108 protein-coding genes and 1 tRNA gene (2 of these 109 cut by a window edge) are annotated in these 115,343 nt (G+C 38.5%); 54 read left to right on the top strand and 55 right to left on the bottom strand.

Features of this window, described 5'->3' with window-relative positions:
- A protein-coding gene (bshB1, locus tag E4661_RS03105; RefSeq protein ID WP_136465354.1) for a bacillithiol biosynthesis deacetylase BshB1 crosses the window boundary here: on the top strand, window positions 1-568 show its 3' portion. It extends 155 nt beyond the left edge of the window; 568 of the gene's 723 nt are visible here — the last part of the coding sequence; its start codon lies beyond the left edge, outside the window; it ends in the stop codon at window positions 566-568.
- Here the strand turns inward: bshB1 and E4661_RS03100 are convergent, their stop codons facing one another.
- Window positions 569-2,656 (bottom strand): tetratricopeptide repeat-containing sensor histidine kinase, encoded by a 2,088-nt coding sequence (locus tag E4661_RS03100; RefSeq protein ID WP_136465353.1) that lies wholly within the window; start codon window positions 2,654-2,656, stop codon window positions 569-571.
- Window positions 2,657-2,966: 310 nt separating this feature from the next.
- On the opposite strand from E4661_RS03100, the gene E4661_RS03095 reads away from it, so the two are divergent.
- A tRNA-His gene (locus E4661_RS03095) sits at window positions 2,967-3,042 on the top strand.
- A 54-nt stretch (window positions 3,043-3,096) separates the two neighbouring features.
- Here E4661_RS03095 and E4661_RS03090 read toward each other — a convergent pair.
- Window positions 3,097-4,656, bottom strand: a complete 1,560-nt coding sequence (locus E4661_RS03090; RefSeq protein ID WP_136465352.1) for a M28 family peptidase — start codon at window positions 4,654-4,656, stop codon at window positions 3,097-3,099.
- Between the two features lie 72 nt (window positions 4,657-4,728).
- Window positions 4,729-5,571 (bottom strand): AraC family transcriptional regulator, encoded by an 843-nt coding sequence (locus tag E4661_RS03085; RefSeq protein ID WP_136465351.1) that lies wholly within the window; start codon window positions 5,569-5,571, stop codon window positions 4,729-4,731.
- A 185-nt stretch (window positions 5,572-5,756) separates the two neighbouring features.
- Here E4661_RS03085 and E4661_RS03080 point away from each other — a divergent pair, with 185 nt between their 5' ends.
- The 3 genes from E4661_RS03080 to E4661_RS03070 all read left to right on the top strand — a co-directional run bounded on the left by E4661_RS03080 (window position 5,757) and on the right by E4661_RS03070 (window position 9,020).
- Window positions 5,757-6,767 carry a 4-hydroxyproline epimerase gene (locus tag E4661_RS03080; RefSeq protein WP_136465350.1) on the top strand — a complete coding sequence of 337 codons (1,011 nt, stop codon included), beginning with the start codon at window positions 5,757-5,759 and terminating at the stop codon, window positions 6,765-6,767.
- 1 nt (window position 6,768) lies between these two features.
- Window positions 6,769-8,025 carry an NAD(P)/FAD-dependent oxidoreductase gene (locus tag E4661_RS03075; protein ID WP_136465349.1) on the top strand — a complete coding sequence of 419 codons (1,257 nt, stop codon included), beginning with the start codon at window positions 6,769-6,771 and terminating at the stop codon, window positions 8,023-8,025.
- A gap of 71 nt (window positions 8,026-8,096) precedes the next feature.
- Window positions 8,097-9,020: a hypothetical protein gene (locus tag E4661_RS03070; protein ID WP_136465348.1), complete on the top strand. Its 924-nt coding sequence runs from the start codon at window positions 8,097-8,099 to the stop codon at window positions 9,018-9,020.
- A 3-nt stretch (window positions 9,021-9,023) separates the two neighbouring features.
- Here the strand turns inward: E4661_RS03070 and E4661_RS03065 are convergent, their stop codons facing one another.
- Both E4661_RS03065 and E4661_RS03060 read right to left on the bottom strand, forming a co-directional pair.
- Window positions 9,024-9,419, bottom strand: coding sequence for a VOC family protein (locus E4661_RS03065; protein WP_136465347.1), 396 nt, complete (start codon window positions 9,417-9,419; stop codon window positions 9,024-9,026).
- A 5-nt stretch (window positions 9,420-9,424) separates the two neighbouring features.
- Window positions 9,425-10,060 (bottom strand): alpha/beta hydrolase, encoded by a 636-nt coding sequence (locus E4661_RS03060; RefSeq protein WP_136465346.1) that lies wholly within the window; start codon window positions 10,058-10,060, stop codon window positions 9,425-9,427.
- 69 nt (window positions 10,061-10,129) lie between these two features.
- Here E4661_RS03060 and E4661_RS03055 point away from each other — a divergent pair, with 69 nt between their 5' ends.
- The 14 genes from E4661_RS03055 to E4661_RS02990 all read left to right on the top strand — a co-directional run bounded on the left by E4661_RS03055 (window position 10,130) and on the right by E4661_RS02990 (window position 26,428).
- Window positions 10,130-10,552, top strand: coding sequence for a PaaI family thioesterase (locus E4661_RS03055; protein WP_136465345.1), 423 nt, complete (start codon window positions 10,130-10,132; stop codon window positions 10,550-10,552).
- Window positions 10,533-11,594, top strand: coding sequence for a chorismate-binding protein (locus tag E4661_RS03050; RefSeq protein ID WP_240751399.1), 1,062 nt, complete (start codon window positions 10,533-10,535; stop codon window positions 11,592-11,594). Before E4661_RS03055 ends, E4661_RS03050 begins: the two co-directional genes overlap by 20 nt.
- Window positions 11,595-11,670: 76 nt before the next feature.
- Window positions 11,671-13,407, top strand: a complete 1,737-nt coding sequence (menD, locus tag E4661_RS03045) for a 2-succinyl-5-enolpyruvyl-6-hydroxy-3-cyclohexene-1-carboxylic-acid synthase (protein WP_136465344.1) — start codon at window positions 11,671-11,673, stop codon at window positions 13,405-13,407.
- Between the two features lie 40 nt (window positions 13,408-13,447).
- Complete coding sequence (locus tag E4661_RS03040; RefSeq protein ID WP_136465343.1) at window positions 13,448-13,789, top strand: DUF2853 family protein; 342 nt, start codon at window positions 13,448-13,450, stop codon at window positions 13,787-13,789.
- A gap of 80 nt (window positions 13,790-13,869) precedes the next feature.
- A complete protein-coding gene (locus E4661_RS03035; protein WP_136465342.1) occupies window positions 13,870-14,709 on the top strand; it encodes a CvfB family protein in 840 nt (279 codons plus the stop codon).
- A gap of 150 nt (window positions 14,710-14,859) precedes the next feature.
- Window positions 14,860-15,459 (top strand): SPOR domain-containing protein, encoded by a 600-nt coding sequence (locus E4661_RS03030; RefSeq protein WP_136465341.1) that lies wholly within the window; start codon window positions 14,860-14,862, stop codon window positions 15,457-15,459.
- Window positions 15,460-15,461: 2 nt separating this feature from the next.
- Window positions 15,462-16,370, top strand: a complete 909-nt coding sequence (menA, locus tag E4661_RS03025; protein ID WP_136465340.1) for a 1,4-dihydroxy-2-naphthoate octaprenyltransferase — start codon at window positions 15,462-15,464, stop codon at window positions 16,368-16,370.
- 32 nt (window positions 16,371-16,402) lie between these two features.
- Window positions 16,403-17,158 (top strand): LytR/AlgR family response regulator transcription factor, encoded by a 756-nt coding sequence (locus tag E4661_RS03020; RefSeq protein ID WP_136465339.1) that lies wholly within the window; start codon window positions 16,403-16,405, stop codon window positions 17,156-17,158.
- A 542-nt stretch (window positions 17,159-17,700) separates the two neighbouring features.
- Window positions 17,701-19,662 carry a sensor histidine kinase gene (locus E4661_RS03015; protein WP_136465338.1) on the top strand — a complete coding sequence of 654 codons (1,962 nt, stop codon included), beginning with the start codon at window positions 17,701-17,703 and terminating at the stop codon, window positions 19,660-19,662.
- Between the two features lie 92 nt (window positions 19,663-19,754).
- Complete coding sequence (locus E4661_RS03010) at window positions 19,755-20,807, top strand: o-succinylbenzoate synthase (protein ID WP_136465337.1); 1,053 nt, start codon at window positions 19,755-19,757, stop codon at window positions 20,805-20,807.
- Window positions 20,798-21,763: a CPBP family intramembrane glutamic endopeptidase gene (locus tag E4661_RS03005; RefSeq protein ID WP_136465336.1), complete on the top strand. Its 966-nt coding sequence runs from the start codon at window positions 20,798-20,800 to the stop codon at window positions 21,761-21,763. The genes E4661_RS03010 and E4661_RS03005 overlap by 10 nt, the downstream gene beginning before the upstream one ends.
- Window positions 21,738-22,814 (top strand): AMP-binding protein, encoded by a 1,077-nt coding sequence (locus tag E4661_RS03000; protein WP_136465335.1) that lies wholly within the window; start codon window positions 21,738-21,740, stop codon window positions 22,812-22,814. The genes E4661_RS03005 and E4661_RS03000 overlap by 26 nt, the downstream gene beginning before the upstream one ends.
- A gap of 31 nt (window positions 22,815-22,845) precedes the next feature.
- Window positions 22,846-24,189 (top strand): M24 family metallopeptidase, encoded by a 1,344-nt coding sequence (locus tag E4661_RS02995; protein ID WP_136465334.1) that lies wholly within the window; start codon window positions 22,846-22,848, stop codon window positions 24,187-24,189.
- Window positions 24,190-24,217: 28 nt separating this feature from the next.
- Window positions 24,218-26,428 (top strand): TonB-dependent receptor plug domain-containing protein, encoded by a 2,211-nt coding sequence (locus tag E4661_RS02990; protein WP_136465333.1) that lies wholly within the window; start codon window positions 24,218-24,220, stop codon window positions 26,426-26,428.
- Here the strand turns inward: E4661_RS02990 and E4661_RS02985 are convergent, their stop codons facing one another.
- Window positions 26,429-28,057, bottom strand: a complete 1,629-nt coding sequence (locus E4661_RS02985) for an acyl-CoA carboxylase subunit beta (RefSeq protein WP_136465332.1) — start codon at window positions 28,055-28,057, stop codon at window positions 26,429-26,431. It abuts the gene before it with no gap.
- 66 nt (window positions 28,058-28,123) lie between these two features.
- Here E4661_RS02985 and E4661_RS02980 point away from each other — a divergent pair, with 66 nt between their 5' ends.
- From E4661_RS02980 to ettA, 3 genes are all read left to right on the top strand, one after another.
- Entirely contained in the window at window positions 28,124-29,107 is a 984-nt protein-coding gene (locus E4661_RS02980; protein WP_136465331.1) for a Gfo/Idh/MocA family protein, read from the top strand.
- A 76-nt stretch (window positions 29,108-29,183) separates the two neighbouring features.
- Window positions 29,184-29,360, top strand: a complete 177-nt coding sequence (locus E4661_RS19010; RefSeq protein WP_168796318.1) for a CAL67264 family membrane protein — start codon at window positions 29,184-29,186, stop codon at window positions 29,358-29,360.
- A gap of 30 nt (window positions 29,361-29,390) precedes the next feature.
- Window positions 29,391-31,082 (top strand): energy-dependent translational throttle protein EttA, encoded by a 1,692-nt coding sequence (gene ettA / locus E4661_RS02975; RefSeq protein ID WP_136465330.1) that lies wholly within the window; start codon window positions 29,391-29,393, stop codon window positions 31,080-31,082.
- A gap of 122 nt (window positions 31,083-31,204) precedes the next feature.
- Here the strand turns inward: ettA and E4661_RS02970 are convergent, their stop codons facing one another.
- The 6 genes from E4661_RS02970 to E4661_RS02945 form a co-directional block, all read right to left on the bottom strand.
- Entirely contained in the window at window positions 31,205-32,800 is a 1,596-nt protein-coding gene (locus E4661_RS02970; RefSeq protein ID WP_136465329.1) for a SusD/RagB family nutrient-binding outer membrane lipoprotein, read from the bottom strand.
- A gap of 22 nt (window positions 32,801-32,822) precedes the next feature.
- Window positions 32,823-36,557: a SusC/RagA family TonB-linked outer membrane protein gene (locus E4661_RS02965; protein WP_136465328.1), complete on the bottom strand. Its 3,735-nt coding sequence runs from the start codon at window positions 36,555-36,557 to the stop codon at window positions 32,823-32,825.
- Window positions 36,558-36,676: 119 nt separating this feature from the next.
- Window positions 36,677-37,807 (bottom strand): FecR family protein, encoded by a 1,131-nt coding sequence (locus E4661_RS02960; RefSeq protein ID WP_136465327.1) that lies wholly within the window; start codon window positions 37,805-37,807, stop codon window positions 36,677-36,679.
- A gap of 99 nt (window positions 37,808-37,906) precedes the next feature.
- Window positions 37,907-38,458 (bottom strand): RNA polymerase sigma-70 factor, encoded by a 552-nt coding sequence (locus E4661_RS02955; RefSeq protein WP_136465326.1) that lies wholly within the window; start codon window positions 38,456-38,458, stop codon window positions 37,907-37,909.
- Window positions 38,459-38,683: 225 nt separating this feature from the next.
- On the bottom strand, window positions 38,684-39,370 hold the full coding sequence (locus E4661_RS02950) for a hypothetical protein (protein WP_136465325.1): 687 nt from the start codon (window positions 39,368-39,370) through the stop codon (window positions 38,684-38,686).
- Window positions 39,371-39,431: 61 nt separating this feature from the next.
- A complete protein-coding gene (locus E4661_RS02945; protein ID WP_136465324.1) occupies window positions 39,432-40,187 on the bottom strand; it encodes an MBL fold metallo-hydrolase in 756 nt (251 codons plus the stop codon).
- A 166-nt stretch (window positions 40,188-40,353) separates the two neighbouring features.
- On the opposite strand from E4661_RS02945, the gene E4661_RS02940 reads away from it, so the two are divergent.
- Window positions 40,354-41,241, top strand: coding sequence for a hypothetical protein (locus E4661_RS02940; RefSeq protein ID WP_136465323.1), 888 nt, complete (start codon window positions 40,354-40,356; stop codon window positions 41,239-41,241).
- Window positions 41,242-41,311: 70 nt separating this feature from the next.
- Here E4661_RS02940 and fumC read toward each other — a convergent pair whose 3' ends face one another.
- From fumC to prfB, 4 genes are all read right to left on the bottom strand, one after another.
- A complete protein-coding gene (gene fumC, locus E4661_RS02935) occupies window positions 41,312-42,709 on the bottom strand; it encodes a class II fumarate hydratase (protein WP_136465322.1) in 1,398 nt (465 codons plus the stop codon).
- 438 nt (window positions 42,710-43,147) lie between these two features.
- Complete coding sequence (locus E4661_RS02930; protein WP_136465321.1) at window positions 43,148-43,645, bottom strand: hypothetical protein; 498 nt, start codon at window positions 43,643-43,645, stop codon at window positions 43,148-43,150.
- A 91-nt stretch (window positions 43,646-43,736) separates the two neighbouring features.
- Window positions 43,737-44,078: an arsenate reductase (glutaredoxin) gene (arsC, locus tag E4661_RS02925; protein ID WP_136465320.1), complete on the bottom strand. Its 342-nt coding sequence runs from the start codon at window positions 44,076-44,078 to the stop codon at window positions 43,737-43,739.
- A gap of 106 nt (window positions 44,079-44,184) precedes the next feature.
- Window positions 44,185-45,280, bottom strand: a protein-coding gene (gene prfB / locus E4661_RS02920; RefSeq protein WP_136465319.1) for a peptide chain release factor 2 whose coding sequence is annotated in 2 segments (ribosomal slippage) — window positions 44,185-45,216 and window positions 45,218-45,280 — 1,095 coding nt in all. Because the reading frame shifts where the segments join, the coding sequence is not laid out codon by codon here.
- Window positions 45,281-45,362: 82 nt separating this feature from the next.
- On the opposite strand from prfB, the gene E4661_RS02915 reads away from it, so the two are divergent.
- The 4 genes from E4661_RS02915 (at window position 45,363) to E4661_RS02900 (ending at window position 49,484) form a co-directional block, all read left to right on the top strand.
- Window positions 45,363-47,765 (top strand): zinc-dependent metalloprotease, encoded by a 2,403-nt coding sequence (locus E4661_RS02915; RefSeq protein ID WP_136465318.1) that lies wholly within the window; start codon window positions 45,363-45,365, stop codon window positions 47,763-47,765.
- Window positions 47,766-47,868: 103 nt separating this feature from the next.
- Window positions 47,869-48,897: a threonine aldolase family protein gene (locus E4661_RS02910; RefSeq protein ID WP_136465317.1), complete on the top strand. Its 1,029-nt coding sequence runs from the start codon at window positions 47,869-47,871 to the stop codon at window positions 48,895-48,897.
- A gap of 73 nt (window positions 48,898-48,970) precedes the next feature.
- Window positions 48,971-49,225: a type II toxin-antitoxin system Phd/YefM family antitoxin gene (locus E4661_RS02905; RefSeq protein ID WP_136465316.1), complete on the top strand. Its 255-nt coding sequence runs from the start codon at window positions 48,971-48,973 to the stop codon at window positions 49,223-49,225.
- A gap of 1 nt (window position 49,226) precedes the next feature.
- The gene (locus E4661_RS02900; protein ID WP_136465315.1) at window positions 49,227-49,484 is read left to right on the top strand and encodes a Txe/YoeB family addiction module toxin; all 258 of its coding nucleotides are present in this window, start codon (window positions 49,227-49,229) and stop codon (window positions 49,482-49,484) included.
- Between the two features lie 141 nt (window positions 49,485-49,625).
- On the opposite strand, the gene E4661_RS02895 is transcribed toward E4661_RS02900, so the two are convergent.
- Window positions 49,626-49,952, bottom strand: coding sequence for a YbaB/EbfC family nucleoid-associated protein (locus E4661_RS02895; protein WP_136465314.1), 327 nt, complete (start codon window positions 49,950-49,952; stop codon window positions 49,626-49,628).
- A 60-nt stretch (window positions 49,953-50,012) separates the two neighbouring features.
- On the opposite strand from E4661_RS02895, the gene E4661_RS02890 reads away from it, so the two are divergent.
- From E4661_RS02890 to E4661_RS02880, 3 genes are all read left to right on the top strand, one after another.
- Window positions 50,013-52,151: a S9 family peptidase gene (locus E4661_RS02890; RefSeq protein WP_136465313.1), complete on the top strand. Its 2,139-nt coding sequence runs from the start codon at window positions 50,013-50,015 to the stop codon at window positions 52,149-52,151.
- Between the two features lie 73 nt (window positions 52,152-52,224).
- A complete protein-coding gene (locus E4661_RS02885) occupies window positions 52,225-53,265 on the top strand; it encodes a cysteate synthase (RefSeq protein ID WP_136465312.1) in 1,041 nt (346 codons plus the stop codon).
- 127 nt (window positions 53,266-53,392) lie between these two features.
- A complete protein-coding gene (locus E4661_RS02880; protein ID WP_136465311.1) occupies window positions 53,393-54,652 on the top strand; it encodes a cysteate-C-fatty acyltransferase in 1,260 nt (419 codons plus the stop codon).
- Window positions 54,653-54,670: 18 nt separating this feature from the next.
- On the opposite strand, the gene E4661_RS02875 is transcribed toward E4661_RS02880, so the two are convergent.
- Window positions 54,671-55,792, bottom strand: a complete 1,122-nt coding sequence (locus tag E4661_RS02875) for a GTP cyclohydrolase (protein WP_136465310.1) — start codon at window positions 55,790-55,792, stop codon at window positions 54,671-54,673.
- Window positions 55,793-55,858: 66 nt separating this feature from the next.
- Window positions 55,859-56,842, bottom strand: a complete 984-nt coding sequence (locus tag E4661_RS02870; RefSeq protein ID WP_136465309.1) for a transporter — start codon at window positions 56,840-56,842, stop codon at window positions 55,859-55,861.
- Window positions 56,843-56,927: 85 nt separating this feature from the next.
- Here E4661_RS02870 and E4661_RS02865 point away from each other — a divergent pair, with 85 nt between their 5' ends.
- Genes E4661_RS02865 through E4661_RS02850 form a run of 4 tightly spaced genes read left to right on the top strand, consistent with a single transcriptional unit; the run spans window position 56,928 to window position 62,373 of the window.
- Complete coding sequence (locus E4661_RS02865) at window positions 56,928-57,185, top strand: DUF4834 family protein (RefSeq protein ID WP_136465308.1); 258 nt, start codon at window positions 56,928-56,930, stop codon at window positions 57,183-57,185.
- A 24-nt stretch (window positions 57,186-57,209) separates the two neighbouring features.
- A complete protein-coding gene (locus tag E4661_RS02860) occupies window positions 57,210-59,645 on the top strand; it encodes a YfhO family protein (RefSeq protein WP_136465307.1) in 2,436 nt (811 codons plus the stop codon).
- Window positions 59,645-60,928 carry a glycosyltransferase family 4 protein gene (locus tag E4661_RS02855; RefSeq protein WP_136465306.1) on the top strand — a complete coding sequence of 428 codons (1,284 nt, stop codon included), beginning with the start codon at window positions 59,645-59,647 and terminating at the stop codon, window positions 60,926-60,928. The genes E4661_RS02860 and E4661_RS02855 overlap by 1 nt, the downstream gene beginning before the upstream one ends.
- The gene (locus tag E4661_RS02850; protein ID WP_136465305.1) at window positions 60,913-62,373 is read left to right on the top strand and encodes a lipopolysaccharide biosynthesis protein; all 1,461 of its coding nucleotides are present in this window, start codon (window positions 60,913-60,915) and stop codon (window positions 62,371-62,373) included. Before E4661_RS02855 ends, E4661_RS02850 begins: the two co-directional genes overlap by 16 nt.
- Window positions 62,374-62,472: 99 nt before the next feature.
- Here the strand turns inward: E4661_RS02850 and E4661_RS02845 are convergent, their stop codons facing one another.
- Entirely contained in the window at window positions 62,473-63,747 is a 1,275-nt protein-coding gene (locus E4661_RS02845) for a hypothetical protein (protein WP_136465304.1), read from the bottom strand.
- A gap of 180 nt (window positions 63,748-63,927) precedes the next feature.
- Entirely contained in the window at window positions 63,928-66,705 is a 2,778-nt protein-coding gene (uvrA, locus tag E4661_RS02840; RefSeq protein WP_136465303.1) for an excinuclease ABC subunit UvrA, read from the bottom strand.
- Window positions 66,706-66,955: 250 nt separating this feature from the next.
- Here uvrA and E4661_RS02835 point away from each other — a divergent pair, with 250 nt between their 5' ends.
- On the top strand, window positions 66,956-67,537 hold the full coding sequence (locus E4661_RS02835; protein ID WP_136465302.1) for an RNA polymerase sigma factor: 582 nt from the start codon (window positions 66,956-66,958) through the stop codon (window positions 67,535-67,537).
- A 246-nt stretch (window positions 67,538-67,783) separates the two neighbouring features.
- Here E4661_RS02835 and E4661_RS02830 read toward each other — a convergent pair whose 3' ends face one another.
- Entirely contained in the window at window positions 67,784-68,446 is a 663-nt protein-coding gene (locus E4661_RS02830; protein ID WP_136465301.1) for an endonuclease III domain-containing protein, read from the bottom strand.
- A 37-nt stretch (window positions 68,447-68,483) separates the two neighbouring features.
- Here E4661_RS02830 and bcp point away from each other — a divergent pair, with 37 nt between their 5' ends.
- Together bcp and E4661_RS02820 are read left to right on the top strand one after the other, a co-directional pair.
- Window positions 68,484-68,936 carry a thioredoxin-dependent thiol peroxidase gene (gene bcp / locus E4661_RS02825; RefSeq protein WP_136465300.1) on the top strand — a complete coding sequence of 151 codons (453 nt, stop codon included), beginning with the start codon at window positions 68,484-68,486 and terminating at the stop codon, window positions 68,934-68,936.
- Window positions 68,937-69,089: 153 nt separating this feature from the next.
- Complete coding sequence (locus E4661_RS02820) at window positions 69,090-69,737, top strand: carbohydrate-binding family 9-like protein (protein WP_168796317.1); 648 nt, start codon at window positions 69,090-69,092, stop codon at window positions 69,735-69,737.
- A 29-nt stretch (window positions 69,738-69,766) separates the two neighbouring features.
- Here the strand turns inward: E4661_RS02820 and E4661_RS02815 are convergent, their stop codons facing one another.
- Window positions 69,767-71,236 (bottom strand): nucleotidyl transferase family protein, encoded by a 1,470-nt coding sequence (locus E4661_RS02815; protein WP_136465298.1) that lies wholly within the window; start codon window positions 71,234-71,236, stop codon window positions 69,767-69,769.
- A gap of 88 nt (window positions 71,237-71,324) precedes the next feature.
- Here E4661_RS02815 and E4661_RS02810 point away from each other — a divergent pair, with 88 nt between their 5' ends.
- Complete coding sequence (locus E4661_RS02810) at window positions 71,325-72,089, top strand: MBL fold metallo-hydrolase (protein ID WP_136465498.1); 765 nt, start codon at window positions 71,325-71,327, stop codon at window positions 72,087-72,089.
- 4 nt (window positions 72,090-72,093) lie between these two features.
- Window positions 72,094-72,588: a hydrolase gene (locus tag E4661_RS02805; RefSeq protein WP_136465297.1), complete on the top strand. Its 495-nt coding sequence runs from the start codon at window positions 72,094-72,096 to the stop codon at window positions 72,586-72,588.
- Here E4661_RS02805 and E4661_RS02800 read toward each other — a convergent pair.
- The 12 genes from E4661_RS02800 to mgrA form a co-directional block, all read right to left on the bottom strand.
- Window positions 72,585-73,244, bottom strand: coding sequence for an alpha/beta hydrolase (locus tag E4661_RS02800; RefSeq protein ID WP_136465296.1), 660 nt, complete (start codon window positions 73,242-73,244; stop codon window positions 72,585-72,587). The genes E4661_RS02805 and E4661_RS02800 overlap by 4 nt on opposite strands.
- A gap of 9 nt (window positions 73,245-73,253) precedes the next feature.
- On the bottom strand, window positions 73,254-73,577 hold the full coding sequence (locus tag E4661_RS02795) for a hypothetical protein (protein WP_136465295.1): 324 nt from the start codon (window positions 73,575-73,577) through the stop codon (window positions 73,254-73,256).
- A 4-nt stretch (window positions 73,578-73,581) separates the two neighbouring features.
- Window positions 73,582-74,835: a dihydroorotase gene (locus E4661_RS02790; protein ID WP_136465294.1), complete on the bottom strand. Its 1,254-nt coding sequence runs from the start codon at window positions 74,833-74,835 to the stop codon at window positions 73,582-73,584.
- Window positions 74,832-76,757 carry a BatA domain-containing protein gene (locus E4661_RS02785; protein WP_136465293.1) on the bottom strand — a complete coding sequence of 642 codons (1,926 nt, stop codon included), beginning with the start codon at window positions 76,755-76,757 and terminating at the stop codon, window positions 74,832-74,834. Before E4661_RS02785 ends, E4661_RS02790 begins: the two co-directional genes overlap by 4 nt.
- Window positions 76,758-76,906: 149 nt before the next feature.
- On the bottom strand, window positions 76,907-77,914 hold the full coding sequence (locus tag E4661_RS02780; protein WP_136465292.1) for a glycosyltransferase family 2 protein: 1,008 nt from the start codon (window positions 77,912-77,914) through the stop codon (window positions 76,907-76,909).
- Between the two features lie 46 nt (window positions 77,915-77,960).
- Complete coding sequence (locus E4661_RS02775) at window positions 77,961-78,650, bottom strand: SGNH/GDSL hydrolase family protein (RefSeq protein ID WP_136465291.1); 690 nt, start codon at window positions 78,648-78,650, stop codon at window positions 77,961-77,963.
- Window positions 78,651-78,686: 36 nt separating this feature from the next.
- Complete coding sequence (locus tag E4661_RS02770) at window positions 78,687-78,956, bottom strand: hypothetical protein (RefSeq protein ID WP_136465290.1); 270 nt, start codon at window positions 78,954-78,956, stop codon at window positions 78,687-78,689.
- 62 nt (window positions 78,957-79,018) lie between these two features.
- The gene (locus tag E4661_RS02765; RefSeq protein WP_136465289.1) at window positions 79,019-79,597 is read right to left on the bottom strand and encodes a hypothetical protein; all 579 of its coding nucleotides are present in this window, start codon (window positions 79,595-79,597) and stop codon (window positions 79,019-79,021) included.
- The gene (locus E4661_RS02760) at window positions 79,594-80,763 is read right to left on the bottom strand and encodes a heparan-alpha-glucosaminide N-acetyltransferase domain-containing protein (protein ID WP_136465288.1); all 1,170 of its coding nucleotides are present in this window, start codon (window positions 80,761-80,763) and stop codon (window positions 79,594-79,596) included. Before E4661_RS02760 ends, E4661_RS02765 begins: the two co-directional genes overlap by 4 nt.
- Window positions 80,764-80,768: 5 nt before the next feature.
- A complete protein-coding gene (locus tag E4661_RS02755; protein WP_136465287.1) occupies window positions 80,769-81,374 on the bottom strand; it encodes a carboxymuconolactone decarboxylase family protein in 606 nt (201 codons plus the stop codon).
- Between the two features lie 24 nt (window positions 81,375-81,398).
- Window positions 81,399-82,886 carry a S10 family peptidase gene (locus tag E4661_RS02750; protein WP_136465286.1) on the bottom strand — a complete coding sequence of 496 codons (1,488 nt, stop codon included), beginning with the start codon at window positions 82,884-82,886 and terminating at the stop codon, window positions 81,399-81,401.
- A 43-nt stretch (window positions 82,887-82,929) separates the two neighbouring features.
- Window positions 82,930-83,946 carry an L-glyceraldehyde 3-phosphate reductase gene (gene mgrA, locus E4661_RS02745; RefSeq protein ID WP_136465285.1) on the bottom strand — a complete coding sequence of 339 codons (1,017 nt, stop codon included), beginning with the start codon at window positions 83,944-83,946 and terminating at the stop codon, window positions 82,930-82,932.
- Window positions 83,947-84,101: 155 nt separating this feature from the next.
- Here mgrA and E4661_RS02740 point away from each other — a divergent pair, with 155 nt between their 5' ends.
- Entirely contained in the window at window positions 84,102-85,238 is a 1,137-nt protein-coding gene (locus E4661_RS02740; RefSeq protein WP_136465284.1) for a Gfo/Idh/MocA family protein, read from the top strand.
- A gap of 48 nt (window positions 85,239-85,286) precedes the next feature.
- On the opposite strand, the gene E4661_RS02735 is transcribed toward E4661_RS02740, so the two are convergent.
- The 4 genes from E4661_RS02735 to E4661_RS02720 form a co-directional block, all read right to left on the bottom strand.
- Window positions 85,287-85,682, bottom strand: coding sequence for an EthD family reductase (locus tag E4661_RS02735; protein ID WP_136465283.1), 396 nt, complete (start codon window positions 85,680-85,682; stop codon window positions 85,287-85,289).
- A gap of 63 nt (window positions 85,683-85,745) precedes the next feature.
- Window positions 85,746-87,023 carry a MutS-related protein gene (locus tag E4661_RS02730; RefSeq protein ID WP_136465282.1) on the bottom strand — a complete coding sequence of 426 codons (1,278 nt, stop codon included), beginning with the start codon at window positions 87,021-87,023 and terminating at the stop codon, window positions 85,746-85,748.
- 159 nt (window positions 87,024-87,182) lie between these two features.
- Window positions 87,183-87,947: a TIGR02757 family protein gene (locus tag E4661_RS02725; protein WP_136465281.1), complete on the bottom strand. Its 765-nt coding sequence runs from the start codon at window positions 87,945-87,947 to the stop codon at window positions 87,183-87,185.
- A gap of 9 nt (window positions 87,948-87,956) precedes the next feature.
- Window positions 87,957-88,619, bottom strand: coding sequence for an ABC transporter ATP-binding protein (locus E4661_RS02720; protein WP_136465280.1), 663 nt, complete (start codon window positions 88,617-88,619; stop codon window positions 87,957-87,959).
- Window positions 88,620-88,776: 157 nt separating this feature from the next.
- On the opposite strand from E4661_RS02720, the gene msrA reads away from it, so the two are divergent.
- From msrA to E4661_RS02705, 3 genes are read left to right on the top strand one after another with little or no spacing between them, the layout of a single operon-like run.
- Entirely contained in the window at window positions 88,777-89,337 is a 561-nt protein-coding gene (gene msrA, locus E4661_RS02715) for a peptide-methionine (S)-S-oxide reductase MsrA (protein WP_136465279.1), read from the top strand.
- Between the two features lie 2 nt (window positions 89,338-89,339).
- Window positions 89,340-89,939 (top strand): GTP cyclohydrolase I FolE, encoded by a 600-nt coding sequence (folE, locus tag E4661_RS02710; protein WP_136465278.1) that lies wholly within the window; start codon window positions 89,340-89,342, stop codon window positions 89,937-89,939.
- A 40-nt stretch (window positions 89,940-89,979) separates the two neighbouring features.
- Window positions 89,980-90,264, top strand: coding sequence for a hypothetical protein (locus E4661_RS02705; RefSeq protein WP_136465277.1), 285 nt, complete (start codon window positions 89,980-89,982; stop codon window positions 90,262-90,264).
- On the opposite strand, the gene E4661_RS02700 is transcribed toward E4661_RS02705, so the two are convergent.
- The 10 genes from E4661_RS02700 to E4661_RS02655 form a co-directional block, all read right to left on the bottom strand.
- Window positions 90,234-90,599 carry a hypothetical protein gene (locus E4661_RS02700; RefSeq protein WP_136465276.1) on the bottom strand — a complete coding sequence of 122 codons (366 nt, stop codon included), beginning with the start codon at window positions 90,597-90,599 and terminating at the stop codon, window positions 90,234-90,236. The genes E4661_RS02705 and E4661_RS02700 overlap by 31 nt on opposite strands.
- A 44-nt stretch (window positions 90,600-90,643) precedes the next feature.
- The gene (locus E4661_RS02695; protein ID WP_136465275.1) at window positions 90,644-91,234 is read right to left on the bottom strand and encodes a type 1 periplasmic binding fold superfamily protein; all 591 of its coding nucleotides are present in this window, start codon (window positions 91,232-91,234) and stop codon (window positions 90,644-90,646) included.
- 11 nt (window positions 91,235-91,245) lie between these two features.
- The gene (locus E4661_RS02690) at window positions 91,246-93,642 is read right to left on the bottom strand and encodes a TonB-dependent receptor (RefSeq protein WP_136465274.1); all 2,397 of its coding nucleotides are present in this window, start codon (window positions 93,640-93,642) and stop codon (window positions 91,246-91,248) included.
- 72 nt (window positions 93,643-93,714) lie between these two features.
- The gene (locus E4661_RS02685) at window positions 93,715-94,014 is read right to left on the bottom strand and encodes a hypothetical protein (RefSeq protein ID WP_136465273.1); all 300 of its coding nucleotides are present in this window, start codon (window positions 94,012-94,014) and stop codon (window positions 93,715-93,717) included.
- Window positions 94,015-94,069: 55 nt separating this feature from the next.
- Window positions 94,070-94,585 carry a DUF6787 family protein gene (locus E4661_RS02680; RefSeq protein ID WP_136465272.1) on the bottom strand — a complete coding sequence of 172 codons (516 nt, stop codon included), beginning with the start codon at window positions 94,583-94,585 and terminating at the stop codon, window positions 94,070-94,072.
- 31 nt (window positions 94,586-94,616) lie between these two features.
- Window positions 94,617-95,075 (bottom strand): DUF6146 family protein, encoded by a 459-nt coding sequence (locus E4661_RS02675; protein ID WP_136465271.1) that lies wholly within the window; start codon window positions 95,073-95,075, stop codon window positions 94,617-94,619.
- Between the two features lie 69 nt (window positions 95,076-95,144).
- Window positions 95,145-95,786: a DUF937 domain-containing protein gene (locus E4661_RS02670; RefSeq protein ID WP_136465270.1), complete on the bottom strand. Its 642-nt coding sequence runs from the start codon at window positions 95,784-95,786 to the stop codon at window positions 95,145-95,147.
- A 53-nt stretch (window positions 95,787-95,839) separates the two neighbouring features.
- A complete protein-coding gene (locus tag E4661_RS02665) occupies window positions 95,840-96,790 on the bottom strand; it encodes a D-2-hydroxyacid dehydrogenase (protein WP_136465269.1) in 951 nt (316 codons plus the stop codon).
- Between the two features lie 2 nt (window positions 96,791-96,792).
- Window positions 96,793-97,857 carry a 3-phosphoserine/phosphohydroxythreonine transaminase gene (serC, locus tag E4661_RS02660; protein ID WP_136465268.1) on the bottom strand — a complete coding sequence of 355 codons (1,065 nt, stop codon included), beginning with the start codon at window positions 97,855-97,857 and terminating at the stop codon, window positions 96,793-96,795.
- Between the two features lie 115 nt (window positions 97,858-97,972).
- A complete protein-coding gene (locus tag E4661_RS02655; RefSeq protein WP_136465497.1) occupies window positions 97,973-99,016 on the bottom strand; it encodes an acyl-CoA reductase in 1,044 nt (347 codons plus the stop codon).
- 93 nt (window positions 99,017-99,109) lie between these two features.
- On the opposite strand from E4661_RS02655, the gene E4661_RS02650 reads away from it, so the two are divergent.
- The gene (locus tag E4661_RS02650) at window positions 99,110-99,463 is read left to right on the top strand and encodes a 4Fe-4S dicluster domain-containing protein (RefSeq protein ID WP_136465267.1); all 354 of its coding nucleotides are present in this window, start codon (window positions 99,110-99,112) and stop codon (window positions 99,461-99,463) included.
- A gap of 3 nt (window positions 99,464-99,466) precedes the next feature.
- Here E4661_RS02650 and E4661_RS02645 read toward each other — a convergent pair whose 3' ends face one another.
- Window positions 99,467-100,243 carry an agmatinase family protein gene (locus E4661_RS02645; RefSeq protein ID WP_136465266.1) on the bottom strand — a complete coding sequence of 259 codons (777 nt, stop codon included), beginning with the start codon at window positions 100,241-100,243 and terminating at the stop codon, window positions 99,467-99,469.
- Between the two features lie 99 nt (window positions 100,244-100,342).
- Here E4661_RS02645 and E4661_RS19555 point away from each other — a divergent pair, with 99 nt between their 5' ends.
- The 6 genes from E4661_RS19555 to E4661_RS02620 all read left to right on the top strand — a co-directional run bounded on the left by E4661_RS19555 (window position 100,343) and on the right by E4661_RS02620 (window position 108,315).
- Window positions 100,343-100,471 carry a hypothetical protein gene (locus tag E4661_RS19555; RefSeq protein ID WP_262709905.1) on the top strand — a complete coding sequence of 43 codons (129 nt, stop codon included), beginning with the start codon at window positions 100,343-100,345 and terminating at the stop codon, window positions 100,469-100,471.
- 138 nt (window positions 100,472-100,609) lie between these two features.
- Window positions 100,610-101,704: a redox-regulated ATPase YchF gene (gene ychF, locus E4661_RS02640; RefSeq protein ID WP_136465265.1), complete on the top strand. Its 1,095-nt coding sequence runs from the start codon at window positions 100,610-100,612 to the stop codon at window positions 101,702-101,704.
- Between the two features lie 67 nt (window positions 101,705-101,771).
- Entirely contained in the window at window positions 101,772-102,683 is a 912-nt protein-coding gene (locus E4661_RS02635; protein WP_136465264.1) for a DMT family transporter, read from the top strand.
- Between the two features lie 103 nt (window positions 102,684-102,786).
- A complete protein-coding gene (locus E4661_RS02630) occupies window positions 102,787-104,640 on the top strand; it encodes a DNA topoisomerase IV subunit B (protein WP_136465263.1) in 1,854 nt (617 codons plus the stop codon).
- Between the two features lie 30 nt (window positions 104,641-104,670).
- Window positions 104,671-107,298 (top strand): DNA gyrase/topoisomerase IV subunit A, encoded by a 2,628-nt coding sequence (locus tag E4661_RS02625; RefSeq protein WP_136465262.1) that lies wholly within the window; start codon window positions 104,671-104,673, stop codon window positions 107,296-107,298.
- A 60-nt stretch (window positions 107,299-107,358) separates the two neighbouring features.
- A complete protein-coding gene (locus tag E4661_RS02620) occupies window positions 107,359-108,315 on the top strand; it encodes a sterol desaturase family protein (protein WP_136465261.1) in 957 nt (318 codons plus the stop codon).
- On the opposite strand, the gene E4661_RS02615 is transcribed toward E4661_RS02620, so the two are convergent.
- The 3 genes from E4661_RS02615 to E4661_RS02605 are packed head-to-tail and all read right to left on the bottom strand — an operon-like array spanning window position 108,312 to window position 109,929.
- The gene (locus E4661_RS02615) at window positions 108,312-109,124 is read right to left on the bottom strand and encodes a TerC family protein (RefSeq protein ID WP_136465260.1); all 813 of its coding nucleotides are present in this window, start codon (window positions 109,122-109,124) and stop codon (window positions 108,312-108,314) included. The two genes, E4661_RS02620 and E4661_RS02615, sit on opposite strands and share 4 nt — an antisense overlap.
- A 2-nt stretch (window positions 109,125-109,126) precedes the next feature.
- Window positions 109,127-109,504 carry a DNA topoisomerase IV gene (locus E4661_RS02610; RefSeq protein WP_136465259.1) on the bottom strand — a complete coding sequence of 126 codons (378 nt, stop codon included), beginning with the start codon at window positions 109,502-109,504 and terminating at the stop codon, window positions 109,127-109,129.
- Window positions 109,505-109,545: 41 nt separating this feature from the next.
- Entirely contained in the window at window positions 109,546-109,929 is a 384-nt protein-coding gene (locus E4661_RS02605) for a helix-turn-helix transcriptional regulator (protein WP_136465258.1), read from the bottom strand.
- 288 nt (window positions 109,930-110,217) lie between these two features.
- On the opposite strand from E4661_RS02605, the gene E4661_RS02600 reads away from it, so the two are divergent.
- The 3 genes from E4661_RS02600 (at window position 110,218) to E4661_RS02590 (ending at window position 112,444) form a co-directional block, all read left to right on the top strand.
- Complete coding sequence (locus E4661_RS02600; protein WP_136465257.1) at window positions 110,218-111,324, top strand: M14 family metallopeptidase; 1,107 nt, start codon at window positions 110,218-110,220, stop codon at window positions 111,322-111,324.
- Window positions 111,325-111,425: 101 nt separating this feature from the next.
- Window positions 111,426-111,905, top strand: coding sequence for an Lrp/AsnC family transcriptional regulator (locus E4661_RS02595; protein ID WP_073176813.1), 480 nt, complete (start codon window positions 111,426-111,428; stop codon window positions 111,903-111,905).
- Between the two features lie 20 nt (window positions 111,906-111,925).
- Complete coding sequence (locus E4661_RS02590) at window positions 111,926-112,444, top strand: DinB family protein (RefSeq protein ID WP_136465256.1); 519 nt, start codon at window positions 111,926-111,928, stop codon at window positions 112,442-112,444.
- Window positions 112,445-112,465: 21 nt separating this feature from the next.
- Here E4661_RS02590 and E4661_RS02585 read toward each other — a convergent pair whose 3' ends face one another.
- Complete coding sequence (locus E4661_RS02585; protein WP_136465255.1) at window positions 112,466-113,527, bottom strand: Gfo/Idh/MocA family protein; 1,062 nt, start codon at window positions 113,525-113,527, stop codon at window positions 112,466-112,468.
- Between the two features lie 107 nt (window positions 113,528-113,634).
- Window positions 113,635-114,897 (bottom strand): hypothetical protein, encoded by a 1,263-nt coding sequence (locus E4661_RS02580; protein ID WP_136465254.1) that lies wholly within the window; start codon window positions 114,895-114,897, stop codon window positions 113,635-113,637.
- Window positions 114,898-115,025: 128 nt separating this feature from the next.
- On the opposite strand from E4661_RS02580, the gene E4661_RS02575 reads away from it, so the two are divergent.
- Window positions 115,026-115,343: the beginning of a hypothetical protein gene (locus E4661_RS02575; protein ID WP_136465253.1), read on the top strand. It continues 786 nt past the right edge of the window; the window shows 318 of its 1,104 coding nt (coding positions 1-318); the start codon lies at window positions 115,026-115,028; its stop codon lies off the right edge, out of view.

Below are 115,343 nucleotides of genomic sequence, written 5' to 3'. Positions count from 1 at the left end.
TGATACAGAAGCGGCAAAAGCAGCCAAAATTCTGGGAGTAGAGGTGCGTGAAAATATGGAATTTGCCGATGGGTTCTTTGTAAATGATAAGAAACATCAGTTAGAGCTAATAAAAATCATCCGAAAATACCGTCCAGAAATAGTGCTTTGCAATGCTGTTGATGACCGACACATAGACCACCCTAAAGGAAGTAAACTGGTAAGTGATGCCTGTTTTCTAAGTGGCTTGGTAAAAATTGACACTAAATTGGAAGGCGATGAAAATTGGCAAGAAGCTTGGCGTCCCAAGCAGGTGTATCATTTTATCCAATGGAAAAATTTGAAGCCAGATTTTGTTCTTGATGTATCTGGATTTATAGATAAAAAAACAGAAGCCATAATGGCTTATAGCTCACAATTTTACGACCCCAATAGTAACGAGCCGGAAACTCCCATAAGTAGCAAGAACTTTATTGATAGCGTGAATTATAGGGCTAGGGATTTAGGCCGAATGGTCGGAGTGGAACATGCGGAAGGTTTCAATGTAGAACGTTTTGTCGCCGTGGACAATTTGGATAGCTTAATTTGATTAACTGGCCTGTTGGTATTTTTTCTCGGCTTTTGGAACCGTAAAGAAGAAGGTAGTTCCTTTGCGCAGCACGCTTTCTACCCATATTTCACCTTTGTTTTTAATAATCATCTCTTTACAAAGTGATAAGCCGAGTCCAGTTCCTTTTTCATTATTGGTGCCGTAGGTAGTAATATTGGTAGTGTCTTCGAAGATTTTCTTTTGAATCTCTTTGTTCATGCCAATACCTGTATCCCTGACCATGACTTGCCAATCATCGCGCTTTTCTTCCGCCTCAATGGTAATGAGCCCATTATCAGGAGTGAACTTAATAGCATTGCTCAGTAAATTCCTGACAACTATGTCAATATGATGTTGGTCTGCCCAAATCATTGGGTTTTCGGGCATTTGATTTATAATTTTGATGGACTTGCCCGCAGCAACTTCAGAAAGCAGTTGAACATTGGCACTAACAATTTTATCCAAAGAAATTCTTTTAGGCTTCGTTGCTACTCCATTCAATTGTGTTTGCCCCCAAGACAATAGATTGTTTAGGGCGAACGAAATGTTCTCCACATCAGATTTCAACTTTGGTATAAAAGATAGAAACTCATCTTTTCCAATTTCACCATCAGTAAATAGTTTCAAGATTCCCTGAAGAGCCCCTATTGGACCTCGCAAATCGTGCCCGATAATTGAAAAGAGTTTTGTCTTGGTCCGGTTTATCTCGTTCAACTGGGATTCTCTTTCGCTTACGACCACGGATTTCTCTTGAAGTTCTTGATTCAATCTCTTCAATGTTTTTTCATTTCTTCTGACAACCAATATGATTATGCTTAAAATCAAAAGAATAATAATTGCGAAATAGATGTAATTTCTTTGTTTAGCCAAAGCTATATCATTGGCGGCAATAAGCTGTTTTTTTTCTTGTTGATATTGCATTTTGGTCTCAAGTAATGCAAGACTCTGCTTGTTTTTATCCTTGAACAACGAATCGGAAAGTTTCTTGAAAGATTCCAGATAGGTGAGCGCAGCAACATTGTTTTCGCTTCTTTTATGAAGTTTGTAAAGTGTCTCTGAGCAGTCTATCTGTCCTTGGATGGAATTTATCTTTTTGGATAATTTCAAACCTTCATTGGCGTATTCCATTGACAAGCTATCGCGCTCCAGCCCCAAATAGACTTTTGCCATTCCATTCAGCAACTGAATTTTTTCACGGTCGGCTTGAAGGTGCTCTTTGTGTAACATATTACTTTGGTCATACCAGTAAAGTGCCCATTGATACTTTTTTTGTTCCAGGTAAATACTTCCTTTCACTTCATATGCGTAGGCCAACCAATCATAGATTTTATGTTTTTCAAAGGTTGAGATACTCTTGTTTATATTGAACATTGCGTACTCAAAGTTCTTGGCATCTTTATATAAGGCAGCCATATTACTTTGCGTCTCGGCATGCACAACCTCGTCGCCCAATTCCCTGTTTACTGCCTGTACGGTGTCATAAAAAACAAGTGCATTTTTGTAATCTTTTTGATCCGAGTATAATGTTGCGATATTCTCATTAAGAATAGATAACAGTTCTTTATTGTCTGTTTTTTTGGCAAGGTCTATTCCCTTTAAATATAAATTAAGTGCATCTGCATAGTTTCCTTCATAACTATGTACCTGTGCGAGACCGTTTATAAGGTTAAGTTGAGATTCTCTATGTTCGAATGTATTGGCAAGATGCAGAGCTTCCCTAAAGATTTTCATTGCCTTGTGATTGTTTCCCTCATCCGAATAATAGTTGCCCATAACCTCAAGAGCACTTATTTTGCCATAATCAAAACCGATTTCATCACTTAGATTGAGAACTCTTTTTGAAATGGAATAAGCACTGTCTTTATTGATAAAACGATAGGAAAATGCAAGATTGACCAGTAACTTTATATGAGTGGTATCCTGTGGATTGAATCGATTTGTGGTTTCTAAGTGCTTTAACTTAAATACCAAACTGTCCATTTTGCTTTGTTGGGCATTTGAGGTATAGGAACTAAGAAAGGCACATAAAAGCACCAAGGTTTTTATGGGAATGCGTAATGGCTTTCCAAATATGGTAATCGGTAACATATGGCCATAATATGTGAAGCTTAAAAATAGGAATGGACGCTTTGCCTAGAAACTAAATGTTGTGAATGGACGATTCTTGTGTGTTTTGTATGTTAAAACTGACATCTTGAGATTAAAGGAGCTCAACAATTCCCGTAGGTCTAAAAAGAGAATAGGGACATTAACCAGAAGGATTGCATTAGTATATTTCTATCCTATTGAAATTCAATGAAGTATTCATTGGATTATTTAATGGATCAAATTATTTGATCTAAACGATAATTTCTTTTGATGGAATTGATAAAAAAAGTATTTTTGCCTCCGCTAAAATGGTGGTTGTAGCTCAGCTGGTTAGAGCGCTGGATTGTGGTTCCAGAGGTCGCCGGTTCGAACCCGGTCTTCCACCCTAAAACAATAAGCCCTCCAAAAGGAGGGCTTATTGTTTTAACAAAGGTGATTTATCAACCGGCCTTGTCTACCACAATTTTGTTTTTCCTATTGGCCACCTCCCAAGCTGTATAAAATACCAAACGAGTTCTATTTTCCAATAGGTCATAGTTTATCTTATCTGGAGTATCCCCAGGTCTGTGGTAATCAGCATGGGTTCCGTTAAAATAAAATATGATGGGAATGTTGTTTTTGGCGAAATTGTAATGATCACTCCGATAATAAAACCGATTGGGATCATTTTCATCATTGTATGTATAATCCAATTCAATGTTGGTATATTTCTTGTTCACTTCCTCGGATAAATCATGAAGTTCGGTACTCAGCTTGTCCGAACCTATAAGGTAAATATAGTTCCTATCTCCATTTCGCTTTGGGTCAATTCGTCCAATCATATCAATGTTCAAATTGGCCACTGTTTGGGACAATGGTAAAATTGGCTCAAAATCTGTATAATATCTCGAACCTAAAAGACCTTTTTCTTCACCAGTAACGTGTAAAAAAACGATAGACCGTTTTGGACCTTTACCCTCATCAGCTGCCTTTTTAAAGGCTTCGGCAATTTCTAGTAATGCTACGCTACCCGAACCATCATCATCAGCTCCGTTGTTGATTTCTCCATTAGCGGAAACCCCGATATGGTCTAAGTGCGATGATATTACAACATATTCATTAGGCTTTTCAGAACCTTTGATTAGAGCGATAACATTTTCGGAACTAATTTGATCATTCGCGCTATGTACGTTGAGATCAATGTTGGTGGCTATCGTTTTTGGGGAGTTGTCTTTTTCAATATCTTCCTTTATGGCCAAAGCGGAAGTCTTATCCAGTAGTATGAGATAACTGTTATGGTCCTTTTCCTTTAAGGACATTTTTCCACTTCGATTGTTTTTCATGAATTCGAAATAACCTTTGAATCTTGGAAAGTTCTGTTCATCAAAATATAGGATTCCGATTGCTCCTTTACTCGCGGCCAACTCTGATTTTTTTCCGATAGCTTCAGACATATTGCTCCAAACAGATTTTTCATCTGTTCCGGAAACAACATAAGTGCCATCAGAATTAATCGGCTCTCCGGCTTTCACAAGAATAAGCTTTCCAGTCACATCAAGCCCTTTGTAATCAGAATAGTTATCAGTTTCAATACCATACCCGACATAAACAATGCTATTAAAACTACCTATGGCTTCCGAAAAGGTAAGTACATCAGTACCTAAAGTAAAGTCAGTACCATTTATTGAAATATCACCTTGAGGAACCCTTGCAATTTCCAAGGGTACTTTTTGCAAATAATCACCATCAGGTTTTGCGGCTGGAATACCCAAAGCTTCATACTGTGATTTTAAATAGGCAACCGCCTTTTTTTGCCCGGGTTTTCCGGTTTCTCTTCCTTCAAACTCATCTGAAGCATAAGTGTACAAATGTTCTTTGAGCTCGTTTTGGGTTATAGTACTTGCATAGTCAATGGCATCAGGCGAAGCAGCAATGTTTTGACTGGATTGACCGTTGACTGTTTTTTGGGATGTATTGCACGCCAAGGCCAAAAGCGTGATGAAGAGCAGTGATTTTCTCATTTAGACTTGTTTATTGAACAATTTGCCAAAAATAGCGAATCAAAAGCAATGTTACCGACACTAAAACATGATTTAACCCATTGATTGTACGAATTTTGATGGACTCATGCCTTTAGTTTTCTTAAACTTTCTATTGAAATTGGAAATAGAGTGAAAACCAGATAAATCAGCTATTTCCGAAATGGGAAGATTTCTGTTATGTACAAGTAGTTGGCTTGCATGCTCGACCCTGACTTCAATTAAAAATTCAAAGAAGGTTTTGTTGGTACGCTGCTTAAAAAAGCGACAAAAAGCATTTGGGGTCATATGGGCCAATTCTGAAACAGTTTCAAGTGCTATTTTTTTATCAAAATTCTTCATGACAAAATCAAAGACTGAACGTAACCTTTCACCATGATCATTAGAAATTTCTTTTGGATAGGTAAAATTTGATAGTCTGGTCTTGGGAAGATCATTCAATTGTTTAAGCAACTGCAAAAATGTAATGAGTCTTGTAAAACCTCCCGAAGTAACCATGGATTCCATATCCTTTAACAAGTAGGTTCCACTTGAAGTTAATTTAAAGCCGGATTCAACATAATTGAAGAAATTTTGTAGTTCAGCTGGCTCTGAATGTTCAAAAAAAGAATTCTCAAAAAATCTTTTTGTAAAGTAAACCGAGATCATATAGGAATCAGACCCGTCATTTATACTTTTAAACAGATGGGGTATTCCACCACCAATCACAAAAAAGTCTCCCTCTTTATACGAATTTACATTGCCGCCTACAATGAGTTTCCCTTTTCCAGCAACTATAATACTTATCTGTATTTCTTCGTGTTGATGGAGTTTATCATAGAATATTGGCCCCTTGTCACACTGAACTGTAATGTCCTCACCTGGTTTCTTGGGGATCTTGAAGGCATGTACTTTCATTTGGTTCATAATTACCCAAATGTAGTATTTAAACCTTATGTAATGGTTAATATAGTGCCAATATGAGGTAATTTTTGCAGAATTGAACCAATACCAACAACTTATTTTTGATGTAAAATAATTTGATTATGACTTCATTACTTGTAGAAGGCATGAAAACACGAACTCAAATTCTTGTCTCGTAAATGAGTGTACATGTATTTAAATGCATTGATGCCCATACCTGTGGAAACCCGGTTAGGCTTGTTGTTGAAGGTGGCCCCCAACTTAAAGGGGACAACATGGAGGAGAAGCGACAACATTTTATGAAAGAATACGATTGGGTTAGAACTGGCCTCATGTTCGAACCACGAGGGCATGATATGATGAGCGGAAGCATTCTCTATCCGCCACACAATCCTGAAAATGACACTGCTGTTCTTTTTATAGAAACCAGTGGTTGTTTGCCCATGTGTGGTCATGGCACCATTGGTACCATGACCATTGCTCTTGAAGAAGGGCTCATCATCCCGAAAAAAAAAGGTAGGGTAAAACTAGAAACACCTGCGGGTCTTGTGGAAGTTGAATACCATCAACCAAGCGATAAAGTAGAGTGGGTTAAATTGACGAATGTAAAAAGCTATCTGGCCGCCGAAGGACTGACTGTTGACTCGTCCATATTAGGAGAGTTGGTTTTTGATGTAGCTTTTGGAGGAAACTTTTATGCAATAGTAGATCCACAGTTCAATTTTCCAGGTCTTCAGAATTTTACCGCATCCGAATTGATCGAGTATTCGAGGGAAGTAAGAAAGAAGATAAATGAAAAATACCCCACGCTTTTTGTGCATCCGGAAAACCCAAATATTAACCGTGTTTCCCATATTCTTTGGACAGGCTCCCCAATGGACAAAAGCTCATCCGGAAGAAATGCGGTGTTTTATGGGGATAAGGCAATAGACCGATCTCCATGCGGTACAGGAACTTCTGCTCGTATGGCACAATTATATGCCAAAGGGAAACTAAAATTAGGAGAAGAATTTATCCATGAAAGCTATATAGGTTCTAAATTTGTTGGCATTGTGGAACAAGTAACCAAAATCAAAGGAGAAGAGGCGATTGTTCCTAGTGTGAAAGGGTGGGCCAAGGTCTATGGTAGAAATACAATCACAATAGACACGGACGACGATCCCTATGCACATGGTTTTCAAGTAATATGACATGAGCAAAAACAAAAATGTGATTGTGGTTGGCGGTGGTATTATTGGTCTATCTACTGCTTATTTTTTACATAAAGAAGGTCATAGGGTCACCGTGTTGGACAAATCTGGAATGAACGGTGGTGCTTCTCATGTAAATGCAGGTTATATTACCCCAAGTCATATAGCCTCTCTGGCTTCACCAGGAATGATTTCCAAAGGAATCAAATACATGTTTGATTCTTCCAGTCCGTTTTATATGAAGCCAAGGCTCAACGCTGATTTTATAAAATGGGCGTGGAATTTCAAAAAATCCTCTACCAGAAACAAGGTGGAAAAAGCCATGCCCATAATTAGAGATATTAACCTTCTCAGTAGGACGTTGTATGAAAGAATCAAGGATTCTGGTGAGTTGGGGAACTTCCATTTTGATAAAAAAGGACTTTTAATGGTCTATAAGACCCAAAAGGCAAGAGACCAGGAAGCTTATGTGGCCAAAAGAGCCAAAGAACTGGATTTAGAAGTAGTAGAGTTAGATTCTGATGGATTAAGAAAAGTGGAACCTAACATTGAGCTAAACGCTTTGGGAGCTTTTCATTACGAGTGCGACAGACATTCTACCCCGACCCAGTTTATGGAACGAATGATTGAATTTCTATCCAAACAGGGTGTTGCTATACACAAGAATGAAGAAGTGATTGATATTGAATCCAATGGAGATAATATATCAACAGTTATTACGGACAAAGGCAGCTACAAAACAGATGAGTTGGTTTTTTCGGCAGGCTCTTGGACTTCCTCTCTTTCAAAAAAGTTGGGAATAAAACTTCTTTTGCAAGCTGGAAAGGGATATCGAATAAATGTGGAATCCCAGACCAATATATCTATGCCGGCAATCTTGATGGAATCAAAAATGGCGGTTACACCAATGGATGGGTTTACTCGTTTTTCCGGAACTATGGAATTTTCAGGAATCAACCATAAAATTCGAAGAGAGCGAGTTGAAGCTATCGCTATGGGAGCGCAAAAATTTTATAGCGGATTAAAAATCCCTAAAGAAGATATCAACAATGCCCAATGTGGTTTACGACCAGTAACTCCAGATGGCCTACCCTATATCGGAAGAACCGAACGATACAAAAATTTGGTTATTGCAACAGGACATGCCATGATGGGGTGGAGTCTAGGACCCGCAACTGGTAAATTGATAACCGAATTGGTATCTGAAAAAAAGCTTTCAATGGATATCACACCGTTTGTTCCTGAACGTAGATTTTAAGTTGGCATATTTTATGCAAGTGTAAACTAGAATATTTTCATTTTTGCATGATTAAGAAGTAACTTTACCTTATGCTAAAAAACTACACACTACTTTTTTTTCTTTTAACAACTTTGAACTTGGTTTCCCAAGAGGTTCAAATATTCAAAGTACAAGATTTTGACCTTAATGGAAAGGTACAGTCGTGTTTGGTGATAACGGACTATGGCCGTGAACTTTTTGAGTTTGCTGAAACAGGATTGTTGACCAAGACGGTGACCCAGTATAATGATACAGACCAAGACATTACATACTACAGATATGAAGGTGGTGAATTACTTGAGAAACGCATGGAAAGTTATAAAGGTAATGTATTGGATGCCGCAACTTCGATGGTCAATTTTTACGTAATAGATTCCTTACCAACGAAAAGAGTTTCAGAAAAAATAATCTCTTATGATAAGGAATTTCTAGAATTGCAGGAATATGAATTTGATGAAGAAGACCGATTGACCAAAATAACTACTTCAAATGAAGAGGGAGTTGACGAGATGATTTTGGAATATGCCGCCTATAAAGATGAAAATACGGTTAACTTTTGGTTGAATGAAATAATGCAAAAATCCATTCGTACTTCCGATAGACAGACCCCGAAAGGTATTCACAAGGCAATTTTAACCAAAGAATATGTCGATGGCGAGCCCAATATTGCTTTTGAAGAGGTTTTTGATTCAGACGGAAAGCTTATCTCAAGAGAGACATTCGGTTATGATTTTACAAAAAAAGGATTTGTATCGGAGGAAAAGAAACTGAATTTCTATGATTCTGAAGGTATGCTTGATAGAGTGGTCACCAAATCGGAAAATGCCGAATCTGTTAAAGAATACATATTTCAATTTGATAGTAACCCAGCAAAGAACTGGATAAAGAAGATAGTTACACCTGATAACAGCTACGTTACACGCAGAATTACGTATTACCCAGATGAACCATTGCCAAACGAGCCCAATGAATAGGGGTTAATTCAGCTGAAGTAAGTCCCATAAGTTTCCGTAAAGGTCCTCAAAAACTACCACTGTACCGTATTCTTCTTCACGCGGTTCTTCCTTAAAACTAATCCCATTGGCTTTCATGGAGGTATAGTCCTCCCAGAAATCCGTGGTATGTAAAAAAAGAAACACCCTTCCACCTGTTTGATTTCCAATGGCTTCTTTTTCTTTCTGATTTTTAGCCTTACCTAATAAAATATTGCAACCTGATTCGTTGGGCGAAACAAGAACCCATCTTTTTCCTCCGCCCAAATCAATATCCGCTACGAGTCGGAATCCAAGTTTTTGAGTATAAAAGGCAATAGCTTCATCATAATCTCGAACCACCAGGGTTACATGAATGACCTTTCTTTCACTATTTTTCATCTTCTTCAAACTAAACTGTTTATTATTTCAGGTTTTATCTCATGACCACCTTCGAAAGAGGATATATCAACATTGTCATTGAATAGAAGCTGTAATTTATCCTTCTCCTTCGTTAATCTTTCACCTTGTAAAAATGAATCCGATTCACCATAGATCACCTTGACTTGAGTGGTGTTCCAATCGATAAAATCAAAATCTTCTTGGGTTAATTCGTTAGGAATCCCTCCAGCATAAAGAGTTAACATATGGCAGTCGAGCTTTCTTTTCACCATCCATCTTGTGGCAATTGAAACACCTTGTGAAAAGCCGAACAAAATCAATTTGCATTCGCTCGGAACATTTTCAGCTTCAAGAACAGCATCTAAGTAATTCAATACGTTTTCAGTTTCTAGAGAGGTATTTTCTTTGGTCAACCAACTCGCTCCAACATATTTATATTCATTTTTTAAATAATATTTGGATGGAGCCTGAGGGGCAATGATATAATTCTCGTTTGGATTCAACCCTTCAAAATACTTTATAAAATATTTGCTTAGATAACCGATTCCATGAAAAACAATCCAGATATAATTGGTTTTATCAGTTAACTCATTCAAAGTCAGATAGCTATTTTTAGAGGAATAGGATACAATTTTTTCCATAATGTTGGTTTGGGAACAAGGCAAGTGGTTATTGCGATTGCTTTGTGTAATTTTACGAAAATTAGAAAAATGAACATGGATAAGGAAAAAATACTATCCGTTTGTAATTCCATTTCGAAAAATACCTTGATGGAAACTTTGGATATTATGTATACCGATGCAGGAGCAGATTTTTTGATTGCCCGAATGCCTGTGACCCCAAAAGTACACCAGCCGGATGGGGTTTTGCACGGAGGGGCAACGGTTGCCTTGGCGGAAAGTGTGGGAAGTGCTGCAGCTCATATTTTTTTGGATACTGACAAATTCTATGTCCGTGGGATTGAAATAGCCGCAAACCATGTGAAAGGGGTTAAAGAAGGCTATGTATTTGCCAAAGCAACTATACTTCACAAGGGCAGAACCACCCAACTTTGGGAGATAAAAATAACCAACGAGTCCGGCAACTTGATTTCGAATTGTAAACTTACCACCATTGCCTTACCCAAGAATTGAAAGCTTTGATGTACTCGCAACGGAGGTAATTGGGCATCTGACAGACGAACTTCCTTTTGTGCTTTACCGAAAGCCTGGAGAAAAACGAGTAACTGGATTGTTTCAAAACGATAGTTCCTTAAATTTTACTTTTGGTTTTGATGAAAAGGGGTTTGTTTTTGCTCCTTTCGACACTCAGAATGATGCTATTTTACTGAGAGCCGATAAAATTGTTTTTTCAGAATTTGAAAAATCCCCAAAAACAAGCATTTCTGAGAAAGAGGTTACTTCCAGTGATAAGGATGCTCACCAAGATTTAGTGCAAAAAGGGATTACTGAAATCAAAAAAGGAAACCTCAAAAAGGTGGTGCTTTCTAGAAAAATAGAAACGGAAGTTTCCACGAGTCACCAAAAAATATTCAGCAATCTTTTAAATAGCTACCCAAATGCCTTTTGTTACTGGTTCCATCACCCTAAGGTAGGTATGTGGTGCGGGGCTACTCCTGAAACTTTGGTACAGGTTAAAGATGATAATCTACGAACAATGTCTTTGGCGGCTACAACAAAGGTTGTGGACAACCAGCTTCCTCTATGGGGTGATAAAGAAATGGAAGAACAACAAATGGTTTCAGACCATATAGCGGGACGATTGCACTCAAAATTAAAATCCTTTGAGGTAGGTAAGGCAGAATCGGTCATGGCAGGTAGTCTATGGCATTTGAAATCTGAAATTACGGGAGAGCTGTCTAAAGAATCAAATTTAAGGGAAATCATCATGGCATTACACCCAACCCCCGCGGTATGCGGAATACCAACAGAAAGCGCCAAGGATTTTATTTTGAAAAACGAAAATTACCAGCGCAAGTATTATACGGGGTATTTGGGCGAGTTAAATCTTTGGGGGGAACAGGAAATAGCACTCTATGTAAACCTCAGATGTATGGAGTTAGGGGATGGTAAAGCATCAATTTTTGTAGGTGGAGGAATAACTATGGCCTCGGACCCACAAAGTGAATGGGTGGAAACCCAGAACAAAAGCAAAACAATGCTCAGCATTCTTTAACCAAAAAGAATTTTACACGATTCTTTTGTTCGTCGATTTTAGGCGAATAGATTTTTGGAACGTATTTTTGCTTTCCATGATGTATTCCAATATTCCCTCAGCGCAAACATTGGTTCTTTATCTTAAATCCAAGGGAATTAAAAATATTGTGATTTCACCAGGTTCGAGAAATGCACCGCTGACCTTGAGCTTCACTAAAAACCCTTTTTTTAATTGTTATAGCATTGTTGACGAGCGATGTGCAGGTTTTTTTGCAATGGGTATGGCCCAGCAATTGAGGGAACCCGTAGTAGTGGTTTGCACGTCGGGGAGTGCACTTTTGAACTATTATCCAGCTGTTGCCGAAGCATTTTACAGTGATATACCGCTTCTAGTAATCTCTGCGGACAGACCAAAATATAAAATAGATGTTGGGGATGGTCAAACCATACGTCAAGAGAACATTTTTGAAAATCACATTGGGTATGAGGCTAACTTAAAGCAGGATGTAACCCATTCCCAAAGCGCAATTTCTGAACTGGACCCAAGGTATCTGGATGAGTCTCAAGGAAAAATTCAAAATTATAACGAAAAGGAAATTGCCCAAGCGTTGAGTGTATTAGCCAACCAAAGGGCACCTGTCCATATAAATATTCCGTTTGAAGAACCATTGTATGACATGGTAGATGAACCGTCGGTTTCAGTTCAAGAAATTACATATACCAAAAAGGCTGAAGAAGTTGCGGTAAACTGGGATGAACTCAAGAAGATTTGGAACAGTAGTTCTCGAAAAATGGTTTTGGTGGGTGTGAACTACCCAGAAGCAGTGAATAGTGAAAACTTGGAAAAACTTGCTTCGGACAAAAATGTGTTGGTGTTTACCGAAACAACTTCCAATATTCATCATCCCGATTTTTTTCCGAGTATTGATAGTATAGTGGCACCGATTGAAAAATCAGAAAAACGGGATGAATTGTTCAATCAACTTCAACCTGATGTTTTGGTAACTTTTGGAGGTTTGATTGTTTCCAAAAAGATAAAAGCCTTTCTACGAAAATATAAGCCTAAAACCCATTGGCATATAGACAATAAAAAAGCTTACGATACTTTTTTCTGCCTATCGGACCATATCAAAATAGAGCCCGATACTTTTTTCAGTAAAATTCTTGATAGTGAAACAGTTAATGGCGACTATCAAGAAAACTGGAATGGTGTGAGAAAAGAATATGAGAGGAAAAGAGAAGAATATTTATCCAAAATACCATTTTCCGATTTCAAGGTGTTTAGCAGAGTCCAGCGGAGCATACGAGAGGGATATCAAGTGCATTTGGCGAATAGTTCGACCGTACGTTATGCCCAATTGTTTCCGATGAATGCATCTTTGGAAGTGTATTGCAATAGAGGAACTAGCGGTATAGACGGAAGTACTTCTACCGCGATGGGGGCTTCCATTTTTTTTGATAGACCAACATTGTTGATTACTGGTGATCTGAGCTTTTTTTATGATAGCAATGCACTTTGGAATAACTATACTCGACCGGATTTCAGAATTATTTTAATTAATAATTCAGGAGGGGGAATTTTCAGAATTTTACCCGGAAAAGAGGAGACAGAAGAGTTTTCCAACTTTTTTGAGACCAAACATAGACTTACCGCAGAACATTTGGCTAGAATGCACCAATTCCAATATATAAAAGCACAGGATGAAAATCAGCTTATAAGTTGTTTAAAGGAATTTTATGAGCCATCTGGGCAACCGATTATATTGGAAATATGCACCCCAAGGTCAGTAAATGATAAAGTTTTGCTCGATTATTTCGATTTTATATCTTAGGAGGCAACTAGATAATAACATCAAAAAAACACATTCAAAAATGAGCAAAAGAGACGAGTTGATTAAAAAATACGCGGCCGATATCAAAGAAAAATTTGGTGAAAATCCTGACATGGATTTATTGACCAAGGTAACCATCGGATTAGGCCCATCTATTTACAATTTAGACTCTTCTAGAGTGTCAGGTTCCAGCGAGAAAGAGCTTGAAACGGTTAAGAATAATTTTTTGAAAGGAAAACTTGGACTTGAAGAGAGCCCTCAACTTTTGGATGCCATCCACAGCGTAATTGAAACCTACGGAAAATCTGATAAGAATAAATATAGAGCAGTGATCTATTATAGGTTGGCCAAGCATTTTGGGAAAGAATCCGTTTATAATTAATAAAACTCTGTATACAATACAGTTGGAGCCACCTTTAGGTGGCTTTTTTTTACCCACAATTTCCATCTACCTTTGCGGCTATGATTGAATTGGGAAATTACAATACACTTAAGATATTACGAAGTACTAGCGTGGGTTTATTCTTAGGTGATGATGAAGGGACCGAGGTATTATTACCGAATAAGTATGTGCCCCATGATTTTCAGATAGATGCTGATTTAGAAGTTTTCTGCTATTTGGACAATAATGAGCGCCCTATAGCGACCACTTTAAAACCCTTTGTTATACGAAATCATTTTGCCTTTTTAAAAGTGGTGGAAGTTGGTGCTTTTGGCGCTTTTGTAGACTGGGGACTCGAAAAGCATTTGTTGGTACCCTTTAGGGAACAGACCAAAAGAATGGAGGAAGGCAAAAAATATGTCGTTCACTGCTACTTGGACGAAGAAAGTTTTAGATTGACGGGATCCAATAGAATTGATCGTTTTCTTTCCAATACAAATGGTGATTTGGACTATAAACTAAACGATAAGGTGGATATTTTAGTTAGCAGAAGAACACCTTTGGGGTGGGAGGTCATTATCAATAACAAACATAAAGGATTGGTATTTGAGTCAGACGTTTTCAAACCCATTTCTGTTGGCACAAGGCTGGTGGGATATATTAAAAGTGTAAGGCACGATAACAAAATAGATGTTTCATTGCAGCCCATCGGAGCAAAAATGTTGGAGCCCACAGCACAATTGATTCTTGATGAACTTCATAAAAATGATGGTTTTTTACCTCTTCATGATAAATCGTCCCCAGAGGAAATAAAGAGCGCGTTGCATTTAAGTAAGAAATCGTTCAAAAAAGCCATAGGTACTTTATATAAGGATAGAAAGGTTCTCATTACTTCGGATGGAATACGGTTGGTACGATAATAAGATTGTTTTACCCGAAATTGCTGGACATTTTATTTTCTACTGTTTGGTTTTTTTCTATTCACAAAAATTTTACATTTGTATAGTATAGATTAACTTGTTGAAAATTATGCGCTTAGCGTAATGTAAGGAATTCAAAACTAGCCTCATATGCCCTTTATAGAAGAAAGTGATTTGTTGGACCTGCACAAGGATATTGATAAGGCCCAGATAATCAACGAAAGACTTTTAGACCAAATAAAGTATAAAAACAAGGATTTAAAAAAGTTGAAGATTCAACGAAATGTCCTGAGTATTGTAACGGTGTGTTTTCTCTTTGCCACTTTCGGTATTTGGTCTTTCTTTTCAGGGCTTCGTACTTCAAATAACTTTAGGGAGCAAGAAACACTTTCGATGGCAATTGACAGTATAGATTCTTTTAAGATGAGAATTCAAAATTTAAAATCGCAAAATGAAGAACTAAGTCTGGTTCGCGAATTCTATCTGGCAAAGGCATTTTTGGAAAAGGAAAAAATCTACTCTGTACAGGTTAAATCATTTGTAGATAATAATGTTACCCTCGCCTCAGAAGCATTGACCAATACCTTGTTTGTAAAAACTAATCCTTTTTATGCCTATTCGCTTGGAAATTTTGAAACACTTAATGAGGCTCAAACTTTTAGAAAGCAACTCGTGAATATGGGCTTTAAAGATGCTTTTGTTGCATCGTATCAAGATGGGAAAAGAGTAAAAATTGAAGATCCCTATTAATTTTGACGAACACTAGAGCTTGGATTCAAGCTGCACGACTTCGAACATTACCGCTATCACTTTCAGGAATAATAGTGGGTACGGCCTTGGCTCTTAAAGATGGTTTTTTTGACAGTACTATTTTTATCTTGGCCTTACTTACAACTACTGCTTTTCAGATAACCTCCAATTTTGCCAATGATTATGGTGATGGTGTTAAAGGTACAGACAATGAGGATAGGATAGGACCTGCTAGAGCCTTACAAAGTGGCTTGCTTTCCAAGGCTGCTTTAAAAAAGGGGATTGTTGTATGTGTAATTATTAGCTTGGTATTGGCCATATTGTTGATTTACAGTTCCTTTGGTTTGGAGAATCTTAAATTGATTTCCCTCTTTTTGGTTTTGGGCATTTTAAGTATTTGGGCGGCCATCCGATATACAATGGGAAATAATCCATACGGATATATAGGATTGGGAGATGTGTTTGTATTTCTGTTCTTTGGGTTACTTGGCGTTTTAGGTAGCATGTTTTTGTATACTAAATCACTTGCCTTAATTTCTTATTTACCTGCTATTACAATTGGACTTTTGTGTGTGGGAGTCTTAAATCTAAACAACCTTCGGGACGTGGCTTCCGACAAAAAACACGGAAAAAACACTTTGGTCGTCAAAATGGGATTTGAAAATGGAAAAAGGTATCATTTCTTTCTGATAACGTTGTCCTTTCTCTGCATGCTTGCCTTTGCTTGGCAGGCTAGAATGGAATTGCTCCAATCATTTTATCTGCTAGCTTTTCTACCTATTTTTATCCACCTTAAAACAGTTATGGTAACAAAAGAACCTGTAAAACTTGATGGCGAACTTAAGAAGTTGGCCTTAAGTACATTTTTGCTGTCCGTTCTATTCTTCTTGGCAGTTAAGTTTTTTTTGTAATTTTGATAATAACCCACTAAACATTAATCGACTTGGAACACCCTATAAAAATTCTAATTGTTGAGGATAATGTAATCATTGCAGATGATATGCAATCAATGCTTGAGGAAATCGGGTATGAGATTGTTGACAATGTGATTGTTTACGAACAAGCGGTGGATGTGCTGAAGAACAATCATGTTGATTTGGTACTTATCGATATTATCCTAGCTTCAGATAAAACAGGAATTGATCTTGGAAAACATATCCGGGATGCTTATAATATTCCTTTCATATTTGTAACATCGAACTCCGATAGAGCGACGGTTGAAAATGCCAAGACCGTCAAACCCGATGGTTATCTGGTAAAACCGTTTGAGCAGCAAGACCTTTATACCTCTATAGAGATTGCTTTATCCAATTTCAATTACGCCCGTAAGGAAAAGAGCAAGGAAATTACTGGAAACGAAGGAGATACCTTCACTTCCAATTCTGTTCTTAAGGATTCTATTTTTGTAAAAAAACAGCACCTTTATTACAGAATTCAATTTGAGGATATTCAATTTATCAAAGCGGACAACGTTTATTTAGAGGTAAACACAGCGGATAAAAAGTTTTTGGTACGCTCACCTTTGAAGGATTATTTGGAAAAACTTCCAAAACATAAGTTTTATAGAGCACATAAGTCCTATATCGTTAATGTAGACCATATTGATGCAATCAACTCAAAGGATATTATGATCAACAATAATTTGATTCCAATTTCTAAAGACTTTAAGGAGTTCATAATATCTTCCATGAATAGCTAGTAGAGCTTAGAATGATAAAAAATGGAAATGCCCTTTTTTAAGGGCATTTTTTTATGTGATGCATTGGTTTTGTAAAATGACCACAGTTTTTCGAAAGTTCACAACATTAGTTTTCCATTACTATATAAGGCGGCTACTTTAGCAGTGTTATTAATTCAGAAAAGTAATTTTTTCATTTTCATATAGTGTTCTCGTAAAAGGGTCTTGTCCGAAAGGGTAGGGCCTTTTTTGATTATTGGACCTTATGTTTTCCATGAAATGCATAAAACATCGACAAAGTGTATTTTGGCATACACCTGCATACTTTTCACAACATAAAACTGCAGTTTCACAACAATACTGAGCAAGTCTTTAAGCAAGGATTTAATTTTGTTGGTAAACCTACGTTCTTTATTAAGAATGTTGACTCAAAATTTGCCAAGGTAATATCGTGTTTGGCTTGGGGCATTCAAACCGAGAATAGGTTCGTTTAACATAAATGACACATTAAATTAATTATTGGAAGTAATTCAAACTTGACTTCAAAGACCTTTGGTAAACTAATGGCTAATTGTTTTAAAAACCTCATTTTCATTTTCTTTTTTGCCTTTCTTCTGAGTGCTGCGGCCCAGTCCACGGAGAATGAAGAAGTAGATACGTTGAAAGAATTTCAGTCAGCCAACAACCCTTCAAATAGATTTGATGCATTCTTCGGTTCGGTTGACAGATATAATGTGAATTCCGCTTATGATTGGTTGGACACCATTAAAATCTATCTATCCAACGCAGAAAAAACTAACGATACTCTAGCTACCAGACTTTACTTGGTTATGCAAACCCAAGTATACAACGATTTGGGTGAATACGATAAAAGTACTGTTTTGGCAAAAGAACTTTATGCTCTAAAGGACACTTTGGATGCAGCTTCAAGGAAAATCGTACTAGATGTTTTGGACGATAATTATGCCCATCTTCAACTCTATGATAAACAAATTGAAATAAGAAAAGAGAAGAGAGAATATGGCTTTACTGATAATGTGGCTTTCTATGACATCTATAGTAACCTTGGATTACATAGAGAAGCGAGGAATCAGTATATTATGGAAGTTAGGCCTACCATTGCGGACAATGAGAATTTCAAACTGGCCAAATACCATAATAAAATAGGTGACTATTTAAGGTTGGACAATTCGGCACCGACTGCGTTGAGTGAGTATAAGAAGGCCAATGGCTATCTTGACGTGTTCATCAATGATATTTCTGTGCAAAAAAGCGAAGAAGAACTTTTCGAAAGTGATTTGCTTAAAGCGGAAATTGAAGGTAACATAGGTAAATGCCATGTACAATTGGAGGAGTTTGAGGAAGCCATTCCTTTACTTGAGAATAGTATAAAGTCATTGGAATCGGCCTCTAGCATTCATTACCAAAATGAGGTGATTGAAAATACCTTGGATTTGGCAAATGCCAACCTCCAATTGGAAAATTATCTTGCAGCAAAGAAAAGTTTGGATAAGGAGTTTGGGTTTATCGACATTCAACAAATTATAAAAAGAAATAGTTTATTGGCCGCGTATTATGATAAGATTGAAAACTTTAAAAATGCAGCGACATATTATAAGCGGAATGAAAGAATAAAGGACTCATTGGTCCAAAAGCAATCTGGGATTATCAAACAACAGCTGGTGACCGTTGTGGCTAGCGAGGATATGGAAAACACTAGATCGCTTATTGCGGAACAAAGACGAATCAATGAACAAGCCCGAAATGAAATGAAGGAAAAGGATGAGCGAATCAACCTTGTGTTTATTTCATTGATTTTCACATTGCTGGGCTTTGCCGGGCTTGTATATGCCTATTTGAAAAGTATCAAGAACCAACGTCTTATCGCAGAACAAAAGCATATTATTGAAAATGCATTAGTAGAAAAAGACTCATTATTGAAAGAAATTCACCATAGGGTTAAAAATAACCTCCAAATGGTTTCTAGTTTACTGAGTTTACAGACCAAAAATACACGTAGCAAGTCAGCAATCGAAGCCCTTGAAGAAGGTAAGAGTAGAGTAAAAGCTATGGCTTTGATTCACCAAAAACTCTATCAAAATGATGACCTTTCTGTTATTGAGATGCAAGGTTATATCGAAAGCCTTATCAACAGTGTGCAATCCGTTTATAAAAAAGGAGGTCATAACATTAGCATTACCATTGATGCCGAAGGTACCGAACTGGATATTGACAGGGCTATTCCATTTGGGTTGATCTTAAACGAACTTGTGTCCAACAGTTTCAAATACGCATTCCCTGAAAATGATGAGAATGGGAAAATTTATATCCACCTTAGAAAAAATGGTGATCAGGGATATTTTGAATATACCGATAATGGGGTTGGGCTGCCAGAAGATACAGAAGAGCGCACGCATTCTTCCATGGGTATCCGTCTAATGAATCGACTGGTGAATCAACTTCAATCAAAATTGAATATTGACAATGCCAAAGAAGGCGTTCGGTTTTGGTTCAACTTCAATTAAGATAGTTTCACCGTTCTACAGTAATCAGGTCGAGAGTGGTAGAGATGCGTTTCCTTTTTGTTTTTAAATATGGTTAAATTTGGTGCGACCGAATGAAAGCCACCTATAAAAAGTACATTCTTGATTTTAAAGCTCCGAGTGGGACTTCGCGGGGAATAATGACCCAGAAAGAAACTTGGTTTCTCATACTTGAGCAAAACGAAAAGTTTGGGATAGGGGAGTGCGGAATTCTAAGGGGATTGAGTGTAGATGATGTTTCCGGCTATGAAGCAAAACTTGCTTGGGCCTGCGAGAATATCCGTTTGGGGCAAGAAGAATTGTACTCCCAACTTTTGGATTTCCCTTCGATTCAGTTTGGCTTGGAACAAGCTTTTTTATCGCTTCAAGCCGAAAACCCTTTCCATTTGTTTCCTTCGAGATTTACGCAAAATGAAACCCCAATACCTATTAACGGATTGATTTGGATGGGTGATGAAGCTTTTATGCTCGACCAGTTGGAACAAAAGCTTGAATCTGGTTTTCGATGTATCAAAATGAAGATTGGAGCCATTGATTTTGCAAAAGAGGTGGCTATTCTAAAGTCTATCCGAAAGAAATTCTCGGTTAATGAAATCGAACTTCGTGTAGATGCCAATGGCGCTTTTGCACCTGACGAAGCTTTGGGCAAATTACATCAGCTTTCGGAGTTTCACATACATTCCATAGAGCAGCCCATCAAACCAAGAAATTGGCAGGTAATGGCGCAACTTTGTGAGAGAACACCTTTGCCCATTGCTTTGGACGAAGAACTGATAGGCATTTTTAATGTAATGGAAAAGGAGCGAATGCTGCAGACCATAAGACCCCAGTATATCATTTTAAAACCAAGTTTAATAGGAGGATTTAAGGGGTCTAGCGAATGGATAAATATGGCAGAAAGCGAACAAATCAGCTGGTGGATTACAAGCGCTTTGGAAAGCAACATTGGATTAAATGCGATTGCGCAATGGACCTATTCCCTGCAAACATCAATGCCACAAGGTTTGGGAACAGGGAGCCTCTATACCAATAATTTTGATAGTCCATTGGAAGTTGCCAATGGAAAGTTGTATTATAGAAGTGCCAAAAATTGGAAGACTAACCTAATTAAAGATTTATGTATATAGAACAGGGATACAGAGGACTGAGCGAACCATGGCGATATATTTTAGGAGTTTTAGCAGTTTTTTTAGTTTGGCAGATTATAGGCGCAATACCTTTATTTATAGCTTTAATTGTTAAATCAGGTTCTTTAAATGCCATTCTAACTGATAATCTTGGAATACTATCCGGTATATTGGGTAGTAATATGTTTCTTTTTTTCATGTTACTCACATTTGGAATAGGCCTCCTTGGTTTGTTTGTTTATTTAAAATTTGTTCACAAACAACAAATTAAACATTTGACCACTTCTCGGAAGAAAATAGATTGGAAGAGAGTAGGTTTTGCCTTTATGCTCTGGGCATTGATATCGGCATTTTTTATAATCATTGATGTTTATCTTTCACCAGATGATTATCAATGGAATTTTGAACTTATCCCATTTTTAATTTTGGCGGTTATCGCAACAATAATGATTCCCATTCAGACCAGTATGGAAGAATATTTTATCCGTGGTTATATCATGCAAGGGCTGGGGTTGGTGACAAAAAATAGGTGGTTTCCCCTAATGTTTACGTCGCTGCTCTTTGGTTTAATGCACATTTTCAACCCAGAAGTTTCAAAATTGGGTTATGGGATTTTGATTTTTTATATTGGTACGGGCTTTTTTCTGGGGATTTTAACTCTTATGGATGAAGGACTAGAATTGGCATTAGGGTTTCATGCTGCCAACAACCTTGTGGCGGCACTTTTAGTAACGGCAGATTGGACTGCTTTTCAAACTCATTCCATTTATAAAGATGTTTCTATACCTATTTTAGGATGGGACATATTGATACCTGTCTTTGTAGTATTCCCTATTCTGTTACTAATTTTTGCCAAAAAATATGATTGGAAAAATTGGAATGCGAAGTTGTTCGGAAAAGTACTGACCAAAGAAGAATTTATAGCCGCCAATGAAGCTGAATCCATCTTACCATAACGTTCATAGCGACTTTAAGTTAAATGGGGTACATTATAATTATAATGAATTTCAAGAGGTAGGGTATGATTTGATAAAGGAGGGAAAACAATTTGAAATCTCGATTGGCAATTTTTTACTGGAATGGGTAAATGATGAGCCCGTTCTTGAAGTACAGACTTCTGGCTCCACAGGAGAACCAAAACGGATTTTACTTAAAAAAGAGCATATGCTCAACTCCGCTGTGGCCACTGGCGCATTTTTTGGTTTGAAAAACGGGGACAAGGCGTTGCTCTGTCTCCCTTGTTCTGGAATTGCAGGAAAAATGATGTTGGTCAGGGCAATGGTTTTAGGTATGAACCTTAATTATGTAGAACCTTCCTCAAATCCATTATATAGCGATTCAAATTCCTACGATTTTGTTGCCATGACACCTTTTCAAGTCGAAAAATCCCTGGGGCAACTATCACAAATCCAAACATTGATTGTTGGCGGTGCACCGGTCTCCGTATCCTTGAAAGAAAAGCTCAAAAACGCTTCAAGTATCATTTTTGAAACGTATGGCATGACGGAGACCATTACCCATATTGCAGCTCGAAGACTTTCGAATCCTGTGGAAGATGCCTTCCAAGTGCTTCCTGGAGTTTCTGTTTCAAAAGACGAAAGGGATTGTTTGGTTATCGAAGCTCCTAAAATATCGGATACCAAGGTTGTCACGAATGATATCGTTGAACTAATTGACGAAAAAGCCTTTAAATGGTTGGGAAGGTTCGATTCCATAATAAATTCTGGAGGAATCAAATTGATGCCTGAAAAGATAGAGGAAAAACTATCAAAAGTGATTCACTCTCGTTTTTTTATTGCGGGAATACCCGATGAAGCTTTGGGACAAAAATTGGTACTGCTTGTAGAAGACCTTGAAGCTTCAATTGAAGTTTTAATGAAGCGGATAAAGAATATCGACGACTTAGATAAATACGAAGCCCCCAAAGAAATTTTTCTTTTAGAAGCCTTTGAAGAAACCAAAACTGGAAAAATCCATCGTGAAAAAACCTTATCCCAAATAAGGTAAGTTTTGTAAATTAAGCAGATAATTCATTTTCATGAGAAAGATTTTGCTTTACCTGTTATTGGCTTTCCCTCTTGTTTGTATGGCACAAATTCTAAAAGAATCTGAACGTGCCCGTGTTGTTGATGAGATTCTGGAAGAACGTTTCAATACCCTTCTGCCAAGTTTGATGGATCAAGCAGGAATTGATATGTGGATCCTCATTTCTAGAGAATACAACGAAGACCCTGTTTTAAGGACTATGCTCCCCGCTACCTGGCTAAATGCCCGACGTAGAACAATCCTTCTTTTTTATAGAGATGCTACTAAAGGCTCTATCGATAAATTGGCCGTGGCAAGGTACAATGTCGGAAAAAACATTCAATCTGCTTGGGATAAGGAAAAAGAACCTGATCAATGGAAACGCCTGATACAACTTATTGAAGAACGAAATCCAAAACGGATAGGATTGAATTTTTCCAAGGACCATAATATAGCGGATGGATTGGATAAAACCGATTACATGGAATTTATGGATGCCTTGCCCAAAAAATACCATTCTAGGGTAATTTCCGCAGAACAACTGGCAGTTCGTTGGATTGAAACCAGAACAGAAAGGGAAATGATTATTTATAATCCATTGGTGGATATTACACACGATATTATTGCAGAAGCTTTTTCAGAAAAAGTGATAACCCCTGGAATCACCACAACGACAGAAGTAGAATGGTGGATGCGCCAAAAAGTCACAGATTTGGGCTTGGAAACTTGGTTTCACCCTACAGTAGATGTGCAACGGACCAGTGAAAAATTGGTTGGTCATTTATATTCTTTTTCGGGCCGACCCGATGATTTGGTGATTCAACCAGGTGACTTGCTGCATTGCGACTTTGGAATCACATATTTACGTCTGAACACAGATTGCCAAGAGTTGGCCTATGTACTAAAACCAAATGAAAAAAAAGCCCCTAAATTTTTGGAAGACGCTCTTGTTGATGGCAATAGGGTGCAAGATTTTTTAACCACAAATATGATTAAAGGTCGCACGGGAAACGAAATCTTGGCAAAGGCTTTACAAGATGCCAAAATGGTCGGTCTTCGCCCTGCAATATATACCCACCCTTTGGGAAGTTATGGGCACTCAGCTGGAACCACAATTGGTATGTGGGATGCCCAAGGAGGTGTAATGAAGGATGATGGCGAAAACTATCCGCTTAATTATAATACCGTTTATGCAATAGAGCTGAATACAACAGTCCATATTCCAGAATGGAAAAGGGATATTCGTATTATGCTGGAGGAAGCTGGGTTTTATGGTGAAGATGGATTTCGATATGTAAATGGGCGACAAACAGAATTATTGTTGATTCCAAGAGTGAAGAATCACATTGATGATTGAGATAATAATGGATTAATGGTTAGTTGTTATGATTAAGATAAGAGTTTTTGCAATTATAGCTTTGTCCTTGACTATACAGTTCGTTTCAGGTCAGGCAAAAAATGTGACCATCTGTTGGGATGTTTCCAAATCAATGGCCGTTGGAAACCACGAAAAAGAATTCTACTTTTTGGATGCCTATTTTAAAGATGTAAAGGCGGCTAATGTTACTTTGTTGACGTTTGCAAACCAATTAATATCAAAAGAAGAGTTCAGTGTTGTTGGTAGTGATTGGTCTTTGATCAAAAAAAACTTACAATACCAAAACTATGATGGAGGCACGTCATTTGAAGGATTGGAAAGTTTTGCCCAAAATGGCGATGTGCTTCTGTTTACAGATGGAAAACAAACCGTTGGATCCGCCACACCAAAGTTTAACGGGGGGGTGTTTATCGTAAATGGTAAAAAAGATTTCGATAGGGCCAACCTTAATCTCTTGGCCATAATCAATAATGGTAACTTGGTAAATCTTTCTGAAAATAAAGATTCTAATAATCAGTCGGATAATACCCAAATCTATTCCGGAAACATTTACCAAGGAACAACAGGTTTGGCCAATGCTCAGGTTTATATCAAAGGAAACAAAGATGAATTTTCCAAATCTGATAGCTCTGGTAACTTTAGCGTCCATGCCAGAGTAGGTGATACTTTGGTTATTTTGTATGATAACAAAAGGAAGGAACAGGTTCTTGGAGATAATAGGTCAATTGATTTTTCTTTTGGCGATGAGGGAATACAACTTAAGGAGGTCGTGGTCACTGAGGAGGCCAAAACCGCAGTAAATGAAGTTACAACAGGATATGGTAAAGAAAACAAGGAAAAACTTGGTTATGCAGTTCAATCGATAGATGATGAGGATATATCAGATATTGCAATAACGGCCAATAATGCTGTTCAAGGTAAATTCTCTGGTGTACGTTTAGGTCAAAATGATGACCTGAGCCAGGTGATAATGCGGCCAAGTAATTCCATTTTGGGAAATAATTATGGTTTAATCGTGGTTGATGGCGTACCATTGGCCCAAGCAAGAACAGGTTTTAAAGGGTTGGGAGACCAACAAGCGGCCCCCTCAAACGCATCGGGCATGGCAAATGATGTGCCAGGCACAGGGTTTATCGATCCCAATAATATTGCAGAAATCACAGTATTGAAGGGATTGGCAGCTACCAATCGATTTGGAAGCATGGGAGCCAATGGAGTATTATTGATTACCACTAAGACCGCTACGGTAAACCAAATAAAAGAAGAAAGGAAAGATTTGGCTCTTTTGACGGACAACATCTATGATGTCAAGGTAAAAGTGAACAATAAATCTTTGGTAACGCCCTACCTAAAAGAACTCAAAAAAGGGAAAAATCTTCAGGAAGCATACGACATCTACCTAAAACAACGGGATAATTATGCTACATCAGAGTACTTACTGGATGTATATAGCTTTTTTCATGGTTCAAGTCCCGAAATAGCGAAACGTGTATTGACGAACATTCTCGAAAAAGAACAACCAAGTTATGAGGAATTAAGGGGAATGTACCTGCAGACTACTGAGAGTGCGTATTACGACCTAGCCTTGATTACGGCCAATCGAATGCTAGAGGTGTTTCCTAACAAGATTCAGTCATATTTTGATGTGGGAATGGCTAACAATATGGTTGAAAACTACCAAGAGGCCCTTATAATGTTCAATAGAATAATTGACGGAACTGCCAATTCAAAATTGAATTTTCAAAAAATCGAAAAAGTTGTTGGTGCTGAAATTAGAAATTTGGTTAATAAGGAGCGAAAGCACATTGATATTTCCAAAGTAGACCAAAAATATCGGAATAATCTAACCTATAATGCTCGGTTGGTGCTTGATTGGACCAATGCAGATGCCGAATTTGTTGTTCAGTTTGTGAATCCCCAAAAACGATTTTTTAATTGGGAACACACAGAAACAAGTGACCGAAAAAGAATTTTAGATGAGCTACAGCAAGGTTTCAGCATTGAACCATTTGAAATAGTGGGAGCCGATACCATTGGAGATTGGTTGCTGAATGTCACCTATTTGGGAAATAGGACAGAAGGAAACAAAACCCCAACATTTCTTAAATGTAAGGTGCAGTATAATTTCGGAAAACCAAATCAAAGAAATGAAGAATTTATCGTTCGCCTTCAAGAATCGGGAAATGAACAGCAATTGGCAAAGTTCACGGTAAAGTGATTATACCTGCAACACTCCCATATTAAATTGTTTTTCAAGGGGAGCATGATTGGACGCTTCAATACCCATTGAAATCCATTTACGGGTTTCCAAGGGATCTATAATAGCATCCGTCCAAAGTCGTGCGGCTGCGTAATAAGGTGAAATTTGATTGTCATATCGCTGTTTTATACGATCAAATAGTGCTTTTTCCTTTTGAGCATCTAGAGCTTCCCCATTTTTCTCCAAAGAGGCCTTCTCAATTTGCAATAATACTTTAGCTGCAGAATTTCCACTCATCACAGCCAGTTCAGCACTGGGCCAAGCTACAATTAATCTGGGATCATACGCCTTTCCGCACATGGCATAATTTCCCGCACCATAACTATTTCCGACAACAATGGTAAACTTAGGAACAACTGAGTTGCTCACTGCATTGACCATTTTGGCACCGTCTTTAATGATTCCTCCGTGTTCACTTTTACTTCCAACCATAAAACCCGTGACATCTTGTAAAAAAACCAAAGGAATTTTCTTTTGATTGCAATTGGCAATAAAACGGGTGGCCTTATCTGCGGAATCGGAATAAATAACCCCTCCGAACTGCATTTCCCCTTTTTTGGTCTTTACCACTTTTCGTTGGTTGGCAACAATACCAACCGCCCATCCATTAATTCGGGCGTATCCGGTCAGTATAGTTTTTCCGTATCCTTCCTTATATTGGTCAAATTCAGAATTGTCGACCAGACGTTTTATGATTTCCAACATATCATATTGATCACCTCTTGACAGCGGAAGAATGCCATAAATATCTTTTGGGTTTTCGGTGGGATCTTTGGGCTCTATTCTGTTGAAGCCCGCCTTTTCAAAATCCCCAATTTTACCAACAATCCGTTTGATTTTGTCCAAGGCATCCTTATCATTTTTGGCCTTGTAATCTGTGACTCCACTAACCTCCGAGTGCGTTGTTGCACCACCTAAGGTTTCATTATCAATACTTTCCCCAATTGCGGCCTTTACTAAATAGCTTCCGGCCAAAAAAATACTTCCAGTTTTATCAACGATCATAGCCTCATCGCTCATAATGGGTAAATAGGCTCCACCAGCGACACAACTTCCCATTACTGCCGATATTTGCGTAATTCCCATACTGCTCATTACGGCATTGTTTCTAAAAATTCTTCCAAAGTGTTCTTTATCAGGGAAAATTTCGTCTTGCATAGGTAGATACACGCCAGCACTATCTACCAAATAAATTATGGGCAACTTATTTTCAATGGAAATTTCTTGGGCCCTTAGATTTTTCTTTCCAGTTATAGGAAACCAAGCCCCGGCTTTAACTGTGGCATCATTAGCAACGACCACGCATTGTTTACCTTGAATGTAACCTATTTTTACAACTACTCCTCCGGAAGGACAACCACCATGTTCTTCATACATTCCTTCTCCTGCAAAAGCACCAATTTCAATATTTTCCGTTTCATTGTCCAAAAGATAGTCGATTCGCTCCCGAGCAGTCATTTTTCCTTTGGAATGATGCTTTTCTATGCGTTTTTTGCCTCCCCCAAGCTTAACTTGTGTGAGTTTTTTACGAAGTTCGGCCAGCTTTAACTTATTGTGGTCTTCATTTTTATTGAAGTTGATATCCATAGCACTCTGTACAATTTCATTGTGTTGCTAAAGATAAGGAGTTATAATCATTACTTTTGATTTGATATGGAGAGAGAAATACGATGGGGTATAATTGGCCCCGGAAACATCGCGAGAAAATTTACTTCGGATTTGCAAATGGTTGATAATGCCAAAATTGCCGCCGTGGCATCCCGAAATTTGGAAAGAGCCAAGAGCTTTGCTTCCGATTATCACATCGAAAACATATTTGATAGCTATGACCATTTATTTACTTCGGACACTGTAGATGTTGTTTATATCGCAACTCCACATAATTTCCACAAAGATTTGGCAATCAGAGCTATGAAGAATGGGAAACATGTGCTTTGCGAAAAGCCATTGGGAATCAATAAAAAAGAGGTAGAGGAAATTATCCAAGCCTCAAGAGAAAATAATGTGTTCATGATGGAAGGGCTCTGGTCCAGATTTAACCCATCAATACATAAAATAAAAGAACTTGTTGATTCGAAGGAAATAGGGGAGGTTACATATATCAATGCCGATTTTGCCTTTTATGGTCTTGACAGAAGTGAAGATTCAAGGGTTTTGAATCTGGACTTGGCGTCAGGTTCTTTACTGGACATAGGCATTTACCCAATTTTCTTGGCCTACTTGTTTTTAGGAATGCCAGATGAGATTCATGCATCATCCAATTTTCATTCAAATGGAACAGAGATACAAACTTCTATGATTTTTCAGTATCCCAACGCCCAAGCGATTTTGTATAGCGGATTGACCAGTGATTCAAAAATGGAAGCTAAGATTTCAGGAACTAAGGGGGAAGTTGTAATCCCCACTCGTTGGCATGAAGCGGATGGCTATTCTTTAATCAAACAAAAAGAGATTCAAAAGTTTGAATTGCCAAGAAAGGGAAATGGTTTTGTACACGAAATTTTAGAAGTTCATAAATGTCTTGTATCCAATAAGTTGAAGAGTAATTTATGGAGCCATAAAAACAGCTTGGAGTTGGTGGAATTGATGGATATAATCCGAAATAAGACTGGTATCAAGTTCCCGTTTGAAGTATAAAGTTTAGCCTGGCTTTTATGATTATTTCATTTTTCCGATATTTGGCTTCTCACCAAACCAACAACTAACTATGGGGATGAACAAAAACACCGTGCTTGCCTGGGCCACTTGGATAATGATTTTTGTAGGATTGGGAATGATTGCCCTTGGAGCTTTCAAATACGATGAAGTCGCTGGGTATGGTTTTGCCGCGGTCGGAATCGGTTTTTTTGCCATAGCTTGGGTCTTCAACGCACTGAAAGGAAGGGTTTAACCATCCAATTACATAACTTAAAACAACCAAATGTCAGACGATAAGAAAGTTATCTTTTCTATGTCTGGGGTGACCAAAACGTTTAAAACGGCTAACACCCCAGTTCTAAAAAATATTTACCTAAGCTTCTTCTACGGAGCAAAAATTGGAATCTTGGGACTCAATGGTTCTGGTAAATCCACATTATTAAAAATAATTGCTGGTGTGGACAAAAACTATCAGGGTGATGTTGTTTTTTCTCCTGGTTATACCGTGGGTTATCTGGAACAAGAACCCCAATTGGATGAAGAAAAGACCGTACTTGAAGTGGTAAAAGAGGGTGTTGCTGAAACGGTTGCCATTTTGGACGAATATAACAAGATCAATGATATGTTTGGCCTGCCGGAAGTCTATGAAGATGCTGATAAGATGCAGAAACTGATGGACAAGCAAGCTGAACTACAAGATAAGATAGACGCTTCAAACGCTTGGGAATTAGATACCAAGCTGGAAATTGCCATGGATGCTTTACGTACACCCGAATCTGATAAAAAGATAGGAGTGCTTTCTGGTGGAGAACGAAGAAGAGTGGCTTTATGTCGTTTATTACTTCAAGAACCAGACGTACTACTTTTGGATGAGCCTACCAACCACTTGGATGCTGAATCTGTGCATTGGTTGGAGCACCATTTGGCACAATATAAAGGAACCGTGATTGCTGTTACACACGATCGTTATTTCTTGGACAATGTCGCCGGATGGATTTTAGAGTTAGATAGGGGAGAGGGTATTCCATGGAAAGGGAATTATTCCAGTTGGTTAGACCAAAAATCCAAACGATTGGCCCAAGAGAGCAAACAGGCTTCCAAAAGACAAAAAACTTTGGAACGAGAGTTGGAATGGGTTAGACAAGGAGCGAAAGGAAGACAGACCAAGCAAAAAGCACGTTTAAAGAACTATGATAAGCTGCTTAGCCAGGACCAAAAACAACTGGAGGAAAAATTGGAAATCTATATTCCCAATGGACCAAGACTGGGCACCAATGTCATTGAAGCAAAGGGAGTAAGCAAAGCTTACGGAGATAAATTATTATATGAAGATTTGAACTTTAATCTTCCCCAAGCGGGTATTGTAGGCATTATTGGACCCAATGGTGCTGGTAAGACCACTATTTTTAGAATGGTCATGGGCGAAGAGAGTCCTGACAAGGGTGAATTTTCGGTTGGTGATACGGCCAAACTGGCCTATGTGGATCAAAGCCATTCCAACATTGACCCAAACAAGACCATTTGGGAAAATTTTAGCGATGGGCAAGAATTGGTTATGATGGGAGGCAAGCAGGTGAACTCAAGAGCCTATCTAAGTCGCTTTAATTTTTCTGGAAGTGAACAAAATAAGAAAGTAAGCATGCTTTCTGGAGGTGAACGAAACCGATTGCATCTGGCAATGACACTGAAGGAAGAAGGAAACGTGCTGCTTTTGGATGAGCCAACCAATGATTTGGATGTAAATACACTGAGGGCCCTTGAAGAAGGTTTAGAGAATTTTGCAGGTTGTGCCGTGATCATATCCCACGATAGATGGTTTTTGGATAGGATATGTACACACATTTTGGCTTTCGAGGGTGATTCGCAGGTATACTTTTTTGAAGGTTCGTTCTCTGATTATGAGGAAAATAAAAAGAAACGTTTGGGAACTGATATTATGCCCAAACGAATCAAATACAAGAAATTAATTCGCTAAATTGGTAGAACAATTATTTAGATAGAAAAGGAGGGTAGTATGAAGCCCCTCCCTTTCGCATTAAATAACCGAACTCAAACATTTGGTTAAAGGCCATCTTTTGCTAGCGCAAAATGATGGCTTTATTGTTGGATCCAGATTTTTGTCGTCTCAGAATCTGAACCACCTGTGACTGCTGTCCAATTAACCCTATTGGTTTCCCTTTCAGATGGAGGGTACGTGAGTCTGTTGAAATCCGTCACGAGACTTGTTGCGGCCAAAGGTACATTTGGCGTCGCATTATCGGTTCTTCTCTGTAAATTCCATGCTTCAAAAGGCTGGTGAAACAGGGAAATCCAACTTTGCTCATAAATTTGACTTAGTGCAGTAGCAACATCAGCACTATATGCAACATTCGGGTTGGTCAACATCGCATTGATTTCTGCATCAGAAGGTGCAGCAGCATCTGGTTTGTTAACTGCCCAAATTGCTGAATTGAATGCATAGTTATACCAAAAATTAACAGAAGCTGTAATTCCTTCATTGTAGAAAGTTTCTGCCATGGTCTGATCCGCTGTAACTCCGCCAACACCTCTATTATAAATTTCCGCCTTTAAAAAACTTATTTGACTACCTGTAATAATGAATTGAGGAATATCGTTGTCCAAAGTATAGTACGCATTGATTGAGGCAAAATTTGAACGGAATGAATCCCAGTCGTCGAGACGGTCATTTACATGTGGATCTCCGGTTACTGTTGGAGTAGTATTGTCTGGGTTTTGTGGATAAGGAACCCATTCGTCATTTTCATTAGGTTCAAATAGAATGCTACATCTTAAATCATAGATTCCTGATCCGTCAACATCATTTGTACTGGACATGACTTCCCACATGGTTGATCCCATTCTAACATAAGAATTTCCTCTATAAAACCCTCTTCTGTCATTGGATAAACCTGGAATGGATGCTGGGTTTAATGACACAAACTCTGCAGGCTCCAATAAAGGCTGGCTTAGAGCCGCTGTTATAATCGGGTCTGCAAAACCAGCATCTTTTTCTCTCATAACCATTGCATACCGTAGTCGAAGAGAATTGGCAAACTTTTTCCACATATCAACGTCATTATCCAGAAGTGTATCGAATCCACCAAGCGTTGCTTGAGAAGCATTTGTTGACAGGTTATCAATGGCCCATGTCAAGTCATTTATTGCTGCTTGCATTATGGATTGTTGGCTGTCGTATACAGGTCGATAGGCCTGAGCACTCAAAAAACCTTGGCCTGCCTCACTATAGGGTATATCTCCATAAAGCAAAGTAGTTGATAGTGCTTGATAGGCCATTATGGTTCGGGCCATTGCCTGGATATTCGTAAAATTCTCTGGATCCTCCTCAGCAGCAATTAAGTTTTCGATGTCGTGGTAGTTAGCCAAAGATCTATAGTACTTTTCCCAAGCTTCAGTTGTTTTATCATCCAATCTAAAACCCGAAGCGGTGTACATCGCGGCTAGTTGGGTCCATTGATATAACCACGAAACAGGTACCCTGTTTCGGGTTTCCCCCTTTTTGACTGATTGAATCAAACCGTTGAACAGTCCCGGAATTGTGGCATCTGTCAAGTTTGCTTGAAAACTGTCGTTGATGTCGCCAAAATCATCACTACAAGAGTTAGATGACAACAAACTGATCATTAGAAGCAAAAGGAAAGCTCCTTTTTTCGTTTTTATATTGTTAAATATCATTGTCTTCAATTTTTTAGTTCGATTAAAATCCTGCTCTTATGCTGATACCAACAGATCGTATGCTTGGAAAAGCGGCCCATTGTAATCCTTGTCCATTACCAGTACCATTTATACCTTCAGGATTTAGCTTTTGTGGAAGCGTAGTATATAGATAGAACAAATTTCTTCCCACCAAAGAGATGGACAGGTCTTGGAAAATATTGGTTTTGCCCATCAAATCTTTTGGGAAGTTATAGGTAAGGGACAGCTCTCTGAGCTTTGCCCAAGAATTTTCAAATACGGATAAGCTTCTAGGACGGTTCAAATGAGACCATCCTGCATAGGTAATACCATAGTAATTGGTTGGGGAAATTACTCTGTCATTTTCCCTTCCATCATCAATATTAAAACCTTCCATTACCATACCGACATCTGCACTGGTTCCATCGGGGAAAGTATATGGTAAACCACCACCGTTTCTTGCAGCAGCTGTTTCTGGTGCTAAACCACTGCCCATAGCAACAGCATGGTCAACTGAATAGATATCACCTCCAAGTTTAAAATCAACAAGGGCATTTAAGCTCAAGTTTTTGTATCGAAAAGTGTTTCCTACACCACCGGTTAATTTTGGTGCCGCATTTCCGATTTTTTGAACATCAGTTGACACCACGTACTGCGTACCAATTACTTCGCCACTTCCGTCTTGGTTGTAAATGTTCTGAACCTGTTTTCTGCCTTGTTCATCCCGCTCAAAATCGGTACCATAGATGGTTCCATAATTCTCTCCGGGTGAGGCTTTCATAAATGCTCCAAGACTGCCAAATACAGTTGCAATTTCTTGTTCTTCAACGCCTTCAGCCAATGCAACCACTTTATTGGTGTTTTTGGCTCCATTGATGCTCGCGCTCCATGAAAATGCATCGTTACGTACGATATCCGCATTAATAATGAACTCGATACCTTTATTGGTAAGCACACCAGAATTAAATACCACTTTGGATGCACCGGAAGCCAACGAAATAGCAGAAGTCATAATCTGGTTTTCTGATTTGATATCATAATACGTGAAATCCAGATTTAGGCGATTGTTGAAAAACCCTAAAGAGGTACCAATTTCTTTGGATTCTGAAGTTTGAAATGTCAAGTTATTTGGTGGTATTCTATCGGGTCTTGAGATAGTTGTCAGGCCACCAAAAGTACTTGTTGTGTACGTATTGTCCAATTGATATGGTTCCGCTGCATTAGCACTTTTACCCCATGTACCTCTGATGGTACCATAAGAGAGTATGTTGGAATCCATATTAAATGCATCTGTAAAAACAAATGATGTATTTACAGACGGATAGAAAGTTGAATTGTTGTCTTTTGGTAGGGTGGAAGTGTAATCTTGTCTACCGGTCAATTCAAAAAACAAATAATCGTTGTAAGACAAATTAAGCAAACCAATATATGCATGTGATTTTACGTCATATCTGGTTTCAATGCTCCCTGTCGTTGGGTCGGTTGTATCGGAAAAATGACCTAAGTTGTCGGCTACATAATTTGACAAAGAATAAATGTTCGGTACTTTGAATGTACTTCCATTTCTTCCTTCAACTCCTGCGGAATTGTTTGAGTATGAGTTTATGCCCACAGTAAGACTGGCATTGAACTTGTCAAACAAGAAATTATCCTTGTGAAAAGTCGCCATGAAATCCGTGTTGAATGTTTTTTGTTTGGAAACAGTCTTTCGGAACCTTCCTTCACTGATTCCATCGGGTCTGATCGTATTGTTTGTTTGTTCGAATCGTGTTCCGATCATAACGACAGAAGTTCTCATAAAGGCATTTAACCATGGTGTTATCTCGGCATTTAGCTTTAAAGTGGATAAAAATTCGTCCCTCCACAGTCTATCGTTATTTTGGTAAGTATCCCAAAACAAATCCCTACTGTATTCAGCATGAGGGTATGAGCCGGGGAATCTCACTCTATAACCGTCATAATCATCTTCACCAAAGTATAAATCCTTTTCAAGGCCTCTATACTCTCTCGACATTCCATATATATTAAACTTGGTCCAAGAATTATTGTTGCCTATTTCTGGAGTGTTCAATCTAAAATTCTGGTTGTAAGCCGCATTGATATCTGCGCTCAACACTTTTGAAATGTTGACATGGGATCCCAAAGAAAAGTTGGTGCTTTTGGAATTTGTATTCTCCACAATGGCCTTGCTATCTTGGTGGAATAATCCTACTCGGATACTTCCTAGGTCACTTGCCGAGGAAAATGACAAATTATGAGAAGTTTGCATACCCTGTCGGAACATATATTCCCTGTTATTGGGTTGTGGTGAATATGGTCTTGTCTCACCATCCCACCAAAGTGCTTCGGTTCCATCCAATCTCGGTCCCCAAGAACTACCGGCACCAAACCAACTGTATATGTCCCATGTGTTATATCCGCCTGGAATTGGTCCGTGAAAAGAATCGATTCCGGTTGCTTCGGGGTAGGGATTGCCACTCCATGCTTGAGGATAAAGAATTGCTGGAAACGGTTGACCGCTTGCAGTTCTGGGTAATTCTGGATTTGCGGTAAAAAGCGAAGCCCTAAATCCGCCACCGAATTCATTTTGTACTTCGGTGTACCTATAGGTATCCAACATTGTGGTAGTTAGATTGTATCGGATGCCCAATCCATCTCTTTCCGCACCTTTTTTTGAAGTTATTAGAATAACACCATTGGCACCCCTTGCACCATACAAGGCTGCTGCGTTTGGGCCTTTTAATACGGAAATATCCTCAACAGTACTCATATCCAAATAGCTGAGATAATTACCCCAGTCTCGGTAGTTATCTTGGTTGTTGCCAACATTTCCTTGTTCCAATTCGCTATTGTCCACTATTGCACCGTCGACAACGATTAACGGAGTGTTTCTTCCAAAAAGACTGTTGTTACCACGTATTACTATACGGGATGAAGCATTACTGATACCGTTGGAAGTGTTGATGTTCAACCCTGCTACTTTTCCTTGTAAACCCTGGGAAATATCCACAGGAGCTGCCAAGGTAACATCGGCGGCCTTAACATTTTGTACGGCATACCCAACGGATCTTTTTTGTCTTTTAAGACCAAGGGCCGTGGTAACTACAACTTCACCCAACATTTCAGCATCCTCAACTAAGGTGACACTGATATTTGATTTTCCTTCTAAAGGAATTTCCTTAGTGGTAAAACCGATATAGGAGAAAACAAGAGTAGAAGTAGAGCTGCCAACAGTGATACTATAATTTCCATCAAAATCGGTTGAGGTTCCATTTCTGGTACCTTTTTCAACAACATTCACACCGGGTAACGGTGCTCCAGATCCATCAACAACAGTCCCAGTAATAACATTTTGTTGCTGCTCAATTTTTATAGGAGCAGCAATGTTATTGGTTTTCGACGATGGTATAAGAATGATTTGTTTATCAAATACTTTGTAATCTATTTTTCCTTCAGAAAACATTTTTTTCAAAACCGCGCCAATGCGTTGTTTTCTTACTTTAATCGAAACAGTTCTATCTACATCTATTTCTCTTCTTTTAAACAGAAACTTGAATTCTGATAGCGATTCAATTTCATTGAGAACATTTTCAATACTAGTGTTTTTTAAATCTAGTGTAATCTTGGTGTTTTGAGAATAAGAACTGCCGTGAACATAGCACAAAGAAACTATCAGAAATAATGTGGTAAGTTTCATTTTGAGGCCAAATTTTAATTCATAGGCATAGGTTCCCCTTAGCTTGGTTATTTTTTTCATACTTTAGATTGATTTTTTAGTTATTTTTTAAAATCATTTTTAAATCGGGAAATGTTGCCGCATTTTCCGATTTTTTTGTTTTTAGGCTACTTCATATCATAGGCAAAATGGTTTTAGGATTAATAAATTGTAATGTCATTCGGAGTGTTTATGATATAGTTCAAACCTGGATGATTTTCTTTGAAGGAAAGAAGTACCTGGTTTATGGTTTCGATATCAAAAGTTGCATCAAACCGCTCCGATTTTAATGCTTCATTATCATTAGTGATGGAAACATTATAATGTCTCTCAAGCCTTCTTTGAATTTCAGAAAAAGGAGTGTTTTTAAATATAAGTTTGCCACTTACCCAAGCCGTATAAATCTCAGTTTCCACTTTTTCAGTAGTAATTAGTTGGTTTTCCTTGTCCCAAGATGCCTTGTAGTTAGGTTCTAATGACTGTAAGTTGTCTTTTTGTGCTTCTGGGGTTACCGAAACAGCTCCCTCGACGAGTACAGTATTTACTTTGGGATCCTCTGGATAGGCTGAGATATTGAACTCGGTTCCCAAGACTTGGACGTCGATAGATTCTGCATTTACCCTGAACGGATGTAATGAATCTTTGGCAACATCGAAATACGCTTCTCCTTTTAAATAAACTTGTCGGTTTTCACCTGGAATAAACTGCACTGGATATTTAAGAGTAGTTCCGGCATTAAGGTAAATTTTGGTATTATCTGAAAGAACAAGCTCAAATCGCTCCCCATAGGGCACGTATAACTCGTTATAGACCAGTTCCTTTACATTGCTTTTATTTTGGTATTGCAACTTTCCTCCTTTTTGTACTCCGACCACCTCTCCTTTGGTGTTTACAATATTTTGTTCTTCCGAGGTTGTAATAATCTTGACATCCCCGTTCCCTTGTTGCAGGGTGATTGAGTTATGCATGGGAATCTTGTCTGTATTCTTTGTCAATAAAAAGAATGTACTTAAACCTACTATACCTATAAACGCGGCTGCATATTTTAATACACGAAGTCGAATGACTTTTTTACGTTTGACAAACTGTTGCTTTTCAGCAACTCCGTGCCAACCTTCACTTTTATTGATAGTATCGTAGTGTTCTATTTTGCTCACGACCTTTTGATAATCAACATCTGTTTTTGAAAGATGTTTTTCCCTTAACTCTTTCAGGTTTTGTTTCTCATTATCGTTAAGAACCTCTAATTTTTCTTTAATGAGAAGCTTTGGAAGTTTAAAAATATCTTTCATTGAGGTTATCCTTATTTGTATATAGAACAACCCAAAATTGAAAAGGTATTACCCTAAGGTTAATTTTTTTTGATTTTTGTTAAATTCTTAGGAGATTAATTACGAAAGCAATAAGAGGTTGAGGAAGTTTATTATTATAGCATTGTCTTTGAATTTTTCCCTTAAAATTTTGTAGGTCTGTGATTTAAGGGTCTTAACGGTTTGTAGTTTAATCCCAAGCCTAAGGGCAATATCTTGATTTTTGACTCCCATAAGACTAAGTTTAATAATTTCTTTTTTGCGTTCAGGTAACTTTTCAATTGCATTATGCAGCTCTTTGGCAACCTCCTCGTTTACAATTTGTTTTATGAAAAGGTTGTCATCCTGAAGTGATTTCATGGCTTCTAGGACGTACTTGTCCTTAACCCGCTTATGCTTGATAATATTATAGCATTTGTTTCTGACCGAGGTATATAAATACACCTTTAATGATGTGTCGTCTGGGAACATAAGCTCTTTTTCCCAGAGGGTTACAAACACATCTTGGACTAAATCTTGGCATTCAGCGGTACTAGGAATAAAATTACAGGCATAGGAAACTAATGGCTTATAGTACTCGTTAAAAACGCCTTTTAGTCTATCATTTTTGTTTGCATTACTGTTAATGCTCAATTGTAGTCAGTTTTATTGGTAATTTCTTTAATGTTAAAATGAAAATAATAAATATGAAATTACTTTTACGACTTTTTAAATTATTCTATAATATTTCTTACAAGCTAAAAGGTAGATTCGTTCAATATGAATAAAAACCGTAGCCTACGCAAACTAGACTCGAGTAATTGATGTTATTTCTTTTTAAGAGGAAAATTCGGGACATTAGGCCATTTGAGAAAAAGGCTAGTTTTTCTCTTCGAGCGCTTTGAGTCCTTCTTCCAAAAGTTTTTTGGCTTCCTGTAGGTAAGCTTCTTGATGGTATTCCATGGAATTGGGGTCATTTTTGTTCCCTGATGAAGTATTGCTGAAGGACTTTGAAAATAGAATCAACTGCTCAATAGCTTTTTCTGTAGATTTGAGTTTGTCCTTAGCATGTTTGTCAAATACCTTAACCATTTCAGCTTCCATAGAGGCTTGACTGGTTTCTTGGTCATCTGAATAGGCCTCATGCTCAAAAGTACTGTCATCACTATCCTCGACAACCGTCGTTGATTGCCTACCTTGAGTGCATTCGTCCAAAATAGTTATCAATTCATTGATTTGCCCCAAAGCCTTTTTACTAAAGAATCTTCCGGCATCCCAATCAACAGGTTCTATGGCTTTGTCAAGGGTTTCTAAAACATCAAGGGTTTTATCCTCAGATTTGACACAACCACACTCAGCCGTATATGCCTTAGATTGCTCCAATGCTTTTTGGGCTCTCTCGGCATAGTACATCTGATGCTCAAAATTGGTTGCGCCCAATGCTTTCTTCGAATGGCTTAAGCCATAAGTAACTTTGGCATAAAGATTATCGCAGGGATTGGAAAAAGACAGGTTAACGGCAAAACTGAATGCAAAAGCAAACAAAGTATAGGATTTGGGGGACATTTTTTGTTGATTTGGTTAAGCACTATGTTTAACGTAGATAATGCCTTATTATTTTATGCCTTTAGTAGTCCGCTTCAGGGTACCAATCCAATTGAACCACTTTAATATTGGAATTACCTGTATTGACCAGGGTTTTAAACTTGTTGACATCACTTACATTTGGCCTTCCGCGATAGTGATATGGATAAACTTCTTTTGGCTGAAACTCCAACACGGCATCTGCAGCACTCTCCACTGTCATTGTATAGGGTAAATTCATACAAACAAAGGCTTTGTCGATATTTTGAAGACTTCTCATTTCAGGAATATCCTCAGTATCACCTGAAAAATAAAGACGTTTTCCACCTAAATCCAGAACATACCCGTTGCCTCGTCCTTTGGTATGAAACTTTAAGGCTTCGGTTCTTAAATTGTACATGGGGATGGCTTGTACCTTAATATCGTAACGTTCTTTGGAATCGCCATTGTTCAAAACATCTATTTGAGGTGTAAATTCATCGGGGATTTTATCCGCCACAGCTCTAGGCATTATTATTTTAGCTTTTTTGGTATCCAATTCTTGCAAAGTTTCCAAGCTAAAGTGGCCTCCATGGACATCTGTAATTAAAATTAAATCTGGTAGTTTTTGATTTTCGAAAGCTTTTTTGCCGCCGACAGGGTCAACATATATAGTGATGTTGTTCCATTCCACAATAGCGGTAGCATGTTCAATGGGAATAATTTTTATCGTACTGGGACTATTGTTCTGACTAATCAATGAGTGGATGGATACAACCAAAATTAAAAGTAAAGACGAACATTGAATTTTTTCTTTCATGCCAAATAGTTACTCTATTTCTTTTAAAATTAATGGTTTGGTCGGACTATGATCAATTTCTTTAACAATTTTTGATTGAAAAAAATCCAAATCAAAAAACGAAACGTATATAAACCAAACACGATTGATTAAATACTTAAACTAAGAATCAATTAATTAGAAAGTTATGAGTGAAACAAAAAGTAACAACGGATTAAAGGTAATTGCTGGCTTGCTTGGGGTGGTTCTTCTAGGAACTATTATTTATACCGTTAGCCTTTACCAAGATAAGAAAAAGACCACTGCAGCTTTGACTCAGGAAAAAGATTTGGTTGTGGAAGATTTGAACAACTTGAAGTCTGAGTACGACAAGGCAATTTTGGAAAGTAATGCAACCAATGAAGAGTTGGTGGCAGCAAGAGATAACATCGCAAAATATATTGACTCTGTATCTGCAATGAAAGCCGACATTGCTAGCCTATCAAGATATAGAAGACAAGTAAGTGTACTCAAGGCTGAAAGAGAGAAACTATTGAAGCAAGTAGACTCCTTGACCACTTCCAACACTTTGTTGGCCATGGAAAGAGATAGCACTTTTGCCGAGCTGGAGGCACAAACTGTATTTAATGATTCGTTGGTTGTTCAGAATACTCAATTGGCCGATGCTGTTGAAAGAGGTTCTGCACTTAGCCTCTCAACGTTTACTGTTGATGCTGTGAGAGAAAGAAACAGTGGTAAATTGGTTTCAACTTCAAGAGCTAAGGCAACTGATAAATTTAAAGTTTGCTTTACTATTGCTGATAACGTTATCGCTGAAGCAGGCGATAGAGAGTTCTTTATCGAAGTATTGGATCCCCAAGGAAATGTATTGGGAGATAGCTTCTCAAAATCTACAGATGAAGGAGCTTCTATAACTTATAGTAAGGGAACTAATTTTTACTATGAAAACAGCTCTTTGGATGTTTGTGACTATATAAACAAACCGGCTGCAGATTTCCAGAAAGGGAATTATATGGTAAACGTTTACGACAATGGTCTTAAATTGTTGGGAACTTCTAAATTCACTTTGAAATAGCATACACTATCCATATTTATAAAAAAGCCCGGTTGCATTGCACCGGGCTTTTTTGTTTATGGTTTCTAGACTATTTTAAACTACCCACCATGTCTTCGGGTTTTACCCATTCGTCATATTCCTCAGGAGTAACATAGCCCAAGTTTATGGCTTCTTCTCTTAAAGTTGTACCATTTTTATGTGCAGTATTGGCAATTTCCGCTGCTTTGTAGTAACCAATTTTTGTATTTAAGGCGGTAACAAGCATTAGCGAATTGTTCAATAAGGTTTTGATCACATCATGATTGGGCTGAATACCAACAGCACAATTAACATCAAAACTTACACATGCATCTCCAATCAGCTGAGCAGATTGAAGGATATTGGCAGCCATCATGGGCTTGAACACATTCAGTTCATAATGCCCTTGCGTACCTCCGACACTTACAGCCACATCATTACCTATAACTTGTGCACAAACCATGGTCATGGCTTCGCACTGTGTTGGGTTGACTTTTCCCGGCATGATGGAACTTCCAGGCTCGTTGGCAGGAATAATGATTTCTCCAATACCAGAACGAGGTCCAGAGGCCATCATACGAATATCATTGGCAATTTTGTTCAATGAGACGGCCAATTGTTTCAATGCACCATGGCTTTCCACTATGGCATCATGTGCTGCTAGCGCTTCAAATTTATTTTCAGCTGTAACAAAAGGTAAGTTTGTGAACTTTGCAATGTATTTTGCAACCAATACATCATAACCTTTAGGGGTGTTCAACCCTGTGCCAACGGCAGTTCCTCCTAAAGCTAGCTCGCTTAAATGTGGTAAAGTATTTTTTAAAGCCTTAAGTCCATGGTCCAATTGCGAAACATACCCTGAGAATTCTTGACCTAGGGTTAGGGGGGTGGCATCCATTAAGTGGGTACGCCCTATCTTGACCACATTTTTAAATTCTTTTGATTTTTTATCTAAAGTATTTCTCAACTGTTTTACTCCTGGAATTGTGACCTCGACAATTTTCTTATAGGCGGCGATGTGCATTCCCGTTGGGAAAGTATCGTTCGAGGATTGACTTTTGTTCACATCATCATTGGGTTGAATGGTCTTCTCGTCTTCACCAATCTTTTTACCAGCGATTTCATGAGCCCTATTGGCAATCACTTCGTTGACATTCATGTTACTTTGGGTTCCCGAACCCGTTTGCCAAATGACCAAAGGAAATTGGGAATCGTGCCGACCTGTTAGAATCTCATCACATACTTGGGCAATTAAATCTCTTTTTTCTATAGGAAGGACGCCCAATTCGTGATTGGTGTAAGCCGCTGCCTTTTTTAAATAGGCAAAACCATAGACAACATCCAATGGCATTGAAGCAGGAGCGCCTATTTTAAAGTTATTTCGAGATCGTTCAGTTTGGGCTCCCCAATATTTGTCGGCAGGGACTTTAACCTCGCCCATGGTGTCTTTTTCTATTCTAAAACTCATTGTGTATACTTTAAGATGTGCAAATTTAGGGGTTAGGGGATTTATATCTTATGAAAGATGTCAGCATTTAAACATTTTTTTAAGACAGATTTGTTTTTTTTGGACAAATGAAGGTATCTTTGTTCAACAAAAGGAAAATATAATGTTCGATTTTGACCAATACTTAGGGTTTTTAGCTTTTTTGACCATCCTTACGATAGGGTTCTGGTTGTTGATTTTTTTATTGACTTTTGTAGTGCCTTACTGGTTGTTCGGCAATTTGATGGAAATGTATAAAGAAAAACGCGAAGCTAAACGAGCTAAGCGCAACGCATAAAAAAAGAGGCTTTTAAAGCCTCTTTTTTATTGAGAATATTTATCAAAGTTTAGCTTTGGATTCCGATTAAATTGTCATTCAGAGCTTGCTTCGGAATCTAAATGAAAATTTTCTTCAAATTTTCATTCTTTGGATTTTTTCTTCCGCTTTTTCTTCTTGTTCTTCTTTTTAATTTTATTGGTCTTGAATTGGTTTTCCTGAAGTTCCATAAAAGCTTGGTATTTATCTTCAGGTAAGCCCAACTTTAATTCTTCATCTTGTCTAACCTTGATTTTTTCGACTTCTTCCCTCATTTTGTTTTCCTCCAGCTGCAAAATACTCAGTTCAATACGTTGCTGAACAGATTTTATTAGAGTAGTTCGAACAACAGCTTCTTCAAAAGGATTTAACGCCAAGGCCTCTGAAATGGATGCCATTTGTAAATCAACAATTTCTTCCGAGGTTAAAGGTTTTTCTTCCTTGGGCGGAGCTTGCGCTTGAGGTACAATACTTCGTTGCCTACCATATCGGTTACCATATCCGTATCCGTAAGGGTTTCCATATCCGTATTGCGCTACAAGTGTATCGGTAAAGAAAATCCCGAGCAACATAAATAATATTAGGGACAGTTTGTTTTTCATGCTTGTGTAATTCTAGTTCTGATAGGAACAAGGTAAAAGTCCAAAAAATTGCCCAGTACAACAAATAAAGACGTTGAAAATCATAGCATTACTATAATAATGCGTCAATATTCTCTGTAGGGCGACCTATAACAGCTTTTCCATCTTTGATAATAATGGGCCGTTCAATAAGCTTCGGATTTTCAACCATTGCAGCTATAATTTCGTCATCTGACAACGTTTTACCCTTATAGTTTTCTTTCCAGACCGCTTCATTTTTACGAACCAATTCCAGGGGTGTTATGCCAAGATAGGCTATAATTTGCTTCAGTTCGTCCGTTGTGGGGATATCTTCCAAATATCGTACCACTTCGAATTCAACTCCTGAATTTTCAAGGTGCTGTAATCCTTGTCTAGACTTGGTACACCTAGGGTTGTGATAAATCTTTATCATCTCTATTTACAATTAACAGTTGTCAATAAACAATTTCCAATGGACTTTTCCATCAGATATCAGACTCATAGCTCTTTCACTTATAGTCCGAAGCTTTAGCGAAGAACTACTCTTCTTTTTGCCCCATCATCATCAAATAGGCTTTTAAGAAAGGATTGATTTCTCCGTCCATAACCGCATCAACATTTCCGGTTTCCTCCGCCGTACGAACATCCTTTACCAATTTATAGGGGTGCATTACGTAATTCCTTATTTGCGAACCCCACTCAATTTTCATCTTTGATGATTCAATTTCTGCCCGTGCTTCCTGTTTTTTGCGGAGTTCAATCTCGTAAAGTTGGGATTTGAGCATTTTCATTGCGGTGGCCCGGTTATCATGCTGTGATCTTGAATCAGAACAAGATATTTGAATTCCGGTAGGTTTGTGAACCAGTTGTACTTTAGTTTCCACTTTGTTCACATTTTGTCCACCAGCACCACTTGAGCGCGCTGTCGTGATTTCAATATCGGACGGATTCACCTCGATTTCAATAGTATCGTCTACTAGTGGGTACACATAGACCGATGCGAAGGAAGTATGTCGTTTTGCGTTGCTATCAAATGGTGAAATTCGAACCAGTCGATGAACTCCATTTTCCCCTTTCAACCATCCGAAGGCAAACTCACCATCAATTTGAAGCGTCACCGTCTTGATTCCTGCCACATCACCTTCCTGATAATTAAGTTCTTTGACCTTGTAGCCATTCTTTTCACTCCACATCAAATACATCCGCATGAGCATGGAAGCCCAATCACAACTTTCGGTCCCACCAGCACCAGCAGTTATTTGAAGAACAGCGGTCAGCTCATCACCCTCCTCGGAAAGCATATTTTTGAACTCTAGATCTTCTATGGAAAGTTTGGCGTTCTCAAAATTGGAATCTACCTCTTCCTCAGAAACTTCACCCGCCTGTTGAAATTCCAGTAAGACCTCTAAATCTCCAACAAGTGCTTCGGCAGCATTAAAATTCTCTACCCACTTTTTCTTTGATTTTAGCGATTGCATTTGAACTTGGGCTTTTTGGGGATCGTCCCAAAAACCTGGAGCCGCAGTTTTCTCCTCTTCGTTCTCTATTTCAATAAGTTTGGCATCAATGTCAAAGATACCTCCTTAACGCACCAAGGCGCTCAATAAGATCTTTATGCTGATCTGTGGTAACCATATAAATTATTTCAGGCAAAAATACTATTTCGGTATAGTCAAGCAACGAAATTTATATAATTTTAGCAAGAACTCTCTACGACATGAAACAAGACTTTCTCTATCTCCTATTTTTTCTATTGACCTTCAGCTTTTTACAAGCGCAAAATTTTGAAAAGACCAAGGATTTTCAAAAATTCAACGGTTATTTCAACTTCTACTACGATGACTCCAATGATAAAATCTTCTTGGAAGTGGATGACCTGGAAAAGGACTTTCTTTATGTATACTCCCTAAGCAGTGGTATTGGAAGCAACGATATTGGTTTGGATAGGGGACAATTGGGAAACGAGCAAGTTGTTTATTTCAAAAAAGCGGGAAATAAATTGTTGTTGGTTCAACCGAATCTAAAATTTAGGGCAATAACTGATAATGAATTGGAAAAAAAATCAGTGGAACAGGCATTTGCCAAATCGGTTCTGCATGGGTTTAAAATAGAGGAAGAATCAAAGGGCAGTTATCTGATTGATATTACGGATTTTTTGATTAGAGATGCCCATGGTGTTTCCAACCGCTTAAAAAACACTAAACAGGGAACCTACAATTTGGATATTTCAAAAAGTGCTTTGGCCTTTGAGCGTACCAAGGCATTTCCAAAGAATATTGAATTTGATGTGACCCTTACCTTTAAAGGTAATCCTACTGGTGAGTGGATTCAATCTGTTGCACCCAACCCTTCGTTGGTAACCGTGGCACAACACCATTCCTTTATTGAATTACCAGACGATGGCTATGAAAAAAGGGAGTTTGACCCTCGATGTGGCTCGTATCCTTTTTCGTATTACGATTATGCGACCCCGGTACAAGAACCCATTTTAAAACGTTTTGTGACCCGTCATCGCCTTAAAAAGAAAAACCCAAATACCGAAGTAAGCGAAGCGGTTGAACCTATTGTGTATTATTTGGATAATGGAACTCCTGAACCCGTACGCTCCGCTTTATTGGATGGCGGAAGGTGGTGGAACCAAGCTTTTGAGGCTATTGGATATAAAGATGCTTTCCAGCTAAAGATTTTACCTGATGATGCCGACCCTATGGACGTAAGATACAATGTTATTCAATGGGTACATCGTTCAACCCGTGGCTGGAGCTACGGAATGAGCGTTACCGACCCAAGAACCGGAGAAATCATAAAAGGACATGTAAGTCTCGGGAGTCTTCGCATTCGTCAAGATTTTTTAATAGCCCAAGCATTAATGAACAAACCTTTTGCTGAACGGGATGATAATTATCAACCCATGCTGGAAATGGCATTGGCTCGAATCCGTCAATTATCTGCCCATGAAATAGGACATACCCTCGGTTTTGCACATAATTTCGCCGCAAGTACAAACAATAGGGCTTCGGTTATGGATTATCCGCATCCACAATTTATTTTGGATGGGGACAATATTAATTTTGACAATGCTTACGACACAAATATTAGAGCGTGGGATAAGGTAACAGTAGCCTATTCGTATTCGGATTTTCCAAATGGAGTTGGCGAAAAAGAAGACTTGAATGCTATTTTACAGCAAGCTCAAACTGACGGTCTGCGCTACATCTCAGACCAAGATGCTAGACCGAGGGGAGGGGCGCATGCATTGGCACACTTATGGGACAATGGCAAAAATGCTTCTCAAGAATTGGAAAACGTACTAAAAATCAGAAAAAAGGCAATCGCCAATTTTTCGATGGACAATGTACGAAAAGGAGAGCCCAACTCGGTGCTTGAAGATGTGTTTGCTCCGTTGTATTTCTTTCATAGGTATCAGACCGAAGCGGTTTCCAAATTGATTGGCGGATTGGATTACAATTATGCCGTTAAAGGAGATGGACAACGAACCGTGTTTCCTATTAGCTCTGCTACCCGAGAAAATGCACTGCAGACCATTTTGAAAACTTTGGATGCTTCTGAAATTGCAATTCCAGAGAATAAACTGGAACTTTTCCCACCAAGAGCTATTGGCTATGGCAGGTCAAGAGAATCTTTTAAAGGAAGGACGGGGGTGACCTTTGACGCTTTATCGGCCGCAGAAACCGCAGCTGATATGACCTTGGGGCTTTTGTTGCATCCTGAAAGAGCCTCTAGATTGATTCAGCAAAAAAGTTTGGACAAAAATCAAATAGGACTTACCCAAGTTTTAGACGAATTGATTGAAAATACCATTTTAGAAAGTAACAAGAATGCTTATCTGAACGAAGTGCAACAAGTTATCAACTTTCGAGTGCTTAGCCATATCATGAATTTGGCAGCTAGTAAACAGGTGCATCCACAGGTCAATGCCATAGCCAATGAAGCTTTAAGAGCACTAAAGATTTCACTTTTGAGTAATGGAAGAAATCTTATTTCGGCGGAAATGGTTAGGCTAATTGATGCTTTCAACAAGGCACCAGAGCGTTTTAAGACAAAGCAATCTCCAAAGATTCCTGATGGATCGCCAATTGGGATGGATTGTTTTCATTAAACAATTGACAGTCAATAATTCACAATGGCCAATGAACAATTATCCAAATTTTCAGCAATCGAGCAATCTAACCCTCTAAATATCCAATAATCCACTTATGCAAATGGAAATAAACTTAATTAGCGATACGGTAACCCGACCCACTCCAGGCATGTTGGAAGCTATGATGAATGCCAAGGTAGGGGACGATGTGTTCAAAAATGACCCAAGCGTAAATGCTTTGGAAGAAAAAGTGGCCAATTATTTTGGGATGGAGGCGTCCCTGTTTTTTCCCAGTGGCACTATGGCCAACCAAACTGCTATTAAATTATATACGAATCCAGGTGATCAGTTGATATGTGATAAATATGCTCATGTATATAATTACGAAGGAGGAGGAGTGAGTTTTAATAGTGGTGTTTCTTGTAAATTGGTGGACGGTAACAGGGGAATGATGACTGCGGAACAGGTAGAACAATCTATAAACCCTCCAGATTTTTATCATAGTCCATTGACTTCGCTTGTCTGCATTGAGAATACCACCAATAAAGGGGGAGGAGCTTGTTGGGATTTTGATGAGCTTAAAAAAATAGGGAAGGTCTGTGATAATAACAATCTAAAGTATCATTTAGATGGAGCGCGCCTTTGGAATGCGTTGGTAGCCCAACAGGAAAATCCAAAGGATTACGGAAACTTGTTCGACTCCATTAGTGTGTGTCTCAGCAAAGGTTTGGGTTGTCCGGTAGGTTCGGTTTTGGTCGGGAGTCAAGAGTTGATTGACGATGCATTGCGCGTACGAAAAGTTTTAGGCGGAGGTATGCGCCAGTCCGGTTTTTTGGCTGCGGCAGGAATCTACGCGTTGGATAATCACATCGATAGACTTGACGAAGACCATCAAAAGGCCAAAGAAATCGGGGAAGTTTTAAAGGGGATGCGATGTATCCAAAAAGTAGAGCCGATAGAGACCAACATCATCATTTTTAAGTTGGATGAATCCAAAATATCTTCAGAAAACTTTTTGGCCAAACTAAAGGAAAACAACATTTCAATTATTGGTATGGGCCAAGGTAAACTACGCATTGTAACTCATTTGGACTACACGCAGGAAATGCATTCCTATTTTTTGGAAGTGCTAAGGGAATTGAGCAAATAATAATGGATTTGTTTATTCTTAGATTTGAAAATTCTATTTTTTGTACATATTTTTGTACAAAAAAATAGAAATCATGCTTATTGCTACCGTTTCTGATTTTAGAAAAGACATCAAATCATATCTAGATAGGGTCGCTAAGAATTTTGAGATCTTGATTATTAATCGAGGAAAAGATTCCGGTATTGTAGTTATGTCGCTTAAAGAATATAATTCCTTAATGGCAACACAGCACGAACTTTCCTCGAGAAAGAATGAATTACGACTCGATTCCGCAATAACAAAATTGAAAACCCAAACCTCCTTTGAAAAAGATTTAATGGAGGATTGAAATGAAATATATTTTTGTAGACGAGTCTTGGGAGGATTACCTCTATTGGCAAAAAACCGATAAAAGGAAGCTAAAGAAAATCAATGAACTACTAAAAGATATCGCTAGGCAACCTTTTGAAGGACTCGGAAAGCCTGAACCACTGCGACATAAGTATGCCGGATTTTGGTCTCGAAGAATTGACCATGAACATCGTTTAATCTACAGATATGAACAAGGCCAAATATTGATTGCCAAGTGTAGGTTTCATTATGATTGATTCCGATTAATCGATTTGTTGGAGGACATCAAACTTCTAACCAAGGTTTTCCAACAACTAACAACTGATTGTCTAATCAAGGAGTTCTCGATTGCACTCAAACTGACATTTTATTTCTGACATCTGACATCTGAGTGCCAATTATTTAAAAAAAGAATCCATCCCTGGAATATTGGGCATACCTTCCTTCGCAACAGCGGCCAATTCAGTTTCATTTACTTGGGTTGCCTTTTCTATAGCCTTGTTCAAGGTCAACACTAGGTAATCTTCAAGCTGTTCCTTGTCCTGTAAAAGGGTGTCGTCCACTGATATTGACTTAATCTCTCTATTGGCAGTAATGGTAACCTTCAACAATCCATCCGACGAACTTTCATCAATAAGAACAGTGCTCAAACGCTGCTTAGTGGCTTTTACTTTTTCTTGGGTTTCCTTAATTTTACCCATCATTCCCATAATATCTCCGAACATAATCTTGAGTTTGGTTCAAAATAGAACGCAAAAGTAATAATTTGGTCAAAATCTAGCCCAATGAAGTACCTTCTCTCCAACAGTATTTTTTTGATATTATGCCTTATTTTTGCAGGCTCTTGCAAGAATTCTAAAGAAAAACAAATGAGTATTATCCCTCCTACAGCTAAAAAGAAGCCTACCAAACTTGAAAAACATGGGGATGTTAGGACAGATGATTACTATTGGATGAACGACAGGGAGGATCAGGAGGTTTTAGACTATTTGAATGCTGAAAATGAGTACTATGGCAAAATGACTTCCCACACCAAGGAATTTCAAAAAGCGCTCTTTCAAGAAATGAAATCCCGGATAAAAGAGGACGATACTTCTGTTCCCTATAAATACAACGGATTTTGGTACATCACCAAATACGAGACAGGCCAAGAGTATCCCATTTATTTGCGAAGAAAAGGAAGTATGGAAGCCGCAGACCAGCTCATGTTCGATTGTAACCAGATGGCCAAGGACCATGAATTCTTTAATTTAAGAGGTATTTCCATTAGTCCAGACAATACTTTGGCCTCTTTTGCTACAGACACGGTTTCTAGAAGGCAGTATACCATCCAGGTAAAGAATTTAGAGACTGGCGAGATTTATGATGATAAGGTGGAAAATACAACTGGAAGCTCCGTTTGGGGTAATGATGGAAAGACCTTGTTCTATGCAAAAAAAGACCCGGTAACCTTACGTTCCGATAAGATTTACAGGCATACTTTGGGTACCAGCGAAGCCCAGGATGTACTGATTTTTCATGAAAAAGACTCGACCTTCAATACTTTTGTGTATAAAACCAAATCCAAGAAATATCTTGTAATAGGCTCCGTGAGTACACTGACATCCGAGTACCGTATTTTGGATGCCGATAATCCCGAAGGTGATTTTAAGGTGTTTTCCCCAAGGGAAAGAGGGGTGGAGTATTCAATTTCCCATTACAACGGTAATTTTTATGTACTCACCAACAAAGATTCCGCCACCAATTTCAAATTGATGAAGTCAACCGATGAAAAAACTGGGTCTGAGTTCTGGCAGGAGTTTATTCCACATCGAAAAGATGTTCTTTTGGAGGATGTGGACATTTTTAAGGACTACTATGTCCTTTCCGAACGTGAAAATGGTTTGAACAGACTCAAAATTGTACGGTGGGATGGTTCTGATCGCTATTACTTACCCTTTGATAGTGAAACCTATGTGGCCGGAACGTCAGTTAATCTTGATTTTGACGCCCAAGAGCTTCGGTATTTCTATAATGAGATGGGTGCTCCGTATGCGATCATAGATTTTAATATGGCGAACAAGACCAAGAAGATACTTAAAGAACAAGAGGTTTTGGGCGGCAAATTTAATAAGTCGAACTACAGAACTGAACGCCTTTGGGCCATAGCCAGAGATGGAGTAAAAGTGCCTATTTCATTGGTATATCATAAAAATGTGAAATTTGATGGAACCAGCCCTTTACTGCAATATGCTTATGGTTCATACGGAAGTACCATTGACCCCTATTTTTCCTCGGTACGATTGAGTCTGTTGGATAGAGGCTTTATCTATGCCATTGCGCATGTACGTGGAGGCGAATATTTAGGAAGGTCATGGTATGAAGATGGAAAGCTTTTCCAAAAGAAAAACACTTTTACCGATTTTGTTGATTGTTCCAAATTCCTGATTAAAGAAAAATATACATCTCCAGAGCATTTATATGCCAGTGGGGGCTCGGCTGGCGGACTTTTGATGGGTGCGGTGGTGAACATGGCACCTGATCTATATAAGGGGGTGATAGCTTCTGTTCCTTTTGTGGATGTGGTCACAACAATGTTGGATTCGTCCATACCCTTAACAACTGGAGAGTATGATGAATGGGGCAATCCCAACGAAAAGGAGTACTACTTATATATGAAATCGTATTCACCTTATGACAATGTAGAATCCAAAAGTTACCCAAATATGTATGTTTCAACAGGTTTGCATGATTCCCAGGTACAATATTGGGAACCTGCTAAATGGGTGGCAAAACTTCGAGAGTTCAAGACCGATGACAACCTACTGTTTTTGGACACCAATATGGATGCAGGTCATGGCGGAGCTTCTGGTCGATTTGAATCATTGAAGGAAACTGCGAAAGAGTACACTTTTATCCTTGATTTGGAGGGAAAAACGCCTTAAAATAAAAAATACTATTTTTGTCCCTGATAAATTGGAAAGAAGTTTCTAATTTATCCCTTACCTAAACCCAGTTATGAAAAAACAGATAAATGCGCATAGCAATATTCTTGATTTAATTGGAAACACTCCCTTAGTTAAACTTAACAAAATTGCAGAGCCCCTTACCGGAAATTTTTATGCCAAGGTTGAAGCTTTTAACCCAGGACATTCCTCAAAGGACAGGATTGCTGTTTATATAATAGAAGAAGCCGAGCGCAAAGGAATACTTAAACCTGGAAGTACTATTATTGAAACTACTTCAGGAAATACAGGCTTTAGCTTAGCCATGGTAAGTATCGTAAAAGGATACAAATGTATTTTGGCCGTCAGTTCAAAATCATCTCCAGATAAGATAGACATGTTGCGTTCAATGGGTGCTAAAGTTTATGTGTGCCCAGCACACGTAAGCGCAGATGACCCAAGATCTTATTATGAAGTGGCAAAGCGTTTGCACAAAGAAACCAAGGATTCCATATATATCAATCAGTACTTTAACGAGTTAAATATAGAGGCACACTACCATACTACTGGTCCTGAGATTTGGAATCAGACCAATGGAGCCATTACGCATTTGGTAGCTTGCAGTGGTACTGGAGGAACTATTTCGGGTATTGCTCGGTATTTAAAAGAGCAAAACCCTGAGATTAAGGTATTGGGCGTTGATGCCTATGGTTCAGTGCTTAAAAAATATCACGAGACCGGCGAATTTGACCATAATGAGGTATATCCGTACAGAATCGAAGGGTTGGGCAAAAACTTGATTCCTGATGCTACCGATTTCAATAGTATAGATCGTTATATTAAGGTTACAGATGGTGAAAGTGCCCATATGGCCAGAAAGGTTGCCCATACAGAAGGTATGTTCATAGGTTATACCAGCGGTGCCGCTATGCAGGCGTTGTTCCAATTAAATACTGAAGGGGAGTTTTCGGAAGATAGCAATGTCGTAGTGATTTTCCCAGACCATGGGTCTAGATATATGAGCAAGGTTTACAGCAACGAATGGATGGAAAACCAAGGATTTTTTGATATCCAGAACGCTGAAGCTCCAGAAAAAATAGAGTACATTAAGTAAACAACTAACTCTCTTTATATAGAAGAACGACAGTGGTTTTCATTGTCGTTCTTTTTTATATAAGGATATTAGTTATGCAGGCTAGTCAAAAATATATACTTTTGCATTTCAATCAAATTTAAGGTAGATGAGAGATTTATTTGATAGAATCATTGAGAACAAAGGACCTCTGGGAAAATGGGCATCACAAGCTGAAGGATATTTTGTATTCCCGAAGTTGGAAGGACCTATCTCTAACAGGATGAAATTCCAAGGAAAGGATGTCATTACGTGGAGTATCAATGATTACTTAGGATTGGGAAATCTACCTGAAATCAAAAAAGTTGATGGAGACGCAGCACATGAACATGGAGCTGCCTATCCAATGGGAGCTCGTATGATGAGTGGTCACACAGATTACCACGAACAATTGGAGCAAGAATTGGCTGCTTTTGTAAATAAAGAGGCCTCTTACTTATTGAATTTTGGTTATCAAGGATTTATGTCGGTAATAGACGCCTTGGTATCAAAAGATGATATTATCGTGTATGATGTGGATTGTCACGCATGTATTATTGATGGGGTTCGTTTGCATATGGGTAAACGCTTCACTTTCAAACATAATGATGCCGAGAGTTTGGAAAAAAACTTGGAAAGAGCCACAAAACTAGCGTCAGAAACCGGCGGTGGAATTTTAGTAATTTCTGAAGGAGTTTTCGGAATGCGTGGTGAGCAAGGTATCTTAAAGGAAATTGTTGCTCTAAAACAAAAATATAAATTCAGATTGCTTGTAGATGATGCCCATGGCTTTGGAACTTTGGGAAAAACGGGAGCAGGAGCAGGCGAGGAGCAAGGTGTTCAGGATGACATCGATGTATATTTGGCAACCTTTGCAAAATCCATGGCCGGAATTGGAGCTTTTGTTGCTGCTGATCAAGAAATCATTGAATACTTAAAATATAACCTAAGGTCCCAGATGTTTGCAAAATCCTTGCCCATGATTTATGTGAAGGGTGCGCTAAAACGTTTGGATATGTTGCGTTCGATGCCAGAACTTAAAGCAAAGCTTTGGGAGAATGTCAACGCGCTTCAAAATGGACTTAAAGAACGTGGTTTTGATATAGGTACTACTTCAAGCTGTGTTACTCCCGTGTATTTAAATGGAAGTATTCCAGAAGCAATGGCTTTGGTAAAAGACCTTCGTGAAAATTATGGCATTTTCTGCTCTATCGTAGTGTACCCTGTAATACCAAAAGGGTTGATTTTATTGCGTTTGATTCCAACAGCCACGCACACCATGCAGGATATTGCAGAAACTTTGGATGCATTCTCAGGAATTCGCGAGCGACTTCAAAACGGAACATACAAAAGATTATCCGCTGCGGTTGCTGCCGCTATGGGCGAGTAGTTTTACTCCGATGTTTTATCAACTTAAATCTTTGCGATAGGTTCTGCGCCTTTTGTGGGTAACTGGATCAAAGTGTTTCCACATTTGACGAATGGCGGTATTTTCTTCCAATTCAGGGGTACGAATACAATTGACAATTCCTTTCTCCGTAAAGGTATTGTGATATTCATTAAAAATAATGGCAGTCACACCCTTGTTCTGAAAATCAGGACGGATTCCAATCAAATAAAAAATCACATCCTTACTTTGTTTCTTGGCCTTCAGTAAGTGGAAAACTCCAAATGGGAACAATTTGCCCTTCGCCTTTTGAAGTGCTTTGGAAAAAGAAGGCATTACGATGGCAAAAGCTACCAACTCATCATTGGAATCCACCACAAATTTGATGTATTCCGGATTTATAAAACTGATGTACTTCTTTTTAAAATATTCTTTTTGTACATCGGTAATCTTTACGAACGAAGAAAGCACGGAATAGGAATCATTGAACAAATCGAACATCTTATCCACCCAAGGCATGATTTCATTACTGTTCGTAAAGTTCATCTCCCGAAGTCCATATCTTTTTTTGATGAGTAGATTTGCCTTGTGGAATAATTTTGGGTCTGCTTTGGCAGCCAAAAACTTGTTTTCCAAATATTCTTTTTCCTTTACAAATCCGTGATGCTCATAATGCGATTGGTAATAAGGGTGATTATACCAAGTGATCATGGTACCAATGTGGTCAAAACCTTCAATAAGCACGCCTACTTTATCCAAGTTTGAAAAACCAACGGGTCCTTCCATAAATTCAAGGTTGTTGGACTTTCCAATTTCGGTTACTTTGTCTAAAAGTGCTTTGGAAACCTCAAGGTCATCCGCAAAATCGAACCAACCAAAACGCATTTTCTTTAACTGCTGCTCATTTACCTCTAGCCAATTAATAATGGCCGCAATGCGTCCAACTAGCTTACCATCTTTATAGGCCAAAAAGAATTTAGCCTCTGCATTCTTAAAAACAGGATTCTTGTTGGGGTCAAAAGACTCCATCTCATCATTTATAATAGGTGGGACCCAATAAGAGGATCCTTTATAAAGAGTGAACGGGAATTTTACGAACTTTTTTAAATCAGCTTTGGATGCTACCTGCTTTACGGAGACCATACATTTTATTTTGCAAGGTCAATATTAGGAATATTATCAGCAGAAGAAAAATGATACCGCTAAAACTTAAAAATCGAGTTTATCCTTTCTTTTTTTATTCTTCTTTTTTCGATTTTTTTTGACATCTTTTTTGCGGATTTTTCCATTTTGACCTGACTTTTGCTCGTCAATGGGTTTTAGTGTATCCTTATGAAAGTCTAAACGATAGGAGAATCCAAGTACTGCAAAAAGACGTGAAGGTGAGTTTTGAAAGCCGGAACCCATATGAATGTCGGCTTGAAAATTCTCATTAATCAAATACGCCACCCCGGTGCGAAGCAGAATATCTTTGTAGCGGTCACTTTTTATACCCTGATTTTCGATAAAGACACTCCATTTGGGGTCTCTAAAGGCATGGGTAATCGAAACGGCATAACTCAACTCAGGAAAATCGGTTCCAATTCTGTCGTAAGCAAAATTTGAGATCAACACAAACCTTGGTGAAAGGCGACTCTGTGTTGCAATAGCGCCCCTATAGGAAATATTAGGATCCCCAGGATAAAATGGATTGTCTCCTAAGGTAAAAGTCGCTCCTCCATAAACGGAAACTGCCGGAATCAGGTTTTTCCATTGAAAAACATTGTTTGCCCGCCAGCTATACAAATTGGGTTTATTGTTTTCCGGGTTTTTAAATGGATCAAATACCAAAAACTTTAGACCTAATCTGTTTCTTGAAAAATCTGTTCTTTTTTCAGATGCCCCCGTGCTGACAAAGGTTAAATCTTGGGATATAAAAGACCCTTCCCAATTGATTTCGAGAGATTCAAAAAGTAATCCATAGCGTAATGAAACATCTGTGCCCAAAATATTGGAGTCTGTTCCCAATGTAGCATTGTCTTGTTGTTCGTAAACAAGTCCCATTTCGGCCTGAACAACATTTTTACCCACAGCATAGGCACTTACAGCCCTTCCTGGCCTATTGGAGTTAATAACATCGGTGTATTGTGCACTCAACAAAAAGGGCATTGCACAAACAAATAATGGGGCTTTTTTAAAAAAGGACAGATCCATATAACTGATTTTAATACTATTTTAAGATACTTTCAATTGAATTAAGGGACTAACAGTGTAATTTTGATTCAATAGTTATTGTTACATGGTTTTACTACAAACGATATTAGTAGTCATATTAGTATACTACGCAGTTAAATTGCTGGCAAAATGGCTAGCACCCAAACTGCTGAATTATGCTGTAAAGAAAACCCAACAACGCTTTGGGGAACAGTTTGGCAACTATCAGGACTTTGGCAACAAGGCTGCGGAAGGAGAAACCACCATTTCAAAAAAGCCTTTTAGAAAATCCAATCCTTCAAAAAAAGTTGGAGAATATATAGATTTTGAAGAAATTGACTAATATTTGTCTTTTCAAAATCAGTCCATGAAACTTTCCCTAAAAGCTATTATCACCAATGTTTGTGTAATTGCTTTCTTTATTGTAGCCTCACTGCTATACTTTTATCCCGTACTTCAGGGCAAGGCCATTTTTCAATCTGACATAGCCCAGTATAAGGGGATGGCAAAAGAACGCAATGACTACAAGGAACTCACTGGGGAAGAATCGTATTGGACCAATGGCGCTTTTGGAGGGATGCCAACCTATCAGCTGGGCGCCAATTATCCTCATGATTACGTCAAGAAATTGGATCGTTTGATTCGATTTTTACCGAGACCTGCGGATTATCTTTTTCTTTATTTCATTGGTTTCTATATCCTGATGTTATGCCTTAAAGTAGAATATCGCTTGGCTATCTTAGGATCGTTGGCTTTTGGTTTTTCCACATATCTCATTATTATTTTAGGTGTTGGGCACAATGCCAAGGCCCATGCTCTGGGGTATATCCCAATGGTTTTGGGTGGAATAATATTGGTTTTTAGAAAAAAATATTTGTTGGGCTTTATTTTGACGGCGCTGGCCATGGCCTTGGAAATCAGTGCCAATCACTACCAAATGACCTATTATTTTATGCTTTTGGTACTGGTCTTGGGATTGGTTCGCCTTATCTATGCTATAAAGAATAAGGAATTGAAGCACTTTTTTGTCTCTGTTGGCATTTTGATTTTGGCAGTTGTACTTTCCATTGCAACCAATGCAACGGGACTTTTAGCAACAAAACAATATGCGGATTGGAGTACCCGAGGAAAATCAGAATTGACCATAAATCCTGATGGAAGCGCGAAAGCAGCCCAAACCGGGCTGGACAGGGATTACATTACCCAATATAGTTATGGGATAGGCGAGTCGTTAAACTTATTTTCGCCCCGTTTGTTTGGAGGTACCGCCAATGAAGATTTGGGAAAAGATTCTAAGGTGTACGAATACCTTACGGGACAAGGACTTTCCCCCTCAAAAGCTTTGGAATTATCAAGCGGGTTACCATTATATTGGGGAAAACAGCCTATTGTAGCAGCACCTGCTTATGTAGGGGCGGTAGTTGTCTTCTTATTTATTTTGGGTATGTTTCTGGTAGATGGTCGACGCAAATGGTGGTTGCTTTTTGGTACCATTTTAGCATTGTTGCTTTCATGGGGCAAAAACTTCCCAGCTCTCACCAATTTTATGATAGATTACTTCCCATTGTATAATAAGTTCAGGGCGGTTTCTTCAATTCAAGTGGTATTGGAGCTTTGTTTGCCGGTTTTGGGAATTCTTGGTGTACGGGAACTTTTTAAAAAGAAACTTAAATCAGAAGTAAAGTTGAGAGCACTGAAGCTTAGCTTCTTTATAACCCTTGGTCTTGGCGTTTTTATCTTTTTAATCAAAGGATTTTTTGATTTTGAGGGACTGAACGATGAGTTTTATCGTACCCGTGGATATGGTGATGAATTGATGTCCCTGATTCAGCGAGACCGTGAAGCCGTTTATATAAGCGATACTATTCGCTCATTGATTTATGTGGCTTTGGCAGCTACCGCTTTGTGGTTTTTTATCAAAGATAAAATTGGAAAAAACCTGATAGTGATTGTATTGGGTGGATTGATATTGTTCGATTTGGTTGGCGTGGATATGCGATATGTAAACAAAGATGATTTTGTTCGTCAACGAAATGTAAATACTCCGTTTCAGGCTAGTCAAGTGGATCAATTGATTCAGCAGGATGATTCTATTTATAGGGTTTTTGACCCACAGGAAGGACTTAACGGCGCAAGAACTTCTTATTTTCATAAATCTATCGGAGGATACCACGCAGCGAAGCCTAGACAATTGCAAGATTTGTTCGAACATCATCTGTATCAAAACAACCTGGAAGTACTCAATATGCTTAATGCTAAGTATATCATTCAACAAGATGAGGATGGCGCAAGTTTTCCCGCTGTTAACGATGGTGCTAATGGCAATGCATGGTTTGTAGAAGATCTTATCCCCGTTTCATCTGCGAATGAAGCTATACAAGCGCTTAAAGGATTCAATTCCAAATTCGAGGCCGTCGTCGATACCAAAACCTATCCTACAATTACCAAACTTAGTTATGAGGTGGATTCTTTAGCTTCAATCAATTTGATTGATTATAGGCCTAATACTCTGAAGTACGAATCAAAGAATAGTAATGCTGGGTTTGCTGTATTCTCGGAAATGCACTATCCCTTTGGCTGGCAGGCATTTTTAGATGGAAAAGCTGTTCCGCATTATAGGGTAAATTACGCTTTACGAGGTATGAAGGTTCCGGCCGGAAGTCATGAGATTGAATTCAAGTTTGAACCCGAAATTGTCGCAACAGGAAGTCAAATTGCTTTTGGAAGCAGTATTTTACTTGGATTGATTATTCTTGGAGGAGTTGCCTATTCGTTTCGACCTAAAAAAGAGAAAGAGGAATAATGCGCAAGGTCTTGATCATAGCGTATTATTGGCCTCCCGCAGGAGGGCCAGGGGTACAACGATGGCTGAAATTTGTTAAATATCTTCCTGATTTTGGTATCGAACCGATTGTTTATGTTCCTGAAAACCCGACATATCCCATCATAGACAAGAATTTGGTGACTGAAGTGCCAAGCGGACTATCCATTTTAAAGCAACCTATCAAAGAACCTTATTTCTGGGCGAATTTGCTTTCTAAAAAGAAAACCAAAACCATTAGCTCGGGAATTATTCAAGAAAAGAATCCATCATTATTGGAAAAGGCTATGCTTTGGGTTCGGGGAAACTTTTTTATACCTGATGCACGTAGATCATGGGTTAAGCCATCCATAAAATTTCTTTCCAAAATCATAGAAGAGCATGGAATAGAGACCATAATCACGACTGGCCCGCCACATAGCATACATCTTATCGGATTGGGATTAAAAGATAAATTTTCTCTTGAGTGGATTACTGATTTTCGTGATCCTTGGACATCCATAGGGTATCACAAAAAATTACGATTGACCCGAGCAGCCCATAAAAAACATAAGACCCTTGAGAAAAAAGTGCTGAATTCGGCGGATAAAATCGTGGTAACCAGTAATACAACCAAAAAAGAGTTTGAAAGCTTGACCCAAAAACCCATAAAAACCATAACCAACGGTTTTGAAGGTGTAACCCCCATGAATACTTTAGATGCATCGTTCACGATTTCCCATATCGGGTCGTTGCTCACTGGAAGAAATCCAATTGTTTTATGGGAAGCACTCAAAGAATTATGTGAAGAAAACAACTTATTCAAGAATAAACTGAAAATTCAATTGGCCGGGGTCGTAGGAGAAGAGGTTATGGATTCTCTACGTGAAAATGAATTGGAGCAGCAGGTAATAAATTTGGGTTACCTATCCCACGATAAGGTTTTAGAAGTGCAACAAAAATCCCAAGTGCTATTATTGTTGGAAATTGATTCGGAAGAAACCAAAGGAATCATTCCAGGAAAACTGTTTGAATATCTCAATGCCAAAAGGCCAGTTCTTTCCATAGGGCCGGAAGGGTGGGAGGCAGGAGAGATGGTAGTGTCGACCAACGCAGGAGTTTTTTATGGTAAAGCGCAGAAAGAGGAACTAAAAACTGTACTTTTAGACTGGTTTGGTGCATTTCAAAAAGGCGAATTGCTATGTGATTCCAAAGGAATTGGGCAATATCACCGTAGGGAGCTCACAAACCAACTGGCAAATTTCATTCAATGGGAATCGTCTTAAAACAATCCTTCAAAAATACCATAGTAACGTTTATCGGGTTTGTATTTGGAGCAGTAAATACACTGTTTCTATACACCAATATTCTTGAACCAAGATATTACGGGTTGGTCACATTTATTTTGGCTACCGGTGCTATTTTGATGCCTATTTTGGCATCAGGCGCTCATAATGCTTTGGTAAAATATTATAGTGGTCAGGCTGAGGAATCGAAGAATGGTTTTTTAACACTAATTGTACTTTCTCCGTTATTGGTCATATTACCATTGACTTTTGCTCTATGGCTTTTTTATGACACTATTGGTAGTTTTTTGTCCATTAAAAATGAATTGGTCAAAGATTACCTATGGTATTTGTTTTTAGTCGGATTGGCCATGGCCTACTTTGAAGTATTCTATGCATGGAGCAAGGTTCACCTAAAATCTGTTTTCGGGAATTTCCTTAAAGAGGTCTTTGCTAGGGTTTGTGTTTCCATTTTATTGGTTTTGTTGTACTTGAATATCATTACGTTGGATTCTTTTTTAAAAGGAATTGTTGGAATATACTTGTTACGAACACTTCTTATGAAGTTATACGCCTATAGTTTACGGAGGCCTGTTTTGGATTTTAAGTTTCCGAAAGAAGCAAAGGCTATTATTGGATACGGCCTATTAATGGTTATAGGGGGTTCTGTTGCTCTCATACTTTTAGAAATTGATAAATTCATGATCAACCAGTTCAAGGCGTTAGAAAATGTGGCATTTTATGGGGTTGCTACTTATATAGCCACCAGTATTATTGTTCCCGCCCGAGCCATGAACCAAATTACCTATCCCTTGACCGCAAATTATTTAAATGAAAACAATTTTTTTGAGCTTGAAAGTTTGTATAAGAAAACCTCACTTACCTCCTTTATTGCTGCAGGACTATTGTTTGTATTGATTGTTTTAAATATAAACGATTTGTTCCTGATGCTTCCTGAAGAATATCGAGGAGGATTTAATATTGTCGCTTTGATAGGTATGGCCAAAGTACTTGACTCTCTCATGGGGAACGTTAATGCTATTTTATATTACTCAGAATATTACAAATGGGTATTGGTCCTGGGAGCGTGCTTTGCGGTTGTCACTATATTGTTCAATCTGTGGTTGATTCCTTTGTACGGTATTGAGGGAGCCGCATTGGCTAGTTTTATGGCCATTTTTATGTTCAATCTTTCCAAATTGATTTTTGTCAAACTGAAGTTTGGGTTTTTGCCATTTTCAAAGGCGACATTCAAAGTGTTGGCAACCTTGCTTTTTATGGGAGTTCTGTTTTATCAGCTTCAGTTTCCATTTCATCCAATTTTAAACATAGCATTAAAATCTGCTTTGATTGCTGCAATGTACTTGGGCATTTTGTACCGTTTTGACATATCGGAAGATGTTTCGGGAGTATTGTCTAAATGGTTGAGAAGAAGGGAGGAATAGTATTTTCTTATACAAGTTCGTCCAATAGGTCAAAAAAAGAACCCCGTAGCGGATAAATCCAACCACGGGGTAAACAACTAACCAACCTAAAAACTATCTTTATTGCACTCGTCTGGTACTTCTTGAACGCGTACCTGTGGTGCTACTTCTTCTATAATTTGTGTTTCCAGAATTTCGCTTAACCGTAGTTTTTGTACTTCTGGTAACTGTTCTCTTTGGCGCACTACTTCTACTTACAACCGAACGACTTGAACCGCTCCTTGCCTGTGGCTTTCTATGTGTTGTAGTACTCCTTGTAACCGTTCGGCTTCTTGGAGTAGTAGTTACTTCACGTTTTGTTATTGTTCTACTGTTTGGCTTTCGAGTTACCTGTCTTTGTGTGACCGTTCTACCATTATTGCTTCGTGATACCGAATTACCTTTTCTATAATTACCTTGCCTAATAGTTGTTCCATTCGACTTTCTATTAGCCTGTCTTTGAGCCGTAACTCTGTTGCTGCTATTACTTCTGGAAACGGTATTGCCTCTTCGATAATCGCTTTGCTTCGAGGTTCTACTAACACCAGAGCTTCTTCTTGCACTGTTGTTGGAACGACTTACAGCATTTCCTTTTCTGTAATCATAATTGGTGTTTCCAATACTTCTGTTACTTCTTCCGTAGTCAGCACCATTTCTTCTGATATGGGTTACTCTTTTATCGTTTCTGTAAATGTTATCCCTTCTATAATGTCTATCATTTCTATATGTTCTACCGATAGAGGCATAAGCTCTTCTGTGATTATACCTATAAGGTCTATAGTAAGTATATCTAACAGGGTTATAATATCTTCTGTAAGGTCTGTAATACACGTTACAGTAGTTCACAGCAGGTCGTGCAAAATACCTATGGAATGGTCTGTACACATAATGTCTGTTATATATGTTAATGAAGCCGGTACAGTGACTAAAAACACCTCCATTATAAAACACATTAAGTCCTCCAACTCTACGCACACGACCATTTCGATACCAAACGTCAACGTTTCCAATTTGGGAAACGCGGCCGTAGTAGTCATAATAAATAGGAATGTTCTCTACTTGAACTACGGCACCATAGTCATCATACTGAACAAAGGGGTTATAATTATATCCTGAATTGAAAGTAATACCAACGTTACCGATTCGAGCTCCTACACCCACATTAACCTGGTTATCGATATAAAAATCGAACTCTCCATCCGGGTATACTGAAAAAGTCACTCCATTTTCAACAAAGATGAATGAGTTGCCGTATCGATAATTACTTGTAATAAACGTCTTATCTTCTTTGCTGGCCGCTGAAGCGTTTGGAACTCCAAGCAAGACCGCTGCTATAATGAGTACTAACTTTTTCATACTATCCGATTTTAAATTCTGAATGCAACTATTTACATTCCGAAATGTAGATACCAAACAGCGTGCCAAAAAAAGCTATCGATTTGTAACTATCTGAATATTAGAGCTATAAATTTTGTATTTTTAATTGGAGATATGAGCCCATAATTATATGGGGTGTTTGTCCTCTAAAAAAGGCATTCAGATTTTTTCTGTTAGGTATTTAGCCGTGAACGAAGCTTTGTTTTGAACAATTTCTTCTGGAGTTCCTTCTGCAACTAAGTGACCACCGTTTTCTCCCCCTTCTGGTCCTAGGTCAATAATGTAATCGGCACATTTGATGAGTTCAATATTGTGTTCAATTACAATCACGGAATGTCCTTTTGCAATCAATTCATCGAAGGATTTCAATAACTTTTTGATATCATGGAAATGCAAACCTGTTGTGGGTTCGTCAAAAATGAACAATGCTTTTTCTTTTGTATTGCCCTTGACTAAGAAAGAAGCTAATTTTATACGTTGCGCCTCACCACCAGAAAGGGTTGAAGATGATTGCCCCAAGGTAACATAGCCCAGACCTACATCTTGCAAGGGCTGCAACTTGGTTACTATCTTATTTTGATCGTAGCTTTTGAAATGTTGAATAGCCTCATCTATAGTTAGATTTAGGATGTCATCTATATTTTTACCTTCAAATTGTACTTCAAGGATTTCTTTTTTGAAACGCTTTCCATGGCAGACATCACATTCTAAGTGTACATCAGCCATAAATTGCATTTCTACTGTGATTTCTCCTTCGCCCTTGCATTTTTCACAACGTCCTCCGTCTACATTAAAAGAGAAGTGTTTGGCCTGATAACCCCGGAGTTTACTCAATTTTTGGGAAGCGAACAAAGCTCTAATGTCATCGTAAGCCTTGATGTAGGTCACAGGATTAGAACGTGACGAACGACCTATTGGGTTCTGATCTACAAACTCAATATGTTTTATATGCGAATATTTACCCTCCAATTTACTGAACTGACCAGCCTTTTCTCCATAACCACCTATCTCTTTTAATATGGAAGGATATAAAATTTTCCGAACCAGAGTACTTTTTCCGCTACCAGATACACCGGTAACAACGGTGAGCATGTTTAATGGAAAGGTGACGTTGATATTTTTAAGGTTATTTTCTCTAGCACCTATAATTTGGATATAATTTTTGGAGTTTCTGCGCTCCGTAGGAACTTCAATCTCCTTTGTCCCGTTTAAATAATCGGCAGTTAACGAGTTAGCCTTTAAAATACTGTCCAAGCTCCCTGTAGCGACAACTTCACCACCCAAAGTACCGGCCTCGGGTCCAATATCGATGACTTCATCTGCCGCTTTCATAATATCTTCATCGTGTTCCACCACAATTACAGTGTTGCCCAAATCCCTCAATGACAATAATACTTCGATTAGATTTTCGGTATCTTTTGGATGAAGTCCAATACTGGGTTCATCCAAAATGTACATGGAGCCGACCAAACTACTTCCTAATGACGTCGCCAAATTGATGCGTTGACTTTCCCCTCCTGAAAGTGTATTTGATTTACGGTTCAATGTTAAATAACTAAGTCCAACCTTGCTTAAAAAGCCCAAACGAGTGGTGATTTCTTTCAGCAGTCTGTTGGCGATAGTGCTATCGTGTTCTGAAAGCTGCAGCTCTTCAAAAAAAGGAACTAACTTTTTGATGGGCAGCTCAATTAAATCAGAAATGGAATGTCCCCCCACTTTTACATAATCTGCTTCTTTTCGTAATCGTTTGCCCTTGCAAACGGAACATTTGGTCTTTCCGCGATAACGGGAAAGCATTACCCTATTCTGAATTTTATAGCTTTTCTCTTCCAATTGCTGAAAAAAGGCATGTATTCCAGTAAAGTGCTCGTTGCCGTCCCACACAAGTTGCTTTTGTTCTTCGGTCAACTCAAACCAAGACTTGTGTATAGGGAAATCGAACTTGTAGGCAGAATTTACCAATTGATCGCGGTACCAACCCATGCTTTCTCCCCTCCAAGGAAATACAGCATTCTCAAAGACCGATAAAGCCGTGTTGGGAATCACCAAATCTTCATCAATTCCAATAACATCACCATAACCTTCGCATTTGGAGCATGCACCGTAAGGGTTGTTAAAACTGAATAGATGCACATTGGGTTCTAAAAACTTTAAACCATCAAGTTCAAACTGATTACTAAAGGTTTTGACTTCACCATTTTCTAAATTTTCAATACCGCATTGACCTTTTCCTTCAAAAAAGGCATTGTCAACTGCATTCGCCAAGCGATTGTAGAAGTCTTCATCCTCTTTAATAATGACCCTATCTACCACTAGGTCGAACTTTCTGCCAATATCACTTGGAACACTATCAATTCGTATAACCTCCCCTTTATATTTGATACGAGCGTAACCTTGTTTTGAAAATAATTCCAGGGATTTTATCGGATCACGGTCCTCCTTTATAGTTATGGGTGCTAGCAACAGCAATTTTGAGCCCAGCGGAAGTGACTTGATATAATTGATAACATCGGTAACCGTGTTTTTTTTGACCTCGTTACCTGAAATTGGGGAAATCGTCTTCCCTATGCGCGCATAGAGTAATTTAAGGTAGTCGTAGATTTCGGTGGTTGTTCCAACTGTAGATCTTGGATTGGTAGAGTTTACTTTTTGTTCTATGGCAATAGCAGGGGCTATACCTTTTATATAGTCTACTTTGGGTTTGTCCAACTTTCCCAAAAATTGCCTTGCATATGAAGAAAGACTCTCCACATAACGTCTCTGACCTTCAGCATACAAGGTATCAAAAGCAAGACTTGACTTTCCCGAGCCAGAAAGCCCTGTGATGACCACCAGTTTATTCCTGGGAATAATAACATCGATATTTTTAAGGTTATGCAGTTTGGCACCTTTTATGATAATATTTTTTTTAGGATCTATATTTTGAATCGCGGACATTTGTTAAAATTAGGGACCCAAAGATACAATACCCCATACTTAATACGTATATTGTATCAGTTAACATCTAAAAATGCCCAACTCACAACATAGTTTTTAAACGGGCATGCTGTTTTTCTATATTTGATGTGTAATTAAAAAACTGATAGGCCTATACAGAAATAATTACTTTTTTAAAATTAATGTTACACCATAAGTCCCTTTAAATCAATAAGGAGGACTGATAATTTTAACCAAAAAAGTAATTTGTATGGAACTACAGATTGACGACTCGATATTAGTAAAGAACTACATTGCCGGTGAGGAAAAGGCATTAGAAACCCTTATCAACAGGCACAACCAAAGAATTTCCAGTTTTATTTATTCAAAAGTAATGGACAGGGATGTCGCAGAAGACATCTTTCAAGATACCTTCATTAAAGTAATTAAGACCTTAAAAAGAGGCTCTTATAGCGAAGAAGGTAAGTTTTTGCCTTGGGTAATGCGAATTGCCCATAACCTCATTATTGACCATTTCCGTAAAAACAAAAGAATGCCCAAGTTCGAAGGAAATGATGACTTCAATATCTTTTCTGTTATTAAGGATGAAAAACTGAATGCGGAAAAACAGATTATAAAAGATCAGATTGATAGTGATTTGACACTTTTGATAGACGAACTGCCCGAAGACCAAAAAGAGGTGTTGGTGATGCGAATTTATAAGGATATGAGTTTTAAGGAAATCTCTGAGAATACCGGAGTTAGCATTAATACTGCTTTGGGAAGAATGAGATATGCCCTTATTAATCTGAGAAAAATCGTAAACAAGAACAACATCGTTTTAACGAATTAATCTGCATTCCATCGAGCATAGCAATATTTCCATATTAGTGGCGTTATGTAATTGTAACATTAATGCTAGAATATGGAAAATATTTACTCTGAAGAACAAAAAACTGTACGAACAGTAAGAGCTAAAAGGGAAACTATTGATTTCCTGCTGAGCTACTCTAAATCGATTCAAGTAGTTGATTACAAAAAACACAAATTTGAAGTTACTTTGAACTAGAACTTCGAAGACTTTCAAAAAGAGCCGCAATTAGTGGCTCTTTTTGTTTTTATGGTATTCGTTCAACACTGTTTTTCTTCCAATGGTTTTGGTAATGATATCCTTTTCCAAATTCCAACCCCTGGCAGGCGAGTACTCTCGGCCATACCAGATAATCTGAAGATGGAGCTTGTTCCAAACTTCTTTTGGAAAAAGCCTTTTAGCATCTTTCTCGGTCTGAACTACATTTTTACCATTGCTAAAGCCCCAGCGGTACATAAGTCGGTGAATATGTGTGTCCACGGGAAAAGCCGGAATCCCAAAAGCCTGGGAAACAACAACACTTGCCGTTTTATGTCCTACGGCGGGCAATTCTTCTAGAAGTTCAATCTCTTGCGGAACCTCTCCATTATACTTTTCAATCAATATCTGGGATAGGCCATGAATACCCTTGGACTTCATAGGTGAAAGTCCCACTGGCTTTATGATTTCGCGGATTTCATCCACAGTTAGCTTTACCATATCAAAGGGATTATCAGCTTTATCGAATAAGAGAGGGGTAATCTGATTTACCCTAACATCAGTACTCTGAGCAGATAACAATACGGCAATTAACAGTGTGTAAGGATCTTTATGGTCCAATGGAATTGGAATGGTCGGATAAATTTCATCAAGGGTCCGTAGCGTAAAATTTACCCTGTCCTGTTTCGTCATAATGGCTTAGTTTTGAAAAATTTTTAAACCTGAATACATGAATACCTTAAAAGTAGGAGATAAAGTACCTGAATTTTCTGCAATAGACCAAGATGGAAATACAATAAGTTTAAGCGATTACAAAGGAAAAAAGTTAATTGTCTTTTTCTATCCAAGAGCGAATACCCCAACATGCACGGTTGAGGCTTGTAACCTTAACGAAAACTATGATAGATTAAAAAAAGAAGGCTACGAGCTACTGGGAGTAAGCGCTGATACACAAAAGAAACAGTCTAACTTTAGTAATAAGTTTGGTTTTCAATATCCGTTATTGGCAGATGTGGATCATACTATGATAGATGCTTTTGGTGTTTGGGGACCAAAAAAGTTTATGGGACGTAAATTTGATGGTATACACAGAATAACTTTTGTGATTGACGAAAATGGCGTAGTGGATAAAGTAATAGATAAGGTCAAAGCAAAAGAACACGCAGACCAAATTTTGTTATAATTGTCATAATCAACAACCTGGACTTCTTCATTAGGCCATAAAAAACTAAGTTTGTATTCCACCTTGTATTAAAATACAATGAGAAATTCAGTTCTTAGTTTTATCATCGCAGCTATTGCAATTTGCCTCTTTGCATTCAAAAATAATGATAGTATGAAAACCTATATCGTTTCAAAAGCCCAATCTGAAAATGGTGAAGAAAAGTTTTTAGATGATAATTTATGGGAAAAAGCGATACTACTTACCGATTTCTCGCAACCGTGGAGGAAAAACGAACGGATACAGGAAACAAGCTTTAGAGCATTGCACGACGATAAATATCTGTATTTGAGATATGATGTCAAGGATGATGACCTAATTATATTTGATAATTACCAAACTAAACGAGACATTATCCGCTCTGACCGGGTTGAGATTTTTTTAAGAAAAGACACCGAGCTTAAAAAGTATTATTGTCTTGAAGTAGATCCAAATGGTGCCATCTTGGATTTCGCTGCTACTCATTATAGATTATTTGATGATGATTGGTACTGGCCCAAAGGACATTTGTTTACCAGTGGAACCATTTTGGAGAAGGGATATCGCCTAGACATGACAATTAGCAAGGAATCCTTGAAGAGTTTGGGATTGCTTAAAGATGGAGTTTTGGAAGCAGGAATCTTTCGTGCTGACACCAACATTTTACCTGATTCTAAAAACCCTGATGGGGACTTTAAATGGATTACTTGGGTAGATCCTGAAATGAAAGAACCAGATTTTCATGTACCCTCTTCTTTTGGCAGATTAGAACTGTCTGAATAATAAGGCTCATTACTAGAAATCAATAAATATTATTTGCCAACTTCTTCTTTCTCCTTTGGGGGCAATGTTTTTTTTCCAAACAATTGTTTTTCTTTGATCACTTCGGCAATACCCTCTGGTAACATTTCTTCCCAACCTTCTTCATCATTGGTAATTCGTTTCAACACTTCCCTTGAGAAAATATGCATAATATCGGGGTCATAGTCGATGATGTCCATGACCTTGCCATTGTACTTAAAGAACTTGTACAATTCCTTCATTCTAGGATGCACTTTGACATTGTTGCTGGTCATAACCTGCCCCGTGTTTGCATCTTTCATGGGGTATAGGTAAACTTTCAAATCCTTAAAGAACAACTTTCCAAAGGCTTCTAATATACCACCACTTAAATCGCGATAGTATTTTTCGTCAAAAATATCAACCAGATTGTTCACCCCCATGGTCAGTCCAATCTTGGCCTTTGTATAGTTGTTAAAGTACTCTACCAGTTTATAATACTCCTGAAAGTTGGAAATCAGCACAGTATGTCCCAAAGAGCATAACAGTTCTGCACGATCCATAAAGTCCTGCTCGTCTATTTCACCGGCAGCCTTTAAGTTGGAAAGAGTAATTTCAAAAACAACTATGGTATTTTCATACTCTACCGTCTGTTCTCGTATAAAAATATCGTAAGACTTTTGAAACATATCCATGTTCACCTTGGTAACTGGTCTAAAACTTCCTCGAAGTGCCAAAATATTTTTCTTGTACAATACGGCAGCAGGGAGTAAGTTATTCCCATCAGGACCAAACATTACCGCATCGGTCATGTCATTTCGGATGAGCTGTAGGCTCATAAGCCTGTTATCCACATCCTTAAAGTTTGGACCTATAAAATTGACCATGTCAATCTCTATGGTATCCTTATCAATATGGTCATATAGGTATTTTAATAGCTTTTTGGGTTTATGATACTTGAAAAAAGCCCCATAAATTAAGTTTACACCCAAAATACCCAAGGTTTCCTGTTGTAATCGGGCTTCATTTTGTTTAAAACGAATGTGAAGCACAATTTCATCGTACTCCTTTTGTTTGGGATCAAGCTGAAAACGGATTCCAATCCATCCATGACCTTTGTATCTTTTGGAAAAATCAATGGTGGCAACCGTGTTGGCATAGCTGAAAAACAAATAATCCGGATTGTTCTCGCGACTTATACGTTCTTCTACCAAGCGCATTTCATGTCGTAACATTCCTTTAAGCCTGGCTTGGGTAACATACCTGCCATCCTCCTCAACTCCATATATGGCATCACTGAACGATTTGTCGTAGGCGCTCATGGCCTTGGCAATGGTTCCTGAAGCCCCCCCGGCCCTAAAAAACTGTCGTGCAGTTTCTTGGCCCGCACCAATCTCGGCGAAGGTTCCATATATATTGGGATTTAAGTTTATCCGAAGTGTTTTTGCCTTTATCGAAGGTATATTTTCAAAGCTATTTACGTTGCGAGAAGCAGTTGACATAACCAGTGTTTTATTAAAAACAAAGTTACACTCTTAATCAAATCTATTAAATAAATAAGTTATAATTTTGATTTTAATGGATGATATGATGACCATTACTTTTTTGGGGACAGGAACCTCGCAAGGGATACCCATTATTGGAAGTGATCATCCTGTTTGCTTGAGCAAAGATTCTCGTGACAAGCGACTTCGTGTGTCTGTTTTGGTGTCTTGGAACAATTACAATTATGTTATTGATTGCGGTCCCGATTTTAGACAGCAAATGCTCGCAAACCCCATCCCAAGGTTGGATGGAATTCTCTTCACCCATGAGCATGCCGACCATACAGCTGGAATTGATGATATACGCCCCTTTTTTTTCAGACAAGGTGATATTCCGATTTATGCCCACCAAAGGGTGATAAAGTCTCTAAAAAAACGGTTTGATTATATTTTCGCCGATAAGGATAGATATCCTGGGGCACCCGCCGTTATTGTAAATGAGGTAGAGAAGGGGAGTACTATTGGCTTGGGAAATATAAATGTAGTGCCCATTGAAGCATTTCATAATCGATTATCCGTTTTTGGTTATCGTTTTGGAGATTTTGTGTATTTGACTGATGTAAAACGGGTTGAAGAGGAAGAAATCAAAAAAATGAAAGGAGCAAAGATATTGGTTGTTAATGCGCTTCGTTCAGAGCCGCATCATTCACATTTTAATTTGAAAGAAGCTCTAGATTTTGCTGAGAAAGTAGGCGCCGAGAAAACATATTTCACCCATATTAGTCATTTATTGGGATTTCATGCCGAAGTAGAGGAGAAACTCCCTGAAAATGTGTTTTTAGCTTATGATAATTTACAATTAAAGATTTAGAAGAATGAAAAGTAAAATATTCCTTTACCTGTTTGTATTTGCCGCATTGATTGTCTTGTATCAATTTGTCAGCGCCAATAACCTTCAAAAAAGCTTGAATTCTAATATTGATAAATTAGAATCTGAAGTTACTAGTTTGAAAGATTCTTTGGAGCAAGCCCAATTAAAAGTTCTTGATATGCAATACTTTTCATTGGAGAACAACGATGATGCCTTGGCATATTATGACCATCTTAATTTAAAAGACCCAGTAAGGTATATTGAGGATAAGTTGTTGGAAACCAATGAAAAAAAAGGAAATAATCCATTGGTTCCCTATGAAGGGATGGAAAGCGATTTCAAAATCAACAAAATAAAAATCCTTAACCATAAATGGTTGTTGGCCGATTTTTCAGATGGTAAATATTGGGGAGATCTGGTTATCAAGTATGAGTTAAAAGACGATTTGGGTGTAGATTTCACCTTAATGGATCACCTACTTTACGCTCGCAGTAACTAAATATGCTGAACAAGCCACTCCCGGAACGAATAAAAGTTCTGTTGAGAAACTCCATGCCCAATTGGGAATTCCTCATAAACATGGTTCACGCCCAATTCTGTTAGAAAAGCAGGTGTTTTTTGCGCCCATTCCAAGGGAATTACTTGGTCTACTTGGCCATGAGAGGCATAAATATTTAAAGAACTGTGATTTTTGTCTTTATAGCCTTCCAACAAAATATTTTCATTGATATAACCGCTTAGAGCGACTACATTCTTGATTTTATCAGGAAATGAAAGTGCCACAGAATAACTCAAAATAGTACCTTGGCTGAATCCTAAAAGTGTAATGTTCGCTGTGTCCAAATCAAACAACTCACAAGCTTCGTCAATAAAAGCGACAATTTTACCCCTAGATTCTTTTGCTTGCTCGTCATCACTCCATTTACCATATTTGGCATCAAAATTAATGGCATACCAGGCATGACCGAAAGGTTCAAGGTCATACGGAGCTCTGACTGAAATAACGTGTAGCTCCTCTGGAAGTTCTGATGCAAAGGAGAAAAGATCTTCTTCGTTGCTTCCATAGCCATGAAACATAAAAAGAGATGGTTTTTTTCCTAATTTAAGGGATGACGGACGTTCTAAATATTCTAACGAAAGTGAGGTGGGGGACATTTGAATAATTTATGGAATAAAGGTAAACCATTTTTGAAAATGTTCCCCTAAAAACGGCAGAGGTCGGGTTTTTTCATTTAAGGCCTGTAGAAATCCGTATCCCCAAATAATAAGGTATAGTAGAAATAATCCGAAGGAAACATAAACTATTCCGGTATAGGTCAGTACAATGGCCAATGCATGAAAAATTAAATGGATCCCAAAGGCTTGCCGTGTATGAAATCTCGCATATGCATCTTTTGGTTCGGAGTTCATACTAATGGCTATCAAACTGCCCACAATGGTAAGGTAAGCTACTATAGCCGTTGTTTTTCCTGGATTGGAGTTGCTCAAAATTCTAGAGAGTTGTTTGATTATTATTTATGATTCCATAGACTTTTCCCTTTTGGGAAGCTCCTAGGAACATACTGTTTTTTGAGATGGATAAAATGCGCTCTTTTTCAAAAATGTAATCTTCTTCTGGGTCAAAGAGGGTTAAACAAGCCGATTGACCTTCATCAAACATCGGAGCTTCAATTCCGAAACGTTCACGGCCTTTGGTGAGCAAGGCAATAGTGTCCTCAGTACCCAAAAGTCGGTTTAGGCTTCCAAAAGCTGATTCCAATCCGATAGTGCCGTTTGCCGCATTGTCGAACTCAACCCGTTTTTCTTCAACATCCATGGGAAGGTGATCTGTCGTGATAAAATCAACAGTGCCGTCCTTTAATCCTTTTATTAGTGCTTTGCAATCAGCAGCACCTCTCAGTGGTGGGGATACCTTAAAGGATGTATCGAACTCTTTTAGGGATTCATCGGTGTAGATAAGATTATGAATGGCAACACTGCAGCTAACATCCAATCTTTTCTTTTTGGCATTGGCAATCAACTTCACTGAATTTGCGGTCGAAATGGTAGGAATATGCAATTTTCCACCAGTGTATTCCAATATGAATAAGTCCCTAACGATTTGCAGTTCTTCGGCCAGACCTGGAATACCTTTAAGTCCAAGTGTGGTAGACACCTTACCTTCGTGGACAATACCTTTTCCTTTAATCTGGGCATCCTCGACATATGAAAACACAAGCCCGTCAAAATTTTGGGCATATAAAAGGGCTATTTTTAGCAGGTTTGGATTTGATATTTGATGTTTGAAATCATAAAACGCCACTGCACCGGCATTTTTCATATCATATAGTTCTGCCAAATCTTTTCCATCAGCATTTTTCGTCAATGTTCCTATTGGGTAGAGGCGTGTAGCACTTCCATTCGCCCTATCTTTTAGAAAAACCACGTCAGAGCTGGTATCTGGAACGGGTCTAGTATTCGGATTTAGTAAAACGTCCGTAAAACCACTTTGTCCCGCTACTTTTAGGCCATTGGAAATGGTTTCCCGTTCTTCAAACCCCGGCTCCCCAAAAGCTACACCTGAATCAAACCATCCTAAAGAAACATGTAGATTTTTTTTTGTTACTACTTTGACATTCGAAGGAGCCTCAATAGAAGCAGCAATCTTTTCAACAACTCCCTTTTTAATTAGAATATCCCTTTTTTTAAGGTGCAATGCCTTATTCTCGGGGCATACAATCTTGGCCGACTTCAGCAGCATGTTCATTTAACAAATTTTTGAATGATTACTTCGACAAGCGCCAGAAACAGCGCTAAAATAACAAACCATTTCCAATAAGCGGTAATGGCATCCTCAGTTTTAAGTTGATTAAACAGGGAAGGAACAGAATCTAGAATCTCTACGTTTGTAAATCCATTTAGATCCATATAATTGAGTTTACTCTCCGTCCTAGGGTAATTGAAACTGATATTCCTCACGGATTGGCCATCCTTTAAAACACTAAAAATTCCATCCGAAGTAGGAATATCATCAAAAGTCAATCTTATTTTATTGGGAAAACTTTGTTGCAACGGAATAAAGGTTTCACCAAGTTTCGAAACATTTAGAATCTTATCGCTCCCAAGATTTACCGGAACATCCACTGATACTGAATTTCCTAGCGTATAATATAGATCATTCATTTTCAAGCTGAATTCTGCCATGTTATAAAATGTAGGAACAATTAGTGGAGAATTCTTAAAGTTGGTGTTTTCTTTTTTCAATGAAGTGGCAAATAGATAAAAACCGTTATTGCCCACTAAAAAGGCATCATTGCCTTCTAGGGAAAGCACTTTTGGTAAATTTGACCGTATTCTGAAAAAATGATTCACAGTCGGATATTGAAAATTGTCCACCTGTTGCTCAAACACATTTTTATATAGTGGATGCCCAAATGATATATTGGTGATTCTTTTGGCAACGTTTGAAGCTTCTAGCAGTTGAGTGCCATAAAAATTGGATAAAAATTGGTTGTATGAAGTTAAATCACTCTCTAATGATGGAATTACGACAAGAGTCCCCCCATTTTCCTTAAAAACAGAGAGTACCTCCTGCAAACTATTTGGAATTGACTTTAAGTTGTTCAGAATAACCGTATGCTGTTGGTTTAAGATACTGTAATCCAGTTGATCCAAAGGAATCTGGGTCAGGACAAACTCATCAGCAGTATACAATCGAGATAAATAATTGTCATCCGTCTCTCCAATGGACAATACTTTTATCTTTTCCTTTTTACCGATATTAAAATAAAATGTGTTGTCATAGCCTGCGCCTCCATTTTCAATAATTTGTAATCGCCCATCTATTTCTTCGTCATTGGGAATGGAAAACTCAACTTCTGTATGGTCACCAGATTCAAATTTTGCTGCAACTTTTGCGATTAAAGTGTCTTTGTTGTATAACGAAATGGGAACTGTTTCCTCTTCAGAACCTCCTGAAAGCATGACCTTGAGTAGTAGTTGATTCAAGGTATTGTCCGAAACTTGAATCGAGTCTATAGAAACGTTTTGTACCTCGGAAGGAAAAACTGGAACGAAGTACTTACGAATTGTTGAATCTTGTATGCTCTTGTGAGTCCCTGTTCTTTGCTGAAAATCCGAAATAAGAATAAGGTTTTTTATAGTACCATCGGATTTGGAAAATAAAGTGCCGGCTTTCAGTTTAACTTCATCCAAACCTAACTGCTTATATGAATAGGGGATGGATAATAAATCGTTCTGAATGTTCTTGACCGTAATGTTTTTGAAGGTGTGCTCATTTGTAAAGAGGCTAAGCACTTGTTCCTTATCTATATTTTTGATTAAATCCTGAACAGATTTTTCCAACAACGAAAGTCCGTTCTCCTTGGCTTGCATACTGAACGAATTGTCCAAATAGATTACCGTTTCTTTTTGCTTAAGCGCTGTTTGGGAAGCTATGAAAGGCTGGGCAAAGGCAATTACCAAGGCAGTTAGTAATAAAAGTCTGGTAAACAGAAGCAGCCACTTTTTGAGCATATTGCTTTTTCTTGACTCAGAGACTACTTTTTGTAGCATAACTACATTGGTAAAAGGAGTTTTTTTAAATCTACGGAGTTGAAAAAGATGAATTAAAATGGGAATTAGTAGAAGAAAAAGGGCCCAAAGAATTTCTGGATGTTTAAACTGCATTCCACATTACGATTGGACAAATATAGATATTTAAACAATGTTCAATAAACAATTGGTGATAATCGATGGTCAATTAACAGTTTTTAATAATAACTGATTGAATTGTTCATTGCAAATTGGTAATTGTACATTGTTTATTGTCCATTATATCAGCAAAAGAAAAAGTAATCCGTCGAAGCTCGCTGTTCAATTTTTGTAAAAAAGTTCTCGATTTCTGATTGAGCATCTTCATTGGCTACGGTAACAATACTTTGTGGGTTCTCTAATTTCTCCAAAGCCGTAAAGTGAACCAACTCTTTTCCATAAATCTTTTTTCCAATCTTTTTGGGGTTATCACAGAGCCAAGTGAAATCAATTTTTTGTTCGACAAGCTTCTTGGCTATGGTTTTCCCCTTGAATCCAGCTCCCCAAATTACCAGAGAACGGTTTTTGAAATAATCCAATTTTAAAAAATAATGGAGTTTGATGTCCAAAAAATAATTTTGTGCATAATGCTCATGGGTTCGAGAAGTTCTGGTATCGTAGTCTCGCCATAGGTGCAAGATTTGATTACAAGGAATTATTTTTAATCCTTTTTCGTAAAACCGAAATGTGAGATCATAATCTTCTGGGTATCTATCTGGCTCAAAAGCACCGCATAGGTCCAAATCTTCTCGAAATACCATCCAACAGGGAGAGGGGATTACACATTCTTTATAGATCTCGGTGTAGTTTTTTCCTGTAGAAGTCAAGTGATTCAACCATTTCTCATACCGTTCATATCCATTGCTAATGCCTCGATTTGAAAAGTACTTTACTTGCCCGACCGAAACATAACCTTTTCCATATTTGACCAAACTATTGACCATACTGGATAAACGGTTGGGTTTCATAATATCATCTGAGTCCATTCTGGAAATCAAAGCTCCGGTTGCATTTGAATAAGCTGTTCTCAATCCTGGAATTATACCAGCACCCTGATTGGAAAAAACCTTTATTCTGGAATCTTTTTTGGAGTAGGACCGGAGGACGTTCAAACTTTCATCCTCAGAATGGTCATTCACTGCCAGCACCTCCCAATGCACATAGTCTTGGTTTATTATGGAATCAAGGCATTCAGGAAGAAAATGTGCTGTGTTCTTGAACGGAATGAGAATACTAACCTTATACTCTTGCATTACATAAATTAAGTGTACACCTATGGGGCTTTAGTTCAATAAGGACTCAATTTCCCAAAGCAACTCTGATGGCTTTTTCTGCAAGACCTTCCATAATTTCATATCCTTTTTTTGTGGGGTGTACCCCATCTTCTGCCAATTCTTTTGAAAGGCCATTTCGCTCATCGGTCATGGCGGAAAAATAATCCAAGTATACAAGGTTTTTTTCTCTGGCCATTTTTTGGAGCATCAAGTTCAATCTTGGAATTTTTTCATTGGGTTTTAAACCAGGTCGCCAAGGATAATCATATGCGGGAAGTATAGAGCAAATAATGGGTCGAATGCCATTAATTTCCGCAAGTTCAACCATGGAAAGAATGTTGTCACGAATTTGCCGTAAGGTCATAGGGCCTGTATTACCAGCAATATCATTGGTACCTGCCAAGATTACAACAACTTTGGGTTGCAGGTCGATTACATCTTGCCTAAACCGCAATAGCATTTGTGGAGTGGTCTGCCCGCTGATTCCACGATTCACATACGGTTTCCCTTCAAAAAAGTCTGGATGCGCCGAAGACCAACCCTCTGTAATGGAGTTTCCTATGAAAACCACCCGATTTTCTTCCTCCGAAAGAGAAAGAAGAGAAGCGTTTGCTTCTTGATATTTTTGAAGATTTGCCCAATCTTGAGCATTACTTGTTTTCAATAGGCCGAAAAGGGAAAGCACAAGAAGTATTCTTATTTTGGTTTTGAACATTACATTGATTTGCCTAAAAATAAGAAATTAATACCATCATCTACTGAGCAGCCAATATGTAATAAAAGCGAAAATTATCATTATTAAAATAGCCATTAATCCAGCTAAGCTGTTCTTACGTTTTTGGTGAGCTATTTTTTTTCGGACGACCATGATATCTTCAGGAGTAGACTTTTTGAAACTCAATTCGGTTCTTGCCTCCATACCATAGACGTCTTCTTTAGATTTACGTCTTCTTTTTTTGAGCAGGTCGCGATTGGCCTTGAACGACCTTACCATGTGAAGTATATGTCCGCCTCCTCCCATAATTAAGTGATTTAATTATATGTAGGATTTTTTCTAAAAATGTTACACGGGCAGAAAAAATCTTAGTTCTTTGGCGGCGTTATCATAATGTGTGCTCTATGAGTACCCGGATTCATTAGCCATGCGTGACCAGGAGGGGTAGGAGTAGTGGGTAATCCGGTGGACTCACCCGTTGCAAAAGGAATATAAAAGACATAGCGTACGTATGGGTTTTCAATCTCCTTTGTTTCTTGGTTCACTGTTCCCGTAAATACACACAAAGTTGCCTTATCAGGCATTTTTAGTTTTCCAGATTTAACTTCTTCCTCCCGAATATCGAAAATTTCTTGAGCTTCTTTTCCTTGCATCCTTAATTCTCTACCGCGTGCCATAAAAGGTTCTAAATCTTTATGGTATGCCGCTGTAGAGAATTTTTCTTTTTTTTGGTCGTCTGCAAGGGCAACATAGTCGTTAGAACCATTTTTTAAAACAGTGAAGTTTCCAGATATGTCGTAGCCATATACCTTTGCGCCATCTTTATAATCTTTTGGAACAGCCATTAATGCTGTTTTTATCTGCCATTCTTTGGAAGGAATCTCTTGAGCCATCAAAAAATGCATACTCATTAAGCCAACAATAATTGAAAGGATATTTTTTCTCATAATTTTAGTTTAAAGCCTTTACGCTCTAACCATCCCGTAAAGAAAACCACCGCAAGGGCAAAGCCAAAGGAAATCAACAGACCAGCTATACCTGAATTCAAAAATTCTGGTAATCTAATATGGCTTAAGTTTTGTAAAGGATAAATAAAATAGGGAATCATGTAACAGGTCAAAGTTGCTGTGCCTGCGGGTTTTATAAAATCAGCCCATCGTGTTATTTTCATAACATCGGCTATATAATGCAATAGAACAAAGGATAAAAAACCAATGCCGCTGCATACAGCCAACCAAGAGGGGGTTCCCTGAATTTTTGAAATACCCCAAATATGCCTTGTGCCTAATCCAAAGGCTATTGAGATAACTCCCAATAAGATTATCAAGGCATAGGGTGTTTTAATACCAGATTTCCCCAATTTTTGGAACAAAAGTGTTGTAACCACTCCTCCAGCTGTGAATGCGGGGATTGTTCCAGAATATAGCGGAGAAAAGTAAGTTATAAAGCCATCAAATTGCAATAATTCGGTAGATGTATTCAGTACTGACAATGTGTTGAACCCTATCCATAGAATTATAAGAGCATACAGATTACCTTTGGTAAAAAGATAAGCCAACGCATTGGCCAAATAGGCCCAACCAATAAGACCAAGTATACCCCACCATTGAGGCTTCATCCAATTTTCTCCTGAAAGACCACCTTTGTAAACTATAGCCAGATAGAGAAAAATCAATAATCCCATTACCTGAAAAACAAGGTGCCATTTTTTTGGAACCGGGCTTTTATTCCAGTTCATCCAAACCAGAGCAGTGGCCATAGCCATTATAAAACACCACCAATATTTGCCTAATCCCAAAGTCTCGCTATGTGTTTCATAATTGACCATAAAATAACCAATGAACAACAGAGATAATGAACGGATGAGAATATGCTTTCCAATCCTTACTGAGCTTTCGTTTTTAGAAAATCTGTGTTGGATAGCATAGGGAATGCTAAGCCCTACGATAAAAAGGAACAACGGAAAGATTACATCTGAAAAGCCTAAATAATCTTCTGTAGCGGAGGCATGTTGCAACCATTTGGGCACTTTGGTCAAAGTCCAAAAATCATTTACCCAGATCATCAATACCATGGTCAAGGCTCTTAATATGTCGATGGATGCTATTCTCATACTTGCTATTTGTGATTCCAATTATTTGGATCAGCACTTTCGTTGGGGGATAAGCCTAAAATATCTCCCTTAGTATTCACGCCCAGCCCCAAAACAGTTCGGTTAACATAGTTAAAGTAACTTGTTACTTGGTTTATTTCCAAAATTTGTCCGTCAGTAAAACCTGAAGCTCTTAAGTCATCAATTTCCTTTTTTGAAATTTCGGTATGGGCAATGGTCAACTTTTTGGCATATTCCATTCCGACCAAAAACTTATCCTCAAATATTCCATTCAGTTCGTCAGTTTTGACAGATTTTATAAATCTTTCAGCTTTTTGGTCATCGTTTAGTAGTCTCTTAAACCCTTCAAAATGATGCTGGACACAATAATCACATTTATTAAGATGACTCACATATATACCGATGGCCTCCAAATACCATTTGGGAAGTTCGTTATTGGAGTTGTGTAACACATTTTTATAAAGCGTCATGTGTCCCACTAGGGAATGGGGCCTTAAACTATGTATGGAGAGAACATTGTCCACATTATTGTCCGGCCCTTTGACCCTATCATAAATTCTTTTTAGCTGTGGACCAGCATTTTCGTAATCGACAATTTCTATCCAACTCATAGAAAAGGATTATTCTAAAACGGATTAGTATTTGGCACTTTTGCCATTGGCAACGGTTCTTAGAATAAATGCACGCAAATCATCATTGGCCTTTTTGAGGTCCTCACGCCTTAAGTACATCATGTGCCCAGAACGATATCCCTTAAATTCGAAACGATCTTTCATGCGTCCACTTGGATCTATTTGCCACATCGTATATTTTGCGTTGAAATATGTTGTGGCACCATCATAATATCCCGATTGTACCAGTACATTCAAATATGGGTTTTGTGCCATGGCTTGACGAAGGTTGTCACGGGTATTGTCATTTTCATTGTTCCATGGGTGTACAGGGCCGAACATATTGTATTTGATATCGGTTTTAAATTTTAATTCTTCCTGCAGATAGTAGTTAATAGCTGGAGTGAAGCTGTGCAACCATGAGGTTAATTCTGCTGAATAATCTGGTCCTTCCCCAAAAAGTCGCCTGTCAATCCCTAAGTAACGACTGTCCAATCTCCCCACGTTATATCCACCGTTGTCCTTCAACAAATTTTTCCAAAAGAATTGGGTGGGAACGTCCAGGTTATGATCTAAAATGTCTTTTTCCTTTAATCCTGAATAATAAGCCATTTTCTGCGCTACGCTTTTACGTTCTGCATCGGAAATAAAACCTCCTTTGGCAATGGCAGGAATCAGAGTATTTATGGTATATTCTTCCGATTCAGGTAAGATATCCAGTAAATCCTTGTTTTGGAGATCAGCAGGGAGGGCCTTGTGATGCCAAGCTGCAGCCGTATAATAGGGAAGGTTTAAGGCACTAGACACGGGCCCACCCACACGGATTACTTTGTAATCTGCAGGGGAAACCATGATAACCCCATTCAAATACATCCATTGCTGGTTTTGCAAAGCCAGTGATAGTCCCATGACCCGGGTTCCTCCATAGCTTTCCCCAATAATATACTTTGGAGAGCGCCAACGATTGTTTCGGGTCACAAAGGTGTTCAACCATTCCGCTAAATATGTTACATCGGCATTGATTCCGAAAAATTTATCTCTATCCACCTTATCACCTGTTTCAGGTATAGTTCTGGAATAACCTGTATTGGCAGGGTTTACATATACAATATCTGTCACATCCAATACGGAATAAGGATTGTGTTTAACCCCATAAGGTTGAACAGGATATCCTTCATCATCAATTTTAAGAATTCTGGGACCAGTATAGGCCAAATGCATCCAAACAGAACCTGAACCAGGTCCTCCGTTGAAAGAGATTAACAAAGGCCGCTCAGCTCTGTTTTTCACATTGTTTCTTGTGTAATAGGTGTAATGTAGAGAAGCTATTGGCTCTCCCATTTCATCCCAAACAGGCTGTGTACCCGTAGTGGCCGTATAATTTACGTTAGTACCATTGATTGTCACATTGTGTTGCGTGGTTACAGTGGTATCCACAGGTAATTTTCTACTTTGCGCAAAGGCAGTGGAACTGAATAGAAGTACATGCAGTATTAAATAGATTTTTTTCATTTTATATTTGAATTAGTCAGATTCTTATAGCTGTTGGCACCTTTTAAGCCAAAATAGCTTCAATCTTGGCAAGCTCTTCTTTACTGAAGGCCAAATTATCCAGTGCTTTTATATTGTCAAGTAATTGTGCGGTCCTGCTAGCACCAATCAATACGGTGGTAATACGTTCGTCCTTTAAAATCCAGGCTAAGGCCATTTGGGCCAGACTTTGGTTTCTTGAATTGGCAATGGCATCCAGTTTTTGAACCTTCTCTAAAATTTCAGGTGTAATCTGGTCTGATTTTAGGTATCGCGCATCTTTCCCTGCCCGTGAATCCTTTGGAATTCCTTTTAGGTATTTATTGGTCAGTATACCCTGTCGTAGTGGAGAGAACGGGATGGACCCAATACCCTTTTCACCCAAAACATCCAAGAGTCCATCTTCTACCCATCTATCCATCATATTGTATCTTGGTTGGTGAATAAGTAATGGGGTTCCAAGATCTTTTAAGATTTCATAAGCTTTTGCAGTATCCTCCGCATTATATTGGGAGATTCCCACATAAAGTGCCTTACCTTGCTGGACAATATGATGTAGAGCTCCCATGGTTTCTTCCAAAGGGGTTTCAGGGTCGGGCCTATGATGGTAAAATATGTCAACATACTCCAATCCCATCCTTTTTAAACTTTGGTCCAAACTTGCGATTAGATATTTTCTTGAACCAAAGTTTCCGTAAGGTCCAGGCCACATATCCCAACCAGCTTTTGAAGAAATAATCAATTCATCCCTATAATTCTTAAAATCCTTATGGAACAGGCGTCCAAAATTATCTTCTGCGGCACCATATGGGGGGCCATAGTTGTTTGCGAGATCAAAGTGGGTAATTCCATTGTCAAAAGCAGTTCTTAAGATTTGGCGAGCATTGTAAAAGTCATTCGTATGTCCGAAATTATGCCAAAGCCCTAAGGAAATCATCGGAAGTAAAAGTCCGCTGTTGCCGCAACGTCTATACTGCATTTTTTCATATCTACTTTCGTTGGGAACATAATTTTCTATCCCAAAGGAATCATTTAAGGCCATAATGTAAAGGTATAGTTGTTTTTAAGGGAACTAAATTTATCATATTTCAGCTCAGATATTCCTGTTTTATGGATTTTAACTTAAATTTTTGATAAAGCCTGAAGCTTAAAAAGTAAATTCAATGGCATTATCAACACCTCAAAAAACATAACATCATGAATAAGCTTTCCAGAAGGGATTTCAATACGAAGATTGCAAAAAGTGCTGGCGCAACAGCATTGATGTCGATATCACCGCTGGCCTGTGCCATTGCTGCTAAAAAGGACAAAAGGAAATTGGGAATTGCCCTTGTCGGCCTAGGAAGCTATAGCACCTATCAATTGGCTCCTGCACTCATGGACGCAGAACATTGTTATTTAGCAGGAATAGTTACGGGAACACCAGAAAAAGAAAAGATTTGGGCAGGGAAGTATGGTATTCCGAAAGAGAATATTTATAATTATGACAACTTCGATGACATTGCGCAGAACAGTGCAATAGATATTGTTTATGTGGTACTGCCCAATAGCATGCATGCCGATTTTTCGATTAGGGCGGCGAAAGCCGGAAAACATGTAATATGTGAAAAGCCTATGGCTATTAGTGTGGAGGAATGTGATGCCATAATTCAGGCTTGCAAAGAAAATGGGGTAAAGCTTGGCGTCGGATATCGCTTGCATTCAGAACCCTATACCCAAGAAGTAAAGCGAATTGTAAGAGAGAAAACCTTCGGTAAAATCAACTACATTTCTGCGGATGCAGGATATCGTTCTATGTCATACCCTGCTCAGTGGCGGTTGAACAAAGAGCTTTCTGGCGGTGGGGCTTTGATGAATATGGGTGTCTATTCCATTCAAAGTGTCATTTATGGTACAGGTGAAAACCCAATTTCTGTTTCCGCACTAGAATTTAGCACACGCCCCGATTACTTTAAGGAAACGGATGAAACCATTACAGCTCAATTCGAATTTGAAAGCGGTGCTATCGGAAACATTATGACCTCGCATAATATAAGTACCAATAGGCTTTTTGCTTCATGTGAGCGGGGATGGTACGAGCTTGACCCGGCAAGTACATATATACCATTGGCTGGACGAACGTCGCAAGGAGAGCTTAACTTTCCACAAGAAAGCCAACAAAAGCTTCAAATGGATGATTTCGCAAAACATATTTTATTTGACCAGCCCAATAAAGCTCCTGGTGAAATGGGTAAAAGAGATATGATAATCGTAGAAGCCATTTACGAATCCATATCTAAAGGAGGCAAGAAAATTCCTTTGAATTTCACTTCAGGATATGGGTTTGGAGGGTAACATACCTATGTTATAACCGGTAGAAACCTTTATCCTGGTCTTATTCAATTACTTCAATATCTCACTAATTTGAACAATGGGCTGAACATTGGTATAATTTGGAATGTCACCAACAATTTGCTCAGCGTTTGGTCCAAAAGCATTCTGATAATCTGAAAGTTGGTCAAAGTATAAATATCCAATGGCAAAATAAGGAATGGGCTCATCAGGAGTTCTGGCACCTATGCCCTTATCAATCTTGTAGTGTTTCATTGCATCTCCCAATAAATCGGCTACCATGGGCATATGCTTATTAGAATAGTAATCCATGTCAAATGTCTTTCCTTCACTGTTAGGGTATAAAATAGTTACTTTGACCATGCCTTTTTTTTCAGAAGGTGTATGCTGCTGGCAACTCATAAAAAATACCATTATGCTTATAAGGAGAAGGGTTTTGGCTTTCATTCGACTTTTTTTATGGGTTTGCCTAAAGTTACTGATTTTCAGTATTCATAAGTCAAAATAACTTTATTTGTTGCCTTGCTTGGTCAACAACTGGTTCAAACCTGCTTTTTCAAAAAGTATTTGCCCCACTTTGACATCTGACCATCCTTTTTTTAATCGATATGTAAAAGTAGGCTGACCATCTATAAGCTCGCAATCAATATAATAATTGGATATGCGTTCATTTGAAACTTTTTGGAGTTCCTGTATATGAGTAGATATGAAAAAGTAGCATCTGTCGAAATTACTTAAGCCGTTAATGGTCGTTTTGCAAATTTCAAAACCATCTTCGACATTTGTTCCGCTAAAAAGTTCATCAAAAACAGCGAAGCATTGATCTCCGTTTGTTGCATTTTCTACAACACTTTTGAGATTCATGATTTCCTTCATAAAATGACTGTAGCCCTTTAAGATGTCATCACTTCTATTGATTTCAATGGAAAAATGGGTGAAAAATGGGATTTCCGCACGGACAGCGGGTATACCTAATCCTATATGACCGAAATAAACACATAATGTGATGGCTTTTAATAGTGTTGATTTTCCAGACATATTGGGGCCATTTAACACTACCACATTACTTTCGCTTTCAATATCATTTTTGACAGGTGAATCCAGTAAAGGATGATAAAGTCGGTGTATTTTCAAGCCTCTTTCGACAAACTTTGGAAACGGAAAATTCATTTTGACCAGTGCATAACTTATTGAAAGGTAAGCTTCAAAAAGAAATAGGTCTTCCCAAAATGCTCTCACCTTCCCCGCTTTTTTAAACTCACTGATTCTTTGGGTAAGCTCTATGATATGCTTATCCTTCAATCTGTGTTCCCTAACGATGTTTTCATATTTATACAATTCAAAATGGGAAAGAAATTCTAGTATTCTTCTAATGCTGCATTCATAAGATTTCGGAAACTGTTTTAAGTCCAGCCTTGAAAAATATTTCGATTCGAGACGATGAAAGAACAATATCAGTTGATTGAATCTACTTATATAATGTATTTTTTCTTTCTTGGAGGTGAACAGCCTGTATTTGAGCTTTTTCTTGGACAGGTCTTCTATTTTTCCATCATTTAGAAAAAAATGCACTTCGTTCAAATACAGCACTGTATACGAGTACTCCTTCAGTGTTTTTTCATTACAAGAAAAACCTTTAAGAATGTTTTGGCGTTCAATTATCTCTGTTATGGATGATAGGGGGTTTTCTAAAATTTCAAGGATTTTCCTCTTGCTGAACATGTTCAATGAATAGTCAAACAATGGTAAAAGTTCCTTTTCAATATTTAAGTCCTTTAAATTGTTCATTCTTTATTTCAAACTGGTTTCACCTAGGTTAATAGTGGAATGTGGTGTATCAAAATAGCCAATTTGCAATGTATAACCCGATAGTGTCAGAAAAGTTATGGAAACTTTAAGATATGATTTCAACCAATATGGACTCAATTTATGGTAAAGGAGAAAACTCTAAAATTTTTCAAAAACACCAAGCCCAAACAAGGCAAAATCATACTTCACTGGATCTGTTGCATCAAGCCTTCTTAAATTTGTATCCAATTCTAAAAGTGCTTTGGCATCGTTTTGTTTTCGGTGGAGGAGTTTGAGTTTTCGTGCGACGTTTCCAGAGTGTACGTCCAAGGGACAGGAAAGTTGACTTGGTTTTAGGCTTTTCCAAATTCCAAAATCTACTCCAGTGCTATTGTCACGGACCATCCAACGTAAAAACATATTGATTCGTTTTGCGGCAGAACCTTTTAGTGGATCTGAGACATGTTTTTGGGTTCTAGTTTGATGAGGTAATTCGAAAAATGTCAACTTAAACTGTGAAATGGATGTTTGCAAGGAACCTTCTTCTTGATGTTTTGCAAAAGTAGATTCTAATCCTTTGTAGTTTAGATAGATATGTTTTAAACTTTGAACAAAATATTGAAGATCGGTTCCATTAAAAGTGCGATGGACAAAGGGGGTTAGCTTATCTAAGTCGTTTTCGGAATGGTTCAACACGAAATCATGTGGGGAATTATCCAAGAGTTCCATCAGCCGAACAGCATTGTTAATAATGCTTTTGCGATTGCCCCAGGCAATAGTGGCCGTAAGAAAACCACTAATTTCAATGTCCTCTTTTTTGGAGAATCGATGTGGAACCTGAATCGGATCACCCTCCAAAAAACTAGGGTGGTTATACTGTGCTACCTTTTCATCCAAAAAATCTTTGAGCTCGGACTGGTTCACATCAAAGAATTAGGATACTATTTGTCCGTCTACCATGGTCAACTTACGGTCGGCCATGTTCGCCAACTCAGTATTGTGGGTTACCAGTACAAAGGTTTGTCCAAACTCATCACGTAACTGGAAGAATAGTTTATGAAGATTATCTGCACTCTCGGAGTCCAAGTTGCCACTGGGCTCATCAGCCAAGATTACAGAGGGATTATTGATCAAAGAACGTGCAACGGCAACCCGCTGCTGCTCTCCACCCGAAAGCGCATTGGGTTTATGATCATACCGATTTTTTAATCCTAAAAAGTCCAATAATTCCTTTGCTCTTTTCTCCGCTTCGGCTTTTTGAGTCTTTTTTATGAATGCGGGTATACATACATTTTCCAAGGCGGTAAACTCTGGCAATAATTGGTGAAACTGAAAAATGAACCCGATATGTTCGTTTCTAAATCGAGCTAATGGCTTGTCTTTGAGTTGCAGCACATCAATACCATTTACGTTCAAGGAACAATCCATTGGATTGGAAGGGGAATCCAAAGTGCCCAGAATTTGCAATAGGGTTGTTTTTCCAGCTCCTGAAGCTCCTACGATGGAAATAACCTCCTCTTTCTGTATTTCTAGGTCAACTCCTTTGAGCACTTGCAGTTGTCCGTAACTTTTTTGGATATTTGCCGCCTTGATCATCGATTTAGCTTTATGGTGTGAAAGTAAGGATAAGAATTCAGCGCACAAAAATCGGGATTATAAATAAAGGTTTTAAGCCTCATTACGACTTTTAAAAGGGTTTAACAAAAACTAAAGGTTGTAGAATCAACATCTTTAGTTTACTTTTCAATGATAAATGGATAAGCAAGACAATACGCATTTGGAAACGGCCATTTTTGCAGGCGGATGTTTTTGGTGTACAGAAGCCGTTTTTCAACGCCTCCAAGGTGTTCACGAGGTAAAATCAGGTTATACAGGAGGTCAAATTAAAAATCCCGCATATCGTGAAATTTGTACGGGGAGGACTGGGCATGCGGAAGCCATCAGTATATTGTTTGACCCTGAACAGGTTTCCTATACAGAGTTACTCGAAGTATTCTTCGCTACACATGACCCTACGACCCTAAATCGTCAGGGAAATGATGTTGGAACGCAATACCGCAGCGAAATTTTCTACACAACACCGGCACAAAAGGAGCAGGCTGAGGAGTTTATCGCGCTTTTGGAAAAAGAAAGGATTTTTGGAGCACCAATTGTAACCGCTGTAACCGAAGAACAACCATTTTACTTGGCTGAACAGGAGCACCAGAATTATTATAACGATCATAAATCACAACCGTATTGTCAGTTTATCATTGATCCTAAGATCAAAAAGCTAAACCAGCATTTTTCAAATAAGCTAAACACTGTAAAATAACCATGGCGCCATATAAAAACTTAGAAGAATATAACATTGAGGTCACGAACGAGGTAAAGGACCGATTTTCCAGAATTATTGATGAAATAGGGGAGGATGTCAATCGTGATGGGCTGCTAAAAACCCCAGAACGAGCCGCTAAAGCCATGCTGTTCCTTACCCAAGGGTATAAACAAAATGCAGAAGAAATCCTTAAAGGAGCCATGTTCAAAGAGGATTATGACGACATGGTTATTATTAAGGACATTGAGGTGTACTCGCTTTGCGAGCATCATATGTTGCCCTTTTTTGGCAAGGCTCATATCGCCTATATTCCCAATGGATATATCGTGGGATTGAGTAAAATTCCTCGAATCGTTGATGTTTTTGCGCGTAGGTTACAGGTGCAAGAGCGTTTGACGCACGATATTCTAGAATGTATCAATGACACTTTAAAACCTCAAGGGGTAGCTGTTGTTATTGAAGCCTCACATATGTGTATGATGATGCGTGGGGTGCAAAAGCAAAACTCGGTAACTACTACTTCTGGTTTTAGGGGGCAATTTGAAAAAATTGAAACCCGCAATGAATTTTTGAAGCTGATAAGTTCCGATTTATCTTAATCGATTTTTTCATCTCAATTCGATTTCCTATTTTTCATCAATGGCACAAGAAAAAGACCCAAAGTATAGACACCTACTTTTAGGATTGCTGTTTGATGGTATTGGAATGCTTTCCTTTGCTATTCCTGGGATAGGGGAGTTCTCCGATGTAATCTGGGCCCCAGCTGCTGGATGGTTGATGACCCGAATGTACAGGGGTAAAATTGGTCAAGTTGCTGGAGTTGTGACGTTCGTTGAAGAGCTTGTTCCTGGTTTAGACATTATACCTTCGTTCACTTTGATGTGGATATACACCTATTTGATTTCAAAAGATAAAAAGGCATAAAGAAAACTGCTAAATGCGGGAGGTCCTCGTTTTGGGTTTAGACCTTGAAGCGATGTAAATACGCTATGGTCTTCCCAAAAGGTTGGCAAATCACCTAAGGTAAATGTAAAGGCGATTTTTGGTGCAAAAAACAAAGAAGCTGGCTTAGTATTGAGTTTAGCACATAGCTCACAGTCAAAGTCTGAACCAAAAACCGCCTCATGACTATTATCAACCTTATCTTGGGAATGAAAAGAATGGGAGGTGAATACATGATGAAAATTAAAGCTCCATTGAAACAACAATACCGAAATCAGGATGGTACTGAACCAGATATGTCGCTTTTGTGTTTTCACTTCCTTTTAAATTAAATCACAAGTTTTCTTATAAAAGAACCGTCTTATTCTATAGTTAAAGAAAAAGTTTGGGTGATGTCCGTTTCTCCACCAGCATCGACAAGTGTACCATCATTTGGTTTTTTAGGCTCGTGACGCAAGGTGACCGCCAAGGTTCCTGTGCTGGCATCCGTGGTGGTCAATGTGAACTTTATTCCAACCGGATTGTTGGTTGTAAAATTCGTTCCTGTCTCTGCAGATACATAGTCTGATTCTTCATCAGCATATGCCGTAGAGGCATTTAAACCTCCTCCAACTGCAAAAAAGAACTGATGTTCGGCTGCCTCACCCTCGATTTCTTCGTTGACATCCTCTGCGGGTGTTTCGGTTTCGTTCAAAAGTGCTACCATTCCATTGTAGGTGGTATTGGCGGCAAGATTACCAGAAACATTGATTTCCGGGGCATTGGGTCCATCACCGTCTAAATCTCTAGAAGTTAAGGTAACCGTTGTTCCAGCAGTTGGCGTAAGTGTCACCGTCATTGTGGTGATGGTCTCTTCTTCGTTTACTTCTTCCGGATCATTGTCATCATTTGAGCATGAGACAAATAGTTGTCCGGCAATTAGGGCTAATGATAAGAATTTAATTGTTTTCATAACATAAAGGTTTAATAGTTAAATTTTAATTGTATAATAAAGTTCCTCCCTAGATTATCGGTAAAAAGGCGTTGACGATTTAGGTAATCCCTATAATTTGTGTTGAATATATTGTTTGCCACCAACGAGGTGGTCAATTTCATGCCATTCCCAAATGGAAATTCCATTTTTGAGGTCAGACCCAATAAATGATAGGCATCCGGTGGTGTGTTGATTTCCAGCAAAACATCTTGTTGCTGTTCCGGAGAAAAGACCATTATGTTTTCTGGAACTTCATTCTGCCGCAAAACATATTGGCTTTCCAAAGCCACCTCAAAGTTTTTCCATTCGGGAAGCGTAAATGCAACCTTGTTTCTAAAATTAGCAGCAGGCATATTTATCAATGGCAAATTGTTACTTATATCTTTTCCCTTAACCAATGAAAATCGGTGCTCTGTGCTAAACTGTTTCGTCCAATCTGAGTAAATGGTAATATCCAAACCAAGCAATTTCGCATCTGTTTGTCTATATTCCCATAAGGGGAAGGCCCCTCTATTATTAAACTCAACATCGGTTGGTTCAATCAAAATGAAATTATTGACCCAATTGGAGTAAGGTTCGAAAGCAAATCCCCAGTTATTGAAATCTTGCTCAAAAGATGCTGTGATTTTATGTGATGTTTCACTATCGAAACGTAGGTCTCCCAATTCAATCCGAGCAGCAGAGTGGTGCAAGCCATCACTAAATAGTTCAGAAGGATTTGGAGCACGTTGTGACAGTGCATAGTTGACTTTTAGGTTTGATCCATTGTCAAATTCAAGGTGGCTTCCTAAGGTTGCCGATATATTGTGGTAATCGAAAACAGGGTTTACGAGTAACTGTGTGCCTAAATCGTTTATGATAAGATTTTGAAATTCGGTATCATACCCTCGTTCTAACCAACGTGAGGTCCTGTAGAATTTTTTTGCATCTATATGAGTAAAATCGTAACGGATACCACCCTCTAATAGCAGTTGATCATTGATTTGATATTCACCGATGATGAAAAGACCAAAGTCAAGCTTATCATAATCAGGTATCAGACGGCGTACTCCTGTATCTGGATTGGCAAAGTTTTCTTGATACCTTCCTAGCAGACCCACATGAAGCTGATAAGTTTCATTGGCATCCCATTTAAAATCAGTGGTCATGGTATGTGTGGTCAGTTCAAGGTCCACGGAGGCTCTATTGCTCCTGCCGCCTCTTCGGATATCAAATTCGAATCTATGGTTCTTTTGAAAATCATATTGCAGATTCCATTTTCCCAAGCCTTCAAATCTTTTATAAAAGTTGATTTTACCCAAATGGTGGGTCACTTTTTGTTTAGGATTTTGAAGGTCATAAGTAAACTCCCGAATTGTTTGGGGTTGAAGACTGTTAATTGCTCTAATCAAATCATCCACATTGCCTATATGGGAAGCTCTCAATATGGCTATTTCCGTGTTGAAATACGAATATCTTGCATCCCATCCCCAAGTAAATTGTCGTTTGCCAAATTGCAGGGAAGCACCAATTTCTTTTACTCCGGTATTGGAAAGGACATAATCTGCAGCCTCATGGTCTCCCAATCGTTTGAAAGACCCTTGGCCTTTTATGAACCAACCATTATCAAAGGCTTTGGTCAATTCAGATGTAATATTTCCGCCACGACCATTGGATACTCCATTTAATAGTGTTTTACCGTATAGGGTATCCTTGGCAGGAACTCGTGCTTGTTCCATAACAATGACGCCACCAATGGCATCACCACTATATTGAAGCGCAGACGCTCCTTTGATTATAGAAACCGAACCCGCAGCATTAATGTCAACATTCGGAGCGTGTTCATCACCCCATTCCATGTCCTGCATGCGTACACCATCGTTCAAAATTAATACTCGACTTCCATTTAAGCCATGGATGGTAGGTTTCACTATATTAGCTCCTGTGTTAAGGGATGATACACCTCCTAATTCCTTAAGTGCATCTCCCAAGCTTCCTGCACTGTATTGTTCAAGGGTAGCCAGCTTAAGCTTTTCTTCTTGTGCAGAATTGGTTTTGTATCTAACCGCGTCTCCAACCACGTTGACTTCATCCAGTTCTTCTAAATGGTGTTCCAGTTTGATGTCGAATTGGGTGACCCCATCTACCTTGATATCGACAAAGATGGTGGAACATTCGGGGTGGGAAACTTCCAACTGATAAGTTCCTGGGCATATACTAGTAAAGATATATTCCCCTTTCTTATTGGTTTTGACCTCAGAAAGTTGATCGATTAGTACGGTAGCATTTTCCAACGGTATTTTGCTATGATAATCTGTGACCTGTCCTTTAAGGACATCGTTGCATTCTTGTGATTTTCCCTGAAATGGGATAAAGCTCAAAAGAATAATGAAAAGCATTGCTCTCATTCTCAATTCAATAAATAATTTTGTGTGATAGGTATGTTTCCTAAAGAAACAAAAGATGTGGGGGTAGAAGTTCTATGCTATGTGAGGGGGAGGCCTAGAAAAAAGTGAAAAGTTAAAACGGATGGTTTTAAGTTGTTGGCCCGAGACAATTTCCTTAATAACCTGGATGACTTCTGGAGTATCCATTTCCACTACCGGAGTACTGAACTGTAATTCGGAGCCCTGATTTTCCATTACCAAATCGCAGACGGTACAGTTTTCAATTTCGTCCGTCTCCGAATCGTGGTGAACATATACATGAAAGGCCGATACCTTAACTAGTATTAAGGTGGTGAACAGTAAAAAACCTATGACCTTCTTACATTCGGGCATATCTAAGCAAAGGTATATTTTTTGACCCCAAGAATTATGTTAATAAAAACATAATTTATGGTATCAGGAAGCCTAACCCCATACGTTTAAGCATTTTTTTTTCAAAATTCCAGAAAAAACGAAACTGTCCGAACAACCAGCCGAATAAAACCAAAAGCACTTGGTAAATAGGAAAAATTAGTAGTACACGGATAGGCCAGTAAATCCATCCGCTTATAGAATCTTTTTGAATTCCTATCAAATCGGCCAAAGGACCCGCCAATTTTCCCGAGATGCTTCCGGTAATGGCAAAGACAATGAAGATGGCAATCATTTCCCAACGTTGTTCAACAGGCCATTTGTTCGCTAGCTTTTTAAAACACCAGATGAAAAACTTAATCATCAGAACATACAATGCTCCTCCTAACACGATAATAAATGTCCATTCAAGAATGTTGCTGTTTAAGCTAAAAACATGCAAAAGCCGACTAGCTATAATATAGGCTGTTAACAAAACCAACATTGAACCAAAAACGGGAAAGAAAAACTGCCAATTTTTAGTTATATCCCAGCGTATTCTTATTTTATTCATCCATCAAAAATTCGATGGCAAAAATAACACTTTAAATACGAGGTGTAAAAGGACCCAAGCGTTGATTATATTTTCTTTGGAAATAAACAAAGTAATTGTAGAGCTTGTAATTAACCTCATATCCGTAATCAATCGCAGGGTTGTAATCAATTTGAAGTTGGTATAAATTAGGATTGAAACGTTGTGGCTGCAGTACCCGTTGATTCCAATTGATCACCAATAATTGGTTTCTGTTCTCTAAAAAATCTTGGGAATAGTATCCTTCTGGTCGAGCAATACTTTGCAGCCAAGTATAAAAACCCGGGTCAATGATGATAATTTCATATTCCGTTTCTTCATCCTTAATCTCAACTCTTTCCTCACCTTGGGTGTCAAATATTGCCTTTTCATCGGCAGATATCTCCAGAGCTTCCTTTTGCGTGGTACAGGAATACAGTAGTCCCAAAACCAACGTTGAAGCCAATATGTTACGTAAAACTTTCTTTTTCATAACCTTAAAGTACAAAAAAAGCCATTTGATAAGTTCAAATGGCTTGTTAAATAACGTTAAGGAGACTTATTATTTTCCGAAAAGTCCGCCTAGGAGTCCGCCAAGACCACTTTTTTGGCGTCCTCCACTATTGAGCACCATCCCAGCTAAATCATCTACAACACTTCCGTCTCCATCGGAGTCCAAGAAGGTCTCGATTAGGGATTGTTGTTTTCTGGCAGAGCTTCCACCTCCCATTAGTCCTCCCAACAATCCACCAAGGGCATCAGGGCTGTTTACTTTCTGTTGTCTGGTCTGTTTTCCCAAATAGCCCAATAATATAGGAGCGGCTATCTTTAAAATTTGCGAAATGGTTCCCGCATCTATTCCAGATTTGTTGCTCAAGGCATTTTCCACTTGGGGTTGTTTAGCCCCAAATACATGACCAAGTATTCCTGCGCCATCATCCATGACACCTTGATCTACACCCCCGCCAAACAGACCACCAAGGTTATCTAAAATGCTGCCATCATGTTTTGAAGAAAGTGCATTCATCAAACCCTCAGCTCCACTTGATGTAGAAGCGTTTCTTTTCATGGCACCCATTAGAAGAGGCATAGCCATGCTCAATACATCCGCAGTCTTGTTTTCAGGTTGTCCAGTTTGACCAGCTACACCGCTAATCAGTTGTTTGCCCATTGGGCTGTTTAATAAATCTAATAATCCTGACATTTTGTAGTGTTTAGTTTAGAGTGACAATGTACAAAAAAGAAAAGGTATCAGGTCTACTTTAACAATTTGATGATTTGATCAGCGAGTTCTAGTCCAATCCTGTCTTGTGCTTCCTTGGTAGCAGCTCCAATATGGGGTGTCAACGAGATTTTAGGATGCATTAAAATACGGATTTCAGGATTAGGTTCAGATTCAAATACATCCAAGCCTGCAAAGGCAATTTTTTCGCTCTCCAAGGCATCTATCAAGGCAACTTCATCAATGACTCCGCCTCGTGAAGCATTTATTATTCCAACGCCGACTTTCATCTTGTCAAATTCCTTTTTGCCCAACACGTAGCTTTTTTGGGCGGGGACATGTACACTTATGAAGTCAGAACTTTTGAGAACAGCATCAAAATCACTGTTGGATAATTCAAATTTTACCGACTGTCCATCAAAAAATGGAATCTCCAATATCGTATTTTCAACGATAGGGTCATTGAAAATCACTTTCATGCCCAATCCAAGGGCCATTTTAGCTACAGCCTGACCTATGCGCCCGAATCCAATAACTCCGAGAGTCTTTCCCCTTAACTCGGAGCCCCCGCCATAACTTTTCTTGAGTTGTTTGAACTTGCTGTCTCCTTCAAGAGGCATATTTCGGTTAGAATCGTATAAAAAACGGACCCCACCAAATAAATGCGCAAAAACCAATTCGGCAACAGATTCCGAAGAAGCTGCAGGAGTATTGATGATGTGGATTCCTTTGGACTTGGCATAGGAGACATCAATATTGTCCATGCCAACACCTCCGCGACCAATCAATTTCAAACTTGGGCAAGAATCAATAAGAGACTGTCTCGCTTCAGTCGCACTGCGGACCAACAATGCACTGATATTCTTTTCATTAATGAAATTTGCCAATTGCTCTTGGGCCACCTTAGTAGTTATGACATCAAAACCCTCGGATTGTAATTTATCTATACCTGACTGGGCGATTCCGTCGTTAGCTAAAATCTTCATGTTTATCCTTTCTTTTCCAAATCACTCATAATATCTACCAAAACCCCTACACTTTCCAAAGGAAGGGCGTTGTACATGGAAGCCCTATATCCGCCAACAGAGCGGTGTCCATTTATTCCGCTGATTCCTGCCTCTTTGCATTTTTCGTCAAAAATCTCCTTTAGGGTCTCATCCGTAATATTGAAGGTTGCATTCATGTTTGAACGGTCTTCCTTTGCAGCAAATCCGGAGAAAACCGGATTCAATTCTATTTCAGAATAAATAAGGTTCGCTTTTCTTTCATTGATTTCCTCAATTGCAGCTATTCCACCTAAATCTTTAAGCCACTGCATTGTCAACATGGACGTGTACACTGCAAAAACCGGAGGGGTGTTGAACATGCTGTCCTTACCGACATGTACTGAATAATCCAACATAGAAGGAATTTTTCTGGATACTTTACCCAAAATATCCTCTTTTACAACAACAAGTGTGGTGCCGGCTGGTCCCATATTTTTCTGCGCCCCGGCATAGATCAAATCGAATTTCGAAAAATCCAGCTGACGTGAAAAAATATCGGAACTCATGTCACAAACCAAAGGGACATTGGTTTTGGGGAATTCTTTTACCTGTGTTCCAAAAATGGTATTGTTGGAGGTAAGGTGTAAATAATCCAAATCTTTTGGAATACTATATCCTTTGGGTATATAGTTAAAATTTTGATCTTGGGAAGAGGCCACTTCTACAATTTCTCCAAACAATCGAGCTTCCTTTAGGGCCTTAAGACTCCAAGTACCTGTATTTACGTACCCTGCTTTATTTTCCAATAGGTTATAGGCTGCCATCAAGAACTGGGTGCTTGCTCCTCCCTGCAGGAATAAGGCCTGATATCCCTTTCCTTCAAGCCCCAAAAGCTCTAACGCCAAAGAACGTGCCTTTTCCATAATGGCTACAAATTCCTTACTTCGGTGCGAGATTTCTATTAAGGAGAGTCCTATGCCATCCAGTTCAACTACTGCTTCAGAGGCTTTTTGCATTACTTCTTGTGGTAAAATACAAGGTCCGGCGCTAAAATTGTGCTTTTTCATATATAGGTTCGAGAGGTTTGAAACTCCTTCAAATTATTAGGCAGGAGAATCTGTTCAAATTAAATTAAGTGATAAAGGTCTTAAAAAAACTTGGATATGAAAACAATCCGCTGGGCTAAAGTTCTAGCAGGAATTTCATAGTGTCCACACCATCCGCGTAGTCGCTTAATCTGGGTTTTTGAGTCTGCCCAAAATCGACTTCATGTAAAAACCATCCTTTGGAAACCACGCATTGAATATCTTCTTCCCTGTTGGCCAATTCTTGTTTTAATGTTTCTTCCGAATCATAAAACTCATAGAAAAGAGAGGCAATAGGGGAGGAAAAGCTTTCGTCTTCTTTCAAGATTAAAAACCCATTGTCCAATATTTTAAATTCGCTCATCAAATAAACCGCTTTGTTATAATCGTAATTGTTGGCGTATTTGGTTTGATGGATAATATCCTTGTAAGCAAACAAAGCCTTAAAAAGCAGGTCAAAATCATAGTCTTTGGGCACATAGATTTTAGAAACATTTCTACAGCCAAGACCGTAATATCTAAAAATATCCTCACCCAAAGCCTCAAGTTGCTGCTTGGATTCATTTCCTGTTAGAATGGCCACAGCATTTCTATTTTTTCGGATAATATTGGGCTTTTTGCCAAAATAATATTCAAAATACCGACTTGTGTTGTTACTCCCGGTGGCTATTACTGCATCGAAATGTTCAAACTTTCCTTCAGTGAATTCGATGTTATCTTGAAGACTTGGTTCTTGCTGCACCAAAAAATCGCATAAAAAGGGCAGTAATACTTTATCGTTAGAGGAGGTTTTTGCCAAAACCTTGTTTCCAGAGAGCAAAATGCAAATAAAATCATGAAACCCTACAAGGGGAATGTTCCCGGCCATTACTACCCCAATGATCTTAGGATCGCTTTGGTTGTCCAATGTATAATTGGAAAGCCATTGGGTTAGTTTGTCTTCCGTCAGTAGATTAGACCATTGCTGTAGCGTAAAAAAGAGGTTTTCCTGTGTAAACCAAGTATTCTGTTCTTCTGCTCTTATCAATACATCCTTAAACAATGAAAACCTGCTTTCGGAATCTGCATTGTGATTTTCACAAAAATCCTTCAGATAATTTCCAAGTTTAACAAAAGCTTTCAATCTTCCCTTATATGCCATCATTATATTTGTACACTAATTTGGTAGGGTTTATTTTTGTGCACCAAAAGTAAGCATGCTGAGCTGATTTCGGCATAACAGAAAAGGAAAATTATGGCAATTATCATAACAGACGAATGCATCAACTGTGGAGCTTGCGAGCCAGAATGCCCCAACACGGCAATTTATGAAGGTGCTGATGAGTGGAGATATAGTGATGGTACTTCTTTGGCCGGGGATGTTGTACTTCCTGATGGCAAAGCGGTAGATGCTGACGAAGTGCAAGAACCCATAAGCGATGAAATCTATTATATAGCTCCTGATAAATGTACTGAGTGTATGGGTTTCCATGAGGAGCCGCAATGTGCTGCCGTATGCCCGGTGGACTGTTGTGTTCCAGATGAGGACCGCGTCGAGTCTGAAGACGAACTTCTTGGCAAGCAAAAATTTATGCACCCCGACGGGTAAATGCTAAAGCATTTTAGCGGCTATTTCCTTAAATAATTTTGCAGTGACCATAGCAGTCATATCATTAATGTCCCTTGTTGGGTTGTATTCAACGATGTCAGCACCTACAATTGGAGCATCAATTTTTTGAATGATATCGATTACTTGTCTTGTGCTCAGCCCTCCAGGTTCGTGATGTGACACTCCTGGCGCATAAGCAGGATCCAGAGCGTCCAAATCCAAAGAAAGGTATAGCGGATTTTTGAACTTGGGCATTTTAAAAGACTCGAAATCTTTCATTTCATTGATTTTGACCCCAAATTTTTCCGCATTTGTTCTTTGCGTGTCGTTTAAAGTTCGAATTCCAACCTGATATAAATTCTTAACTAATCCATCTTTCATAATGTTGAAAAAAGGGCATGCATGGGAATAGGGGTCACCTTCAAAATTTTCGTAGAGATCCCCATGCGCATCAATATGCAAAATATCGATTAGTCCGTAGGTCGCATGAAATGCTTGGATTACAGGAAAAGTAATTGAGTGATCGCCTCCTAATGTTATCATCGGATTTCCTTCTCGAAGTTGTTTGGATGTTATTTCTGATATATCAAAATAGTCTTTAATAGTATGATCGCCTGCATCGTCGAACAAATCTGGATGTATATAACTGCCATCTTCCGCCCAATAGTTGGCAGAATTGCTGTGATATGCTTCCCGAATTAATGGAGGAGCCAAAGCCGGACCTTTTAAAAAAGAGGACTTATCATCGTACAAAATGCCTTGAATTGTAATTTTTCCCATATATCAAATGTAAAAATTGATAACGGAATGCTTTGCTTCATTGTCATTATTGACCAAAGGATTTCTTATTACTTTTGCAAAATCTTGAAAAATAAACCCATGGAAGAAAAGGAGGAGGAATATAAGGGATTCTGGAAAAATGTAGGTTGCATACTCTCTGTGGTGGCTATTTTGGGTATTATCACAGTCTTGGTCATAGGTGCCTATATGTGGGCAAATGGATTTTAGCCTGTTAAAACATAGTTTTCCATATAAAAGTTCCACTTATATTTGCAGCCGAAAAATCAATGAACAATCGTCAATGTTCAATAATCAGTACTATGTCAAGTCTGATTGCTAATGTCTGATGTCTAAATATCTTTATTAATGAAAGCTGGTATTGTAGGATTGCCCAACGTAGGAAAATCAACACTTTTTAACTGTTTGTCCAATGCAAAGGCCCAAAGTGCAAATTTTCCGTTCTGTACCATTGAGCCCAATATTGGTGTGGTAAATGTACCTGACCCAAGATTGGAAAAATTGGAGGAGTTAGTAAATCCGGAAAAAGTAATTCCTGCCACCGTTGAAATCGTGGATATTGCTGGGTTGGTAAAAGGAGCTAGTAAAGGAGAAGGATTGGGGAACCAGTTTTTGGGTAATATTCGCGAAACTGATGCTATTCTTCATGTCTTGAGATGTTTCGACAACGATAATATCGTACATGTGGATGGCTCTGTGGATCCCATTAGGGACAAAGAGACCATTGATATGGAACTCCAACTAAAAGACTTGGAGAGTGTAGAGAAAAAACTGGACAAAGTAAAGCGTACCGCTAAGACTGGCAACAAAGAAGCTCAAAAGGAAGAAACTATTCTAAATGCTTTAAAAGAAGGTCTCGAATCGGGACTATCGGTAAGAGCGATTACTGTTGCTGATGATGATAAAGTAGCATATGTAAAACCCTTGCAACTGATTACTGATAAACCGGTTATGTACGTTTGTAACGTGGACGAAGGCGCTGCTGTTGAAGGAAATGCATATGTGGAAAAGGTGAAAGCTACTGTTGCGGATGAAAACGCGGAAGTGATTTTTCTAGCAGTAGGCACAGAAGCTGATATTACCGAGCTGGAAACATACGAGGAGCGTCAGCTATTTCTTGAGGATTTAGGGCTTACCGAACCCGGTTCCGCAAAACTCATAAGAGGGGCATATCGATTATTGAATTTGGAAACGTATTTTACCGCTGGTCAAAAGGAAGTTCGCGCTTGGACCATTCCAATTGGTGCGACAGCTCCGCAAGCCGCTGGTGTTATCCACACTGATTTTGAAAAAGGATTCATACGTGCCGAGGTGATTTCGTATAGTGATTATGTGGATTACGGAAGTGAAACCAAGGTCAAGGAAGCTGGTAAAATGAGAGTGGAAGGTAAAGATTACATAGTAAAAGATGGTGATGTGATGCATTTTAGGTTCAACGTGTAATAGTTGAACATTGTAATTCACAACCTTTCAAAACCTGCCTGGTTGTTCGGCTGAGTAGATTTGCCAAATGCCGGATAAAAACTTCAATAAAAGCTTAGGCGTACTTTATGGTGTGTTGGGTGTAGTCCTTTTTTCATCAAAGGCGGTAATGGTGAAACTGGCCTATGAATATAAAGTGAGCACATTAGACCTTCTTCTTTTCAGGATGCTCTTTGCGTTACCATTTTACGCAACAATTCTATGTCTTGTCAGAAAAAAGCAACAGGAAAAGACCACAACCAAGGACTATTTATGGCTGTTTGGTTTCGGTTTCCTAGGTTATTATTTGGCCAGTTATTTTGACTTTTTGGGACTTAATTATATTAAGGCAGGGTTGGAACGTATTATCCTATTTATTTATCCCACCATTGTAGTTTTTCTTTCCAGGTTTTTTTTCAAAGAAAAAATCTCCAAAATTCAAATGACCGCCATAGGCATTACCTATCTAGGCCTGATGGTCACTTTTTGGAACGAATTGGAAATTAAGGGAAATCAGGTTCTTTGGGGAGGCTTTTTGGTTTTGATGAGTGCCATAACGTATGCTTCTTATTTGGTTGGAAGTGGGTGGCTCATCCCAAAATTTGGGGTGCTTCGATTTACCTGTTACGCCATGATTGCCTCAACCTTTTGTATTATGATACATTATTCGTTTTCTGGGTCATGGAATCTTTTTGATTATCCCACGCCCGTCTACTTATATGGATTTGCCATGGCGATTTTGGCTACTCTGATTCCTTCCTTTTTAGTTTCAGCTTCGATTCAAAGACTAGGAGCGTCCAATTTTTCAATCCTTGGCAGTTTGGGGCCTATTTCTACCATTTTGCTCGCTTATGTCTTTCTTGCCGAAAGATTGAGCTACTCGCAATTATTGGGAATGTTGATCGTGATTTTTGGAGTGACCTACCTCTCCATCAATCGTAAAAGAAAATCAAGCAATTAAATAATATTAACAATGATTCCTTTCTCATTGTTGATTACTTTCCACATAACACACTTTTATTTTTACGGCTAAATTTTATATTAGCGAGGATTAACCCCTTTTCATGGCACAAACCCAGTATACAGAAGACAACATTCGTTCGTTGGATTGGAAGGAGCATATTCGTATGCGCCCAGGAATGTATATAGGTAAATTGGGCGACGGTTCTTCTGCTGATGATGGAATCTACATCCTCCTAAAAGAAGTCATCGATAACTGTATCGATGAATTTGTAATGGGGGCTGGGAAGACCATTGAAATCAATATCAAAGAGAACACAGTGAATGTCCGGGATTACGGACGCGGTATTCCATTGGGCAAAGTGGTGGATGTGGTCTCCAAAATGAATACGGGAGGAAAGTATGATACCCGTGCCTTTAAAAAATCAGTAGGACTTAATGGGGTGGGTACTAAAGCAGTAAATGCCCTTTCTGCCTATTTTAAGGTTGAATCCACCCGTGATGGGAAGTCCAAGTCCGCTGAATTTGAGACAGGAAACCTGGTTAACGAAGAGCTTTTGGAGGAGACCTCACGAAGAAGGGGAACCAAAGTAAGTTTCGTTCCTGATGAAACTATCTTTAAAAAATATAAATATCGCAATGAGTATGTAGAACGCATGCTCAAAAACTATGTGTACCTCAATCCGGGGCTTACCATTGTGTTCAATGGGGAGAAGTTCCACTCGGAAAATGGCCTAAAGGATTTATTAGAGGATAATAATAACACAGAAGATTTTCTATATCCTATTGTTCACCTAAAAGGGGACGACATTGAAGTGGCTTTGACCCATAGCAAAACACAGTATAGTGAAGAGTACCATTCTTTTGTAAACGGGCAGCACACTACTCAGGGAGGAACGCATCAAGCTGCATTTCGTGAGGCCATTGTAAAAACCATTCGGGATTTTTATGGGAAGAATTATGATGCTTCAGATATTAGGAAGTCAATAATTTCCGCAATATCCATCAAGGTCATGGAGCCTGTCTTTGAAAGTCAGACCAAGACCAAGCTTGGTTCAACGGATATGGGCGGGAAGTTGCCCACGGTCCGGACCTACGTGAACGATTTTATCGGGAAATACCTGGACAACTATCTGCATAAAAACCCTGAAACGGCCGAGGCATTACAGCGCAAGATTGTACAAGCCGAAAAAGAACGTAAAGAACTCTCAGGTATTCGAAAACTTGCTCGTGACCGTGCCAAAAAAGCAAGCTTGCACAATAAGAAGTTACGCGATTGCCGTGTACACCTTCAGGACATGAAGAAGGATAGAAGATTGGAATCTACATTGTTTATAACAGAGGGAGATTCAGCTTCAGGGTCTATTACCAAGTCAAGGGACGTTAATACTCAGGCTGTTTTCAGTTTGCGTGGCAAACCATTGAATTCCTATGGAATGTCTAAAAAGATTGTGTATGAAAATGAAGAATTCAATCTTCTACAAGCAGCATTGAACATTGAAGAGTCCATGGAAGATTTGCGCTACAATAATATTGTAATCGCTACGGATGCTGACGTGGATGGAATGCACATAAGATTGTTGTTGATTACATTCTTCTTGCAATTTTTCCCAGAGTTGATAAAAGAAAACCATTTGTACATTCTTCAAACTCCTCTTTTTAGGGTTAGGAATAAAAAGGAAACTATTTATTGTTATAGCGAGGAAGAACGAAGAAATGCAATTCAAAAGCTTTCAGGGAAGCCGGAGATAACCCGTTTTAAGGGATTGGGTGAGATTTCCCCTGATGAGTTTAAACACTTTATTGGTGATGATATCCGATTGGAGCCAGTTATGTTAGACAAGGCTATGAGCATCGATAGTTTACTGAAGTTTTACATGGGTAAAAACACACCCGACCGTCAAGAGTTTATCATTAACAATCTTAAAGTAGAACTTGATTTAGTAGAAGAAAACTAACTATAAACCAAATAAATGCATTCCTTCTAAATGGAAGAGAACGAAGCACTGAATGATGAAGGTTTAGAAAACCAAGACAATTCCCAAGAAACACTAACTAGGGTTACAGGCATGTACAAGGACTGGTTCTTGGACTATGCTTCCTACGTAATTTTGGAAAGGGCTGTTCCTGCAATAGAAGACGGGTTTAAACCTGTACAGCGCAGGATTATGCATGCACTAAAGGAGCTTGATGATGGTCGTTATAATAAAGTGGCCAATGTTGTAGGGCATACCATGCAATACCATCCGCATGGTGACGCCAGTATTGCGGATGCCATGGTGCAAATAGGGCAAAAAGACCTGCTCATAGATACCCAGGGTAACTGGGGCAACATCCTTACAGGAGACGGTGCTGCCGCTTCGAGGTATATCGAAGCGCGTCTTTCAAAGTTTGCACTGGATGTGGTTTATAGTCCTAAGATTACCGAATGGCAGCTTTCTTATGACGGACGAAAAAAAGAGCCTGTCAATCTTCCTGTAAAATTCCCATTGTTATTGGCACAGGGCGCAGAAGGAATTGCAGTCGGCTTATCCACCAAAATACTGCCTCACAATTTCAATGAGCTTATTGATGCTTCCATTAAGCATTTAAGGGGACAGCGATTTAAGTTGTTTCCCGACTTCCCTACTGCTGGAATCATAGATGTAACCAATTATAACGACGGCCTAAGAGGGGGAAAAATTCGAGTTCGAGCCAGAATATCCACTCTTGATAAGAACACACTGGTTATAAAGGAGATACCCTATGGAACCAATACTTCTTCTTTAATAGACTCTATCTTAAAAGCCAATGACAAAGGCAAGATTAAAATAAAGCGTATTGAGGACAATACCGCAGCCGAGGTTGAAATTTTAGTACATCTCCCGAGTGGTATTTCTCCAGACAAGACTATCGATGCCTTATATGCCTTCACGGCCTGCGAGTCATCTATTTCTCCTTTAGGATGTATCATTGAAGACAATAAGCCTTTGTTTATCGGGGTTCGGGAAATGTTGGAGCGCTCTACGGATTACACAGTTGAATTGCTGAAAGCGGAACTTGAAATTCAGTTGGGCGAACTAGAAGAACAATGGCATTTTGCATCACTTGAGCGCATTTTCATTGAAAACAGGATATACCGTGATATCGAAGAGGAAGAGACTTGGGAGGGGGTAATTGCAGCCATAGACAAGGGTTTGAAGCCTCACACTAAAAATCTTAAAAGAGAAGTTACTGAAGAGGACATTGTTCGTCTTACCGAGATTCGAATTAAACGTATTTCCAAATTTGATTTGGAAAAGGCCCAGCAGCTTATTGAAAGTCTGGATGAGCGAATTGCCCAGACCAAATATCACTTGGAGCATTTGGTTGATTTTGCCATAGACTACTTCAAAGAACTTAAAAAGAAGTATGGCAAGGGGCGGGAACGAAAATCCGAAATCAAGATTTTCGATGATATCGAAGCGACTAAAGTAGTGATTCGCAATACTAAATTGTATGTAAATCGTGAAGAAGGTTTTATTGGTACATCCCTTCGAAGAGATGAATACGTAACGGATTGTAGTGATATCGATAACATCATCGTTTTTACCAAAAAAGGAGAGATGATGGTGACCAAAGTGGATTCAAAAATCTTTGTGGGAAAGAATATCATTCATGTTGGAGTGTTTAAAAAGAAAGATGCCCGCACAACTTATAACATGATTTACAAGGATGGTAGGGGAGGCCCGAGCTATATTAAACGTTTCAATGTGACGGGAGTTACAAGAGACAAGATGTACCAGCTGGCAGGAGGGAAAACTTCAGCCGAGGTGATGTATTTCACGGCAAACCCTAATGGTGAGGCAGAAGTTATAACCGTATTGCTTCGTCAATCTGGCAGTATTAAAAAGCTCAAGTGGGATTTGGATTTTGCCGATGTCTTAATTAAAGGAAGGGGTTCCAAAGGAAATTTGGTCACCAAATATGCCGTGAAGAGAATCGAGCTCAAGGAAAAGGGCGTTTCAACGCTCAAACCAAGAAAAATTTGGTTCGATGATGTTGTGAACCGTTTAAATGTGGATGGAAGAGGAGAGCTTCTTGGCGACTTTAAAGGTGAGGACTTGTTATTGGTTATGGACCAAAAAGGAAGGGTAAAAACAATTCCGCCCGATCTTTTGACCCGATTCGCGGATGATATGGTCGTATTGGAGAAGTGGAATCCCAAAAAACCCATTTCCGTGGTGCATTATGAAGGTGAGAAAGAGCGATATTATATAAAGCGTTTCCTTATCGAAAATCCAGCCAAGGAAGAAATTGTTATTTCTGAGCACCCTAAATCCCAAATGGAACTCGTATCCACGGATTGGAAACCTATGATTGAGGTTGAATTCCCTAAACCAAGAGGTAAAGAGGCAAAACCAAATCAACAGGTAGATGTGGAAAGCTTTATTTCCATTAAAGGAATAAAGGCGATGGGCAATCAATTGACCTCCGAAAAAGTAAAGAATATTAATGCGTTGGAACCGCTTCCCTTTGAAGAACCCAAAGACCCTGTTCCAGAGGAAATTGAGGTTGTTGATGAGGAAAGAATAGGAGATTCCAAGGAAAATAATAAGGGTGAAAGCGAAGGTTCTGATCAAACTTCTTTGTTTTAAAGGAATATTCCGCTATTTTGCTGAATAACCATTCACCAAACCGAAAGCTAAACTGTTTTTATGGATTTTACCAACCCGCTGGTTTACGGCGTGCCCGTTTTTATTGCCTTTATTCTATTTGAACTGACCTATAGCAAGACACATGGAGACGAACATCTTTATAGTTGGAAGGATTTGGCTGCCAGTGGATTTATGGGAATAGGTTCCGCAATTTTGGGCCCATTTTTCAAAGTTGTTTTTGCGATAGTACTTTTTGAATGGGTTTATGAGTTTTGGAACCCAGTTGTCGATGGTGTACGTCAAAATCTTTTGGGCTACAAATCTTTTGGGTATGCTTGGTACATGTGGCTGCTTTGCCAATTGGCTGATGACTTTACTTACTATTGGTTCCATAGGGCCAATCATGAAATACGCATACTGTGGGCAGCACATATTGTACATCATTCCTCTGACAACTACAACCTTGGGACTGCCGTTCGTAACGGATGGTTCACCATTTTATATAAGCCGCTTTTTTATATGTGGATGCCAGCGATAGGCTTTCCTCCAGAAATGGTTGTGGTGTGCTTGGGAATTGAAGCGCTTTGGCAGTTTCAATTACATTCGGTATATATTCCCAAAATGGGATTTATTGAAAAAATATTTAATACCCATACCATGCATCAGGTTCACCATGCCCAAAACGTGGAATATCTGGATAAAAACCACGGAGGGTTTTTAAATATCTTTGACAAACTTTTTGGTACCTGGAAAGAATTGGACGATGATATTGACGTGAAATATGGCGTAATCCATTCGCCAAACTCATATAACCCGGTAGTAATTCTGACCCATGAGTTTAAAGATATTTGGAATGATGTAAAGAAATCCAACAAACTTTATCATAAGTTTATGTATATTTTTGGCCCTCCTGGATGGAGTCATGATGGTAGTACACTTACCGTCAAGCAGCAGCAAAAATTACAAAAACAACACAAGGAAGAATACCCTGGACTAGCTTATCAACGCCCTAACTAGTTTTCTTCGATCACCTTATTTTTCGATTTGTTCTTTTTCATTCTAAGATCAAAGAACTCCACCATCAAAGAGAAGGCTATGGCAAAGTATAGATACCCTTTAGGAATGGCCCCAACCTCATTATCAAATACAATCAAATGAGATAGGTGAGCAGCTTCAGCAATCAACATAAACCCAATTAAAATCAAGAAAGACAATCCCAAAACTTGAACGGAAGGATGCCGATTTACAAATTCCCCTACTGGGTTGGCAAACAGCATCATTATAATTACCGAGGCAACCACAGCTGTTATCATTAAAACAAGCGCATCCGTTGGGTTTGGTGAAATACCGTTGGTCATCCCAATGGCAGTCAGTATGGAATCAAAGGAAAAAACGATATTAATAACCGTAATTTGGACAATGGCGTTGGTTAAGGAGGATGACCTTGACTTGGTCACTTCACGTTCATCATGGCCTCTATCTTCAATCTTTTCATGAATCTCTTTTGTGCTTTTATACAAGAGAAAAAGTCCTCCTACAAATAAGATGACCGCTTGCCAGCTAATACCTCCGGTAATCCATTCTTCATCGAGCACCAAAAAGGGTTTTTTCATTTTGGTTAGCCAGGTAATACCAAATAAAAGTAAAATTCGCATCCCCATGGCAAGAACCAATCCAATATTGGTGGCTTTTCGCCTATCTTTCTTTTCCAGTTTTCCGGCAGCAATGGATATAAAGATGATATTGTCAATCCCTAGTATAATTTCCAAAAAGGTAAGGGTGAGCAATGCCATCCAGGCATCTGGGCTGGTAAAAATTTCAAACATGGTTAGTGTGTTTTAAAAGCAGTTCCTTTAAATTTTCGTTTGTCGCCAATGGCGTTATATTCAAATGTATAAGAAGAATCTGAAGTTGTCAATATTTTTATATGGATTGATTTTTCCTCAGCCTTGTTTTTTGGACTCTTGTTCTTAAGAATATACTCACAATCATTTATCCACCTAACTGATGAAGTATCGCGATGACCTTCAAAGTAATCTATTTCAGTATCCACCGTTCTTGAGAAAGTGGTGGTCTTTTCTTCACCATCTATGATTGTGGTAAAGGAAAATGTACCCGTTTTAAAATTTTTACAATTGCGTTCTGGTGGGTTTCCACATGAAAATAGCAAAGCAGAGGCTATAGTAATGAATAGTTTTTTCCACATAGGTGCAAAGTAAATGCAAACTGGGAATTTTGAGGCAGACTTTATTTGTTTTTTGAATGAAAAGACTCAAATGAGCCATCAGAATAAAAAATAACAATTTTTATGGGTTCCTTTAGGTCGTTTTCCGAGGAAGGAATACGAGCAGGTGCTTTCAAGTTTTTGATACTACTTTTTGAAGGGGTAGAGGAAGGGTTGATTATTTCTTCTGATGGAAATTCACCCTTTCCGTTTAACAGCCAATACAAGTTGACCTCTGGATAAGATTGAACCACCTTCATTACAAAATCCAAACTGGGTCGATTTCTTCCATTGAGTAAATGTGAAACACTGGAGCGTTGTACTCCAATTTTGTCCGCGAAAGAAGACACCGATAGTCCGTAGTGCTCGATAATTTTTCGAATCCTGTCTGGAATTGAATCATTCACAATTGTATTGTTGATTTATACAAAACTATAGAACAAGTATGTAACTTACAATCAAAATATAGGTTTTTAATTGTTGAATACTTAAATTTAAAATTAACTTAAATATGCGCAAAAATCTCTTTTTTAGGTTTTTAGATGTTAATATTTTAAATTACCTGTTTTTGATTTACAATTGTATCAAAAACCGAATTTTCCGATATGGTGATGGAGCATTTTCAATTGAAATATGTTTACAATTGTGATTTTAATATAGTTTACTTTTGTAACCTTTGATGATAAACTAGGGGAATGAACCATAATGATTTTAGAGAAGCTTCGATTTTCGGACGGTACGTAACTGGTCAAATGTTGGAAGAAAAATGGTTGCCCAAACTCCAAGGAGTTAAAGTGACTAATGTTGGAAAATCGGTAGACGGCAATTCTATTCATACAATTTCTGTTGGTAGTGGGAAGCGAAAAGTTTTCATGTGGTCTCAAATGCATGGTAATGAATCTACCACTACAAAAGCGGTTTTGGATTTGATTGCCTTTTTGACTTCCAACGATTCCCTGGCATCAAACATTGGAGAGCATTGTGAGCTTTTGATAGTGCCTATTTTGAATCCTGATGGCGCTGAAAGATACACTAGGGTAAATGCCAATGAAGTAGATTTGAATCGAGATGCCAAACAACTTACCCAACCGGAAAGTAAGATATTACGTAAACTTTTTGAACAGTTCCAGCCAGATTTTTGCTTTAACCTTCATGGTCAACGCACACTTTTTAGTGCGGGAAACGTGGAAAAGTCTGCTACCGTTTCCTTTTTGTCGCCAGCAAGCGATGAAACTAGAAAGCTAAACCCTACAAGGGAGCAAGCCATGCGGATTATCGTTGCTATGAACCATAAACTGCAATTGTCGATTCCAGGTCAGGTTGGTAGATATGATGATGGGTTTAATGATAATTGTGTTGGAGATTCGTTTCAAATGCAAAAAGTTCCCACGATTCTTTTTGAAGCAGGTCATTATCCTAATGATTATGAAAGAGAAAAGACCAGAGAGTATATTTTCTATTCCTTGGTAGAGAGCCTTAAAGTCATCGCGAATGATACGGTAAATGACTTTAGCACCGATGACTATTTTAGTATTCCTGAGAACCAAAAGTTGTTTTTCGATATTTTGATTAAGAACCTGCATCACTTAAATCCAAAAACTGAAGAGGGACTTGCGGTTGGTATCCGCTACAAAGAGACTTTGGAAAATGACAAGGTATCATTTGTACCTGAAATTGCGGATATAGGCAATCTGGATGGTTTCTTTGGCCACAAAACCTATGACTGTGCTGACTCCGAAGATGTTGAACACCTACATGCTAAGAAAAACATCATTGATTTACTTCTCGATGTAAGAAAATAGTCAAGTGATTACCCCTAAATGTTACATTTTGTTTAAAAAAAACACATTTTTTTTAAATATAATTTCTTAATTAACTAATTTTGCTGCAAATAATCACAACTATGAGCAAAGTAAAGTTAGACGAGATAGACCACCAGATTTTAGATATGTTGATTGACAATACCCGTACACCTTTTACAGATATTGCCAAAAAACTACTGATTTCTGCCGGAACGGTCCACGTAAGAGTTAAGAAAATGGAAGAATCAGGAATTATTAAAGGTTCTTCATTAACGTTGGACTATGTAAAACTGGGCTATTCGTTTATCGCCTACGTAGGTATCTTCTTGGAGAAAACACATCAAACGAAATTTGTATTGGAGCGGTTGAACCAAATACCGTATGTTACTGTTGCCCATATTACTACAGGGAAATTCAATATTTTCTGCAAGATTAGAGCTCGGGATACTACCCATGCAAAAAACATCATTTTTAAGATTGATGATATTGATGGTATTAGCAGAACCGAAACCATGATTTCGCTTGAAGAAAGCATTAACGACAAGAAACGTTTGATGCACACCATTTTCAACGAACTTTAATTTTTACAAACATATTGGCCATGTTCGTATCTGATCTTTCAGCTTCAGAATACAACCCTTTTTATCATAATTATATCCTTTCTGTTGGAGATGATGATTTATTGACGGAGATGGGGAAGGGGAGGGATGAGCTTGTTTCCTTGTTGGAAAGTGTTTCTGAGAATAAATTAAGTTATGCTTATGCTGAAGGAAAATGGACCTTGGCCGAGCTATTGTTGCATGTGATTGATGCGGAGCGTGTGTTTCAATATAGGGCCCTGCGCTTCGCAAGAAACGACAGTACACCTTTGGCCGGTTTTGACCAGGATATTTATGTTCCAAAATCCAATGCCTCCAAAAGGAAGAAAGAGGATATCATTCAAGAGTATAAAACGGTCAGAGAGTCCACACTATCACTATTCCGAACTTTTGACAAAGAAGCGTTATTAAGGGTTGGTACAGCTAGTGGTTCAGAAATGAGTACTAGGGCTATGGGATTTATAATCTGTGGACATCAGGCGCATCATTTGAAAATTGTACGCGAACGTTACTTGTCTTAAAAGTCCATAGGCCGATGGATTTTAGAGATAAACCGTTTTTCCGGTCCTAAAAGATTCGTCCGCGGCTAAGACGATTTTTAAACTATTGATGGCATCATCTAGATGTTGTGATAAGTCTAAATTTTCTTCAATAGCCTTTAAAAGAAATTCCTGCTCCAGCTGACAAAGCTCATCATGGGATGGCTCATTTTCTATAGGGATTAGTTCGTCTTTTTTGAAGAAATTACCTTTAGCATCAACATCACTATAATGCAAGTGCAGCGCTCCGGTTTGCGTGTGTTCATCAATGTTTTGAGATTCTGTATCTGTTTTTTCTGCTATACTCACACTACCTTTGGGTCCCATCACATCCTTTACAAAAAAAGCGGTTTCACTGATCATTGGACCCCAGCCAGCTTCGTACCACCCTACGGAACCATCATCAAAAGTTACCTGTAACTGCCCATAATTATACATCTGGGAATCGATTTCATCTGATAGTTTTGCTCCAATACCACTTACTTTAATAGGCTTGGCCTGGGTCATTAAGCACATGACATCTACATAATGTACTCCACAATCTACAATAGGAGACATGGACTTCATGAGATTTTTGTGTGTTTCCCATTGCACACCACAACTTTGCTGGTTTAAATTCATCCGCATCACCAAAGGCTTGCCTAAATCCCGTGCGAGAGACACGAATTTTGTCCAAGCTGGATGTACTCGAAGAATATACCCTACAACCAATTTTAGCTTGTTGGACTGGGCGAGCTGTACAAGTTCCGTTGAATCTTCAATGCTTGTAGCTATCGGTTTCTCTACAAAAACGTGAGCGTTGGCCTTCAGGCTCTTTCGTACATATTCGGCATGGGTTTCTGGATAAGTGTTAATGGAAACCACATCTGGTTGAGTTGCGCTAAGAGCTTCATCAAAATCAGAAAAGGTAGGAAGCCCGCCCAATTCTTCAGATAATTTGTTTCTGCTCTCTGGATTTCGACTGACCAAGCCAACAATCTGAAATTTATCAAGTTTATGATACGCTCTAGCATGGGAGGTGCCCATGTTACCGCAACCCACAACCAAAACCTTATAAGTGCTCATTTTTTTACTCTTAATGATTTTCTTTTCAATATTAGGAAATTGAGTTGATAAATAACAACACCTATCAAAATACGAACGTAAAGTAATATTCCTAACAGGAAGGAGAGTTATTCGACTGCTATACCCTCAGCTAGAAAATCTATGGATGCTTCCCCTTTCAAGGATTTGAGCTCGCTTTGAAGTACCTCGCCAGCTCCTAAAAAACGATAGCGTAAACCAGCAATTCGACCTATACTTTCATGGTATTGCCCTTGGAAAAGTTGTTGCCCTTCACACAAAATCTTTAGCTGTTTATTGTTGACTTCAAGAACTATGGTTTTTTCGGTAGATAAATCAAGTCCCAGACCCGAAAGATCATGTTCTTTGCCACCCACATAAACATCATTCATCATTACGCCAAGTTCAGACACACAACCCGGAATTGAAAATGATACTACCATGGCCCCTTTGGTGCCCAGGATAACGATACTCGTCTTCTGACATACAGCCCATTTATCATTGTAGGTATTCCGTAAGGTGGATTCGAGTATAAAATCATCCCCAGAAATTGCTTCAAAATCCTTAACCATATGAAAGGTAGTGTTCATAGGGGCTTCATTCTGGGCAATTTCGGTAAGGATTTGGGGTTTAAAAGAAAGTCTGTTAGTAAAAATGTCCTGAGCTGAAATGTACTTAGGAATTGGTTTATAATCCAGGGTGCCCAACCAGCCTTTTGTTTTAATAAAAAGGTCGTGTTGTTTGATTGGCGTGCGATCTACCAACAGCTTTGCACGAAAATATCCAGGGAAATAATACTGCCCTGTGGCCTGTTTTTGCCCTGGACGTAATTTGATGGTCTTTGTTGTATCCCAATATTGTTGAATGTGTATACTGTCCGAAGTGATTCCAACAAGGTCTAAATCAAAAACCACAGAATTGGGGAGTCCATGGGTAATGGGCCTGCTTTCGAATACAATTTTGGATAGGTCAATATTAACAGCTTCTTCAGGACCTTTAAGTGAATAAAAGGAAATAAAAATGATGGTCATGATAGAGGCACTAAGCATGATTATCCCGAGGTTAGCATTTATTTTTTTGGAAATACCAGTACTTTGCCTTATCAAGTTCTTGTTCTTAAAATCCCTCCAGTTTTGAAAACCCGCGAACTGGGCCAGAGTGTTCAACGTGGTAATACTTGGCGCACTTCTATAATCAATTCTTCCCCAGACCCTTTTTAAAGTTACAGGGCTTAGCAATACTTTGGTTTTTTGTTGAATGCGCTCACTAAGCTCAACAAACATATCATTGTGCCAAGAATTTGAGTCTCCCCAGTCAAGGAGTTCTTCAATTTTCAGCAAACACTTTTGCACCAATTTATGTTCTGGATACATGAAATGAGATTAGGCTACAAAGATCACAAAAAAATAGCGTCTGAACCGGAATGAACCAACTTGAACGAACTTGTTTTTGAATTTTGCCCCCCGTGTTGGAGCTTAGATGTATCAAAAAATATGCAGTCATGAACAAATCAATCATTTTATCCATTCTCTTTCTTTCCACTATATTCTTTTCTTTCGGTCAAGATGCGATTCCCTTGGATACAGTTCACCTAAAAATGAACACTTCATCATACATCTTTGAGGATTTTAAGGGACACAAGACCATCTATTTTAAGGGAGGCACGGTTGGTTTAAAAGATATATCCTTTTTAAATGGAACCATCGAATATGACATCTATTTAACCAAAGACCGTGGATTCCCTGGGGTATACTTCAGAATTAATGATGACGATTCTGAACAATTTTATATCAGACCGCATCAATCTGGAAATCCAGAT

It is taken from the genome of Flagellimonas onchidii, from assembly GCF_004804315.1.
Lineage (GTDB): Bacteria > Bacteroidota > Bacteroidia > Flavobacteriales > Flavobacteriaceae > Flagellimonas > Flagellimonas onchidii.
This window is presented reverse-complemented; position numbering and strand designations above follow the sequence as displayed.

Bases quoted from the DNA above. Each gene is read 5' to 3' on its own strand.
- E4661_RS02690 (WP_136465274.1), bottom strand. From the start codon at position 93,642: ATGAGAGCAATGCTTTTCATTATTCTTTTGAGCTTTATCCCATTTCAG.
- E4661_RS02740 (WP_136465284.1), top strand. From the start codon at position 84,102: ATGAATAAGCTTTCCAGAAGGGATTTCAATACGAAGATTGCAAAAAGT.
- E4661_RS03100 (WP_136465353.1), bottom strand. From the start codon at position 2,656: ATGTTACCGATTACCATATTTGGAAAGCCATTACGCATTCCCATAAAA.
- E4661_RS03040 (WP_136465343.1), top strand. From the start codon at position 13,448: ATGAGCAAAAGAGACGAGTTGATTAAAAAATACGCGGCCGATATCAAA.
- E4661_RS02705 (WP_136465277.1), top strand. From the start codon at position 89,980: ATGGCACAAGAAAAAGACCCAAAGTATAGACACCTACTTTTAGGATTG.
- E4661_RS03075 (WP_136465349.1), top strand. From the start codon at position 6,769: ATGAGCAAAAACAAAAATGTGATTGTGGTTGGCGGTGGTATTATTGGT.
- E4661_RS02675 (WP_136465271.1), bottom strand. From the start codon at position 95,075: ATGAAAAAGAAAGTTTTACGTAACATATTGGCTTCAACGTTGGTTTTG.
- E4661_RS02875 (WP_136465310.1), bottom strand. From the start codon at position 55,792: ATGGTCTCCGTAAAGCAGGTAGCATCCAAAGCTGATTTAAAAAAGTTC.
- E4661_RS02985 (WP_136465332.1), bottom strand. From the start codon at position 28,057: ATGGATATCAACTTCAATAAAAATGAAGACCACAATAAGTTAAAGCTG.
- E4661_RS02760 (WP_136465288.1), bottom strand. From the start codon at position 80,763: ATGAGAATAGCATCCATCGACATATTAAGAGCCTTGACCATGGTATTG.
- E4661_RS02850 (WP_136465305.1), top strand. From the start codon at position 60,913: ATGGGAATCGTCTTAAAACAATCCTTCAAAAATACCATAGTAACGTTT.
- E4661_RS19010 (WP_168796318.1), top strand. From the start codon at position 29,184: ATGAACAAAAACACCGTGCTTGCCTGGGCCACTTGGATAATGATTTTT.
- E4661_RS03090 (WP_136465352.1), bottom strand. From the start codon at position 4,656: ATGAGAAAATCACTGCTCTTCATCACGCTTTTGGCCTTGGCGTGCAAT.
- E4661_RS02865 (WP_136465308.1), top strand. From the start codon at position 56,928: ATGGTTTTACTACAAACGATATTAGTAGTCATATTAGTATACTACGCA.
- E4661_RS02900 (WP_136465315.1), top strand. From the start codon at position 49,227: ATGAAATATATTTTTGTAGACGAGTCTTGGGAGGATTACCTCTATTGG.
- E4661_RS02785 (WP_136465293.1), bottom strand. From the start codon at position 76,757: ATGCAGTTTAAACATCCAGAAATTCTTTGGGCCCTTTTTCTTCTACTA.
- E4661_RS02620 (WP_136465261.1), top strand. From the start codon at position 107,359: ATGGATTTTACCAACCCGCTGGTTTACGGCGTGCCCGTTTTTATTGCC.
- E4661_RS02895 (WP_136465314.1), bottom strand. From the start codon at position 49,952: ATGTTCGGAGATATTATGGGAATGATGGGTAAAATTAAGGAAACCCAA.
- E4661_RS02940 (WP_136465323.1), top strand. From the start codon at position 40,354: ATGAGTGAAACAAAAAGTAACAACGGATTAAAGGTAATTGCTGGCTTG.
- E4661_RS03065 (WP_136465347.1), bottom strand. From the start codon at position 9,419: ATGAAAAATAGTGAAAGAAAGGTCATTCATGTAACCCTGGTGGTTCGA.
- E4661_RS03015 (WP_136465338.1), top strand. From the start codon at position 17,701: ATGGCTAATTGTTTTAAAAACCTCATTTTCATTTTCTTTTTTGCCTTT.
- E4661_RS02880 (WP_136465311.1), top strand. From the start codon at position 53,393: ATGAGAGATTTATTTGATAGAATCATTGAGAACAAAGGACCTCTGGGA.
- E4661_RS02645 (WP_136465266.1), bottom strand. From the start codon at position 100,243: ATGGGAAAAATTACAATTCAAGGCATTTTGTACGATGATAAGTCCTCT.
- E4661_RS02630 (WP_136465263.1), top strand. From the start codon at position 102,787: ATGGCACAAACCCAGTATACAGAAGACAACATTCGTTCGTTGGATTGG.
- E4661_RS02915 (WP_136465318.1), top strand. From the start codon at position 45,363: ATGAAACAAGACTTTCTCTATCTCCTATTTTTTCTATTGACCTTCAGC.
- E4661_RS03035 (WP_136465342.1), top strand. From the start codon at position 13,870: ATGATTGAATTGGGAAATTACAATACACTTAAGATATTACGAAGTACT.
- E4661_RS03010 (WP_136465337.1), top strand. From the start codon at position 19,755: ATGAAAGCCACCTATAAAAAGTACATTCTTGATTTTAAAGCTCCGAGT.
- E4661_RS03005 (WP_136465336.1), top strand. From the start codon at position 20,798: ATGTATATAGAACAGGGATACAGAGGACTGAGCGAACCATGGCGATAT.
- E4661_RS02615 (WP_136465260.1), bottom strand. From the start codon at position 109,124: ATGTTTGAAATTTTTACCAGCCCAGATGCCTGGATGGCATTGCTCACC.
- E4661_RS02670 (WP_136465270.1), bottom strand. From the start codon at position 95,786: ATGTCAGGATTATTAGATTTATTAAACAGCCCAATGGGCAAACAACTG.
- E4661_RS02765 (WP_136465289.1), bottom strand. From the start codon at position 79,597: ATGAGAAAAAATATCCTTTCAATTATTGTTGGCTTAATGAGTATGCAT.
- E4661_RS02590 (WP_136465256.1), top strand. From the start codon at position 111,926: ATGTTCGTATCTGATCTTTCAGCTTCAGAATACAACCCTTTTTATCAT.
- E4661_RS02655 (WP_136465497.1), bottom strand. From the start codon at position 99,016: ATGGCATATAAGGGAAGATTGAAAGCTTTTGTTAAACTTGGAAATTAT.
- E4661_RS03000 (WP_136465335.1), top strand. From the start codon at position 21,738: ATGAAGCTGAATCCATCTTACCATAACGTTCATAGCGACTTTAAGTTA.
- E4661_RS02950 (WP_136465325.1), bottom strand. From the start codon at position 39,370: ATGTCCCCCAAATCCTATACTTTGTTTGCTTTTGCATTCAGTTTTGCC.
- E4661_RS02805 (WP_136465297.1), top strand. From the start codon at position 72,094: ATGAAAAGTAAAATATTCCTTTACCTGTTTGTATTTGCCGCATTGATT.
- E4661_RS02580 (WP_136465254.1), bottom strand. From the start codon at position 114,897: ATGTATCCAGAACATAAATTGGTGCAAAAGTGTTTGCTGAAAATTGAA.
- E4661_RS03070 (WP_136465348.1), top strand. From the start codon at position 8,097: ATGCTAAAAAACTACACACTACTTTTTTTTCTTTTAACAACTTTGAAC.
- E4661_RS02595 (WP_073176813.1), top strand. From the start codon at position 111,426: ATGAGCAAAGTAAAGTTAGACGAGATAGACCACCAGATTTTAGATATG.
- E4661_RS02835 (WP_136465302.1), top strand. From the start codon at position 66,956: ATGGAACTACAGATTGACGACTCGATATTAGTAAAGAACTACATTGCC.
- E4661_RS02810 (WP_136465498.1), top strand. From the start codon at position 71,325: ATGACCATTACTTTTTTGGGGACAGGAACCTCGCAAGGGATACCCATT.
- E4661_RS02790 (WP_136465294.1), bottom strand. From the start codon at position 74,835: ATGAACATGCTGCTGAAGTCGGCCAAGATTGTATGCCCCGAGAATAAG.
- E4661_RS02885 (WP_136465312.1), top strand. From the start codon at position 52,225: ATGAAAAAACAGATAAATGCGCATAGCAATATTCTTGATTTAATTGGA.
- ettA (WP_136465330.1), top strand. From the start codon at position 29,391: ATGTCAGACGATAAGAAAGTTATCTTTTCTATGTCTGGGGTGACCAAA.
- E4661_RS02905 (WP_136465316.1), top strand. From the start codon at position 48,971: ATGCTTATTGCTACCGTTTCTGATTTTAGAAAAGACATCAAATCATAT.
- E4661_RS03080 (WP_136465350.1), top strand. From the start codon at position 5,757: ATGAGTGTACATGTATTTAAATGCATTGATGCCCATACCTGTGGAAAC.
- E4661_RS03030 (WP_136465341.1), top strand. From the start codon at position 14,860: ATGCCCTTTATAGAAGAAAGTGATTTGTTGGACCTGCACAAGGATATT.
- E4661_RS02890 (WP_136465313.1), top strand. From the start codon at position 50,013: ATGAAGTACCTTCTCTCCAACAGTATTTTTTTGATATTATGCCTTATT.
- E4661_RS02965 (WP_136465328.1), bottom strand. From the start codon at position 36,557: ATGAAAAAAATAACCAAGCTAAGGGGAACCTATGCCTATGAATTAAAA.
- E4661_RS02650 (WP_136465267.1), top strand. From the start codon at position 99,110: ATGGCAATTATCATAACAGACGAATGCATCAACTGTGGAGCTTGCGAG.
- E4661_RS02685 (WP_136465273.1), bottom strand. From the start codon at position 94,014: ATGCCCGAATGTAAGAAGGTCATAGGTTTTTTACTGTTCACCACCTTA.
- E4661_RS02860 (WP_136465307.1), top strand. From the start codon at position 57,210: ATGAAACTTTCCCTAAAAGCTATTATCACCAATGTTTGTGTAATTGCT.
- E4661_RS02610 (WP_136465259.1), bottom strand. From the start codon at position 109,504: ATGTGGAAAAAACTATTCATTACTATAGCCTCTGCTTTGCTATTTTCA.
- E4661_RS02775 (WP_136465291.1), bottom strand. From the start codon at position 78,650: ATGTTCAAAACCAAAATAAGAATACTTCTTGTGCTTTCCCTTTTCGGC.
- E4661_RS02990 (WP_136465333.1), top strand. From the start codon at position 24,218: ATGATTAAGATAAGAGTTTTTGCAATTATAGCTTTGTCCTTGACTATA.
- E4661_RS02960 (WP_136465327.1), bottom strand. From the start codon at position 37,807: ATGAAAGATATTTTTAAACTTCCAAAGCTTCTCATTAAAGAAAAATTA.
- folE (WP_136465278.1), top strand. From the start codon at position 89,340: ATGGCGCCATATAAAAACTTAGAAGAATATAACATTGAGGTCACGAAC.
- E4661_RS03085 (WP_136465351.1), bottom strand. From the start codon at position 5,571: ATGAAAGTACATGCCTTCAAGATCCCCAAGAAACCAGGTGAGGACATT.
- E4661_RS02635 (WP_136465264.1), top strand. From the start codon at position 101,772: ATGCCGGATAAAAACTTCAATAAAAGCTTAGGCGTACTTTATGGTGTG.
- E4661_RS02735 (WP_136465283.1), bottom strand. From the start codon at position 85,682: ATGAAAGCCAAAACCCTTCTCCTTATAAGCATAATGGTATTTTTTATG.
- uvrA (WP_136465303.1), bottom strand. From the start codon at position 66,705: ATGTCCGCGATTCAAAATATAGATCCTAAAAAAAATATTATCATAAAA.
- menD (WP_136465344.1), top strand. From the start codon at position 11,671: ATGATGTATTCCAATATTCCCTCAGCGCAAACATTGGTTCTTTATCTT.
- E4661_RS02770 (WP_136465290.1), bottom strand. From the start codon at position 78,956: ATGGGAGGAGGCGGACATATACTTCACATGGTAAGGTCGTTCAAGGCC.
- E4661_RS02830 (WP_136465301.1), bottom strand. From the start codon at position 68,446: ATGACGAAACAGGACAGGGTAAATTTTACGCTACGGACCCTTGATGAA.
- E4661_RS02750 (WP_136465286.1), bottom strand. From the start codon at position 82,886: ATGAAAAAAATCTATTTAATACTGCATGTACTTCTATTCAGTTCCACT.
- E4661_RS02665 (WP_136465269.1), bottom strand. From the start codon at position 96,790: ATGAAGATTTTAGCTAACGACGGAATCGCCCAGTCAGGTATAGATAAA.
- E4661_RS02680 (WP_136465272.1), bottom strand. From the start codon at position 94,585: ATGAATAAAATAAGAATACGCTGGGATATAACTAAAAATTGGCAGTTT.
- E4661_RS02970 (WP_136465329.1), bottom strand. From the start codon at position 32,800: ATGATATTTAACAATATAAAAACGAAAAAAGGAGCTTTCCTTTTGCTT.
- mgrA (WP_136465285.1), bottom strand. From the start codon at position 83,946: ATGGCCTTAAATGATTCCTTTGGGATAGAAAATTATGTTCCCAACGAA.
- E4661_RS02625 (WP_136465262.1), top strand. From the start codon at position 104,671: ATGGAAGAGAACGAAGCACTGAATGATGAAGGTTTAGAAAACCAAGAC.
- E4661_RS02585 (WP_136465255.1), bottom strand. From the start codon at position 113,527: ATGAGCACTTATAAGGTTTTGGTTGTGGGTTGCGGTAACATGGGCACC.
- E4661_RS02980 (WP_136465331.1), top strand. From the start codon at position 28,124: ATGGAGAGAGAAATACGATGGGGTATAATTGGCCCCGGAAACATCGCG.
- fumC (WP_136465322.1), bottom strand. From the start codon at position 42,709: ATGAGTTTTAGAATAGAAAAAGACACCATGGGCGAGGTTAAAGTCCCT.
- E4661_RS02815 (WP_136465298.1), bottom strand. From the start codon at position 71,236: ATGTCAACTGCTTCTCGCAACGTAAATAGCTTTGAAAATATACCTTCG.
- E4661_RS02730 (WP_136465282.1), bottom strand. From the start codon at position 87,023: ATGAACAATTTAAAGGACTTAAATATTGAAAAGGAACTTTTACCATTG.
- E4661_RS02755 (WP_136465287.1), bottom strand. From the start codon at position 81,374: ATGAGTTGGATAGAAATTGTCGATTACGAAAATGCTGGTCCACAGCTA.
- msrA (WP_136465279.1), top strand. From the start codon at position 88,777: ATGGATAAGCAAGACAATACGCATTTGGAAACGGCCATTTTTGCAGGC.
- E4661_RS02600 (WP_136465257.1), top strand. From the start codon at position 110,218: ATGAACCATAATGATTTTAGAGAAGCTTCGATTTTCGGACGGTACGTA.
- E4661_RS02720 (WP_136465280.1), bottom strand. From the start codon at position 88,619: ATGATCAAGGCGGCAAATATCCAAAAAAGTTACGGACAACTGCAAGTG.
- serC (WP_136465268.1), bottom strand. From the start codon at position 97,857: ATGAAAAAGCACAATTTTAGCGCCGGACCTTGTATTTTACCACAAGAA.
- E4661_RS02695 (WP_136465275.1), bottom strand. From the start codon at position 91,234: ATGAAAACAATTAAATTCTTATCATTAGCCCTAATTGCCGGACAACTA.
- E4661_RS02780 (WP_136465292.1), bottom strand. From the start codon at position 77,914: ATGCAAGAGTATAAGGTTAGTATTCTCATTCCGTTCAAGAACACAGCA.
- E4661_RS02855 (WP_136465306.1), top strand. From the start codon at position 59,645: ATGCGCAAGGTCTTGATCATAGCGTATTATTGGCCTCCCGCAGGAGGG.
- E4661_RS03060 (WP_136465346.1), bottom strand. From the start codon at position 10,060: ATGGAAAAAATTGTATCCTATTCCTCTAAAAATAGCTATCTGACTTTG.
- E4661_RS02945 (WP_136465324.1), bottom strand. From the start codon at position 40,187: ATGAAAGAAAAAATTCAATGTTCGTCTTTACTTTTAATTTTGGTTGTA.
- E4661_RS02820 (WP_168796317.1), top strand. From the start codon at position 69,090: ATGAAAACCTATATCGTTTCAAAAGCCCAATCTGAAAATGGTGAAGAA.
- arsC (WP_136465320.1), bottom strand. From the start codon at position 44,078: ATGATAAAGATTTATCACAACCCTAGGTGTACCAAGTCTAGACAAGGA.
- E4661_RS19555 (WP_262709905.1), top strand. From the start codon at position 100,343: ATGGAAGAAAAGGAGGAGGAATATAAGGGATTCTGGAAAAATGTAGGT.
- E4661_RS02800 (WP_136465296.1), bottom strand. From the start codon at position 73,244: ATGTCCCCCACCTCACTTTCGTTAGAATATTTAGAACGTCCGTCATCC.
- ychF (WP_136465265.1), top strand. From the start codon at position 100,610: ATGAAAGCTGGTATTGTAGGATTGCCCAACGTAGGAAAATCAACACTT.
- E4661_RS02870 (WP_136465309.1), bottom strand. From the start codon at position 56,842: ATGGATCTGTCCTTTTTTAAAAAAGCCCCATTATTTGTTTGTGCAATG.
- E4661_RS02930 (WP_136465321.1), bottom strand. From the start codon at position 43,645: ATGAAAAACAAACTGTCCCTAATATTATTTATGTTGCTCGGGATTTTC.
- E4661_RS03055 (WP_136465345.1), top strand. From the start codon at position 10,130: ATGAACATGGATAAGGAAAAAATACTATCCGTTTGTAATTCCATTTCG.
- E4661_RS02910 (WP_136465317.1), top strand. From the start codon at position 47,869: ATGGAAATAAACTTAATTAGCGATACGGTAACCCGACCCACTCCAGGC.
- E4661_RS02845 (WP_136465304.1), bottom strand. From the start codon at position 63,747: ATGAAAAAGTTAGTACTCATTATAGCAGCGGTCTTGCTTGGAGTTCCA.
- E4661_RS02995 (WP_136465334.1), top strand. From the start codon at position 22,846: ATGAGAAAGATTTTGCTTTACCTGTTATTGGCTTTCCCTCTTGTTTGT.
- bcp (WP_136465300.1), top strand. From the start codon at position 68,484: ATGAATACCTTAAAAGTAGGAGATAAAGTACCTGAATTTTCTGCAATA.